The 81,850-nt window shown below is 47.6% G+C and carries 64 protein-coding genes and 1 tRNA gene (2 of these 65 only partly in view); 25 read left to right on the forward strand and 40 right to left on the reverse strand.

Features of this window, described 5'->3' with window-relative positions:
• From KVT36_RS02605 to KVT36_RS02650, 10 genes are all read right to left on the reverse strand, one after another.
• Positions 1-2,572, reverse strand: the 5' portion of a protein-coding gene (locus KVT36_RS02605) for a SusC/RagA family TonB-linked outer membrane protein (RefSeq protein WP_254639802.1). 851 nt of this gene lie to the left of the window's left edge; only the first 2,572 of its 3,423 coding nucleotides appear in the window; it begins with the start codon at positions 2,570-2,572; the stop codon falls past the left edge of the window.
• A gap of 43 nt (positions 2,573-2,615) precedes the next feature.
• Positions 2,616-3,569 (reverse strand): FecR family protein, encoded by a 954-nt coding sequence (locus KVT36_RS02610; protein ID WP_217601922.1) that lies wholly within the window; start codon positions 3,567-3,569, stop codon positions 2,616-2,618.
• A gap of 56 nt (positions 3,570-3,625) precedes the next feature.
• Positions 3,626-4,225, reverse strand: coding sequence for an RNA polymerase sigma-70 factor (locus KVT36_RS02615; protein WP_217601923.1), 600 nt, complete (start codon positions 4,223-4,225; stop codon positions 3,626-3,628).
• A gap of 193 nt (positions 4,226-4,418) precedes the next feature.
• Entirely contained in the window at positions 4,419-5,636 is a 1,218-nt protein-coding gene (locus tag KVT36_RS02620) for an anthranilate synthase component I family protein (protein WP_254639803.1), read from the reverse strand.
• 111 nt (positions 5,637-5,747) lie between these two features.
• Complete coding sequence (locus tag KVT36_RS02625; protein WP_217601925.1) at positions 5,748-6,200, reverse strand: hypothetical protein; 453 nt, start codon at positions 6,198-6,200, stop codon at positions 5,748-5,750.
• 94 nt (positions 6,201-6,294) lie between these two features.
• A complete protein-coding gene (locus tag KVT36_RS02630; protein WP_217601926.1) occupies positions 6,295-7,572 on the reverse strand; it encodes an adenylosuccinate synthase in 1,278 nt (425 codons plus the stop codon).
• A gap of 223 nt (positions 7,573-7,795) precedes the next feature.
• Entirely contained in the window at positions 7,796-10,051 is a 2,256-nt protein-coding gene (locus tag KVT36_RS02635) for a bifunctional (p)ppGpp synthetase/guanosine-3',5'-bis(diphosphate) 3'-pyrophosphohydrolase (RefSeq protein ID WP_217601927.1), read from the reverse strand.
• Positions 10,052-10,192: 141 nt separating this feature from the next.
• On the reverse strand, positions 10,193-10,945 hold the full coding sequence (locus KVT36_RS02640; RefSeq protein ID WP_217601928.1) for a 2'-5' RNA ligase family protein: 753 nt from the start codon (positions 10,943-10,945) through the stop codon (positions 10,193-10,195).
• A 47-nt stretch (positions 10,946-10,992) separates the two neighbouring features.
• Positions 10,993-11,733, reverse strand: a complete 741-nt coding sequence (locus KVT36_RS02645) for a response regulator transcription factor (protein ID WP_217601929.1) — start codon at positions 11,731-11,733, stop codon at positions 10,993-10,995.
• A gap of 249 nt (positions 11,734-11,982) precedes the next feature.
• A complete protein-coding gene (locus tag KVT36_RS02650; protein ID WP_217601930.1) occupies positions 11,983-13,416 on the reverse strand; it encodes an alpha-L-fucosidase in 1,434 nt (477 codons plus the stop codon).
• A 143-nt stretch (positions 13,417-13,559) separates the two neighbouring features.
• Here KVT36_RS02650 and KVT36_RS02655 point away from each other — a divergent pair, with 143 nt between their 5' ends.
• Positions 13,560-13,727 carry a DUF6728 family protein gene (locus KVT36_RS02655; RefSeq protein WP_217601931.1) on the forward strand — a complete coding sequence of 56 codons (168 nt, stop codon included), beginning with the start codon at positions 13,560-13,562 and terminating at the stop codon, positions 13,725-13,727.
• Between the two features lie 61 nt (positions 13,728-13,788).
• Here KVT36_RS02655 and lpxB read toward each other — a convergent pair whose 3' ends face one another.
• The 8 genes from lpxB to metG all read right to left on the reverse strand — a co-directional run bounded on the left by lpxB (position 13,789) and on the right by metG (position 23,098).
• Positions 13,789-14,898 (reverse strand): lipid-A-disaccharide synthase, encoded by a 1,110-nt coding sequence (gene lpxB, locus KVT36_RS02660; RefSeq protein ID WP_217601932.1) that lies wholly within the window; start codon positions 14,896-14,898, stop codon positions 13,789-13,791.
• A 152-nt stretch (positions 14,899-15,050) separates the two neighbouring features.
• Complete coding sequence (locus KVT36_RS02665) at positions 15,051-15,353, reverse strand: hypothetical protein (RefSeq protein WP_217601933.1); 303 nt, start codon at positions 15,351-15,353, stop codon at positions 15,051-15,053.
• Positions 15,354-15,386: 33 nt separating this feature from the next.
• Positions 15,387-16,163: a 5'/3'-nucleotidase SurE gene (gene surE / locus KVT36_RS02670; protein ID WP_217601934.1), complete on the reverse strand. Its 777-nt coding sequence runs from the start codon at positions 16,161-16,163 to the stop codon at positions 15,387-15,389.
• Between the two features lie 51 nt (positions 16,164-16,214).
• Positions 16,215-16,994: an ABC transporter permease gene (locus tag KVT36_RS02675; RefSeq protein ID WP_217601935.1), complete on the reverse strand. Its 780-nt coding sequence runs from the start codon at positions 16,992-16,994 to the stop codon at positions 16,215-16,217.
• 6 nt (positions 16,995-17,000) lie between these two features.
• Positions 17,001-17,888 (reverse strand): ABC transporter ATP-binding protein, encoded by an 888-nt coding sequence (locus KVT36_RS02680; protein ID WP_217601936.1) that lies wholly within the window; start codon positions 17,886-17,888, stop codon positions 17,001-17,003.
• A 42-nt stretch (positions 17,889-17,930) separates the two neighbouring features.
• On the reverse strand, positions 17,931-20,330 hold the full coding sequence (locus tag KVT36_RS02685) for a 3-hydroxyacyl-CoA dehydrogenase/enoyl-CoA hydratase family protein (RefSeq protein ID WP_217601937.1): 2,400 nt from the start codon (positions 20,328-20,330) through the stop codon (positions 17,931-17,933).
• A 336-nt stretch (positions 20,331-20,666) separates the two neighbouring features.
• On the reverse strand, positions 20,667-20,909 hold the full coding sequence (locus KVT36_RS02690) for a hypothetical protein (RefSeq protein WP_217601938.1): 243 nt from the start codon (positions 20,907-20,909) through the stop codon (positions 20,667-20,669).
• 107 nt (positions 20,910-21,016) lie between these two features.
• A complete protein-coding gene (metG, locus tag KVT36_RS02695) occupies positions 21,017-23,098 on the reverse strand; it encodes a methionine--tRNA ligase (protein ID WP_217601939.1) in 2,082 nt (693 codons plus the stop codon).
• Between the two features lie 171 nt (positions 23,099-23,269).
• On the opposite strand from metG, the gene KVT36_RS02700 reads away from it, so the two are divergent.
• A complete protein-coding gene (locus tag KVT36_RS02700) occupies positions 23,270-24,181 on the forward strand; it encodes an LD-carboxypeptidase (protein ID WP_254639804.1) in 912 nt (303 codons plus the stop codon).
• A gap of 109 nt (positions 24,182-24,290) precedes the next feature.
• On the opposite strand, the gene KVT36_RS02705 is transcribed toward KVT36_RS02700, so the two are convergent.
• Together KVT36_RS02705 and KVT36_RS02710 are read right to left on the reverse strand one after the other, a co-directional pair.
• Complete coding sequence (locus KVT36_RS02705) at positions 24,291-25,103, reverse strand: HesA/MoeB/ThiF family protein (RefSeq protein ID WP_217601940.1); 813 nt, start codon at positions 25,101-25,103, stop codon at positions 24,291-24,293.
• Between the two features lie 10 nt (positions 25,104-25,113).
• Positions 25,114-26,478 carry a sensor histidine kinase KdpD gene (locus KVT36_RS02710; protein ID WP_089906181.1) on the reverse strand — a complete coding sequence of 455 codons (1,365 nt, stop codon included), beginning with the start codon at positions 26,476-26,478 and terminating at the stop codon, positions 25,114-25,116.
• 440 nt (positions 26,479-26,918) lie between these two features.
• Between KVT36_RS02710 and KVT36_RS02715 the strand changes: the two genes are divergently transcribed.
• Positions 26,919-27,470: a YqgE/AlgH family protein gene (locus KVT36_RS02715; protein WP_089906182.1), complete on the forward strand. Its 552-nt coding sequence runs from the start codon at positions 26,919-26,921 to the stop codon at positions 27,468-27,470.
• 507 nt (positions 27,471-27,977) lie between these two features.
• Here KVT36_RS02715 and KVT36_RS02720 read toward each other — a convergent pair.
• From KVT36_RS02720 to atpD, 3 genes are all read right to left on the reverse strand, one after another.
• Positions 27,978-28,184, reverse strand: a complete 207-nt coding sequence (locus KVT36_RS02720) for a helix-turn-helix domain-containing protein (protein WP_217601941.1) — start codon at positions 28,182-28,184, stop codon at positions 27,978-27,980.
• 1,310 nt (positions 28,185-29,494) lie between these two features.
• A complete protein-coding gene (atpC, locus tag KVT36_RS02725) occupies positions 29,495-29,749 on the reverse strand; it encodes an ATP synthase F1 subunit epsilon (protein ID WP_217601942.1) in 255 nt (84 codons plus the stop codon).
• Between the two features lie 26 nt (positions 29,750-29,775).
• The gene (gene atpD / locus KVT36_RS02730) at positions 29,776-31,278 is read right to left on the reverse strand and encodes a F0F1 ATP synthase subunit beta (RefSeq protein WP_217601943.1); all 1,503 of its coding nucleotides are present in this window, start codon (positions 31,276-31,278) and stop codon (positions 29,776-29,778) included.
• 383 nt (positions 31,279-31,661) lie between these two features.
• Here atpD and KVT36_RS33065 point away from each other — a divergent pair, with 383 nt between their 5' ends.
• Positions 31,662-33,113, forward strand: coding sequence for a DUF6600 domain-containing protein (locus KVT36_RS33065; protein WP_305858470.1), 1,452 nt, complete (start codon positions 31,662-31,664; stop codon positions 33,111-33,113).
• Positions 33,114-33,197: 84 nt separating this feature from the next.
• On the opposite strand, the gene KVT36_RS02740 is transcribed toward KVT36_RS33065, so the two are convergent.
• Entirely contained in the window at positions 33,198-33,809 is a 612-nt protein-coding gene (locus KVT36_RS02740; protein ID WP_217601944.1) for a hypothetical protein, read from the reverse strand.
• 124 nt (positions 33,810-33,933) lie between these two features.
• Between KVT36_RS02740 and KVT36_RS02745 the strand changes: the two genes are divergently transcribed.
• Positions 33,934-35,094: a hypothetical protein gene (locus KVT36_RS02745; RefSeq protein WP_217601945.1), complete on the forward strand. Its 1,161-nt coding sequence runs from the start codon at positions 33,934-33,936 to the stop codon at positions 35,092-35,094.
• A gap of 84 nt (positions 35,095-35,178) precedes the next feature.
• Here KVT36_RS02745 and KVT36_RS02750 read toward each other — a convergent pair whose 3' ends face one another.
• Positions 35,179-36,591 (reverse strand): ATP-binding protein, encoded by a 1,413-nt coding sequence (locus KVT36_RS02750; RefSeq protein ID WP_217601946.1) that lies wholly within the window; start codon positions 36,589-36,591, stop codon positions 35,179-35,181.
• Positions 36,592-37,063: 472 nt separating this feature from the next.
• Here KVT36_RS02750 and KVT36_RS02755 point away from each other — a divergent pair, with 472 nt between their 5' ends.
• The 7 genes from KVT36_RS02755 (at position 37,064) to KVT36_RS02785 (ending at position 44,129) form a co-directional block, all read left to right on the forward strand.
• The gene (locus KVT36_RS02755; RefSeq protein WP_217601947.1) at positions 37,064-38,968 is read left to right on the forward strand and encodes a DNA polymerase III subunit gamma/tau; all 1,905 of its coding nucleotides are present in this window, start codon (positions 37,064-37,066) and stop codon (positions 38,966-38,968) included.
• Between the two features lie 132 nt (positions 38,969-39,100).
• A complete protein-coding gene (locus KVT36_RS02760; protein WP_217601948.1) occupies positions 39,101-40,789 on the forward strand; it encodes a pyruvate dehydrogenase complex dihydrolipoamide acetyltransferase in 1,689 nt (562 codons plus the stop codon).
• 311 nt (positions 40,790-41,100) lie between these two features.
• The gene (locus KVT36_RS02765) at positions 41,101-41,490 is read left to right on the forward strand and encodes a VOC family protein (RefSeq protein WP_217601949.1); all 390 of its coding nucleotides are present in this window, start codon (positions 41,101-41,103) and stop codon (positions 41,488-41,490) included.
• A gap of 134 nt (positions 41,491-41,624) precedes the next feature.
• The gene (locus KVT36_RS02770) at positions 41,625-42,131 is read left to right on the forward strand and encodes a GbsR/MarR family transcriptional regulator (RefSeq protein WP_089906193.1); all 507 of its coding nucleotides are present in this window, start codon (positions 41,625-41,627) and stop codon (positions 42,129-42,131) included.
• Between the two features lie 79 nt (positions 42,132-42,210).
• Positions 42,211-43,068 carry a TIGR01777 family oxidoreductase gene (locus KVT36_RS02775; RefSeq protein WP_217601950.1) on the forward strand — a complete coding sequence of 286 codons (858 nt, stop codon included), beginning with the start codon at positions 42,211-42,213 and terminating at the stop codon, positions 43,066-43,068.
• Positions 43,069-43,126: 58 nt separating this feature from the next.
• Entirely contained in the window at positions 43,127-43,507 is a 381-nt protein-coding gene (locus KVT36_RS02780) for a CoA-binding protein (RefSeq protein WP_217601951.1), read from the forward strand.
• A 145-nt stretch (positions 43,508-43,652) separates the two neighbouring features.
• Positions 43,653-44,129: a ribonuclease H-like YkuK family protein gene (locus KVT36_RS02785; protein WP_089906195.1), complete on the forward strand. Its 477-nt coding sequence runs from the start codon at positions 43,653-43,655 to the stop codon at positions 44,127-44,129.
• Between the two features lie 164 nt (positions 44,130-44,293).
• Here the strand turns inward: KVT36_RS02785 and yihA are convergent, their stop codons facing one another.
• Complete coding sequence (yihA, locus tag KVT36_RS02790; protein WP_254639805.1) at positions 44,294-44,935, reverse strand: ribosome biogenesis GTP-binding protein YihA/YsxC; 642 nt, start codon at positions 44,933-44,935, stop codon at positions 44,294-44,296.
• A 72-nt stretch (positions 44,936-45,007) separates the two neighbouring features.
• Between yihA and ubiE the strand changes: the two genes are divergently transcribed.
• From ubiE to KVT36_RS02825, 7 genes are all read left to right on the forward strand, one after another.
• Positions 45,008-45,754: a bifunctional demethylmenaquinone methyltransferase/2-methoxy-6-polyprenyl-1,4-benzoquinol methylase UbiE gene (gene ubiE / locus KVT36_RS02795; protein WP_217601952.1), complete on the forward strand. Its 747-nt coding sequence runs from the start codon at positions 45,008-45,010 to the stop codon at positions 45,752-45,754.
• Complete coding sequence (locus tag KVT36_RS02800) at positions 45,727-46,434, forward strand: porin family protein (RefSeq protein WP_217601953.1); 708 nt, start codon at positions 45,727-45,729, stop codon at positions 46,432-46,434. Before ubiE ends, KVT36_RS02800 begins: the two co-directional genes overlap by 28 nt.
• A gap of 193 nt (positions 46,435-46,627) precedes the next feature.
• A complete protein-coding gene (locus KVT36_RS02805) occupies positions 46,628-47,974 on the forward strand; it encodes a dihydroorotase (protein ID WP_217601954.1) in 1,347 nt (448 codons plus the stop codon).
• 131 nt (positions 47,975-48,105) lie between these two features.
• A complete protein-coding gene (locus tag KVT36_RS02810) occupies positions 48,106-49,434 on the forward strand; it encodes a DNA mismatch repair protein MutS (protein ID WP_217601955.1) in 1,329 nt (442 codons plus the stop codon).
• Between the two features lie 237 nt (positions 49,435-49,671).
• Positions 49,672-50,658, forward strand: coding sequence for a helix-turn-helix transcriptional regulator (locus tag KVT36_RS02815; protein ID WP_217601956.1), 987 nt, complete (start codon positions 49,672-49,674; stop codon positions 50,656-50,658).
• Positions 50,659-50,699: 41 nt separating this feature from the next.
• Positions 50,700-51,143 carry a MauE/DoxX family redox-associated membrane protein gene (locus tag KVT36_RS02820; RefSeq protein WP_217601957.1) on the forward strand — a complete coding sequence of 148 codons (444 nt, stop codon included), beginning with the start codon at positions 50,700-50,702 and terminating at the stop codon, positions 51,141-51,143.
• A 42-nt stretch (positions 51,144-51,185) separates the two neighbouring features.
• Entirely contained in the window at positions 51,186-51,542 is a 357-nt protein-coding gene (locus KVT36_RS02825; RefSeq protein ID WP_217601958.1) for a hypothetical protein, read from the forward strand.
• 164 nt (positions 51,543-51,706) lie between these two features.
• Here KVT36_RS02825 and KVT36_RS02830 read toward each other — a convergent pair whose 3' ends face one another.
• Both KVT36_RS02830 and KVT36_RS02835 read right to left on the reverse strand, forming a co-directional pair.
• Positions 51,707-53,047, reverse strand: a complete 1,341-nt coding sequence (locus KVT36_RS02830) for a RagB/SusD family nutrient uptake outer membrane protein (protein ID WP_217601959.1) — start codon at positions 53,045-53,047, stop codon at positions 51,707-51,709.
• Positions 53,048-56,512, reverse strand: coding sequence for a SusC/RagA family TonB-linked outer membrane protein (locus KVT36_RS02835; RefSeq protein WP_217601960.1), 3,465 nt, complete (start codon positions 56,510-56,512; stop codon positions 53,048-53,050).
• 291 nt (positions 56,513-56,803) lie between these two features.
• On the opposite strand from KVT36_RS02835, the gene KVT36_RS02840 reads away from it, so the two are divergent.
• On the forward strand, positions 56,804-58,345 hold the full coding sequence (locus tag KVT36_RS02840; RefSeq protein WP_217601961.1) for a YifB family Mg chelatase-like AAA ATPase: 1,542 nt from the start codon (positions 56,804-56,806) through the stop codon (positions 58,343-58,345).
• Between the two features lie 279 nt (positions 58,346-58,624).
• Positions 58,625-59,338, forward strand: coding sequence for an aquaporin Z (gene aqpZ / locus KVT36_RS02845; RefSeq protein ID WP_217601962.1), 714 nt, complete (start codon positions 58,625-58,627; stop codon positions 59,336-59,338).
• 12 nt (positions 59,339-59,350) lie between these two features.
• Here the strand turns inward: aqpZ and KVT36_RS02850 are convergent, their stop codons facing one another.
• Entirely contained in the window at positions 59,351-59,689 is a 339-nt protein-coding gene (locus tag KVT36_RS02850) for a hypothetical protein (RefSeq protein ID WP_217601963.1), read from the reverse strand.
• The gene (locus tag KVT36_RS02855) at positions 59,658-61,787 is read right to left on the reverse strand and encodes a translation factor GTPase family protein (RefSeq protein WP_217601964.1); all 2,130 of its coding nucleotides are present in this window, start codon (positions 61,785-61,787) and stop codon (positions 59,658-59,660) included. The genes KVT36_RS02850 and KVT36_RS02855 overlap by 32 nt, the downstream gene beginning before the upstream one ends.
• Positions 61,788-62,045: 258 nt before the next feature.
• Between KVT36_RS02855 and KVT36_RS02860 the strand changes: the two genes are divergently transcribed.
• Together KVT36_RS02860 and KVT36_RS02865 are read left to right on the forward strand one after the other, a co-directional pair.
• A complete protein-coding gene (locus tag KVT36_RS02860) occupies positions 62,046-63,830 on the forward strand; it encodes an ABC transporter ATP-binding protein (protein ID WP_217601965.1) in 1,785 nt (594 codons plus the stop codon).
• A 125-nt stretch (positions 63,831-63,955) separates the two neighbouring features.
• On the forward strand, positions 63,956-64,366 hold the full coding sequence (locus KVT36_RS02865) for a DUF983 domain-containing protein (protein ID WP_217601966.1): 411 nt from the start codon (positions 63,956-63,958) through the stop codon (positions 64,364-64,366).
• A gap of 76 nt (positions 64,367-64,442) precedes the next feature.
• On the opposite strand, the gene KVT36_RS02870 is transcribed toward KVT36_RS02865, so the two are convergent.
• The 6 genes from KVT36_RS02870 to KVT36_RS02895 all read right to left on the reverse strand — a co-directional run bounded on the left by KVT36_RS02870 (position 64,443) and on the right by KVT36_RS02895 (position 73,772).
• Complete coding sequence (locus tag KVT36_RS02870; protein WP_217601967.1) at positions 64,443-66,347, reverse strand: beta-N-acetylhexosaminidase; 1,905 nt, start codon at positions 66,345-66,347, stop codon at positions 64,443-64,445.
• Positions 66,348-66,550: 203 nt separating this feature from the next.
• A complete protein-coding gene (locus KVT36_RS02875) occupies positions 66,551-67,417 on the reverse strand; it encodes a hypothetical protein (RefSeq protein WP_217601968.1) in 867 nt (288 codons plus the stop codon).
• Between the two features lie 139 nt (positions 67,418-67,556).
• Positions 67,557-70,004, reverse strand: a complete 2,448-nt coding sequence (locus KVT36_RS02880) for a TonB-dependent receptor (protein WP_217601969.1) — start codon at positions 70,002-70,004, stop codon at positions 67,557-67,559.
• 84 nt (positions 70,005-70,088) lie between these two features.
• The gene (locus tag KVT36_RS02885) at positions 70,089-70,418 is read right to left on the reverse strand and encodes a hypothetical protein (protein ID WP_217601970.1); all 330 of its coding nucleotides are present in this window, start codon (positions 70,416-70,418) and stop codon (positions 70,089-70,091) included.
• Positions 70,419-70,503: 85 nt separating this feature from the next.
• Positions 70,504-72,093 (reverse strand): DUF1501 domain-containing protein, encoded by a 1,590-nt coding sequence (locus KVT36_RS02890; RefSeq protein ID WP_217601971.1) that lies wholly within the window; start codon positions 72,091-72,093, stop codon positions 70,504-70,506.
• A 20-nt stretch (positions 72,094-72,113) separates the two neighbouring features.
• On the reverse strand, positions 72,114-73,772 hold the full coding sequence (locus tag KVT36_RS02895) for a DUF1800 family protein (protein ID WP_217601972.1): 1,659 nt from the start codon (positions 73,770-73,772) through the stop codon (positions 72,114-72,116).
• Between the two features lie 778 nt (positions 73,773-74,550).
• Between KVT36_RS02895 and KVT36_RS02900 the strand changes: the two genes are divergently transcribed.
• Positions 74,551-74,886, forward strand: a complete 336-nt coding sequence (locus KVT36_RS02900) for a hypothetical protein (protein WP_217601973.1) — start codon at positions 74,551-74,553, stop codon at positions 74,884-74,886.
• A 19-nt stretch (positions 74,887-74,905) separates the two neighbouring features.
• Here the strand turns inward: KVT36_RS02900 and KVT36_RS02905 are convergent, their stop codons facing one another.
• From KVT36_RS02905 to KVT36_RS02920, 4 genes are all read right to left on the reverse strand, one after another.
• Positions 74,906-75,352 carry a DinB family protein gene (locus KVT36_RS02905; RefSeq protein WP_217601974.1) on the reverse strand — a complete coding sequence of 149 codons (447 nt, stop codon included), beginning with the start codon at positions 75,350-75,352 and terminating at the stop codon, positions 74,906-74,908.
• A 41-nt stretch (positions 75,353-75,393) separates the two neighbouring features.
• Entirely contained in the window at positions 75,394-77,769 is a 2,376-nt protein-coding gene (locus tag KVT36_RS02910; protein ID WP_217601975.1) for an ABC transporter permease, read from the reverse strand.
• 22 nt (positions 77,770-77,791) lie between these two features.
• The gene (locus KVT36_RS02915) at positions 77,792-80,248 is read right to left on the reverse strand and encodes an ABC transporter permease (RefSeq protein ID WP_217601976.1); all 2,457 of its coding nucleotides are present in this window, start codon (positions 80,246-80,248) and stop codon (positions 77,792-77,794) included.
• Between the two features lie 243 nt (positions 80,249-80,491).
• A complete protein-coding gene (locus KVT36_RS02920) occupies positions 80,492-81,670 on the reverse strand; it encodes an acetyl-CoA C-acyltransferase (RefSeq protein WP_217601977.1) in 1,179 nt (392 codons plus the stop codon).
• A gap of 135 nt (positions 81,671-81,805) precedes the next feature.
• On the opposite strand from KVT36_RS02920, the gene KVT36_RS02925 reads away from it, so the two are divergent.
• A tRNA-Lys gene (locus KVT36_RS02925) sits at positions 81,806-81,850 on the forward strand (it continues 36 nt past the right edge of the window).

The raw sequence follows: 81,850 nt of genomic DNA on the forward strand, positions 1-81,850 counted from the left end.
TCTCCCGGCGGGAGGTATAACCGCTGGTACCGGATACATTGATGTTCACAATATTGTTGTAATCCTGTATGCGGTAATAAGTGGCATCAAAACCCAAACGGTTGCCGAACCACTTCATTTCCAGGCCGGCTTCCCAGGAGGCAGAGGTGCGGGGTTTCAGATCGGGGTTCTGCAGCGTGCCGCCGTAAGTGAGGGAGGGCGTGCCATTCCACTTAATGCCCCGGTCATAAGCGGGCAGGTAATTGTAGGTATAGGTATTATCCGAATCCAGTAAACCACTGGACACTTTTGACCAGGAGCCGCGTGCTTTCAGATAAGAGAACCAGCGCGGCAGCTTTACCAGCTCAGACACCAGAATAGAACCGGATACGGAAGGATAAAAGAATGTATTGTTGCTTACCGGCAGGGTGGATATTTTATCTGTACGGCCGGTGAGCGTCAGGTAAAACGCGCCTAAATATTCCAGGTCCACAAAACCATAGGCGCTGCTGGTACGCCTTTCTTCCAGCCCATTGGTACCCTGTACCGGGTTGGTAGAGTTGCTGAGGTTATAAAAACTAGGTATTGACAATCCATCTGTATTAGACGACTGGTACCGGTAATTACGGTAGTAGTTGGAGCCGCCTAATTCCGCATGCACTGCAAAGTCTTTATTGAAAGTATGCTCATACCGCAAAATGAGGTCCGTAACAATGTCAATATAGTTGCCGCTGCTCACATAAAAGTTGCCGCGCGATTTATCGCTGTAACGCACATAACTCTTAGGCTCTTTTACATTGGAGGTTAAACCATAGCTGTTAACACCCGTGCGGAATTTAGCGCTGAAATCCTTATTGAACGTATAGTTCAGAGCCATGGAGCCAAACGTATTGTCCTTATAATAACCATTCAGCAGCTCATATGCCTGGAAGTAAGGATTGTTATACCACGACTGGTTGTAGTGTTTTTGCTGAATGCCTTCCTGGCCTGGCTGCCAGTAGCTGCGCAGGTCCCGGATATCTACATCAGCGCCGGTCCATAAAACCAGGTTATACAGGTAGTTGCCGGGACCGTAGCCTACTTCCGGATAATTATCAGTGTACTGGCGGTTATAAGTGATGCGCGCATCCACATTCAGCCGGTCAGATAAATTATAATCACCTGATAAGCTGAAGGAGCTGTTGTTCAGATCCGTATTTGGCACTACTCCCATTTGATAAATATGAGAGGCTGATGCCCGGAAATTACCTTTATCACTGCCTTTGGTAACACTGATGTTGTTAGTGGAGATAATGCCTGTTCTGAAAAAGTTCTTCACATTATCCTTACCGCGGGATATAAAGGGCAGCGGCGTGGGCTGATTCGTGTTGGGATCTATAGGACTGTTATACTGCGGTGTTTCCCAATAACCACTGGGAGTGCTGGGATCGGGCTGATCCAGCTTAGGACCCCAGATCCAGCCGGAACCTTCCGTGCCACCACCGGAACCATCCACATAAGCGTATTTGCCTTTGTAACCATCGCCGTAAGTGCTTTGCACTTTGGGTATGCGTATAAAAGAGGGCTGGAACATGGTAGAGGAATTAAATTCCACTGCCAGGTCTTTACCCTTACCACGTTTGGTGGTGATCATAATAGCGCCGTACTGGCCTATGGAGCCGTATAATGCAGATGCAGTGGGGCCTTTCAGCACGCTAATGCTTTCCACATCATCCGGGTTCACCTTCCACATATCTGCCTGCTGATCGGGAATACCATCAATTACCATCAGCGGTTTCTGTCCTCTGAGGGAGATGCCTGCATCCCGGAAAAGATCTGTAGAGCTGCGGATGGTAAGGCCGGCCACACGGCCGGTTAAGGAGCTTACCAGGTTGGGCTCCCTGGCCTGCGTCATACTTTCCCCTTTCACCTCCTGCACTGCATATCCCAGTGATTTCTTTTCTTTTTGTATGCCCAGGGCGGTTACTACCACTTCATTCAGACCCGATACATCGGGCTGTAATGCCAGGTTAATGGTGGTTTGCCCGCCTACCGTGATCTGCATAGGTTTGTAGCCCATGAAGTTCACCACCAGTATATCTGTAGCAGCTACCTGGGGTATGGAAAAATGCCCTTTGGCATCTGTAACGGCGCCTTTGGTTTTTCCTTTAACGGTAATGGTTACGCCGGGCAATGCCGTGCCGGTTGTAGCATCGGTAATGTTGCCGCTTACTGTTACCTGCTGTTCGGCTGTTTGCTCACCTGCTATGCTATGTATGGCGTAATAATTACCATATATCAGCTCACTGGTTAGCCCTAAGGGGTGCAGCAGCTGCGGCAGGGCGGTTTGCAGCTCCTCCTGCGTTACTTTACGGTAAATGGCGTCGCTTACAGTTTTGCCGTACAGGAGATTGCTGTTGTAGTTAAATTTTACTTTGTGCGTGTTTTCCAGCTGCAGTAACACTGCTTCCAGCGGATGCAAAAGCCGGGTGTTCGCTGTGCCGGCCTTTGCAATCATATTTTGCTGTGCATAGATTGGGTTCAAACAACAACCCGATGCATACAAAATAATAATGCCTGTTACTACTCTTTTTATAAGTAGCGTTTTATGCATAACCATATTTTTTTCCGATGAAGAATGTTGGCAGGCAAATAGATCAGTGAGCCGGCCGGATCACTACTTGCCCGTTTGTTTTATTGACCCTGATATCAAGCGATCTTTCAAGAATGGATAAAAGCAGCTCCAGGTTGCCTGCAGGCGCGGTGCCTGTAAATTGCAGCCTGCTAAGCTCCGGTGCAGTAAATACCACCTGCACGCCAAAGTGACGTTGTATTAACCCTGCAATTTCCTGCAGGCTGGTCTGGTGGAAGGTAAGTACATGATCCTTCCAGCCGGTGAGCACCAGGGTGTCTGCGGCCTGTTTCTGCAAGTTTTGTGCGCCCCCACGGTATACCGCCATTTCGCCGGGCAACAGCAGCATAGGGCTGTTGTTGGCGGCTTTTACGCTTACCCGTCCACTGTTCAGTACTACCTGTATGCTACTATCATTATGTGTTATATTAAAGCGGGTGCCCAATACGGCTACCTCTAAGCCCTGGCCTGCATGTACGGTGAACTGCGCAGCGGCGGGGGCTATTTCAAAAAAGGCTTCGCCCTGCAACCATACCTCCCGCACGCTGCTGCGCTGCATATTACTATCGTATTTCAGCTGGGAGTTAGCATTCAGGTGAATGGTGCTGCCATCCGGCAGGTGAATGGTGCGCATTTGAGCATAGGGTGTGCGCACATTTACCCACTGTGCATGCGGGCGGTACCACCATAATGTGCTGGCTGCCAGGCCCAATACTACTGCGGCAGCGGCCACCCAACGGATCATCAGCGGCCGGTAGTTACGGCGTACAGGCAATACAGGCGTTTCCAGGATATTTTCGAGGATACGCTCTGCAGCAGCTGTTTCCAATACCGGCAGGGAGGTTACTGCCATCAGCTCTTCCGGATCGGGCAGTGCTGCGGCATCCTCATTTTCCTGCAACCAGGCTACCAGCAGGGCTTTTTCCTCCGCTGTACAGGTGCCTTGCGCATGTTTTATGAACAGTTCTCTGATATCCATTTTGTACTAATACAATCCAGCGATAAAAAGGGACGATCCTGGTTGAAAACTTTTTTTCAGACGCCTGCATGCAGCATTACCTGGCAGCTGGTGATAATGAGCAGCGGCACAATCATGTCGTGGCTGTCGTAATGGGTATGGAATTGCGCGCGCAGGAAACGGCTGGCTTTTGTGATCTGGTCTTTTACGGTGTTCTTGGATAAACCCAGCTTACTGGCAATTTCTTCGTGGGAAAGGCCATCAATGCGGCTCATGGAGTAGATCAACCTTCTTTGGGGCGGCAGCTGTTCCAGCACCTGGTTGTTCCAGCGCTGCAGCTCTGCCAGGGAAATGGCTTCTTCTGTAGTATTGAGCGACGCGGGCTGGCGGTAAAAGATGGCCTGGCGCAGGTTTTCGTCCAGGGCGGCTTTTTTCAATAAGTTAAATACCGTGTGTTTGGTAGCTGTATAGAGATACGATTTTATGGAAAGCTCTTCTTTCAGCTGCAGGCGGTTGATCCACAGCTTCATAAATACTTCCTGCACTACTTCTTCTGCCAGCTCCGGGGACCGGCACAGCTTACAGGCATAACCGAACAGCGGATCCTTTACTGCGTAAAACAGATCTCTGAAAGCGGCGGCATTTCCTTCCCTTATTTTTGGTACATATTCCTGCATGTACAGAGGTATCAAATTACAAACGCCAAAGGTCGGAAATGACCTTTACCGGAGTATTAAGGTAGTATTAAATTTAGGTAAATATGCTGAAAGCAGAAAGCGGAAAGCAGAAAGGTTAAGGCAGGGCCATATATCATAAACAATTTGTACAAACGTGGGTTAGTGCTAGGCATATAGCTTTTTGCTTTATGCTTTATGCTTTCAGCACCTTCACAATTGCTTCTGCTTTCAGCAAACATTCTTCCCACTCTTTTTCAGGATCGCTGTAAAAGGTAATGGCTGATCCGGTGGGAAAAGAAAGGTGGCGGGTAGCTGCATTGTAGAGGATACTGCGGATCACAACATTCAGATCCAGGTCGCCGGAGGGGGTGATATATCCTACAGCGCCGGAGAATAACCCGCGGCGGACAGGTTCATACTGGTCAATGAGCTGCATGACCTTTAGTTTGGGGGCGCCGGTCATAGATCCCATTGGGAAAGCATGCTGCAGCACTGTTGTAAAGGGCACGTTATTTTCGCGTATAGCCTTTACTGTAGAGATCATGTGGTGTACATGCGCAAAAGAGTAAATGCCAAACAGCTCCTCCACCTGCACACTGCCCGGCATAGCGGTATGCGCCAGGTCATTGCGCACCAGGTCTACTACCATTACATTTTCCGCGCGTTCCTTAGGGCTTTGAAATAATGTGCTGCGGGCCTGCTCATCCAAAGCTGCATTCTCCAAACGGCGGGTAGTGCCTTTAATGGGCTGGGAAATAATGTTGTTACCCTGCTGCTGTAAGAACCGTTCGGGGCTGGAGCATAACAGGTACTGATCCTTTACCCGGTAATAAGCGGCAAAGGGGGCGGGCGATAAACGGTTCAGCTGGTCAAACAACGTTAAGGGATGTACGCTGATGTCCGGTATAAAATTATCCCGGCAAAAATTCACTTCATAACAATCTCCGCGGTGTATATGATCCTGCAGGGCTTTTACTGTTTCCAGGTAAGCTGCCCGGTGCAGGCGGCTTTGGGGCTGCGGGGTAACTATAGCACGCTGTTGCGCCTCTATGTGCGCGGGCATTTGCAGGCAGGTGTTGTAAATTTCGCGGGCCTGTTGTTCTGTAAGATCTTCTCCTCCTATCTGCACCTGCTGTGTTTGTAACAGCATTACTACCCGGGGCCTGAAAAAATACAGATCCGGGAAAGCAATGCCGTTATCACGGGCGGCGCTATACGGAATGGTAGTATGGGTGGTTTCCTGCTTCAGGTCATAGGCTAAGTGACCAAACAGCCAGTCCTGGCAGGTATCATGGAACTGCTGCAGTGCGGCAAGTGCGTTACCGGCGGGCAGCGCAATGTATTCTATAACTTCAGTTGCCAGCAGCGCTTCGTAGCGGTTATACGGTGAGGGGTAATCATTGTTGTCCAAAAAACAACAAATGTTGAACCGGTTAGACCAATTCAACATTTGCCGTTTAAAAACTTTATGATCAACTACTGGAAAATCGTGAAATATCCTGATAATGGTTTGTTTTAACGCTTAGAAATCGTCATCGTCATCATCAAAGCCACCCCTGTCGTTAAACAGGTCCATGTCTTTGAACTCATCATCAAAACCCAGATCATCGTCATCGTCGCCGGTTTTCTTACCCGGGCGGCCACGGCGTGCTTTAGGTTTAGGCATATCAAACTCCTCGAAGTCAGGATCATAATCTTCATCCTGTTCTCCTTTTTCCCATGCATCATCATCGTCATCGGATGCGTCATCATCGTCATCTATATCGTCGTCGTCATCATCTTTACTTTTTTTGGAGGCCGGCTTATCTGATTTCTTTGCAGCAGCAGATTTTTTCGGAGTTTCCTCTTCATCATCTTCTTCGTCCTCGTCATCTACTTCTTTCTTAGGTTTGGCGGCAGCCTTAGGAGTCCCTTTGGTTGGCTTGGGAGAAGTAGGTTTCTTGTTCTCTTTTTCGTTATCAGATTTCGATTTCATAATAGGTTCACTTATTTCTTTAGCGTAAAGTTTTAACAGTTTTTTTTATTCGCCAAATTTTTTTTCTTCTCTTTTTTTTGTACTTTTTTAGGTTTTATTGTTCCAGTATCTGATCCCGTCCAGGCCCGTTGGAAACGTATTTCACAGGTACCTTCAGGTAAGCCTCCACTTCCTTAACAAATGCTTTCATTTCCGCCGGTAACTCGTTGTAAAACTTACTGTTGGCAGCTGCTTCATCACTCCAGCCAGCGTACTTTTCCCATACCGGTTTAACATCCAGACTGGTTAACTGAAACGGCATTTCCCTTGTTTTAGTACCATTTACTTCATAAGCGGTACAAGCGTACACTTCATCAAATGCATCCAGCACATCACTTTTGGTCATTACCAGCTGGGTTACACCACTTAACATACAGGTATAATCCAGGGCTACCAGGTCTATCCATCCGCAACGGCGGGGGCGGCCGGTGGTAGCGCCAAATTCGCGGCCTATTTCGCGCAGCTTTTCGCCGGTGGCATCATGCAGCTCCGTTGGGAACGGACCACCACCTACGCGGGTGCAATAGGCCTTTGTAACGCCTATTACTTCCTGGATCCATTTGGGTGCTATACCCAAACCGGTACATACGCCGGCAGAAATGGTGTTAGAGGATGTTACGAACGGGTAGGTTCCAAAATCCACATCCAGCATACTGCCCTGCGCGCCTTCTGCCAGCACTTTTTTACCGGCTTTCAGCTTCTCATTCAGGAAATATTCCCCGTTTACAATATTCATTTTCTTCAGCAGCTCAACTGCGGCAAAAAAGTCTTTTTCCCAGTTAATGATGTCCTGGCTGATATCTTCCTGGGTATCGTAGCCGGCCAGCAGGTGCAGGTGCTTCTGCTTCAGCTTTTCGTACTTCTCTTTAAAGTCAGGCAGCATCACATCACCCACGCGCAGCCCGTTACGGCCGGTCTTATCCATGTAAGCCGGGCCTATGCCTTTAAGCGTAGAACCGATCTTTTCACTGCCTTTAGCTATTTCAGATGCTTTATCCAGCGCCCGGTGTGTGGGTACGATGAGGTGCGTTCTTTCTGCAATAAATAAGTTCTCCTGCAGGTTTACGCCTAATGCGGTTACCTTTTCACATTCCATGCGGAAGGTTACGGGGTCCAGCACTACGCCATTACCAATGAGGTTCACGGTGTTTTTGTGAAACACCCCGGAAGGGATGGTGTGCAGCACCACCTTCTGATCATTAATATATAAAGTATGACCAGCGTTTGGCCCACCCTGAAAGCGGGCTATCACGTCATATTTACCTGCAAAATAGTCCACAATCTTCCCCTTGCCTTCATCTCCCCATTGCAGGCCTAACAAAACATCTACCATAATTTGTGTAAGTTTAGAAAAGAAGTGGCAAAATTAAGGCGAAATATGAAGATTTAGAGAATTTTCTGTTGGAGTCCATGGTCCATAGCCGATAGTCCATAGCCTTCATCAATCAGATACCTGCTGCGTGGCATGCAACTAATTTGTATAACATCCTTAAATGCACATTTTCCCTGCGGTATATGCCATGGACCATCGGCTATGGACCATGGACTACAACTAACTACTGCTCCTCCTCCAGCCGGTTCACAGACTGAATGCCATCCAGGCGTTTCAGGCGGTCTACCAGCTCATCCAGCTCCTCTTTATCGTGTACATATACTTTGATCAGCCCTTCAAACAACCCTTCCCGTGATTCAATGGTAAGGGCGGAAATATTCACTTTCAGCTCACCGGATATAATGTTGGTGATCTTGTGGATCACGCCTACATCATCCATCCCAATGATCCGTACGCCGGTCAGGAAGGATATTTCACGGTTCTTCACCCACTTGGTCTTTACCACGCGGTGGCCGTAGTTGGCCAGCAATTGCGCGGCATTAGGGCAGTTGGTGCGGTGTATCTTCAGTCCTTCGCTGGCGGTTATAAAGCCAAATACATCATCGCCGGGTATAGGGCGGCAGCAATTGGCCAGCTTATAGGCTATCTTGTCAGAACTTTCCCCGAAGATGATCAGCTCTGCATCTTTCTTGGAAGGCGCCTGATGTTTCAGGTGTTCTTCCGGCTGGTGCTGGTGCTCCGGTTGTTTTACCGGCTTAGGCGGCTCCAGCTTATCCCCCAGTACGGTGAACTGTTTCAGCTCCTTCAGATCAATGTTCCTGATGGCGATCTGGTAGTACAGGTCCAGCGGGGAAGGCTGTTTATAAAACTGCACCAGCTCATTGATGTTATGCTGGCTGGCGGATATTTTCTGGTGGTCCAGCTTACGTTCCAGCTGTGCTTTACCATCCATGGCTATCTGCCGCTTTTCCTCCTTCAGCGCATCTTTGATCTTGGACTTGGCTTTGGCGGTGAGCACAAAGTTCAGCCAGTCTTCTGATGGTTTTTGTTTGTTGGAGGTAATGATCTCCACCTGGTCCCCGCTGCGCAGCTTATGGCTCAGGGGCACCAGCTTATAGTTCACCTTGGCGCCTATACACTTGTTGCCAATGGCGCTGTGTATGGCATAGGCAAAGTCCAGGGAGGTGGAGCCTACGGGCAAGATCTTCAGATCGCCCTTGGGCGTGTATACATAGATCTCTTCGGTGAACAGGTTGCTCTTAAAATCGGCCAGGAAGTCCAGTGTATTGGAATCCGGGTTGTTGAGTATTTCCCGGATCTGGGTAAACCACTGATCAAATTTAGATTCCTGGCTGGCGGGGCTCTGGTTGCCTTCCTTATAACGCCAGTGTGCTGCCAGGCCTTTTTCCGCATAATCGTTCATGCGTTTGGAGCGGATCTGCACCTCCACCCATTTACCCTGGGGGCCCATTACCGTTACATGCAGCGCCTCATATCCATTGGATTTGGGGTTGCTAAGCCAGTCGCGGGTACGTTCCGGGCTGGGGTGGTAAAAATCTGTGATAATGGAATATACCTTCCAGCAATCCGCCTTTTCCTTTTCCAGGGCGGAGTTCATGATAATGCGGATGGCAAACAGGTCATATACTTCTTCAAAGACTACGCCTTTGGTTTTGATCTTATTGTAAATGGAGTGAATGGATTTAGGGCGCCCATAGATCTCAAAGTCAAACCCCTCTTCCTGCAGCACTTCCTTAATAGGCTTAATAAACTCGTTGATATACCGGGTGCGTTCCCGCTTGGTTTCCTTCAGCTTTTTGGCAATGTCGCGGTAGGTTTGCTGTTCCGTATATTTCATGGCCAGGTCCTCCATCTCCGACTTGATGTTATACAAGCCAAGGCGGTGGGCCAATGGGGCGTAAATGAATACGGTTTCAGAAGCTATTTTCAGCTGTTTTTCCCGGCTCATGCTGTCCAGGGTACGCATGTTATGCATACGGTCTGCCAGCTTGATCAGGATCACGCGGGGATCATCTGCCAGGGTAAGCAGGATCTTCTTGAAATTTTCTGCCTGGGCGGTGCTGGTGCTGGAATCTATAACGGTAGATATTTTGGTTAGCCCGTCTACAATATGAGCGATCTCGGTGCCGAACTCGCGTTCCACATCTTCCAGGGTTACTTCAGTATCTTCTACAGTATCATGTAATAATGCGCATATAGCCGAACGTACGCCCAGACCTATTTCTTCCACGCATATCTGGGCTACTGCCAGCGGGTGCAGGATGTAGGGTTCCCCGGATTTACGCCGCATATCCTTGTGTGCATCTGCCGCCATTTCAAAGGCGGTACGCACCAGCTCCCGGTCGCCTTTCTTCAACCTGGGTTTCAAAGCCCTCAATAATGCGCGGTAATGGCGGACGATCTCCTTTTTCTCCTGTTCCTCGTCTAAATTATATTTTTGTACTGCCACTGTTTCCATCTGCACTAAAGTTACGATTTTATGCAATACGATTACCCGCCGCCTGCGGCGGCTTTAATTAATAATTAAGAATGAATAATTAATAATAGTGGTCACCGGCATTTCAATGTAAAGCCAGCCTCCATGATCATTAATCCTTCATTATTCATTATTAGTTACAGGCTGTCCCAGCTTGCACTTCTGCAGTACTTCCCAGGAGGAGCCGTTATGGCGCATAAAATAAAGGTTATTGACCTTAAAGGAGATGTTGAACGGGCGGTGCTCATATTCCGGCCAGGCTGCTTCCAGCTGGGGTTCTGTAAGATCGTTAAAGGCTACGGTAACATGTGGTTTAAAGGTGTCGCGGGCCAGCATCCTGCTAAAACCAAACTCCCGGCGCAGAAAAGTTACCAGCTCTTTATGGATGTTCATAATAGCCGGCTCCTGTGCTACTTTTATGTACAGGATGCGCTGCGCTTTGAACAAAGAGGTGCCAAAACCATTTAAGGTAACTTCAAAGGGTTGGGCATTGGCGGCAAATTCCGCTAAACCGGCGGTGAGTGTTTTTTCCAGGAAGGGATCGGCAGTAAAAGGCACCTGCAGGGTAATATGTGGCAATACCTTCAGGGCAAAACGCGCCCCGTAATGTTCCGCAAATTCCTGCTTCAGGCGAATGATCTCTTTGCCTGCTTCTGCGGTGGGCAAAAGGGCTATGAAATAGATCTTTTTCTCCTGCCTGGGCGGTTGATTGAATCGTCTTTTGGGTGCAGGCCGGTTGTTGCCCTGGTTAAACCGGTTGTTGCCCCGGTTATAACTATTTCCATGGTCCCTGTTGCCACCATAACCACCTGGTGAAGATGGGCGGTTTTGTCCCACCCGTGGACGGTGGGGTTGTTCTCGTCTTTCAAAGTTCATGACAAAAAATATTGGGTTTAACACCTGTATGTTAAGTGTATAGGTATTTAGTGCTCTTTATGATCTTCCTGTTGTCCCTGATGATTTTCCTGCTCGGGGAGATTTAAACGAAATCCCACATTGTGCAATGTTTCCAGCTGTATTTGCGGATCGGCCCGGAAATGTTTCCGCATGCGGGTAATAAAAACGTCCATGCTGCGGCCACTGAAAAAGCCCTCTTTGCCCCAAACGTTCAGCAGGATCTCTTCCCGCCTCAGGATCTGGTTAGCGTTTTCTTTAAAATAACGGATCAGGGCTACTTCCCGCGGGGTAATTACGCCTATGCGCACGCCATTTTCATCTCTTACCTGCAGGCTTTCCGAGTTAAAAGTTAGTTTGCCTAAAGTAAATTCATTTTGTTCATTATGGGGCCGGGGTAAGGTCCTTTTTAAAAACACTTTGATCCTTGCCACCAGCTCATCGATGCTGAATGGTTTGGTAATATAATCATCACCGCCCAGGCGGAAACCTTCCAGGCGGTCTTCGTCCAGCTTGCGGGAGGTAATAAAAAGAATAGGGATCAGCCCGTTTTTTTTCCTTATTTCCTGTGCCAGGGTAAACCCATCTTCCTTCGCCATGATCACATCCAGCAGGATCAGGTCAAAGTCCTCTTTCTGAAATTTCTTCCAGGCTATTTCGCCATCAAAACAAAGTACTACGTCAAACCCCTTTGATTCAAGATGCTTTTTGACGACGCCACCAAACTGGTAGTCATCATCAACCAGCAATATTTTTGCGATACGATTCATCTTTAAATTAACAATGGGGATATGGTTAAAGCTTTATGGTATGTATGGTAATAAGGTTCTTCGCTTTCACTATGCAGGGGATAGTAACACCTGCAATATTGTTAATTTATTGTTGCCATCGCGTTAATAATTCGTTATTCCAAGTAATTTTTTAACAACCATTAAAATCGAATTAACTAATTGAAATGCGCTTTTACAATAATTATATTATCATATCATGCGCATTCCAATCATTAGGTTTCCTAACTATTAAGATACATGGTCTATACGGATGGCTACTGCATGCTGCCAGGGTTTGCCCTGTACTGCGGCGGGTAAGCTGATCTCTACCACCTCTCCTGTTTTTTTCCAGCTTAGTTTTTCTTTAGCGCCCAGCATTACCATCTTAGCTCCTTTGGCGGGTGTAAGGCCTTTAAAGGAAATGGTGGCCGGCAGCTTCTCGTTCTCACCCAACAGGTATATTGCATATACACTGCCATCTTTTTTAGTGGTAAAACATACCTTCCCGTCTTTATAAGGCGCTATTGCCCGGGTGCCATAGATAGCATCTCCATTCACCTGCATCCACAAGCCTATATTATGCATAGTGGTATAGGCGGCATCATGTAATTCCCCATCCGGACCGGGGCCAACATTCAACAGATAGTTGCCGCCTTTGGCCACAATGTCTACAAGATTGTGGATAATAGTGTTTACGGATTTGTAATGATCATCCGGCACATAAGACCAGGAGCCGGCCATCGTCATACAGGTTTCCCAGGGATAACTCAGCGGCTTTTCCGGGATCTGCTGCTCCGGCGTACGGTAATTCTCATAAGGCCCGTGCACACTGCGGTCTACTACTATAAGGCCCGGCTGGTGCTGCCGCGCCATTTTGGCAATACCCTCCATATCTATATCCTGGTTCTGCGGAGGTGTTTTAAGCCAGGAAAGTGACTCCGCGGTTTGTGTTTTCCGGGGACGTACCCAGCCCCCGTCCAGCCAAAGGATATCCAGCTTGCCATACCCGGTCATCAGCTCCTCTATCTGGTCGTAAGTATATTTCTTGAACTTGTTCCAGCGCTCGGGATATTTGGTAATATCATAGTTCACGTTACGGTCCTTAGGCGGGAAGTAAGACCACCAATAATATTCCGTATGCCAGTCGGGTTTAGAGAAATAAGCCCCGGCATGAATGCCCTGCGCACGGAATGCCTCAAACACCTCTTTGGCTATATTGGAACGGGGATCTTTACTAAAGGCGCATTGGGGGCCGGTTACGCGGTAGTCTGTTTGTTTGGTATCAAACATACAGAAACCGTCGTGGTGTTTGGTGGTGAACACCAGGTACTTCATGCCTGCATCTTTAGCTGCTTTGGCCCATTTGGAGGGGTCAAACTTCACCGGGTTAAAGGTATTGCCCAGCTCCTGGTATTTTTTCAGGTACTCAAAGTAAGGAATGCCATATGGTTTGCGCTGGGTAAAACCTTCATCTTCCGGGCAAATGCTCCAGGATTCTACTACCCCCCATTGAGAGTAAGGCCCCCAGTGCATGAGCAGGCCAAATTTCCAGTCCTGCCATTCATCCAGCTTTTGCAGTACGGCCGGATCTGTTTCAGGTACATAGGGCGGCTCCACATGCTCCTGGGCCTGTGCGGTGAACAGCGCCAACAGGGCAGCTGCCGTGATCCATAACTTGCGCATGATAATATTTGTAGTGTGAGTGATAGGTATATGATTTGGGGAACAAAATAACAAATATTAGCACTATTCCCTTACAGTTCTTTACCTGTTTTGTGTAGCATATTACCTCCGGATATACGGCGGGCAGCCTGTATCTTTGTGGTATGAAAAGTATCTGGCAGCAAATATTACGATACCTGTATATTGGCAAAAAAGATCCCGGGGCGCCTAAAACGAGTTATGTGGCTATGATGCATGGCATGAACCGGATATCCATTTTACTGTTCCTGATCGCGCTGATCATTATGCTGATAAAGCTGATAAGACGATAAACGATGTGCAAATATGCAGATGTGCAGATGAATTAATGCGAAGTCCATAATCTGCACATTTTCATATCTGCACATCCGCAAATTTAACAATGATCTCCGCTGCCAGGCGGGAGGCGTTGCGCTCTCCCAGGCGGCTCCATAAAGCGGCATAATCCGCCTGCATCTGCTGCCGGGTTTGTTCATCCTTCAATAGCAGGGTCAGGGCTTTCAGCAGGTTCTCTTCCGTTAGCTCGTTCTGGATCAATTCCTTTACTACCGGCTTATCCATTACCAGGTTCACCAGCGAAATATATTTTACCTTAATGAGGCGTTTTGCAAAAAAGTAAGAGATAGCGCTGCCTTTGTAACACACTACTTCGGGTACTCCAAACAGGGCGGTTTCCAGGGTAGCAGTACCAGAGGTGACCAACGCAGCCTGCGCCTGCCGCAGCAAAGCATAGGTTTGATTTTTTACGGTGGTTACATTCGGGTGCTGGCCAATGAGCCCTTGTATAAATTCATCGTCCAGGCTGGGGGCCTGGGCTATTACAAACTGGTATTCCGGAAAATATTTGGCCATGGTAAGCATAATGGGCAGCTTAATGTTCACCTCCTGCTTACGGCTGCCGGGCAATATGGCTATGATAGGCTTGTCTGAAAAAGATACTTCTGCCGGTTTTGCCGTTTCTGTCTTTATCACCTCTACCAGCGGGTGCCCTACAAACTCTACTTCGTACTGCCATTTCCGGTAAAAATCCTGTTCAAAGGGCAGTATCACCACCATTTTATCTACACACTCCTTGATCTTTTTTACACGGCTTTCCTTCCAGGCCCATACCTGGGGCGATATATAATAAACGATCTTATAACCCTCTTTTTTAGCCCATTCTGCAATGCGCAGGTTAAAACCGGGGTAGTCAATAAGCACCAGCACATCCGGCTGAAAGGCTTTGATATCTTCCTTGCAGCGGTCCATATTACGGAAAATAGTACGCAGGTTCATGGCTACTTCCACAAAACCCATAAAAGCCACGTCGTGGTAATGCTCTATTACCTGGCCGCCGGCCTGCTGCATCAGGTCGCCGCCCCAGCAACGTATATCCGCTGCCGTATCCAGCTGTTTCATTTGCCGGATCAGGTTACTGCCATGCAGGTCGCCGGAGGCTTCGCCGGCTATGAGGTAATATTTCATGGAGCAAAAGTAGAGAAATAGGCTGAATGCATAATGCTTAATGCTGAACGCCGAATGCTCAATGCTGAACGCTGATTGTGTTTTGCGGCAGACCCCTGGCATAATGGGCTCGGGCGTTAAGCATTCAGTGCTCCGCGTTAGGCGTAATTACGTTATCCGTGAACTAACTTCAACAACAGGATAGTGATGGCGTACAGCATGGTTACCAGGAAAATACCTTTGGCGGTAATATCCCTTCTTTTACGGGTGTACAGGTAAAACACCAGGCCATTCAGCAACAGGCAAATACTAATTACTTTGGGGATCATTTGCCGGTTGGTGCTGAGGATGGTAATAAATTCACTCAGCCCTATATGCTGCTTAAAAAGTATGAGCAGGTAATACAAGAAGAAACCAACAATAGGTGTTAGTAAGCCCAGCATAATGCCCAGGGGTAAATTGTCTTTCTTGAACATAACATAATTCATATGACGATATGCTAATGTGCTTTACAACTTCCACGTTTTTTCCATCTCCTCTTTCATCCGGTAATGCGTCAGGTCAAACTGCACGGGTACCAGTGAAGCATAGTTATTTTCCAGCGCCCATACATCCGTATCTTCTCCGGGATCCATATTCTTGAACTCACCGGTAAGCCAGTAATATTTTTTACCGTGCGGGTCGCGGCGCTCATCAAATGCTTCCACATACTTGGCGTTGGCCTGCCTGCATATCTTAATGCCTTTGAACTCGCGGGTATCTGCAATCACCGGTATATTAACGTTAAACAGGGTGTTGGGTGATACGTCGCTTTCCAGCAATTTTTTTGTTACATCATATGCTACCTGCTTGCTGAGTGTAAAATCAGCTGCAAAGCTGTAGTCCAGGTATGAGAAGCCAATGGAGGGAATGCCTTCAATAGCAGCCTCCATAGCGGCAGACATGGTGCCGGAGTAAATAATATTGATAGAGTGATTGGCGCCATGATTAATGCCGCTCACGCAAATGTCCGGTTTACGGTGCAGTATTTTGTCGCGGGCCAGCTTCACACAATCTACCGGGGTACCGGAACATTGCCAGGCCTCTATCCCTTCAAACTGATCTACCTGGTTCAGGCGTAAAGGTACTCCAATGGTAATGGCGTGCCCCTTGCCTGATTGCGGGCTGTCCGGCGCTACCACCACTACTTTACCCAGCGGGCGCACTGCCTCTATTAATGCGTGTATGCCCGGCGCTGTTATGCCATCATCATTAGTGACCAGTATGATCTTTTCGTCTGTTTCCACGTTCCGCTTTTTTACTTGTTACAAATTTAGTATGTATTATCACATTTTATGTTAATAATCTGTTTTCAGCATTCTTCTGAAAACCAGGAAGATCATTAATCCAATGTACAAACATAATATCAGCAGGTATACCCCATCATCATAATGGTCCGCATTGTTCAGCAGCTTTCCAACTACCGGGAAAGGCATCAGCTCATCGCCTGTTTGGAGGGGCAGCAAGCCGCCTATTTCACCAAAATTACGTTTAAGCACCAATACCAGCACCTGTTCTACGATCATAATATAACACAGGTACAGCACAATGGCCAGGCCGGAGCGGCGTACCAGCACGGCTATCAATGTGGCAATGCCCAGTGATAACAGCACCTGCAGCAGGTAATAGAAAAGGTATTCAAAATTCTCAAAGCTTAACGGATGGGTGCCATAGGCCAACCCCAGGACCAGCGCAGTAATAGTGGTCGTTAAAAAAGCCAGCAGGCTCAGGGCAAGCCACCAGAAAAGCTTTGCCAGTACAAACTCGCGCCGCTCCCATCCGTCAATAATATTCTGCCGGTGGGTTTTATAGGTAAATTCATTAGTGACCAATATGATCATTGGAATGGCAAACAGCGCAGTCATGTAGCTGTTCACATTCGCAATGCTTTGCCAAATCAACGGAAAGTCATAAGGCGCGACCGCAATCAGCTCTTTGGTTTTACTTACGATCTGGCTGGTGATCTCTGCGGCAATATAATTGCCTGCCGGGATAATGGCCACCGCCAGGCCCACCATTACCCAAAAGGCGCGGTAGGGCTTTATTTTCAGCCATTCAGTACGTATCAAATGCAGCATGTACGTTTAGTTGTTGGTGATTTGCAGGAAAGCTTTTTCGAGGCTTTGTTTGCGTGTATACAAATGGTTCAGCCACAGGCCCTGATCAGCACACCAGGCATTCAGCGTGGCCGGGTCTACCGGTTGTTTGAACACCACCTGTAAATGTTCCTGGCTGGAGATGATATGATCAAAGGCAGGGTGCTGGCTAATGACAGACATCAGCTTTGTATTATCGTTACAGGACAGCTCCACAAAATCTTCCCGCACCAGCACCTGGTTCACCGGGCCGGATAACAGCAGCTTTCCTTTTTGCAGGATGGCCACATGGGTGCATACCTTTTCCACTTCATCCAGCAGGTGGCTGGCCAGTATAATGGTTTTACCTGTTTGCGCCAGCTGCTGGATCAGCTGCCGTACTTCTGCAATACCGGCGGGGTCCAGGCCATTGGTAGGCTCATCCAGTATCAGCACTTCCGGATCGCCCAGCATGGCGGCCGCAATAGCCAGCCGCTGTTTCATACCCAGGGAGTACGTTTTGAAACGGGAGTGCTGCCGGGCGGTTAAGCCTGCAATGTCCAGCACGCGGGGTATATCCTGCCCGGACTGTTGTTTAATGGAGGCGGCTACCTGCAGGTTCTGATAGGCCGACAGGTAGTGGTAAAAGTTGGGCGTTTCCAGCAGGGTGCCTATACGCTGCCGCTGGCGGGCCGCGGGCGGCGCATCCAGCAGGGTAAAGGTACCGGTATCTGCTTTTAATACATCGGTAACAATACCCAGCAACGTCGTTTTGCCGCTACCGTTAGGTCCCAGGATACCAAACACTGCGCCTTTGGGCACTTCAAAGCTAACGCCGGACAGTGCCTGTATAGCCCCATATCGTTTGGAAATGTTCTGAAGAGAGAGAATTGGCATGAAGGGGATTTCAATCTAAAATCGTAAATCTAAGATCTAATATTAATTTCTGATCGGTTTACCGGTTTTGATAACACTTTGCAGGCGTTCCAGTGTTTTACGTTCAGCAGCCAGGCTTAAAAAGGCCTCCCGCTCCAGGTCCAGCAGGTATTGCTCACTTACCAGGGAGGTTTCGCTCAGGTCGCCCCCGCACATTACATAAGCCAGCTTACCGCCTATCTTGGCATCGTGTGCTGAAATATATTTCCCTACCTGCATAGCGTTAATGCCTGCCAGCAAAGCGCCCAGCGCCGTGCGGCCCAGCACTTTTACATCTTTTCTTTCCTGCGGGCGGGTATATCCTTCATCGGCCAGCGTGATCACACTGCGCTTGGCATCGGCGATCAGGCGGCTCAGGTTCATAGTAATTTCATCCTTACCGGGGCGCAGAATGCCCAGGTCATAGGCTTCATGCGCGGCTGTGGCTACTTTAGCCATGGCTACGGTCATAAAGCGGTCTTTTAACGGCTCTTCCTCAATACGGCCTTCTTTAAACTCATCACTGGCACGTACGGCCATTTCTTTGGTACCGCCGCCACCGGGAATTAAACCTACCCCCAGCTCTACCAGGCCTATATAGGTTTCTGCAGCTGCCTGCACCTTATCTGCATGCAGGCACATTTCACAACCACCGCCCAGGGTAAGCGCATGCGGCGCCACTACTACCGGGATGGATGAATAACGGATACGCATAGTGGTTTTCTGGAACAGGCGTACGGCCATATCCAGCTCATCATACTCCTGCTCTGCTGCCAGCATGAAGATCATGCCTACATTAGCGCCGGCAGAAAAGTTAGTGCCGTCATTACCGATCACCAGCCCGCGAAAATCTTTTTCTGCACGGTCTATGGCTTTGTTCACGCCTTCCAGCACTTCACCGCCAATGGTGTTCATCTTGGTTTTCCAGTCCAGCCCTACTACTCCATCACCCAGGTCATACAGATTGCAGGCGCTGTTCTTCCACACCACGTTATTGCTCAGGTTTTCGAGTATGATGAAGGTATCGGCCCCGGGCACCAGCTTGTAGGCCTGGGTAGCTACCTCATAATAATATTTTTTGCCGTTCTCTACTTTATAAAAAGCTTTGATGCCTTTAGCCAGCATTTCTTTAACCCAGGCGGCCGGTGCAAAACCTTTTTCTTCCATGGCCTTTACCGTGGCTTCCACACCCAGCAGGTCCCAGGTTTCAAAGGCGCCTATTTCCCAGCCAAAACCGGCTTTCATGGCATCATCCACCTTGTAAATATCATCTGCTATCTCCGGGATACGGTGAGAGATATACGAAAACAGCTGCGCATGGAATAACTGGTAGAACTGCCCGGCCTTATCCGTAGCAGCGTTCAGCATACGAATGCGCTGCTTCAGGTCCTCTATGGGTTTGGCGGCTTCTATGCTGCCAAACTTAGGCCGCTGTTTAGGGCCGTATTCCATGGTTTGCAGGTTCAGCGTGAGAATTTCCTTACCGCCTTCACCTTTCGTCTTTTTATAAAAACCCTGACCGGTTTTATCGCCCAGCCAGTTGTTCTCCACTACCTTTTGCAGGAAAGGCGGGATCTCAAAGATCTTCCGTGCCTCATCCTGCGGACAATTATCAGCCACACCTTTTGCTACCTTCACCAGCGTATCAATACCTACTACATCAGCGGTACGGAAGGTGGCGGATTTAGGACGGCCTATTACCGGGCCGGTGAGCGCATCTATTTCATCAATGCTTAACCCCATCTCCTGCATAATGTGGAAGATGGCCATGATAGAGAACACGCCTATCCTGTTGGCTATAAATGCCGGTGTATCTTTACACAGTACGGTGGTTTTACCCAAATACAGATCCCCGTAATGCATCAGGAAATCTATTACTTCCGGATCGGTATGCGGGGTGGGAATGATCTCCAGCAAACGCAGGTACCGCGGGGGATTGAAGAAGTGCGTACCGCAGAAATATTTTTTGAAATCATCACTCCGGCCTTCTGTCATTAAATGAATGGGAATGCCGGATGTGTTGGAGGTGATAAAGGTGCCGGGCTTGCGGTATTTTTCAACCTGTTCAAATACGGAACGTTTAATGTCCAGGTTTTCTACTACTACTTCTATTACCCAATCGCAATCGGCTATGCGGGGCATATCATCTGTAAAGTTGCCGGTTTGAATGCGTTTTACCACATCTTTTGTAAATACCGGTGAAGGGTTTGATTTGAGTACGGATTGCAGGGCTTCATTTACAATACGGTTTTTCACAAGGGGGCTGTCCAGGGTTAACTTTTTAGCCTGCTCGGCTGCGTTGGGCTCTTTAGGGGCAATGTCCAGTAATAACACCTGCACCCCAATGCCGGCAAAGTGACAGGCAATACGGGAACCCATTACACCGGAACCAAGGACGGCAATTTTATTAATGTGTCTTTTCATAGTGCTGATAGCCTTTATCGATAAAAACGTTGTTTCTTTATTTTGATCCTTGAATTTAGGACTTTTTGGAGTACGGAGTACAAAGGGAAGGGTTTTTCTAGTCTATCTTTTAGTGGGAATGCTATCAGTATGTTAGCGGTTCACGGTAGGTATGCCGTATGCGTAATATTCTTATTTCATGCGGGCCTGTATAATAGGCTATCCGAAGTCGCTGACATTCAAAGGCACGATAGTTTCCGTCATTATTCAGCTTGTACTTATCTGGGGGATATATTTCCGGGGAACCGGATAACCTATCTAAACTGTTGAAAGGCAACCTTGCCCCAGACAATATTCCTATTTGCCACCTACCCAGTTTTTGGACATGGCTGTTACCTGTTCATGTGTATAAAACTCACCGGCGTCTATACCATCCATAGCTGCAGCTATTTCCTGGTTGTATTGTTCTATACCCACACGGCCTACCTCATCTTTCAGTGCTACGTAATGCTTAGCTACACTTAAAAGCGATTCTTTTTCAATACTTGTCAGCCGCAACCAGTATTTCATAAATTCACTATCCAATGAAGGCGCTCCCATAAATAACAATTTCTACGAATCTACATTAAAAAAAGCAATGCACAAAGCCCGCCAGAATCCCCTATCCTGCTGACTTTGTGCATGCATTATGCTTCTAAAAAAACATGTCAGCTTACACCACTACCCGGGCTCACCATCTCTGCCGGGTTTACAAACACCAGCTTCCCGTTATCCTCGGCCATCAGGATCATGCCCTGGCTTTCAATGCCTCTCATTTTGCGGGGAGCCAGGTTGGCTACCAGCGTTACCTGCTTACCTACAATATCCTCCGGCTTAAAGTGCATAGCAATACCGGAAACGACTGTACGTTTTTCCGTACCAAGGTCTACTAACAGCTTTAACAGCTTATCGGCCTTCTCTACTTTTTCTGCCTGTATAATAGTACCTACGCGCAGATCCAGCTTGGCAAAATCATCGAACTGGATCTCTGCTTTGGGTGGCGCTACAGGTACAGGCGGCGGTATGGCGGGCGTAGTGACAGCAGCCTGCTTTTTTAAACCTGCATGCAGCTTATCCACCTGTGCTTTCACCTGCTCATCTTCCACCTTTTTGAACAACAGCTCCGGCGGACGCAGGCTATAACCCACGCTCACCAGCTTCAGGCTGCCGGCATTTTCCCATTCCAGCATACGGTCCACCACTTTCAGCATGTGGCAGATCTTTTTAGCGGTGAACGGCAAAAAGGGATTACTGAAAATAGCCAGGTTGGCGGTGAGCTGCAGGCACAGGTGCAAACAGTTGTCTATCAGCTTTTGATTTTCCGCCTGCAGTTCCGGCGTTTTAGCCAGGATCCAGGGTTGTTTTTCCTGTAAGTAACGGTTGCCTTCACGGGCTGCATTCATCATTTCCTGCAGGGCATCCCGGAAGCGGAAATTCTCCAGCGCATCTTCTATTTTCTGTTTGGCTTCCTGTAATGCGTTCATTAACGCATCATCCTTTGCATCTTTTACATCGGCATGGAAGGCAGGCACTTTACCGTTGCACAATTTGTGCATCAGCACCATGGTGCGGTTAATAAAGTTGCCGAAAATAGCTACCAGCTCGTTGTTATTGCGGTCCTGGAAATCTTTCCAGGTAAAGTCATTATCCTTTGTTTCCGGTGCAGTGCTGCATAATACATAACGCAGCACATCCTGCTGATCCGGGAAATCCTGCACGTACTCATGTACCCATACGGCCCAGTTGCGGGAGGTTGATACTTTTTCGCCTTCAATATTCAGGAACTCGTTGGCAGGCACATTTTCCGGTACTACAAAACCGCCGTGGGCCTTTAACATGGCCGGGAAAATAATACAGTGGAACACGATGTTATCCTTCCCTATGAAGTGTACCAGCTTGGTATCGTCCTTACACCAGTAATCGGCCCAGTTAGGCGTCAGCTCTTTGGTGGCGGAAATGTAACCAATAGGCGCATCAAACCATACATACAGTACCTTGCCTTCTGCATCAGGCAGCGGCACTTTAATGCCCCAGTTGCTGTCGCGCGTCATGGCGCGGCTTTGCAGGCCGTTATCCAGCCAGCTTTTACATTGGCCGTACACGTTATTTTTCCACTCTTTATGGCCTTCCAGCAACCATTCCCTTAACCAGGGCTCATAGTCCTGCAGGGGCATGTACCAGTGTTTGGTCTTCTTTTTCACGGGCACAGCATCGCTCAGGGCAGAGCGGGGGTTGATGAGCTCTTCCGGGCTCAGGGAAGTACCGCAGCGCTCACACTGATCGCCATAGGCGCGGTCATTGCCGCAAACAGGGCAGGTGCCCACAATGTAGCGGTCGGCCAGGAACATCTGTTTAACCTCGTCAAAATACTGCTCACTTTCTTTTTCTTCAAAGCGGCCGTCGTTATACATTTTCAGGAAAAAAGCGGCGGCTGTTTCATGATGCACCTGGCGCGAGGTACGGGAGAAAATATCAAAGGATATTCCCATCTCCGCAAAACTTTCGCTGATGATCTTGTAATACTTATCTACAATATCCTGGGGGGTTACGTTCTCCTGCATGGCTTTGATGGTAATGGGCACGCCATGTTCATCTGTTCCGCCAATGAATTTTACATCGGCTTTTTTTGCACGCAGGTAACGGACGTAAATATCCGCTGGTAAATAACAGCCGGCCAGGTGACCAATGTGCACCGGTCCGTTAGCATAGGGTAACGCAGCTGTTATTAAATATCTATTAAATTTTGCCATATCCGTTTAAACAATACTTAAATGTTTGAAGGTTTGTTTCTTTTCTGGTTTATTGATTTATTTTGGACCTGAAGTTTTTGGTGGAACTGTTTTCCAAAACATACCTCCTGCTTTTATGAGGGAAGCGTAAACCGGCAAACCAGTCCGCAAAGGTAAATAAAGCGCATTAGAATGATGAAAATTCCCCCTTATCTGAAGAAAGGCGATCTTATAGGCATTACCTGCAGCAGTAGTAAAATGGAGCTGGCTGCGGCAGAATATGCGGCCGGTGTGATCAGCTCCTGGGGCTACCAGGTGCACCTGGGCATTACGGTAGGCACCAGCTTCCATAATTTTTCCGCCCCGGACGAGCTGCGGCTGGAAGAGCTGCAGATTATGCTGGACGACCCGGAAATAAAAGCAATTGTATTTGGCCGCGGTGGCTACGGAATGATCTGCCTGCTGGATAAGCTGGATTTTACCCGCTTCCGCAAACACCCCAAGTGGTTATGCGGTTACAGCGATATTACTACCCTGCACACCCACGTACAACACCGGTACGGCATTGCCACCCTGCACTCCCTGATGTGCAGCGGCATTACCGAAGCCACTGCAGAAAATGTGTATGTGGACAGCCTGCACCAGGCGCTGCGCGGCAAAGCCTATAAATATGCAGCTGCCCCGCATGAGCTAAACCGCCCCGGAGAAGCCAGCGGTGTACTGGTCGGAGGCAATTTGTCATTACTGGCCAACCTGTCAGGCACCAGATCACAAATTGACACCAAAGGCAAGATCCTGCTGCTGGAAGACATCAGCGAGTACCGCTACAATGTGGACCGCATGATGTATAACCTGAAACGCGCCGGCTGGCTGGATAAGCTGGCAGGCCTGGTAGTAGGCGCTTTTGTAGATGGTAAGGAAACCACTACCCCTTTTGGACAGAACGAATTTGAGATCATCCGGAATATCGTAAAAGATTACAAATACCCGGTGTGCTACGACTTCCCCTCCGGGCACCAGGTGGAGAATTACGCCCTGCGGCTGGGTACTAAACACCAGCTCAAGGTAAATGCTAAAGGCAGTACACTTTATACCGCCAAATAGCATTAATTATACCTCTGACTAGGACTTCACTAGGGATGCACTAGGGAAAAACATGGGATCTAGTAGGGAAAGACATGAGAAACTCATGAGAAAGACATGGGAAAAGCTGCTAATCCTCCACATCCGGCACAATCTCCAGCCCGTAGTCCTCAGCTGTTAAAACGCCTGCTGCTTTAGTTTGGGCGATCAGATCTCTATCCGGTGTAAGGTTATGGCTCCTGAACTGGTTGTGCAGGTAATCCATGCTATATAGCTTATTTACGAGGCCGTCCGGTACAGCTACCAGGTATTTCAGTATTTCATTCACCATCAGCAAACCGGTAGCGCCATGGGTAACGCCCATGGCCCCTGCGTCAAAATTGCGGTAAGTTTCCGTGAGTGCGGCACTGCAGCGGTAAGAGGCAGAGGGCGCGCCATCCGGCTGCGGAATGTTATACCCTGCCCACCATGATACCCAGTTATGTACCTCTCCTATCACAAACGGTTTTTCATGCAGCACACAGGCATCGTTCACTACCAGGTGAGTAGGCAGGTGCTGGGAACAGTCAATTACCAGGTCCATTTCAGTGATCAGCTGCAGCACATTTTCCGGTTTTATCTGCACCAGCAAAGGATAATGTTTGGTGAAGGGGTTAGTGGCCCATAAACGGCTGGATGCCATTTTAGCTTTATGCTTACGCAGGTCCTGCATCTGGTAAATGGGCTGGCGGTGCATATCCTCATCAGTGATCACGCCATAATCTGCAATGCCTATTACGCCAATGCCACTGGCGCTGAGATATTGTATCACCGGGCATCCCAGGCCACCGGCCCCTATTACCAATACCCTGGATGTTTTGAGCTTTTCCTGCATAGCCAGCCCCATACCGGGTACGGCTATGGGATGCCGGAAGTGTTGTATTTCTTTTTCTGTTAATGCCATGCTATAATGCTTATTCCTGCGGAAATTCTAAAGTGAATTTACTGCCCTTGCCCAAAGCGCTATCTACCTTTATTTTGCCTTTGTGGGCATCCACAATGGCTTTTACGTAGCTGAGGCCCAGGCCAAAACCTTTTACGTTATGCACGTTACCGGTATGGGCGCGGTAAAATTTTTCAAAGATACGGGAAATCGTATCCCGGCTCATGCCAATGCCGTTATCGGAAATGGTGATCACAATGCTTTTGCGGGTGTTATAGGTGCTGATCATTACTTCCAGGTGCTGCTTGGAGTATTTGATGGCATTATCCAGCAGGTTAAAGATCACGTTGGAAAAATGCACATCATCCGCTTTAATGATAGGGTTGATGGCATCCAGCCGCAGCTCCACCCGCCCGTTCTTGGAAGCCATTTGCAGCTGCAGGTTATCCACGGTATGCTGTATCACCTCATGCACATCCAGCACCTGCAGGTTCAGGCCTATTTCGTTCTTTTCCAGCAAGGCAGATTGCAGAATGCTTTCCACCTGTTTATTCATGCGCTTATTTTCCTCTTTAATGATGCCGGAGAAGTACTGGATCTTCTCTTTATTATCCATCACCTTATGGTTGCCAATGGCGTCTATTGCCAGAGAAATGGTAGCCAGCGGGGTTTTCAGCTCATGCGTCATGTTATTGATGAAGTCTGATTTTATTTCCGATAGCTTTTTCTGGTTCAGCAAGGTCCGGATAGTAAGGGCAAAGGCGGTGACAATGATCAGTGTAAACAGTACACAACCAACTATGACCCATCCCAGCCAGCGCAGGATAGAGAGGTTATTGTTGGGGAAAATTATATACAACAGTTCGGTGCGGTCCGTCAACAGATCGAGGCTGCTAACCAGGGGAACACTTTGTATGGAATAGTCCAGCGTGTCCTTGTTGGCCAGGTTCATATGATCAGAAAAATGCGCCGACTGCAGTTTTACAACAATCTTGTCGTTGCTTAAGCTGCTTCTGCCCACAATGCCGAAGTCAATATCTGTATCCAGCTTTTGCTTATGTAATATACTGTCTATCAACTGCTCTACTTCGTCGGTTGTAAAGCGGTCGCTTACGTCTACGGTTATATTACTCAGCTCATATTTTTCCAGGGTAAAGCTGTTATCTGCCCCTTTGCTCAGGGCAGTGCCGCCCATTTTAAACCGGATGGGCGGGGCCTGGCGGCGCACCATTTCATCGCGCACATTCATCAGCACATTGAGGAAACGCTGCTCCATCTGCTCTTTGCGCAGAATGGCCGCGTTACGTATCCAGCTGACCTGTATTACAATAATCCCCAGCAGCGACAGGGTGATAAGCACAACGATGATCGGAAATGTTTTCTTTAACGGTAGCATGTATTTTGTAAAAACTTAAATAAGCAAGTATCTGATTTGTAACTTTCTAAGATAGTATTAAGTGTCTTAAATTCTGTCAAAAACAATTATTGCTATAGCAACGATAATACAAAATTAGAGCACGTAACCCGTTCAGCAGCTTAATTTTAATAAAAGACTATCACTTTAACGTAATTTTAACTGCGTACCGCTGCATTTTTTATTGCTTCTTTGCTTACCTTTGCTGTATAAACTGGTATCAAATTTGTAAAGTAGATACCAGAGACAAAATTGAATAATTAAACTTTCTACATACATCGACGTGGATTTCGTTCCATAAGCGATTTAGATTTTGGTTGATAAAATGGTAAGGAGGCTTTCTAGCCTCCTTTTTTTATTGTACCTGTTTCATTTACAATCAAAATTGGTTAAATTTATTTTAGTGATCAAAATTGTTGCGTATGGTGTCCCTTGCTCCCGGAATATTACTCATAGCTGATCCCTTTCTGAAAGATCCGAACTTTGCGCGCACCGTGGTATTACTTTGTGAACACCAGGATAAGGGCAGTTTTGGTTTTGTGATCAATAAGCTGTTTGATCAAACGCTGGATGAGCTGGTGCCTGAAGTGCTGGTGCCTAACATTCCCGTGTTCTTTGGCGGCCCGGTGCAAATGGATACTATTCACTTTGTACACCAGCAGCCGGAGCTTATTGACGGTGGTTTTGAGATCATTCCCGGCATTTACTGGGGCGGCCGTTTTGAGAATGTAGTATCGCTGCTGAATGAAGGCCGGCTGGATCTGAGCAGGATCAAGTTCTTTATTGGTTATAGCGGCTGGAGCAGCGGGCAGCTGGTGAATGAGTTCAATGAAAAATCCTGGATCTTATCTGAGAGCGATACGGCCCTTATTTTTGATGAAAAGGAACAGAACATCTGGCAGCAATCGCTGAAGAATTTAGGGAACAATTTTGCCATTATGGCCAACTTCCCCATTGACCCGTCTTTGAATTAAAAATATTGCTTTATAAAGCAGCGGATCCCGTTGTGGCGTGGCCCGCAACGGGATTTTATTTTCCTGCAGAGATTAAACCTTACAGGCATACTTTAACCACTATACGTTTAGGAAAATGAAAAAATAATTGTCAACTTTATAAGCATAAACATTTGCTGATCCCGTTGTGAAAGTCATTGTATGATCACCCGTAGCTCCCCGATAAGACCATTGCCTATTCCCGTTGTAACTTACAGGCCGCACGAGGTACACCCGTCAACCAGGCTATTTATCACTATCAAAAATATTTGTGCTGGTAACAGCATGCCGATTATGGTACTACAGTTATTACTGACTGTTTGAGAATGCATTGGCACACGAAAATCTTCCGTTGTAGCCATCCTATGACATAACCGCAAAGGCCGGGTTTTCCCGGCCTTTTTCATGCATAAAAAGCCTTACAGCACGCATAGGTTTGCTGATTAAAGCCGGCCAGGTGAAAACAACATCGTTTGCGCCGTTAAGGGATCAGCCCCATACATCCGGCCCTAAGAACTCTGCCGGTTTTACTTTCAGCAGATCACAAATTTCAAACAGGCGATGAATGGTAAGCGGGGTTTTACCATTCTCCAAACGGCTGTATGCATTTTGAGAAATATTCAGCATAAAAGCCATATACTCCTGCGAGTATTCCTTTTTACGGCGCAGTGAACGAAGCTTTTGGATAACACGCATTATGTACGTGTGTGTAACGGTATTTTGATCCATATGAGAGGGTTGCTATGTAAAAGACGGATATGATCAGGATTATAAAATGCAGGAGTACTAACTATCACCACTATACGGCAAACAGCAACGTTTAGCCATGCACGTGATCATTCGTTTTCTCCAGGCATAAACCGGGTTACGCGGGCAAGTTAAGTTTAAGGACATGGTACATCAGTTTATCAAACAAACAATTGCATTTAATGCATACAATGGAGTGTGTGTCTTTATGGTCTAATGGTTTAACAGGAATAGCTATAAAATAGTTTAGAGAACCGCTTCTATTAAGTTAAATAATTCTGCACGCCTGAATTCTTAATGACTTGTTAATGAATTGTTAAGTGAAAATACACCTTTAAGCATAAACGTAACCGGTTAAGCTGCAATGGAAATGAAGCATTTACGCTTTTTTATTTGCGTAAGCACGCAACAGCGCTTTCCCGCCAAATCCAGCTAAAACAATACAGGCCTGATCTTCAAGCGAATAGGAATATGGTGAGCGTTGCTGAAAAAGATTTACGTAGGTAGCTTTTTTTGTGATTTAACAACAATTGGGATCAGGAAGGTTCATAGTGTGGTCGCTTTCAATCACTTTCGTAAACTTGCGGCTGGTGTATTATTACAGTTCCGGCTGCTTTCATCTGCTGGCAAGGCTCCTGGCGGGTGAGGCCGGTGTATTTTTACACATCAATCTGTTAATAAAAATTTTGATTTTTTTTTCTGTGCCTATGCTTTGAAGTCCAATGGTTAACGTGCCGCCCTTTGTTCCCCCTAACAAAAATGACTAAACGGAGTGAGAATATTCAAAACAATTTAAATATCTTGCTAATGTAAAATGGATACGGTAGGATCAACCACGGAGCGCGATGCATTTTAACCCATTTTTCAACTGTGAGAGCAGGAGCAACGAAAGCATTAACAGCCGAATAGCTAAACCTATGAAAACGATAACGGTAGGCCTCTTTTAGGCCAGCTTGCATCGGATAATAATATAAAAAAACACCCAAAAACTTATTGAAGATACACCTGTACTTCTGTAACGGCAGCTACCGTTCAGAGGCACTTAAATATATTCATTTTCATAGGAATAGGGTTATATGCCTGCTGCATGGTAGTTATGTAATGTAATTATCATAATCGGCAATAACCTGCTCGTTGAATAACCCGGCCAGTATTCCTACTGCGCTTTTAACGGGGTCTTCTTAGATTGGAATAGTTAGGACAAAAACAAAGGCCGGGTAATCATACCCGGCCTGTTATTTTATGTGCATCTCTGCTTATTAGCTAATCAACGAAGCGCCTTCTACCAGCACGGTTGCTTTATTACGCAGCACTTCCACAAAGCCGCCTTCTATCTGAAAATACTCTGCCTGCACTTTATCTTTCAGCACCTTCATTTTGCCTTTGCCTAAAGCAGCGATCAGCGGCGCATGGCGGTTCAGCACTTCAAAAGAGCCATCTATACCCGGCAGCTGCACGCCGTACACTTCTCCGGTGAACAGCTTTCTTTCAGGTGTTAAAACTTCAAGCAACATTATAATTAATAATTAAAAATGAAGAATTAATTTTTGGCTGCTTCCAGCAGTTTCTTACCTTTTTCAATGGCATCATCAATGGTACCTACCAGGTTAAAGGCAGCTTCCGGATACTCATCTACTTCACCATCCATGATCATGTTAAAACCGCGGATCGTTTCTTCAATGGGCACCAGTACACCTTTCAGACCGGTAAACTGTTCTGCCACGTGGAAAGGCTGTGACAGGAAACGTTGTACACGGCGTGCGCGCACTACGGTCAGCTTATCTTCATCACTCAGCTCATCCATACCCAGGATGGCGATGATATCCTGTAACTCTTTATAACGCTGCAGGATCATTTTCACCCTTTGTGCGCAGTTATAGTGTGCTTCACCTACAATGGCAGGCGATAAGATACGGGAAGTAGAATCCAGCGGGCTCACAGCAGGATAGATACCTAAGTCGGAGATCTTACGATCCAGTACGGTGGTAGCATCCAGGTGGGCAAAGGTTGTTGCGGGAGCTGGATCCGTTAAGTCATCCGCAGGTACATATACCGCCTGTACGGAGGTAATAGAACCGTTTTTGGTAGAGGTGATACGTTCCTGCATCAGACCCATTTCCGTAGCCAAAGTAGGCTGGTAACCCACCGCAGAAGGCATACGGCCTAACAGCGCGGATACTTCAGAACCTGCCTGGGTAAAACGGAAGATGTTGTCTACGAAGAAAAGGATATCGCGGCCGCCGCTGGCAGAACCATCTCCGTCACGGAAATATTCTGCAATGGTTAAACCGGACAGGGCCACACGTGCGCGGGCTCCGGGGGGTTCGTTCATCTGGCCAAAGATAAAAGTAGCCTGTGAGTTCTTGAGGGCCTGCATATCTACTGCGCCCAGCTCCCAGCCACCATGCTCCATGGATTCCTGGAATTTTTCACCATATTTTACAATACCGGCTTCGATCATTTCACGCATCAGATCGTTCCCTTCACGGGTACGCTCACCTACACCGGCAAATACTGATAAACCTTCGTAACCTTTTGCAATGTTGTTGATCAGCTCCTGGATCAATACGGTTTTACCTACACCCGCACCGCCAAACAAACCGATCTTACCACCTTTTGCATAGGGCTCGATCAGGTCAATTACCTTGATACCGGTGTACAGTACTTCTGTATCGGTAGCCAGGTCTTCAAAACGGGGGGGCTGGCGGTGAATGGGGTAACCATTGGAAGCGTCAATATCTCCCAAACCGTCAATTGCTTCACCTACCACATTGAACAAGCGTCCTTTGATCTGGTCGCCAACAGGCATTTTAATAGGGGTGCCCTTGTCGGATACGGCCATTCCTCTTACGAAACCATCTGTAGAGTCCATGGCTACACAGCGAACGCTGTCTTCACCCAGGTGCTGCTGCACTTCCAATACTACTTTCTGACCATTTTCACGGGTTACTTCCAGGGCGTTGTAGATTTCGGGTAATTTTCCTTCAAAATGCACGTCCACTACGGGACCGATAATTTGCTTGATCTTACCTGTGTTAGGCATATATTTATAAATCTTTAAATGAGCGGTTTATAAAATTTGGCGCAAAGGTAATGGTTAAAGGGGTAAAATTCAAATAAACGCCCGGATTCATCGGGGTCAAATTCAAATATATAAATACCTAATACCAAACCAACTCCTGATCATCTTATTTATCGTTAATTACCCTGTTTTCTTCGCTCATTGCACAATATTCACCTGCCAAATTGCGTGTTACACCATGTAAATGTTAAGGCCGTCCTAAAATCCCCTGCCTGACCGTTAAATAGCGTTAAGAAAGTGCCGGTATGGCGCCTCTGGTACGATAATCGCATTATTTGTAATGTACACAACAACCTAAGGAAATGCGTGACAGATTTTCCTGATACCTTTTAAAAGTATGCGATATGAAAAGCAAGATAAACTTCTATGCGAGCGTAATTATTGCCAGCTTTACCATCACTACATTAGCCGATAGTTGCGCAACGGCCAGACCACAACAGTACTATGACCAGGGTTATGATCAAAATTATGACCAGGATCCTTATCAGCAGGGAAATGCATCTTTTTCTGCCTTTTATGATGCCTTAAGCCCATATGGACAATGGATGAACTACGGACAATACGGACGGGTATGGGTGCCCAATGCCGGGCGGGACTTTCAGCCCTACTCTACTAACGGGCACTGGGTATATACAGATTATGGCTGGACCTGGATGAGCGACTACCCCTGGGGTTGGGCGCCTTTCCACTACGGCCGATGGGCTTTTGACAATAATTACGGGTGGTTATGGGTGCCTGGCGAAGAATGGGGCCCTGCGTGGGTAAGCTGGCGTAACAGCCCGGATTATTATGGCTGGGCGCCGTTAACACCGGGTATGAGCATTGGGGTAAGTATGAACATTCCGACGGCTTACTGGTCATTTGTGCCCTGCGCATATATAGGCAGCGCCAGCCTTCACCAGTATTATGTGCCCCGTAGCCGCAACGTAACCATTATTAACAATACTACCGTGATCAATAATGTGCGGGTAGTAAATAATAACCGTTACTACCGTGGCCCTGAAGTGCGGGATGTGGAAAGGGTAACGCGCCGGCCTATTACCCCGGTACGGGTAGTGAACAGTGACCGTCCGGGTAGCGGCAGCCTGAGTAACAACCAGATGCGCATTTTCCGCCCGCAGGGTGCAGAGCTGCGCCGCCCGCTGGCTGATAATAACCGCGGAAACAATCCTACCAGGATTAACGGTAATAACAACCGGGTCACTCCCACGCCTGCGCCTAATAACAACAATAACGTTACCCAGCCGGGTGTGCCGGGCAGAACCCGCCGCGTATTTGATAATGATAATGGCAACCGGGTGAACCCGCCTGCCAATGTCCCGAATAATAACAATAATCAGCCGGTTAATACCCCGGAACCGAACCGGAATGCGCCCAGGCGTATATTTGATAATAACAACAATAATAACCGTCCGGTAACACCGGCTCCTAATAATCCAGCGCCGAACCGGCCCAGTAATCCAGTTAACAGCCCAGCTCCGAACAATAATCCGCCCCGGCGTATATTCAACGAGCCAAACAACCGCCCGGCAGCTGCTCCTGTAACTGCACCAATGCCAAGGACACAGCCTTCGTCACCTGCACCAAGGCCGGAGCCCAGGACAAGTCCGGCGCCGCAACCCAGGAATAATCCTGCCCCGCAGCCACAACGGACCATGCCCGCTCCTGCTCCACGCCCGGCCCCTGCGCCGCGTATGCAGCAGCCATCAGCACCACGTCCTGCACCAGCACCAGCCCCACGCCGTACTAACGACAACAATGGTGGCGGTGGCGGAGGAAGGATACAGCGAGGATAAGATGAAACAGGAATAAAAAGCAGGAGATTGAAAGAGGGAAATAAGACAGTCTTATTTCCCTCTTTTTAATTAATTAATTATAAATTATTGATCACTTACACACTGAAAAGGATCAGGATTGCCTTCCGGGGCGGGTTTATTAAATGCCCAGCAAAAGTTCATAGCCTGGCTGGTAATGCTGATCAGCTTTAGCTGCACCTTCATGCCTTTGCGGCTGCCGGCAGCATCCACGGCGCGGGTTTCCTTAGCCGGTACATCATTCACCGTATATTGTTCTGTTTTGAATACATCCCCGTTACTGCGCAGGTATTGCACGCTTACCACTACATTGTCAAGCGGGTACTCTGTCTGGTTTTTCACGATCACCTGCAGGTTTTTGATACCGCCAAAGAAGCCGGTTTTGTAGTCGCTGGTATTAACGGAAATAAACTGCTTCCAGTTACGGCGGTAATACGTGCGGCGTTCCACAAACTTGCCCTGCACGCGCTGCTGCTGGTCTTTACGGTCGGCTATTTGCTGGGCGGCCCCACTGGCCAGGTTCAGGCTTTGCTTCAGGTCGCGATTCTCATTCAGCAGGCGCTCATTTTGCTGTAATACCTTGCGCACCCGCTGCTGCTGCCGGTAATAGCCCAGTCCCAGGATAATAGCTACAAAGAAAAAGATGATCGTATAAAGAAAAGGTGATGTTTTTTTCATCTGGAATAGTTGTTAATGGTATTGTACCTGTTTTACCGGGCTTATCCTGGCAATTAGAAAAAATGATGCCATTATAAAATTGCTTTATACATCCTTTCTCCGACTTCCTTATTTTTGCTCCCCTATGGAGCTCATCAAAGTAGATAACGAACAAACCGCCCGGCTGTTTATACAGATCCACGTAAACCTTAACAGACATAACTCCCAATGGATCCGTCCGTTGGATAAGGATATTAATTTTGTATTTGACCCGCAGAAGAACAAAACCTTCCGGCACGGGGAATGTGTACGCTGGCTGCTGAAGAACAAGCAGGGGCAATGGATTGGCCGGATCGCCGCTTTTGTGAACAACAAATACCGCACTAAAGGTGATGAGCAGCTTACCGGCGGGATCGGTTTTTTTGATTGCGTACATGACCAGGCGGCGGCCAACCTTTTATTTGATACCGCCAAACACTGGCTGCAGGAAAGGGGCATGGGCGCTATGGACGGCCCTATTAATTTTGGTGAGCGCAATAACTGGTGGGGCCTGCTTACAGAAGGTTTTCATGAACCCCTGTACTGTATGAACTATAACCCGCCTTATTACAAAGACCTGTTTGAAACCTATGGTTTCCAGCCTTTCTTTTACCAGATTTGCTTTGCCATAAACGTTGGGGTGCAGCTGCAGGAGAAGTTCTATGCCCGCCACGATGCCCTGGACAAGGACCCTGCCTACAAGGCACAGCACCTGCAAAAAAACAAGCTGGAAAAGTATGCAGAAGATTTTTGTACCATCTATAATAAAGCCTGGGCCGGCCATGACGGAGGCAAAGAGATAACCAAGACGCAGGCCCTGCAGATCTTTAAGCAAATGAAACCGGTGATGGATGAAAAAGTGGTGTGGTTTGTTTATCACAACAATGAGCCTATTGCCTGCTGGTTAAACCTGCCGGAGCTGAACCAGTTCTTTAAGCATATGAACGGCCAGTTCGGGTTATGGCAAAAGCTGCAGCTCCTGTGGATGAAGTATACCCGCCAATGCCGCAAATTCACCGGTATTGTGTTTGGCATTGTTCCGGAGTTCCAGGGCAAGGGAGTGGATGCTTATATGATCGTGGAAGGCGCCAAGCTGATACAGGGGCAGCACCTGTATGAGGATTATGAAATGCAGTGGATCGGTGATTTTAATCCCAAAATGCTCAATATTGGCGAGAACCTGGGCGCTTACCGCAGCCGCCAGCTTACCACCTACCGTTATTTATTTGACCGTACCAAGGAGTTTAAACGGCATCCGCTGGTGTAATGTGCAGATGACAGATATGCAAATGTGCAGATGTAATGCAGCGAAGATCACCATTTGCACATCTGCATATCTGTAATTTGCATATTAATTCGCCTGCATTCTTGCCCGGGGCAGCTGTTTCAGAATGCTTTTATAAATATCTCTTTCCTTAAAGGGTTTCAGCAGCCAGTCATTGAACCCGGCTTTGCGGAAGGTTTCTTCATCCTGCCGGTCAATATCAGCGGTAAGCACCACGATGGGCACTTTTGCTTTTTTGGTGTCTTTATCGGCACGGATGTGCTGTACCACTTCCAGCCCGCTCATTTCCGGCATTTGCAGGTCCAGCAGTATCAGGTCGTAGTTATTGGTCTGGTACAGCTCATAGGCTATGGCGCCATCCCTGGCCATATCAAAACGGCATTTCCAGCGGGTAAGCATTATTTTCAGCAGCAGCAGGTTCATTTCCTGGTCGTCAGCTATCAGCACATACAGTCCTTCCAGCTGGTTGCCGGTCATTTGCTCAATATCATGCTGGGTAATAATTACTGTTTGCGCAGGGGTTGCCAGCTCATAAGGGATCTGGCAGCTGAAGCGCGTGCCTTTGCCTACTTCACTCTCCACGCTGATGCTGCCACCGTGCAGCTGTACCAGGCGCTGGGTAATAGCCAGCCCCAGGCCGGTACCACCAGGCTTATGGTGGGCGGAACGTACCTGGTAAAACCGTTCAAAAATGCGGGGTAATACTTCCGGTGGCACACCCGGGCCGGTATCTTCCACTGACAGGGACAACACTCCCTGGCCACCGCTGCTATCCAGCTTAGCGGTTACAGTAACACTCCCTGTTTCAGTGTATTTGATGGCATTGGCCAACAGGTTCACCAGGATTTGTTTCAGACGGAACACATCACCCAACACATGCTGCTGCTGGTTGCCCGCAAAGGAAAAATGCAGCTGCAGCTGTTTGCTGGTGGCCTGTATGCGCATAGTGTTCGTTACATCTGCCAGGGCCTGGTACAATGTAAATGGCTGTTTCTGAATGGAGATATAATCGCTGTCCAGCTTTGAAAAATCCAATACATCATTCACCACATCCATCAGCAGGCCGGCAGATACATCTATGTGATGTAACAGCTCCTGCTGGTTTTCCTGTAAAGGAGTATGCGACAATTGTTCAGTAAAACCTACAATAGAGTTTAGCGGGGAGCGTATCTCATGGCTCATATTGGCCAGGAATACAGAGCGGGCTTTGGCAGCATTCAGCGCATGTTGTTTTTCTTTCTGAAGCTGTTTATCCTTGCGGTGGTAGTCCCACCAGATAACACCAGTTACTATCGCGGTAAGTTCCAATAATGCGATCACCAGCAGCACAACATTCTCCATACCCCTGGTGCGTCCGTTGAAATCGGCGGTAATGGCGGCTTGCCGGGCTTGCATGGCCTGCTTTTGCGCGGCATCATTTGCAGGCATGGCGCTATTTTCCAGTTCTAACTGGTGCATAGCCTGTCGTAGTTGGTTCATATTATGACGGTGATAATATAAAGCTGTCACCCCAACAATTAATTTACAGGCCAACAGGACAAACAGTGCAATACGTAAAAAGCGCATTTAATTAAATTAAAATTTGATACATGGTGTATTGTCTTTTTCAACAGATAACCTGGAAGGATCCTAATAGATCAGTTGCAACTTATTGTACATACGACGGGTAAAACATTCACGCCCCTACTTTTGGTTTATAGTTATTTCAAAGGGATACCAGCCGGGAATTAACGATTGGGTATCAGCAAGAAAATTAAAGAAATTTACAGACATGGTAAATTTTAATTCTTACAAACGGTTCAGGATCCATAAAAACAGGTAGCGCTGAACCGCTGATCTATCCTGCTTTTCGTTATATATCCGGTTAGCATCCGGCCACCGGCAAGGTGTGCCGCCGGGCGGATAACAGTCCGAAAAAATGTGTACTTTCGGGCTTTGCGAATGCTTGCATATGGAGAATTTTATCGTTTCGGCCCGTAAATACCGTCCTCAGAATTTTTCTACCGTAGTAGGACAATCACACATTACCACTACTCTTAAAAATGCGATCCGTAATAACCAGCTGGCACATGCCTTCCTGTTCTGCGGTCCGCGGGGAGTGGGTAAAACCACCTGTGCCCGTATACTGGCCAAAACCATTAATTGTGAGAACCTTCAACCGGACGGAGAGGCCTGTAATGAGTGCCACTCCTGCAAATCGTTCAATGAAGGCAGCTCTTTTAATATTCACGAGCTGGATGCGGCTTCCAACAACTCCGTGGATGATATCCGCACCCTGGTAGAGCAGGTACGTTTTGCACCGCAGGCCGGCAAGTATAAGATCTATATCATAGATGAGGTGCACATGCTCAGCTCCTCCGCCTTCAACGCATTTTTGAAAACACTGGAAGAACCGCCCTCCTACGCTATTTTCATCCTGGCCACCACGGAAAAGCACAAGATCCTTCCTACGATCCTGAGCCGTTGCCAGATCTTTGACTTTAAGCGCATTACCATACAGGATACGGTAGATCATCTGCACGAGATCTGCGAGAAAGAGCATATACAGGCTGAAGCCGACGCCCTGCACCTGGTAGCCCAGAAAACAGATGGCTGTATGCGTGATTCCCTGAGCACCCTGGATAAAATTGTAAGCTTTACCGGCGGGCACCTCACCTACCAGAATACACTGGAGCACCTGAACATACTGGACTACGACTATTTCTTTAAAGTAATGGATGCCGTGCTGCAGCAGGATGTAGCCGGCGCCCTGCTGATATTTGACGAGATCCTGCAGAAAGGTTTTGAAGGAGATAATTTCCTGAACGGCTGGGCAGAGTTCCTGCGTAATTTATTAATGTGTAAAGAGGAAAAGGTGCTGCACCTGCTGGAAGTATCCGGCAACCTGAAGGACCGGTACAAACAGCTGTCCGGCAAAATAAGCCCGGCCTACCTGATCACCGCCCTGCACCTGCTGAATGAAACGGAGATCAACTACCGGATGGCGCGTAATAAACGCCTGCACGTGGAAATGGCGCTGATCAAGCTGTGTTACCTGCAGCAGGCCGTTACCCTGGCCGGCGATGACCAGTCCGGCGAAGTGGTAAAAAAAAAGTTAGTACCTGATGGCGCAGTGCCGCAACAATTACGCGCACCTTTTGCCCAGGCAGCCGGGCCTAAAAGCGCCGGCAAACCCGCAACAGCGGCCTCCATTGCACAAAATGAAGGCGCAAAGCTAACAATAGAGACGCCGCCGGCGGCTAAAACAGCGGCTACTGCTGCACCGGCAACCACCCCCACGACACCTGCAGCTACGGCGCCTGTTGCTGCCGCAGCCAATACCACTACTACACCCGCTAATAATAATACTGCGCCGGCAACCCGTACTACACCTGCCAAACAAGGCGCACCCGCTACCGGCAGCAAGCTTACGGGCCTGGCAGCCATGAAGGAAGCCCTGGCGGCCAGACAGCAGCAAACTACCGTGCGTGAAGCAGTGCCTATTACAGCAGGCGCGCTGGCCGTGTACTGGGAAGAGTTTATTGACATTTTCCGGCAGGCCAATAAAATGACGGTAGTGAGCAACCTCCAGCTGGCCATTATTAACCTGCTGGGAAAGGAAGAGATCGGGATTGTAAGCCGGAACATTGTACAGTTCCGCTTTATGGAAGAAGAAAAGCTGGCTATTTCCGACTTTTTTAAACGTAAGTTCAATAACCCGGCTATTATTCTCACCCTGCAGCTGGATGAAAGCCAGCAAACCCAGGATATAGGTCCGGCGCCGCTCAGCAGCCGGGAACAATTCCAGCTAATGGCGGAGCATTATCCCATGATCAAAGAGCTGAAGGACCGGCTGAACATGGAATTGGATTTTTAAACCGGTTATTGCTGACTACGTTGGCACTAACCCCTCATTTTCTTACTTAATAACTCCCGGCTTTACTTTGAGATTCGACTTTCGACTTTCGACTTTCTTTTGTAGGTTTGGGCAAAATTTTGACTAAAGACTATGGCAGAAGTTATCAGAATGCCCCTTTTAAGTGATACGATGACAGAAGGGGTGATTGCGGAATGGCATAAAAAGGTGGGTGATACCGTAAAATCAGACGACGTAATAGCTGAAGTGGAAACCGATAAGGCTACCATGGAGGTAATAGGATATGTGGAGGGAACGCTGTTATATGTAGGCGTGGAAAAGGGAAAGGCTGCCAAAGTAAATGATATCATAGCTATTGTAGGTAAAGCCGGTGAAGATTATAAACCTTTACTGGAAGGTGGTGGCGCCGCTAAAGCGCCGGCATCCAACGGTAAGGCCGATGCAGCTGCACCAGCGCCCAAAGCAGAAGCGCCGAAGGCTGAAGCACCTGCTGCCAAAGCCGCTCAACCGGCCGGCGATGCCGCTGCAGCAGCCGAAGCGCTGAAGAATGCAACGGTGATCCGTATGCCGCTGCTGAGCGATACCATGACAGAAGGCAAGATAGTAGCATGGAATAAAAAAGTAGGCGATACCGTTAAGAGCGATGATGTGCTGGCAGAAGTGGAAACCGATAAGGCTACCATGGAAGTAATAGGTTATGCCGATGGTGAGCTTTTATACGTAGGCGTAAAAGAAGGCGAAGCCGCTAAAGTGAACGGCATTATAGCCATTGTAGGTAAAAAAGGAACGAATGTAGATGCTATACTGGCAGCTGAAGGCGGATCTCCCGCTCCCACAGCTGGTGGTGCCGCACCTGCTGAAAATAAAAGCGGCGATGCCCAAGCGCAGACTGCTGCTGCTACTGCCCCGGCAGAAAGTAACGGCGCTGTTAAGGATGGCCGCGTTAAAGCCTCCCCCCTTGCCAAAAAGCTGGCAGAAGAAAAAGGGATTGACATTAACCAGGTAACCGGAAGCGGTGATGGTGGCCGTATCGTGAAAAAGGATGTGGACAGCTTTGTGCCCGGCGCTAAACCGGCAGCTGCTACTGCTCCTGCTGCGGCAAAAGGTGGTGCAGCTCCTGCATTTGTACCGGCTGGCCAGGAAGGTTATACCGATACCCCGCTGAGCCAGATGCGCAAGGTAATTGCCCGCCGCCTGAGCGAAAGCAAGTTCACCGCGCCCCACTTCTACCTGAAAATAGATGTGGTGATGGACAAAGCAATGGAAGCCCGCAAAACCATCAACGAGATCTCTCCTGTAAAAGTTTCCTTTAATGATATGGTGATCAAGGCCGCTGCCATGGCCCTTCGCCAGCATCCTTTTGTAAACAGCAGCTGGATGGGTGATTTTATCCGCACCAACCAGCATATCCATATCGGTTCTGCCGTAGCTATTGACGAAGGCCTGATCGTACCGGTGATCCGTTTTGCAGATCAGAAATCCCTGAGCCAGATAGCCGGTGAAGCTAAAGAGCTGTATGAAAAAGCCAAGAACAAAAAACTGCAACCGCAGGAGTTCAGCGGCAATACCTTCAGCATTTCCAACCTGGGCATGCTGGGTATAGACGAGTTCACGGCTATTATTAACCCGCCGGATTCCGCAATCCTGGCTGTGGGTAATATCAAAGAAACCGTAGTATCAGAAAAAGGACAGTTCAAGGTGCAGAACATCATGAAGCTGACCATGAGCTGCGACCACCGTATTGTAGACGGTGCGGTAGGCGCCCGCTTCCTGGCTACCCTGAAAGGGTTCCTGGAAAACCCGGTGACCATGCTGGTATAACACTTACGCAAATAACTATACGAAGGGGCGAAGCAGGTGCTTCGCCCTTTTTTATTTGGGTGCCTGATAAAGACGGGTTGTTGTTTAAACGATCCGTTTATTTTTGAAACATCTTCTTTTTATTTCAAGGCTACAACCGGATCTGCAGGCGCTTTGATGCCTCTGGCAAATGAACAGGCAGCACCGACTACCGTATAACGGCACCGCCCCCCGGAAACCATCATGAACAGTATGCTGCTATTCTGCTTGGACGGTTCGGCTGAATTCAGTAAATTTAATTATACCCCAACATCCTAATCCTTGTTTCTGTCATGAAATTGCCTGTAAATACCCTTAACTGGTTTGAAATACCTGTCAATGATTTTGACCGTGCCCGCCAGTTCTATAGCCAGCTGTTTGATTATGAGATGCAGGTTTCCGTAATGGGCCCTAATCAAAGAGGCTTTTTACCGTTTGCCCCCCAGGGCGGCGGTATTGGCGGCGCTATTGTGCAAGGCCCGGACTATATACCCAGTCAGCGTGGCAGCCTGGTGTACCTGAATGCCGGTGATGACCTGAACCAGGTGCTGGCACGCGTTGCGGCGGCGGGTGGGCATGTGGAACAGGAGAAAGCGCCCGTATCGGAAGAAATGGAGCTGGGTTATTATGCTATTATCAGGGATACGGAGGGAAATAGAGTGGCGTTGCATTCGATGGGGTAGCCCGTTCGTTGATTATGGCGATCCTTTTTTTCTAATATCCTATTCAGTTGTCTGATTATAAATGATAGACTTCTTTCACAAACTTTTGAAAATTCAAAAACTTCTCTTATCTTCGGTTTTGAAAAGGGAAGCTTATGAAACTGGCAGAAGCAAAAGCACAATTTATCCAAACCTGGGGCTCACTGGGCGCGCAATGGGGCATTAACCGCACCATGGCGCAGATCCATGCGCTGCTGCTTATTATGCCTGATCCCCTGAGCGCAGATGAAATTATGCAGGAGCTAAACATTTCCCGGGGCAATACCAATATGAACGTGCGGGAGCTCATTAACTGGGGGCTGGTAGAACGCATCCTGGTGCCCGGAGAACGCCGCGAATTTTTCTCCGCAGAAAAAGATATCTGGAAAGTAGCTACCTACATTGCCAAAGAGCGGAAGAAACGGGAGCTGGACCCCATTATGAAAGTGCTGAACCAGCTGCAGGATGTGGAAGGCGAAGCAAAAGATAAATATGTAAAGTCTTTCAAAGATTCCATTCAGAACATCAACAAGTTTGCGCATCATACGGATAAAACCATCAACTCTTTTGTAAAGTCTGAAGAAAGCTGGTTTTATAGTACGCTGCTGAAGATCTTCAAGTAAAAAAATTTTATCACAATATTTCAATAATTATTGAAAGTTATGAAACCGATATTACAACATAAAAAGATCGTGGTAGCCGGTGGCGCCTACCCGCCATCCCAAACCCGGTCAGGGCCGCACCACCTATGTACACTGGGATGGCCAAACCTTGGGTAACTGGGTAAACCAGCTGGAAAACGCAGACCTGCTGATCAATCTTACCGGTAAGAGTGTGAACTGCCGGTATACGGAACGCAATAAAAAAGAGATCTTCGACAGCCGCACCAACGCTACTACTGTATTAGGGGATGCCATCCGCAGCCTGGCACACCCACCGCGTTTGTGGGTAAATGCCGCATCTGCCACTATTTACCGGCATGCAGAAGACCGGCCCATGGATGAATTTACCGGCGAAACAGGGACCGGTTTTTCCGTACAGGTTTGCAAAAAATGGGAACAGACCTTTAATGATATAACGCTGCCCCATACACGGAAAATTATTTTACGTATAGCCATTACATTGGGCCACCAGGGTGGTGTGATGGCGCCTTACCTGAACCTCATGAAATTCGGGCTGGGCGGATACCAGGGTAACGGACGGCAAATGTTTAGCTGGGTGCACATTACCGATGTATGCCGTATGATTGCCTGGTTATACGAACAGCCGCAGCTATCCGGTACTTTTAACTGCAGCGCGCCCAATCCTGTACCTAACAAAACATTTATGCAAATGCTGCGCAAAGCCGGCGGGTATTATATTGGCCTGCCCGCCCCTGCCTGGATGCTGGCCATAGGCGCAGGTATGATAGGTACGGAAACAGAGCTGCTGTTAAAAAGCCGCTGGGTGCTGCCGGCAAGGATCACGCAGGCCGGCTTTACGTTTCAATACCCATACCTGCAGCCGGCATTTGAAAGTATTTTGCAGCAGCTGCCACGCAAGGCGTATCATTTATTTTAAGACATTATTATAACATCAGGCCGCCCCGTTTTCCAGGTAATTGCCTTAACTTAGTTTTATGGCTATCAACAGTAATAATAAAAAGTTAACCGTCGTTATTGGCGCCTCTGCTAATCCGCAACGATACAGCTACCTGGCCGTATCGCGGTTAGCTGCGCACGGGCATCCGGTGGTAGCCATTGGTTTAAAGGATGAAAAGATCGGTGATACGCCGGTGATCAAAGAACATCCGGCAGTAGAAGCGGTAGACACCATTACCCTGTACCTGAATCCCCAACGGCAGCCGGCCTATTATGATTATATTCTGCAACTGCATCCCAAGCGCATCATTTTTAACCCCGGTACTGAAAACCCCGAGCTGGAGCAGCTGGCCATTAAAAATGGTATTGAGCCCATAGAAGCCTGCACCCTGGTTATGCTAAGCACCGGGCAATATTAACCTGTTACTTTTTTTCGTATATTCGGTTGACATTTTTGGATCCATCCATTCCCCATTTCTGCAAGGCTATAATTACAGACTGGCTTTCCGTAACCGACTAAGCGCGTATAACACCAACGCCTATTCACTTTTTAATTATACTCACATGTTTAAATGGAGAAGATTCAATGGCGACCCCATTCACTTACCTATTAAGGATGAGGTGCGCGAGGCCATTATCCGTGAAACAGGCCGTGGTTTCAGACTGAAGGTTTGCATTGGCACCGATTCACAGGTGAAGGGCGTAGAAACTGAATTTGCTACTGTGATCGTTTTCCTGCGGGAAGGGCACGGCGGTTTTATGTTCATCCACAACGAAAAAACAAGGGATGTGTATTCCATTAAGGAACGCATGCTGATCGAAGTGGCCAAGAGCATTGAAATTGCCTATGAGCTGTGCGATCTTTTCACGGAGTATGATGTGGACATGGAAGTGCATGCCGACATTAACACCAATCCCCAGTTTAAAAGTAACCTGGCCTTACGTGAAGCCATGGGTTACATACTGGGTATGGGCTTTGCCTTTAAAGCCAAGCCGGAAGCCTTTGCCAGCAGCAGCTGCGCCAATAAGGTAGTGAACTGACCGTGAAAAAGTAAGTAGATCTTAACCCCTGTTTTTTGGACGTGGTTACGCGTCCGGTAGGTTTGTCTCCCCTATTCCAGCCAGCTCCGGCACACATTCTTATAACTCCGGTATCCCAATTTATTACAGGCTAAAACAACTGCATAACAAGGTTTTGTATAACCTTATACCGTTGTCCTGAACTGTGCGTTCATTTCATCAATAAAGCCCAGGATGGCGTCGCGGCCTGATTTTTTAACGGTAGAGGTAATAAAGTGCTGCGGCAGGAATTCCCATTCTTCGCGCAGCTTATTGAGGAAGGCTTTTACATTTTTGCTGGTTTCGGCCTGGGTATTTTTATCGGCTTTGGTAAACACCAGGTTAAAAGGTACTTCCCATTTACCCAGCTGATTAATAAAGTCAATATCCAGCTTCTGGGGTGTATGGCGGCTGTCTATCAGCACAAATACATTTACCAGGTTCTCCCTTTTACGCAGGTAATTCTCAATCATTTGCTCCCATTGCCGGCGCTGCGACTGGCTTACTTTGGCAAACCCGTAACCCGGCAGATCCACCAGGTACCAGGCATCGTTTATAACGAAGTGGTTGATCAGCTGCGTTTTACCCGGCGTACCGGATGTTTTTGCCAGCTTATCGTAGTTGGCCAGCATATTGATCAGGGAAGATTTACCCACATTGGAACGGCCTATAAATGCGTATTCCGGCAAATTGGGTGCGGGGCACTTTTGCCAGTCCACGTTACTGATAATGTATGCTGCTGATTTGATGATCATTATAAAGTACATGCTCCATGGGCCATAGTCCATGGAAGTTTAAAATAGCATGCATCTGCACATTGGCACAGCTGCATATTTACACATTTACTACCTTTGCCCCCTATGTCAGATAAAGCGAATGTTCAGAAGGTAGTTCCGTATGCGGAGTCAAAATTAAGCAAGAAGGAGCAAATAGCGGCCATGTTCAATGATATTGCGTTCCGTTACGACTTCCTGAACCATTTTATGTCCATGGGAATTGATGTGCTGTGGCGCAAAAAAGCTTTACGGCAGCTGAAAACCCTGCAACCCAAACAAATGCTGGATGTGGCCACCGGTACCGGTGATTTTGCCATTATGGCCAACCGGCTGCTGCAACCGGATCATATAACGGGGATAGATATCTCCGAAGGCATGCTCCAATTCGGGCAGCAAAAAATAGTTAAGCTGGGACTGGAAAATAAAATAACCCTGCAGGCGGGCGACAGTGAAACAATAACTTTTCCTGATAGGACGTTTGATGCCATAACGGTGGCATTTGGCGTGCGCAACTTTGAAAACCTGGAAAAAGGGCTCTCAGAAATGTGCCGCGTACTGAAACCAGGCGGAAAACTGGTAATCCTTGAATTTTCAAATCCAACAGTTTTTCCCATTAAACAATTATATAATCTGTATTTTCGTTATATAACACCACTCCTGGGAAAATGGATTGCGAAAAGCCAGGCAGCTTACAGCTACCTGCCGGATTCAGTGAAGGCTTTTCCACAGGGGCAGGTAATGTGCAATATTTTAACTAACACTGGTTTCCAGTCGGTTACATGCAAAACGCTCACTTTCGGCATATGTTCAATTTACTGCGCAACGCGCTGATCCTATCCCTTTTCATAGTCCTATGGAAGCCAACAACCGTGTGCGCCCAGCAAATGATGAACATGTTGGAGCATGATGCCAAACCTTATTATTTTGGTATTACCCTGGCGGCCAATAATTCCAATTTTAAGCTGATGCAGTCGCAGGCTTTCCTGAAGGACGATTCCATTATGGTGGTAGAACCTTTACGCACCATGGGTTTTAACCTGGGCCTGCTGGCCAATGCCCGCCTGAGCCAGTATTTTGACCTGCGTTTTAACCCGCAGCTGGTATTTGCTTCCAAGAACCTCTATTATAAAGAGCTGTACCCGGTACAGGAAACCACTAAAAAGGTAGAATCCATTCTCTTAAGCTTTCCCGTTCAGATCAAATTTAAATCGGACCGCATAGGTAACATGCGCGTATATACGATTGCCGGTTTAAAGTTTGATTATGACCTGGCTGCCAATGCCCGCGCCCGCCGCGATGATAACCTGCCCAAGATCCGCACTACGGATTATGGTTATGAACTAGGCGCCGGTTTTGAGTTTTACTTTGAAAGCTTCATCTTCTCCCCTGAAATTAAGATCAGTAACGGATTGGGCAATGTGCATGTACAAAACAAGGACCTCCGCTACTCCAATGTGGTTGAGAAAATGCAATCCAGGATGTTTGTGTTTTCTATACACCTGGAAGGATAGTTGCACAACTAGCAGTTAGCAATTAGCTGTTAGCTGTTGGCAAGTCCGCGAAGATTGTTTCTTGTTGTTGGCTATATTTTTCATTGCCAGCGATGCCTGCTACTTTACTATTGAACTTATTCCCCGGCTGCTAACTGCTAACCGCCAACAGCTAACTGCTATTTGCTAACTGCCAACTTATTATCTTTGCCGCATGCAAAATTATCTCATCCGGAATATTGCAGTCATAAATGAAGGACGTACTACGGTACAGGACGTATGGATCAAAGGCGACCGCATTGAAAAAATAGCTCCACAGATCACCCTGGATGCTAATTACAAAGAGATAAACGGGGAAGGAAAACACCTGCTGCCCGGGGTTATTGACGACCAGGTACATTTCCGCGAACCCGGCCTTACCCATAAAGCCAACATTTATACTGAAGCGCGTGCAGCTGTAGCCGGCGGCACTACCAGCTTTATGGAAATGCCCAACACCAAACCGGCCGCCCTTACCCAGGAAATACTGGAAGAAAAATATGACATCGCCGCACAACGCTCGCTGGCCAATTACTCCTTTTTTATGGGAGTGGCCAATGACAATGCGGACGAAGTGCTGAAAGCCAATGCTAAAAAAGACCGCGTGTGCGGTGTAAAAATATTCATGGGCTCCTCTACCGGTAATATGCTGGTAGATAATTACCTGACCCTGGAAAGAATATTCTCCCAAAGCGAGCTACTTATTGCCACGCATTGCGAAGATGAAAAGATCATCCGTACCAACATGGCGGCTTTTCAGGCAGAAAAAGGAGAAGAAAACCTTACAGCCGCCGATCATCCGCTGATCCGCAATGAGGAAGCCTGTTTTGAATCCTCGTTAGTGGCAGTGCAGTTTGCACAAAAGCATAATTCCCGCCTGCATATCCTGCATATTTCAACGGAAAAAGAGCTGCAGCTGTTCAGCAACATGCTGCCCCTGTCAGAAAAACGTATAACCGCTGAGGTATGTGTACACCATTTATATTTTACGGCCGATGATTATGCGCGTTACGGCAACCTGATTAAGTGTAACCCCGCCATTAAAGCGGAGCATAATAAACATGCCCTGTGGAAAGGCCTGCTGGATGACCGGCTGGATATTATTGCCACGGATCCTGCCCCGCATACCTGGGAAGAAAAACAGCAGCCCTATATGCAGGCGCCCTCCGGCGTACCGCTGGTACAACACAGCCTGCTGATGATGCTGGAACATGTAAGCAAAGGCAACCTGACCCTGGAAAAAATGGTAGAAAAAATGAGCCATGCACCTGCCACCTGTTTCCGCATACAGGAAAGGGGCTTTTTGCGGGAAGGGTATTTTGCTGATTGCGTGATCGTGGATCTGCAGCAGGCTACGATGGTAGATAAACCCAATATTTATTATAAATGCGGCTGGAGCCCGTTTGAAGAACATACTTTCCCGGCAGCCGTTACCCACACCTTTGTAAGCGGCCACCTGGCCTGGGAAAACGGCCAGTTCAATGAAAATGTACAGGGCCGCCGGCTTACGTTCCGGGTATAAAAAACTTACCTGTAATTATTGATAGTTAGTTAAATGCATAATGCTGTGCTAACTACTAATAACTTTTATGGAAATATGATTGTCCTGCATCCTTACAAAACGTATATTCACTAAAATTAAAATACGGTTGCATGGAGCTGGACAAGACGACCTACTATGATCTATCTATTTTTAACCGTGAGGAAGAATTTTCACTGTTCCACCGGTTAGACTTTACCACTACTGCGGGTGGCCGCGAATACCTGCGGCAGCTGTTCAGCGCTCCCCTGGCCGATATTGCAACCATAGAACAAAGGCAGCAGGTGCTGCAATACATACTGACCCAGCAAGCCCAGTGGCCGGAGATCATTACCAACGGCACTATTGTAGTGGTTGAAAATTACCTGGAAGCGCAGATAGCGCCCATTTCCAGCACCGGCGGCCCCGGCCTGCTGTTAAGCGCTGTAATGACCAAAACCATTTATGCACCGGATTACGGGTTCATTAAATTCTCGTTCTCCCAGCTCATGAACCTCATAAAAGGTTTTCGCAAGCTGGTAGAATTATTCAATACAGATATTACCCCAAAAATACTTAAACAGCTGCTGGACAGGGCCCAACAGCTGCTACAGCAGCGGGAGTTCACGGAGCTGCTGCACATAGAATCCCTGGAACAGCTTTCCTTTATACAGATCTTACGTTATGATAACCTGATCCGCAGCCGCCAGAAAAAACACCTCTGGGAGCTGGTGGACCTGTATAAAAAGCTGGATGCCTATTATGCCATGGCCAAAGCGGTGAAACATTATAACCTGCAGTTCCCTGTATTTGAAGATACCCCTCACCCCTTTATAGCAGCTAAACAGCTGTATCACATGATCTTACAGGCGCCGGTATCCTATGACATTGAGCTGGATCCGCGATCCCGTTTTTTATTCCTTACCGGGGCCAATATGGCAGGCAAAACCACGTTTATTAAAGCAGTAGGTGTGGCTGTATTTCTTGCGCATATTGGAATGGGCGTACCTGCAGAACATATGAAGCTTAGCTTTTTTCACGGTATTTTCAGCAATATACAGGTGCAGGATAATATCTTTAAAGGAGAAAGCTATTTTTACAGCGAGGTGCAGCGCATTAAGAACACCATTATCAAGATCAGTAACGGCCGTCACTGGCTGGTGCTGATAGATGAAATGTTCAAGGGCACCAACGTGGAAGATGCCAAGAACTGTTCCCTGGCTGTGATACAGGGCCTGTTGCGCAGCTCTAACTGTTTGTTCATTCTGTCAACCCATTTATATGAGCTGGCAGAAGAGCTGCAGGGAGAAAAGAACATTCTTTTCAAGTACTTTGAATCGGAAGTTATTGCGGATAACCTGCACTTTACCTACCAGTTAAAAGACGGTATTGCACGTGAAAAGATCGGTTATTTGATCCTGAAACGGGAGAAAGTGCTGGACCTGCTGAAAGAAATAAAATAGTGCTTATTTTTGACAAGATTTTTAGGAGCTGCTGCAGAATAATAGCAGTGGCAACTACTAATTTTATCGCTATCCTCTGCTTTTTTTGACCATTAAATGAAAACCTATGTATCCGTGTGAGAACCTGCTTTTTCTGGAATGAACCTCGTAGCAATGCTTTGCAGCATACTATGAAAAACCTGTAACGATCATAAACCATATCTATTCATCATGTTAACCATTAAATACTAACAGCCCATGAAGTATTCATTTCCGGATGTGCCGGCACATTTGGTGAGTGTTACCTATGAAATACCGGTACAGTACAAGAACTACCAATATCCCTTTGCACAAAGCCAGCTTATTTCCACTCCGTTAACGGTGATCCTGGAACAGAAAATTACCGTAAGAGGCTGCGTGGTATCCCATCACTGGATGTTTGTAAAAGGACCGGTAAAATTGTTGCTGCAGCCCGACGAAACCGGCGCTACACTGTACTGTATGATGCAAGGCAGCATAGACTGCCGTATTAATGGCAGGGAGCGCGTACGCCTGTACCAGGGGCAGTATAACCTGCTGCAGCTGCACCAGGGCACCCATGAAATATTCCTGAATCCCGGCCTGTATGCATCCTGGGGGGTAGACAGCCCTTACACGCTGCTGGAAGAAATGGCCACGGATTCTTTTCATGCTAAAAAACTGCTGCATCAAACCCTGAGTAAAGACGGCGCACCCAAACCGCTTTCCGGCATTACCTGGAATAAGCTGTACCAGCTGATAGAAGATATTAATCACAGCACTCCTGTGAAGAAAATAACGGAAATGCAGCTTTTTGGCAAACTGCTGGAAATACAGGCCATGGTACTGGAAGACCTGGATACCTCCGGCGACCGTCCTTACCGCGATGCCAACAGCCAGCTGTTTGAAACCATTAAGGTATACCTCTCCAACCACCTGGATACCCGGCCCGACCTGGCGCAGCTGGCACGCAGCTTCTGCATCAGCCAGTCAAAGCTAAAGCAGGGTTTCAAAAAATATTTCATGACCACTGTATGGAGCTACCATCACAAACAACGTATGGAGCGCAGCATGCAGCTGCTGCTGCATACAAATAAAAGTGTAGCCAATATTGCGGCGGATCTGGGCTACATGCCTACCAACTTTGCAAGGGACTTTAAAAAGTTCTTTGGTTATTCCCCACGGTCGCACCGGGCCAATGGGGTAAGCTATGCCACTGAGGAATAATACATTAGCGTCAAATCTTTTTTGACCAAGCGTTTAAACCTATGTCCAAAAAAACGATGGCGGAAGTCATTGCAGGATTGTTTATTCTCCTGTTTTTGTACACCGCATTAAGCAAATTGGGTGAATTTGCCGTGTTCAGACATTTCCTGCGCAGCTCTCCTTTAATAGCCCGTAATGCCAGTATTATGGCGGTTTTGATACCTTCCGGTGAAATACTGGTTGCTTTATTATTGTTCCTGCCGGCTACCCGCAAACAAGGTATGCTTGCATCCCTGGGGCTTATGCTGGCGTTCACCGCTTACCTTTCCTACATGCTCCTTTTTGTGCCCAGGCTGCCCTGCTCCTGTGGCGGCGTTATTAGCCGGCTAAGCTGGCAGCAGCACCTGGTATTTAACGTTGTGTTTATTGTACTGGCGCTGCTGGGCATACGGTTACATGACCATGTTCCGCCATCTATAAAAACAGGCGAAGCTGAAAACCAGTAAAAAGAGTAGGCTTATTAATTCATTAAAACTTCAATTCTTTGTATGAGGAAAAATTCTATTTGCTTATTAGCCGTGCTGCTGGCCGTAGCAGCAGTGTCTTACACCCAGGCCAACAAACTGATAAAAAAACCTGCAACTACGCAGTGGTTCCTGTATTCAGATGGCGGGGACGATATTGCTTTTAATGTTGGAGAAGCCCGTAATGCAGGAAATTATATTGAAGCCGGTACTGATGTATCTGACGTTTGTAACGGTACGGTGAATCTGTGCGCAGTGCTGGCGTTAACCAACAATCACCTGCCGGTAATTACACAGGGCAGCACGCTGGATAACCAGCTGGTAACGTATTTCAACACAGGTGGTACTTCTGTGGGAGGGTTTCTTAAGGAGAAACCGTAAAGAATTTTAAATGTAAAATGATAAATAATAAATGTAAAAGTGAATGCAGCGATGACCTTATCCGCCGCATTCACTTTTACATTTTACATTTATCTCGTTCATAAAGTCTTTTAACAGTCTCTATGAACCTCCTTCGTCGGTTTGAAATTTATCATTTTACATTCTTACGGATTTTGTTCAATGCCCGTCATACTAATTACATTGCCCGGTATCTGTAATACATAACGTGCGCTGTTGGGCGGCAGCGTGTAGGCTTGTCCGTTCAATATACGTTGTGGTGTTACTGCAAAATCTGGCTCCTGCTGCAGGCGGCGCAGATCGGCCCAGCGGGCGCTGCGGAACAGCAGCTCTTTTTTTCTTTCACGGAGTATTTGCTTTAGCGCATCTGTTGCATCTGCAGCTGTGAGCGGCACAAAGGTGCCTTGCCGCCAGCGCTTTACCAGCAAGGCATTCAGGTCATTCATTGCCTGGGTGGCATTCCCGGCACGGGCCCTGCTCTCTGCACGTACCAGGTACATTTCATCTGTAACAATACCGGCAAAAATATAACCATTGTCAGCGCCCATACCTGCATAATCACCTTTAAAGCTGCTACCGGTAAAGCATATACGTTTTCTTAGATCGTTCCCGGCATAGGTATTATAAAGCAGGGTATCTATTTTACACACTGCCGGAAATAGCGCGCCTGTATTAGGCGATATCATTTCAAAGATCACTTCATCATTAAAACGCGGAACAGTGGCATCTGCCAGGGTATCCAGCTCATTGTAATCTATCAGCCGGTTATACAATTGCAGGCAGGAATCTGCATAGGCGCCAGCATGGGCATAGTCCCGCATATCCAGGTATATAAGGGCCAGTGCACCATAAGCAGCCGGCTTACTCGGGCGGCTTTTTATTGCAGGTGTTCCCGGTAATAAAGTAAGCGCAGTTTTCAGGTCGGATAAAATACGGTCATAGGTTTGCGCTACCGATGCCCTTACTGTAGGATCATTGTAATTGGAGGTGTAGCGTAACGGAATAGCCGGGTCCTGCGCGGCGGTGGCTGCATCATAAGGTTTGGCAAACAGCTGCGCCAGTGCATGAAAATACATGGCCCGGAAAAAGAGGGCCGTACCTTTCAGGTTATTCCAATCCTCTACAGAACCGGTACTGCGTGCCTTGTCAATATTTTCCAGCACTACATTGGTGTTTAAAATAGCCTGGTAGGGACCGTTCCAGTAATCGTTGGTCTGATCTGTTCTTTGCCATATATACAGCTCCTGGTCGCTTTCCGGCAAAACATTCCAGTCGGCTTCGGCCAGGTAAAAATTATCAGCCAGTAAACCACCGGCAGCAGGCCAGGTATTGTTCATAATGCTATAATCGTCCATCAGTAGCTGCAGATCCTGGATGGTTACAGGCACTTCCAGCTTTACATCCGGCCTGGCATCCAGGTAATGCTTACAAGAGGCTAACAGCAGCCCAATGATAATGTACCGGTATCGTATATACGTTCTTTTCATTTAAAAATCTGCTTTTATACCAAATGCAAAGGCGCGCGGTGCACGCAGCCCGGATGGAAAGTCCGGATCCAGGCCGGCTTTATTAGCTTTCCAGATCAATATATTCAGGTTAGTGATGTAGGTGTAAAACTGCAGCTGTCTGAAGAAGCTGCGGTTGTTCACTCCTCTTTTAAGGGTGTAGCTTAAACGCACATCTTCCCAGCGCACATGATCTCCTTTCTCAACCGTGATGGATGAATTGGTATAGAACTGATCACGGTAAGCGGGGTTAGGATATACGAGGGATGGTACATTGGTGTACCTTTCATCGCCCGGCTGCTGCCAGCGCTGCCGGTAATCGCTATGGCCTGCACCGCTTGCAAACAGCGTATTATAAGCAATGGTATTACGCCGGAAATAATAACCCAGCCGGTAAGTGATGTTGGCAGATAAGGAAATGTTCTTCCAGCTAAAGGTGTTTAATACATTCCCAAAATAAGTGGGTAATGCAGGGCCATGGATCACCTGTTCTGTAAGCGGATTTTTTATCAATGCTGCATAATCCGTACTAATGCTTTTGTTAAGATACCCGCGTGGGTCGCCGGTGGCGGGATCCAGACCAGCCCATTTGTAACTCACTAGTAAATAAGGATTGTAGCCAGGTAGCGGGATAATTGTTTCCCCGTCATTCACAAAACCATTGGTAAGCGGGGGCAGCAGATACCGCGATACTGTATAATGCACATAGTTAAACAGCAGGCTGCTTTGCCATTGAAAGGAGCCGGTATTTATGGCTTTACCATACAGCTGCACTTCTACTCCCCGGCCTTTAATATCCGCTGAGTTAGTAAGCGCCGCACCCAGGCCGGTGGTAGGGTCCAGCGCTTCCAGGCCTATTACATCTACAGATTGTTTGCGGTAATATTCAATACTGCCGCTTATGCGGTTGTTTTTAAAAGTAAAGTCCAGCCCAGCATTGAGGGTGTTTACTTTTTCCCAGCGCAGCTCCGGGTTGGCTACATTTATAATAGTGGCAAAAGGCAGGTTGGTGAACTGGAAAGAGGCATCATTCTTATAAATGGTAGCCAGTGCGGCAATGGCATTATTCACATTACCGCCGGAGCCATAGGTAAGGCGCAGGTTCAGGTAAGGCAGCCAGCCTGCACGATAAAATTTTTCATTAGATATTTTCCATGCTGCACCGGCAGACCAAAGCGGCACGCCTTTCCGGTTAGCCCTTACCCCAAATAGATTAGACGCATCTTTACGCGCGCTGGCTGAAAACGTATAGCGGTTACCGTAAGTATAAGCCGCATTGGCATATACGGAAGTAAAACGATCCAGGCGGTCGTCGATTTCTGTATTAGATGGAATGGTGGCCGTACGGCCGGTGGACAGCGGGTAGTAACGGAGCAGGTCTACAACAGTATTACCATAATCGCGGTAGCTGTTGCCTGCCGTGTGCAGCTGCCGCAGCTCCGCACCGGCAATAGCTGCTACCTGGTGTTTGCCCGCCCAGGTATGATTAAAATTTAACTGCCCGCGTAACATATGCCCCTGCTGCAAACTGGTGGAACGGTCTGTGATAGGGGCATTGGGTACTATGTAGGTTACACTGTCACCATGGATCTGCGAATAGCGGTTAATAAGGTCCCGGGTAAAAAAGGTTTGTGTGCTGTAATAAGCACGGCTATTCCTGTCTGCACGCTGGTATTGGTATTTTACCTCTGCACTTATGGTATTGGAAAAATTATACTGCAATCCCAGGTTAGCGATCAGCACCTGTGAGCGGGAGGTATTATCGTTCAGGGCCAGCTCCTGCAAGGGGCGGTACTTCCAGTCCAGCAGCAGGCCATGCCCGGCAGTATCTGTATAGGTACCTGCGTAGCGGGTATCCAGGGTTAAAGGATAACCGTTATCATCCGCCAGCCGGCTATAAGGCGGCAATGCGCGCGTGCCCAGCTTATAGGCATTGCTGTTATAAGGGCCGGTGCTGTTGTTGGTATCATCATGCTGTGTATATTGAATACCTGCCTGTACCTGCAGTTTGCGGGTGGCCTGCCAGGTATTATCTGTACGCAGGGTTACACGCTGGTAGGTGTTGCCCACTAAATTGGTGCTATTCTTATCATACCCGGTGGAGAAAAAGTATTTTACCTTTTTGCTGCCGCCGCTTACATTGGCAGCGTATTGCTGGTTCACGCCCTGCCGGTAAATGTATTTCAGGAAATCGTTTCGTACATCTATACCACGTAATTTGTCAATGGCGGCCTGGGTTTCAGCTGCCGACAATTGCCCGTTCCGCTCCTTTACCAGCAGGCCTACCACGGGTGTTACGGGTGGGTAGCGCCTGTCATTAATAACACCATTGTAAAATCCTTTGCTGAATAAAAATTCTTCCAGGTCAATAAGATCGGAAGCGGGCATTTGCGGTAAGCGGAATAATTCCGGTTTATTGATCACCGTTACATTGGAGTTAAAAGATATGCGGGGCGCCTGATCATAGCGCCCTTTTTTCGTGGTGACCACAATTACCCCGTTACCTGCTTTAGCGCCCCAGATGGAGGCTGCAGCCGCATCTTTCAGGATGGTAATGTTCTCTACATCATTGGGATTAATATCATTTATATCCCCTTCATAAGGAAAATTGTCCACCACCACTAAAGGTTGTGCAATGGCTGAGGTAAGGGTATACAAGCCGCGGATCTGGATCCTGGTGCTGGCGGCATCGCGTTTATCAAACAATACGCCGCTGGCCACCCCATCTAAGCGGTCCAGGATGCCGGTGCTCACTTTACGGTTCAGCAGCTCATTATCCAGCTTTACAAAAGAGCCGGTAGCCCGCTCCCTTGGAATGGTTTGGTAACCGGTGGCTACTACGGATACGCTGGTAATGTCCAGGATCTCTTTTTGCAAACGGACCTGCACATTACCTGCTTCATTTAACCGCAGCTGTTGTTTCAGGTAACCTGCATAACTTACCTGCAGGGTTATGGGGCGGGTGATGCCGTTAATTACAAACCGGCCCTGTTCATTGGTGGTAGCGCCTTTGGGCGTACCGTCCACCAATACGGTGGCCCCGGCTAATGGTGTACCATTTATATCTGTAACCTGCCCGTTGAGGAATGTCAATAATGAATCGCGTAGTGTGCCGGTAGTGGAGGGCACGGCCGGTGGAGCCTTTTTTATTATAACCGTGTTACCATTAAACACCCAGATCAATCCCTTTCCCTTCAGTAATTGTTGCAACACATTTTCAACAGAAGCTTCCTTTACATGCAGCGTTACTTTTTCATTGTTGTTAACCAGGTCGGCGGAATAAAAGAAATAATAACCGGTTTGCCTGTTCATGGCTTTTAATACTTCCCGCAGCGGCCATTGGTCTGCAGAGAGGGTTACCTTATCTGTATGCTGAAAAAGAATTGTGTTACCCGCAAACGCAGCTGGGGCAGTGCTTGCAAGGCACACCCATAGCAACAGTAGCATTAAATTAAAACGCAGGGCTGCAAACCACATATGGTTATTCTTTATTGCCAGAGTTATTTGAACAGGATGATTATTTTCACCAATATAACTTACATGTATAAACGAATATTGCTATGAATATTTCAGGTGTAATCCGGGTTGATGGGTCAAAAGGGTTACAACGGTTTTCATAGTCATTGACAAAATTTAAACCTTTTTTTGGTTAATCCAATGTTAACACCAAACTATTGTGTGAAATTGGCAGATCCGGTGTTTTCTCTTATTTTCGTTTTCCATCAACCATATCCATCCATGATTGTTAAAACCTTTGGCAGCGCGGTGCAGGGCGTAACTGCTATTACCATTACCCTGGAAGTGAATGTTTTTCCCAAAGGCACCAAATTTTTTATTGTAGGCTTACCCGATAATGCAGTAAAGGAAAGTGAAAAACGTATTGAATCTACCATCATCAGCCTGGGATACCGTTTTCCACGGTTCCGCACTGTAGTGAACATGGCGCCGGCAGATATCCGTAAAGCAGGATCGGCCTATGACCTGCCTATTACACTGGGTATTATTGCGGCTTCCGGACAGGTGCCGGGTGAAGCATTATCTCAATACATTATTATGGGTGAGCTATCCCTGGACGGCACCATACAACCTATTAAAGGCGCCCTGCCCATGGCCATACAGGCCAGGAAAGAAGGGTTTAAAGGTATGCTGCTGCCTTCACAAAATGCCCGGGAAGCAGCTATGGTGAGTGAGCTGGAAGTGTATGGCGTATCACACATACGCGAAGTGATACAGTTCCTGCATGCGCCGCAATCACTGTTGCCCATACACGTAGATGCGCGGCAGGAGTTTATTACTGCGCAGCAACATTTTGATGTAGACTTTAGTGATGTAAAAGGGCAATACGGCGTAAAACGTGCGCTGGAAATAGCGGCTGCCGGCGGTCATAATGTACTGATGATAGGCCCGCCAGGTGCGGGAAAAACCATGCTGGCCAAAAGGTTGTCGTCCATTTTACCACCTTTAAGCCTGCACGAAGCGCTGGAAACTACCAAGATCCATTCGGTAGCGGGCAAGCTGCCGGCGCATGCATCACTGATAGCACGCCGGCCTTTCCGTTCTCCGCATCATACCATTAGCGATGCTGCTCTGGTAGGCGGCGGCAGCATACCACAGCCGGGCGAAATATCCCTGGCACATAACGGCGGACTTTTTTTAGATGGGCTGCCGGAATTTAAACGTACCGTGCTGGAGGTAATGCGGCAACCGGTAGAAGAAAGACAGGTAACTATTTCCCGTACTAAAACCACGGTTGATTTCCCGGCCAGCTTTATGCTGGTTGCGGCTATGAATCCCTGCCCCTGCGGGTATTACAATCACCCGGAAAAGAACTGTACCTGTGCTCCCGGCATTGTGCAAAAATATCTGAACCGTGTATCCGGGCCTTTGCTGGACAGGATTGATATGCATGTAGAGGTTACACCGGTTTCCTTTACAGCGCTTAACTCCACGGAAATTGCAGAACCCAGCGAGTGTATAAGACAGCGGGTAGTGCAGGCGCGTGAGGTACAAACCGAACGTTTTAAACAACACAATGGCATATACTGTAATGCGCAGATCAGCAGCAGCCTGCAAAAACAGTTATGTTACCTGGAATACGAAAGCGCTAACCTGCTGAAGAATGCTATGAATAAACTGAAGCTATCGGCCCGGGCGTATGACCGCATATTAAAAGTAAGCAGGACCATTGCGGACCTGGAAGGGTTTGAGATGATACAGACCGCGCATATAGCGGAGGCTATACGGTTCAGGAGCTTGGACAGGGAGAGCTGGGGAGCGTGAGTTAATTACGGAATTACGAATGGAATGCAGCGGATGCTGGGTGTTGTTTGAGGGAATGCAGTGGATGTTAGAAGGCTTGGGGATGGTGCGGTTGCGAGGTAGTAGCGGATGGTGGATGTTGTTGAGGGAATACAGCGGATGTCAGAAGGCTTGGGGATGGTGCAAATGGTGCCTGGCTTTTGAATGGTACAGTTGTGAAGGTTTATAATAAAATTGTAATTGTTGTGATTGCTATCGGATAAATGTCTTACTTTGTTTATACTCAAAATCTCCCCCTTTATGAAAAAATACCTTGCTGAATTCATCGGAACATTTTCTTTAGTATTATTTGGTTGCGGAGCTGCAGTTGTGGCGGGTAAAACCATACCCATAACTATTGCCGACGCACCAATAGGTATTGGCCTGCTGGGCATATCGCTTGCCTTTGGCCTTACCGTGGTTGTTATGGCTTATGCCATTGGCCCCATATCAGGTTGTCATATAAATCCAGCTATTTCCATTGCTATGCTGGTGGCTAAAAAATTAAGCCTGGCAGATACCATTGGTTATATCATTGCGCAAATGGCCGGGGCAACTGTGGCAGCATGTGCGTTACTGGCCATTCAAAAAGATGCACCAGGATTCAGCATGGGTGAATGGGCATTAGGCTCCAATGGCTGGGGACCGGGTTATTTAGGCAACTATTCAACAACAGCTGCATTTATTGTGGAGGTGCTGCTTACATTCATATTCCTGTTTGTAATTTTTGCTACTACTTCCAGGCTGGGTAATCCTAATATGGCCGGTTTGGCAATAGGACTTACGTTAGTATTAATACACCTGGTAGCTATACCTATAACCGGAACTTCTGTAAACCCGGCCCGCAGCTTTGGCCCTGCTGTACTTGCAGGCGGTAAAGCGCTTCAACAGCTGTGGTTATTTATAGTAGCTCCCATAGCCGGTGGTATCCTTGCTGCTATTACCTGGCGGGCAATCTTTGAGCCGAAGGAGTAACGGCGTCCGGAATTAATTTGTTATATGCGCTCCTGATACTATCTCCAGCGCTTCATTCAACCGGTTTGACCGCAGGTTACGCGATAGCTGTTCCATATGCACCCAGGCATATTGCAGCCGCGCTTCATTGCCGGCCAGGCTGATCTCACCTGACCATATACGGTCGTGAAAATGGCTGAAATCCGGTATGGCTGCATCCGGGTTAACCGGCGTGCCTGCTGCGGAGACCAGCAACATCAGGAGCGTAAAGTATGCCATATGAACCACCTGGCGCATCAGGAAAAACCGCGCCCGCTGGTATTCGCATGCATCTTCATCCTCATCCCACCACTTCCGTTTTCCGGTACTCATCACTCAGCTTCTTCTGCATTTCTCCCGGTACAGGTGCGTATTCTGCAAACTGGGCTTTCACCTTCGCCTTACCCTGGGTTATGTTGCGCAAAGCAGCATACAGCTTATCCAGCTCCGCCTGCGGGGTACGGGCTTTGATCACCTGGCTGCCGTTTAGTGTATCCATGCCCGTTATAATGCTGCGGCGGCTTTGCAGCTCGCTCATAATATCGCCGCTCATCGTATCCGGGGCGCTGGTCTCTACATCATACACGGGTTCCAGCAGCTGGGGTGAGGCCTGGTGAAAGGCATCCCGGAAAGCCATCATACCCGCTATCTTAAAAGAAATATCATTACTATCTACGGGGTGCATTTTACCATCATACACACTTACTCTTATGTCGCGCACATAAGAGCCGGTTAGCGGGCCTTCGTTCATTTTTTCCATCACTCCTTTAAGAATGGATGGCAGGAAACGGTTATCTATAGCACCGCCTACAATGCAATTATTGAAAACAAGCTTACCGCCCCAGTTAAGCGCTATTTCCTCTGTATCCCTTACCGGGTGCTCTTTGAAGGGCGGCATCCCTTCATACCAGGGCTCTATTTTCATATACACTTCGCCAAACTGCCCGGCCCCGCCGGATTGTTTCTTATGGCGGTAAGAGGCCTGTGCCGGCTTCTGGATGGTTTCGCGGTAAGGTATTTTAGCGGGCAGGTAATCTACCTGCATCTTGTAAATATTCTCCAAGCGCCATTTGGTTACGGCCAGGTGCAGCTCGCCCTGCCCGTGCAGGATCACCTGTTTTAGCTCCCGGTTATATTCTATTTCCAGCGTAGGATCTTCCATGTGTATCTCTGCCAGCACTTCACCCAGCTTTTCATCATCACTTTTGCTGCGGGCCTCAATGGCGGCGCGTACTTTGGGCGGGGGAAAATGAATAGGATCCACCTGCCCGGTAAAGGAGCGGTCGTTAAGGGTATGATTGGTTAATGTGTTCTTCAGCTTCAGGGTGCAGCCAATATCACCGGAGCGCAGGCGCTCCACGGGGTTACGGTTCTTACCGTCTGCAATAAACAATTGGTTCAGCCGCTCGCTGGTATTGCCCTTTTCATTTACCAGCTCCTGCCCTGCTTTTATTTCGCCGGAAAGCACCTTAAAAAAGGTAAGGCGCCCAATATGCGGTTCCAGCAAGGTTTTGAACACGAACAAACAGGCCGGGGCGGCAGGATCGCAGGGAATGGGCTCGCCTGCTTCTGTTATTTCCGGGGGCATTTCAGTGGCGGAAGGCGCTACATTATCAATGAACCCCATTAAACGGCCGCTGCCCATATTCCTTTCGGCTGATAAACAAAACACCGGGAATACCTGGTGTTTAAGCATGCCTATTTTCAGGCCTTCGCGCATCTCATCCTCATCCAGGCTGCCTTTTTCAAAGTAGTGTTCCATCAAGGTATCATCGTTTTCCGCAGCTTTTTCCACCAGCACATTATGCAGCTGTTCTGCCCGTTCTTTTTCACTGTCGGGGATAGGCAGCTTTTCTGGTTTGCCACCGTTGGCCGGAAAGCGGTACAGCGTCATTTTCAGCAGATCGATCACGCTATTAAAACCAATACCCTGATTAACAGGGTATTGCATAATAGTTACAGCCGGGCCCAGGGTACGGCGGGCATCGTCTACCACTTTGTTGAAATTGGCTTCCTCGTTATCCAGGTGGTTTACAGCCAGTATGGTGGGTTTACGGTATTTATCTACATAATCCCAGATCAGCTCTGTACCTACTTCCACGCCATACTGTGCATGCAGCAGCAACAGCGCGGTATCACATACACGAATGGAGGCAATTACCTCACCTATGAAATCTTCCAGCCCGGGTGTGTCTATAATATTGATCTTATAATCACGCCATTCGGTGTGCAGGCAGGTGGCGTATACGGAGCTGCCCCTTTCATATTCTATTTCGTGGTAATCGGATACTGTATTGGCTTCTTCTACTGTTCCACGCTTGTGGGTAATGCCGGCTTCAAATAACATGGTCTCGCTGAGGGTCGTTTTTCCGCTTTTGGCGGCGCCTAACAGTACGATGTTCTTAATGTGTTTCTCATCATACGTTTTCATCCGTTAAGATTTAAAGGTTAAGGTCGGGCGGAACCTTGTGGTTGCATCTGTAGTAAGATGGCAGGGGCAGATGGAACCTCACGGTTTCATAAGTGGAATGTTACTATTAAGTTACCATTTTTTACGTAAAATTGACACCTCCTGAAAAGATGTTGCAACATGTAATAATGCTGTTTTATCGTATCTTTGCACGCTGTACGACCAGAAAAATATATCCGAATCCACTTTGCGCCTTCTAACAATCAATATTGAAACTACATGAAGCTATTTTTGCATTACTTAAAAAGCTATAAATGGCTGATAATGCTGGCTTTGCTATTGGCCACCATCAATCAGCTGTTCTCTTTAATGGACCCATATATTTTTGGGAAGATCATTGACCGTTTTGCCTCTCACCCGCAAAATGAAAAGGTTAACGGGGCCACGGTACCCCGTGGCATGCCGGCCTACCTGAGCGGCGTGATGTGGCTGTTACTGGCGGGCATTGGCGTAGCCATGGTATCCCGCATTGCCAAAGCGTTCCAGGATTATTTTGTGAACGTGATCATTCAGAAGTTTGGCGCCTCTGTGTATACAGATGGATTACGCCATTCCCTGCGCCTGCCCTATCAACAGTTTGAAGATCAGCGCAGTGGCGAAACATTAGCCGTACTGCAAAAAGTGCGTACGGATTCTGAGAAGTTCATTACCTCTTTCATCAACGTACTGTTCACCTCACTGGTAGGTGTGGTATTTGTAATGATCTACGCTTTTACGGTTCACTGGTCACTGGTGTTTGTATATTTTGGCGGCTGTATCTTATTGGGTACCCTGATGAATGTACTGAGCCGGAAAATAAAGATCGTTCAGAAAACCATTGTAAAGGAAACCACTATGCTGGCTGGTTCTACCACAGAATCACTGCGCAACATTGAGCTGGTAAAAAGCCTGGGGCTTACGCAGCAGGAAATACGGCGGCTGAACTCCACCACCATTAAAATATTAATGCTGGAGCTAAAGAAAGTACGCACCATCCGCAGCATCAGCTTTGTGCAAGGCACCTTTGTAAACCTGCTGCGGCAAAGCATCCTGTTCCTGCTGTTGTACCTGCTGTACCCCGGCACTGTAACAGTAGGCCAGTTATTTACACTACAGCTGTATTCCTTTTTCATTTTTGGTCCTTTGCAGGAGCTGGGTAATATTATACTGGCGTACCGGGAAGCACAGGTATCGCTGCTGAACTTCCAGAGCATACTGGAAACGCCGGTAGAGGTTATGCCCGCACAACCTGTTCCTATGACCAAGGTAGATGAGCTGGTATTTGATCGTGTTGGATTTAAACACTTAACAGCTGCCAACAAAGCGCTGGACGATATTAACTTCCGGGTGAACGTGGGTGAAACCATTGCTTTTGTAGGCCCTTCCGGCTCCGGCAAAACCACGCTGGTAAAACTGCTGGTAGGGTTATATAAACCCATGGAAGGGAAATTACTGTATAACGGTGTAGATAGTACGAAAATAGATATAGAAGCGTTTCGGCACCAGATAGGTTTTGTAACACAGGATACGCAGCTGTTTTCCGGCAGTATTAAAGAGAACCTGCTGTTTGTGAACCCGCGTGCTACAGACGAGCAGATCATGGAAGTGCTGCAAAAGGCATCCTGCCAAACCCTGCTGGCCCGTGCAGATAATGGGATTGATACGGTGATCGGCGAAGGCGGTATTAAAATATCCGGCGGTGAAAAACAACGTTTATCCATTGCGCGCGCCCTGCTGCGCCACCCGCGCCTGCTGGTATTTGACGAGGCTACCTCTGCCCTGGATTCGCTTACAGAAGAGGAGATCAGCCAAACCGTGCGGCAGGTAACTGCCAGCCGGGAACATATTACAGTAATGATCGCACACCGGCTTTCTACCATTATGCATGCAGACCGTATTTATGTGCTGGAAAAAGGGCATATTATTGAAACTGGCACGCATGCCAGCCTGCTGTCTGAGAAAGGCTTGTATTACGCTATGTGGCGGCAGCAGATCGGGGAAAGGAAAATGCTGGAAACAGTGTAGATGTGCGGATGTGCAAATATGCAGATGTGCAAATGGATTGACAATGTATTAATGTGCTGGTAATTGCTATTGTCTGCACATTTGCATATCTGCATATCTGCACATTAAAATATTAACTTTGCGGAATGAAGAAAAAGCGCCCTAATTATTTTCTGAGCCTGTTATCTATGAAGTGCCCGCACTGCCGGAAAGGCCCTATGTACAGGGACCGGAATCCTTTTCACTGGCGCTTTTCCAGGATCTTTAACATGTACGATCATTGTCCGGTATGCCATCAGAAATTTGAGCTGGAAACCGGTTTTTGGTTTGGTACCGGTTATGTGAGCTATGCGCTGGCAGTGGCATTTTCCGTATTTAACCTGATATGGTACTGGCTGATCTTCAATATATCCTGGAAGGATAACAGTGTGTTTATATGGCTGGGGGTGAATGGGTTTATCCTGCTGATCTTTCAACCCTGGCTCATGCGCATCAGCCGGGTAATATACCTCTACTTCTTTGTGTACTATGATGAAGACGCTGAAAAATTAAATTAAAAGTAAAAAAGCAAAAATTAAAAAGAATGCCTGTACCTGTGGTACCCTTTTTAATTTTTGCTTTTTTTCTTTTTACTTAATACACGTGGTGGCCTTCCAGTATACGCTTTTCCAGGTTTTCCTTTTTAATGGCAAACTGGTCGCCAATAGGCTTTCCATCCCGGTAGGTGATCACTGTTATTTGTGCAGCGCCTTTGGGAAACTTCAGTAATTCGCCTTCTTTGTAATGCGGGTAAAAAGTATCCGGATCCGTATTATCAAAAGTGTAATAAATATCCAGCCCTTTTACTTCAGTGGTCAGGCGTACGGTAAGCTCACCGTTGCCATCGCGTGCAGGAATAGCAATGGTATTATAAGCGCTGCGTGCATATTTAACATGCGCGGCATCCAGGCGCGGATACTGCGCTTCCAGGCGCTCCACAAAATTATCCCAGTTACGTTTTGACTTCGGGCTCCAATATACTTCTGACAAAGCCAGGGAACGGGGCCAGGTCATATATTCTGCATGGCGCAGGTTGGCTACAGATTCTGTCCACAGGTTGCCTTGTCCGCCCAGGATGAATTTTTCATCTACGCTGTCCGGCACAGGGTCGTAGTTATAAGAGTCCGTAAGGCGGCAAATACCGTAGGTAGGCGGTTCTGCGGCCTGCTCTCCCTGGTACAGGTCCAGGTAGCAGAAATCCCAGGGTGTCATTACTACGTGGTGGTTCATGCGTGCAGCCTCTATACCTCCTTTCATACCGCGCCAGCTCATTACTGTGGCTTCCGGAGCCAGGCCGCCTTCCAGGATCTCATCCCAGCCGATCAGCTTTTTGCCTTTGCTCAACAACATTTTTTCCATGCGTTTTACAAAATAGCTTTGCAGCTCATTCACATCTTTCAGGTGCTCTTTTTCCATGCGTTGGTGGCATTTGGGGCATTTGTCCCAGAAACCTTTAAAGGCTTCATCTCCGCCTACATGAATGTACTTGCCGGGAAACAGGGCTGCAATCTCTGTAAATACTTTATCCAGCACCTGGTACACGGAATCGTTGCCAATACACAGCACATTATCGTTCCTTTTACGCAGGCTGTCGCCAGGGCCTACCATGTATTGCAGCTGGGTGCAGGAAAGGTTGGGCATGGCGGTGATCATAGACAGGCTATGGGCCGGCACATCTATTTCCGGCAGTATGGTTACATAACGTTCCTGCGCATATTTGATCACTTCTTTAATATCATCCTGCGTATAAAAACCACCATAGGGGGTAGCTTCACCCGGCTGGGCGGGGGCAAACTGTCCCCAGCGGCCTACGCGCTCCACACGCCAGGCGCCTTTTTCTGTAAGCTGCGGCAGGCTTTTTATTTCAATCCGCCAGCCATTATCATCACTCAGGTGCCAGTGAAAAACGTTGTATTTGTATCTCACCATTTCATCTATATAACGCTTTACTTCTTCCTTGGTAAAGAAATGGCGGCTTACATCCAGCATCAGGCCACGCCAGCCAAAGCGCGGGTAATCCGTGATCTCTGTATTGGGAATGGTCCAGCTGCGGTTCACTACCTTATCACCTTCAATATCAGGCGGCAGCAGCTGTAATAAGGTTTGCAGGCCGTAAAAAATGCCGGCGGCTGTATTGGCGCGTAAGGTTACCTGGTTATTATTTACAGACAGGGTATAACCTTCCTGGCCGGTGGTGGTATTGGTTTTGGCATTCAGCTCCAGGCGGATGCTTTTACCCTGCCCCGCTGTTTTTTGCTGCTGCAGGCGAAAACCGGTAGCTGCAGCTACCTGGTCTGCAAACCATTTTGCAGTGCCGGGCAATTGTTTATCAGCACTGCTTACAACCAGTGTGGTGGTATTATCCAGCACAAATTCCCCGGGCAGTTCTTTTACATCTACCGGTTCGGGAATAATGTGTATCCGTCCTTTATCTGCGGCATAGGAAAATGAAAACAACTGTACCAGGAAGGTACAGATCAACATGAGCTGCTTTTGCATTGGATAACTTTTGGTGTTCAAACAAAAATAGGATAGCAGGGGCTAGCATGCAATACCGGGGCGTACCGTTTATAAAAAAAAGGGAGGCTCCACTACAGAACCTCCGCTATAACAATAGATGTAATATATATCGTTTATATATGTATTAAGATTAAATGATATACAAAGATAAGATGTTAATCTGATATATCAAAACAGACATTTTATTGCTGCGGTATCATGGAACCAAAATAATAGTAGCTATCATCTAAGCGGTTCCATTCAAACCTGTTGGCGGTTAACACTTTTACTTTGGATATAAACGTACCAACAGAATTGGACACTCTCAGCTCTGTATTATTGTTCTGCATACGCCAGGTACCATAGATCACCGTGCCCCTTTCATCTGTTTCCCTGGTAGTACCATCAGCATTAAATGTAGCAGCCGTTTTAATTAACGGCATTGTGTTATTAGGCTTGCCTATTTTCCATACCAGGTTGGTGGCTGCAGTGTTGTATTTGAGAAAATACTCTTCGTACATCCAGGTGTGGGCTGTCAGGTAATGTTTAAAGGTAGCGCTGTCCAGCACCGGGTCTATAACCGGGAACTCATGCATTAAGATACCATAGTGGCCCGTTTCTCCGCCAAGGCCCAGCCATTCATATTTATCGGCGGATAATACTTTGATCTCAGAAAGAAAAGTGCCTACGGAGTTGACCACCTTTACCTGGGTGCTATCGTTCTGGAATGACCAGGTACCATCATACCTGGTACCACTCTCGTCTATTTCCCAGTAAGATCCGTCTGAGTTGAATTTAACCTGGTTCTTAGATAAATTCCATGAGCTGTTTGTTTTTCCTACCTTCCACACCAGCTGTGCGCCGGCTTCACTGTAATCATCAAAGTACTCATAGTAACGCCAAACCTGTGATGTGAGTAAATGCAATTTTACCGTGTCTATATGCGTAGTGTCTCCTTTTGTGGTGTCTGTGTTAACAGGCGGAGGCGGCAGTACATCATCTAATTTAGAACATGCGCCAACAGCGTAAGCCATCAGGGCTAACAAAGCTAAACGTAAAACAGTTTTCATAATAGTTACAGGGATACATTAAAAAATAATAATATGCAAATATAATATGCAAATATGATCCCTCAAAAAACAACGCATAAAAAAGCGGCCCAGGCAAAAACCCGGGCCGTGTAGTAAAGAGTGAACACATTAGAAATCATTACTTAAAGTCAATTGGCACTGCTACTTTTACGCTAAAGGTGCGGCCCATATTAAATACTCCCATGCGGCCGGTAGCTTCATTTTCCGGCGCATATTTAAGGCGGCTTAAATGGCTCTGGTAAGCCACATCGCCAATGTTATTCACGGCAAAGTGCAGGGAGAACAGCGTTTTGCTGTTCTTATTTACAATATCTGCCCCCAGATGTGCATTCAATAAGGTATATCCCTTAGTAGATGTTTCCGTTTCATAGGCGCTGAATACGTTATTCTGATCCAGGTTCAGATCCATTTGCACGCCTGCATAGGCATTGCGCAGGCAACCGCCTACTTTTTTGAAATTGCCCCGCAGCTCACTTAACCATCGGCCTGCCGGTATATTGGGCAGGTATTTGGTAGAATCTGTACCATTGCTGGCCACTGCGCGCACATAAGAGAAAGTGTTCTCAAAATGCAGCCAGTCAATAGGATGCGGGTGAATGTCCAGCGACAGCTCTCCACCATACAGGTTGGCTGTATTTTGCTGGTACTTAAAGGCGCTGAAACCTTCGTCATTATCAACTGCCGGGATAGAGTCTGACCCGGCTGTATTCACCAGCTTGCGGGAGTAAATGAAGTTGGTGATATGATTGTAAAATACGCTGGCTCCTATGGATACGTGCTGCGTGTTGAAATCCACACCGGCATCGCCCTGGGTGCTTACTTCCGGCTTCAGGTCCGCGTTGCCATATTCATATTTAATAGTGCCTTCGTGTACGCCATTGGCCGCCAGCTCTGCAATATTGGGTGCGCGGAAACCGCGGGCTGCATTCAGTTTCAGCGTTACCTTATCACTGGCTTCATAGCTGATACCTACGCTGCCGGATACGTTAGAAAAATTACGGTCGAACTTAGCGAATTTGGTAGAACCGCCGTCTTTGGGTGCGCCGGTTGGCGCGCCTTCTTCATCCAGGTACAAAGCTTTTCCGTTCAGGGAACGGGTATCAAAGCGCAGGCCTCCGCTTAAGGTTAGCTTGTTAAAGGTTTTGCGGGTAATGGCAAAGGCGCCGAAGTCGAACAGGTCATATGCCGGTATCAGGAACTCATCACCGGAAATACGGTTATTCTGCTGCATGCCGTTTACGCCCACGGATGTTTGCCAGCCGGCCATTTCCGGGAAAAAGTATTTAAGGCTATAGTTAAATGTTTTCAGCTGCAGGTGCAGTTCCGGTTCATCAGGCGCCAGCACATTACCAAACTCACGGCGCTGGTTATACTGGTATCCCAGTGTAAGGCCCAAACGCCCGCCATTGCCCAGGTACAGGTTATTATCCCATACCAGCTTCTGGTGGTTGATCTTTTGTTTGGGCACATTCATGCTGTAAGATTTAAAATTAGTGGCCACTGCTTCCTCTTCTGTACCATTTACATTCACGGGCTGAATAAAATGCCCCTGCTCATCACGATCGCCCTCTACCAGCCCTAAGTTCTGGTTAAAAGAGGTGAAGCCTAAGCGGGAGTAACCCCATTGTTTGTTTATTCCAATACCGGCGCCGTAGTTGGTGTTATTAAAGCGGGAGTTGAATACATAATCATCATACTTGTTCTTGTAGTCATGCGCCCATTTCTGGGTGCCATATACGCTCCAGCTAAAACCGTTCTGGTTACCTGCCAGGTCTGCGTGGTAAGATACCTGCCCGTTGTTGGTAAGATAATTGGCTGCTACATTGCCTTTAATGCGGCCTTCCGGCAACAATGTGGGCGGCACAATGTTTACCACACCAGCTAACGCATCCGACCCATATGCTAAAGAGGCGGGGCCTTTTAATACTTCTATTTTGCTAACGTTATAATCGTCTATTTCAATACCATGCTCATCGCCCCACTGCTGGCCTTCCTGGCGGATGCCGTCTCCTATCACCACTACCCGGTTATAACCCAGGCCGCGGATAAAAGGTTTGGAAATAGCCGGCCCGGTAGTTACCTGGTTCACACCCGGTATTTTGGAAATAGCGTCAATGATGTTGGTAGAGATCTGCTGGTCTAAATATTCTTTGCGGATCACGCTGATGGGCGTTGGGTTCTGCTTTACAGAAGTAGCCATGTTAACGCCTGTGATCACTACTTCATTCTTTTCTATCAGCGTTTCGGCCAGCTCAAAATCATGTGTGGTGGCGCCATTAATGATCACACTGGTAGTAAAGGCGGCATAACCTATGTAATGCACTTCTACCAGGAACCTTCCTTTGGGCAGGTTCTTAATGTTGTAGTTACCCTGTGCATCGGCAGAAGCGCCTACGTGCAGGTCAGGGAAATAAATGGTGGCGCCGGGTAAGGCGGTGTGGCTGGATTTATCCACCACCTTACCGCTTAGCGTATTATCGTTGGCGTCTGTGGCAGTATGGGCAAATAAAAATCCAGGTATGATCAGGCATAATAATCCGGCAATAAGTACACGCAAAGTTTGCATAATATCTTCTGATAAAATAAAATGATAAAGGATAATGTGGACAGCTAATGGCCGTATAGCCATTGCTGTTAGTAAAGGAAAGTATTAGCAAACTTTTGCCGGGGGTGCGCGGAGGGAGGCATCTGCAAAGCGCAGCCGTACTGCTGCGGGTATATGCGGTAAGGTATACACCCAGGTTACGGCCTGTGAGGGCGCTTCGTAATGGAAAGTGATCTGCTCATAGGGCTCTACACCTATCTGCAGAAATTCACAGTGTTTATGCTGAATGGAGAATGCGTCGCCTTTATAACCATAATCATCTATGGTATCCTCATGAGGAGCAAACAGGTGAATAAACTCCCGGGGGGTAGTATGCAAAGCAAACACACCCAGGAGTATGATAGCGAAGATCTTATGTAGCCACTGTTTTCTCACCTATCTGTATAGTGAGCGACAAAGATAGGCAAAAAGGCCCTATTTGCAACTTTGTTGCACAAAGAAATGATAAGTGGTAGCGGGCCTATCTCACCTTCAGCATGGTGCGTACCTGCTGTATGGTACCATTCTGGAAGCGGGCATAATACACGCCATTAGGCAGATCCTCCCCGTCGAAAGTAACGGTGTAGTCGCCCGGCGTATGGATCTTATTTACCGGCACCTGTATCAGGCGGCCTGTGGTATCAAAGATCTGGATCATGGTATGACCGCCTTTGGTTTTGTACTTGAGATAAGTTTTATCTGCGAAAGGATTGGGATAGTTGGTGATGTAATTGATGCCGGCATTCTGGTTCACATCGTCAGTGGATGTTATAAGACCGCAGGCAATACCGCTTACAATGGGCAGGCGCTGGTAATCATCCAGGAGAATGGTTTTCAGGTCCGATTCTTTTACGCAGAACCATTGTTCCAGGATGGAGGCATATACCGAACGGAAATCGTACTGCATTGGAATATTATCCCCCACGGAAGCTGCGTCCGGAATGTTGGGCGAGTTACCCAGCACCCCCTGCAGCACATAATCGCCAAACACGATCATAGGCGCAGCAGCACCATGGTCCGTACCCATACTACCATTGGATTTGGTACGGCGGCCAAATTCGGAGAACGTCATACCTACTACGCGCTTGGATACTTTCAGCCTGGTCAGGTCATCCATAAAGGCCTTAATAGCGGCGCTCACTTTACCTAACAGCTCTGCGTGGTAGCCTTTGGAGGTATCACCTGCTTCTGTCTGGCTGGCGTGCGTATCAAAACCACCGGTGCTTACCATGTACATGCGGGTTTTTAAACCGCCGGCCACCAGGCGTGCAACGATCTTGAGCTGTGCAGCCAGGTCGTTATTAGCCGGGTAAGGGCTTTGCTGTGTAACCTTGCCTGCAGCCAGCTTAATGCTATCGGTATATTTATCGGATTGTTTTGCAATTAAGCGGATGTAGGTCAGCTCATCGCCCCAGTGTGTGTTAGGCACCGGATCAATAGGTGGATTTTCCAGCAGGTCATAAAAATCAGTGGCGCTGGTAATGGCAATGCCCATGCTGGCGGCAGTACCCTGGAATACCGGCGATACGAGGGAGCCTATCTGTATAGCCAGCGGATCCGGCGCATCTGCATTCGGGAAGCCTTCGGGGAAATTAGGATATTCAAAACCCAGGTAACGCCCGCCCCAACCGGTGTTCAGGATATCTTTGGCGCCGGAGCCGGACAGCCAGATATCTGTAGCGCGGAAGTGGGAATAATCCGGTGAGGGGTAACCTACGCTTTGCAGGATACACACCTTTCCATCATCATATAACTCCTGGATGCCGGTCATTGCCGGGTGGATACCGGTTTTTATATTGTTGGCCAGGGGCAGCACCTTGCCCTGCTGAATAGCAATGTTGCTGCGGGCTGCCTGGTATTTATCATAAATGTCCAGGGGGATCACCATGTTCAAACCGTCGTTACCGCCGGTTAGCTGGATCATTACCAGCACATGGTCATTATCCGTGGCGGCGCCTTGTAAGGCGGCTAACATAGGCGAAGTACTGAATGCTTTTACAGAAAATCCATCAATAATAGACGGCAGTACGGCGGCTGATGCTGTATGTTTGAGAAAATCTCTTCTACGCATGTTAGAGGTCTTTCAGAAGGTCAGGATAATTGGTATTCAGACAGGTCCATGATGAATTTATACATAGCCTTCAGGCGTGATTCCACCACTGTTCTTGTCGCCGCATCTCCCGGATTGCCTTTATAGGCCTGCCATGCATCGGTCCAGTAATAATCGCTGTTGGGACTTTGGCCGCTCAATAGGATAGAATTCTTCATAAAGCTGCGCAGGCTATCGGAAACGTCTACACGATACAGCAGATCCAGCGAATCCTTTACCAAGGTTACCGGATTACCGGGGTCGGACAGCTGATCAGCAAAAGCCAGTACATCTATTTTCAGGTCATGCGGCGCGCCCTGCCCCTGTACGAGGTAGTCAGACAGCATATTTCGTTTAGGCAGGGTATCTGTATTGATCCACATTTCATGGAACATAGGCTCCTGGTAGTAAGGGGCCCAACCGGCCACCAGCGGAGGATCGCCAATGTTCTGCAGCATTTTGCCGGCAAAGTCGCGGATGTAATCCCAGGCTTCGTAGGCATTCATGTAATCGGATGCAGCAGGAAATACTACGCTGAACTCACGGCACAGCCCTATGCAAAAATCGATGGGGCTTTTAATCAGGCAGGACATGTTCAACGGATCGTAGAAATGCTCGCTCTTAAATAAGGCGCTGAGCACGGGCAGTATTTCGTAGTTGTTGGTGCGGAAAATATCTGCCAGCGGGGCAATTACGTTCTGCTCTACGGCATCATCTATTTTATAGTAGATAAAGAAGCGGTATAATTTACGTACGATGAACTTGGCGCATTCCGGCTGAGAAAAAATGATGTTCAGCAGGTCATCCAGCTCTGTTTCTCCCGCAGGGCCGGTTTTACCGGTTACGGTTTTGGCGCCGTAAAAATCAGAGAACTGTTTATTGGTAAAATCGTGCTGGGTGCTATCAAAGTGGCTGGTGATGGTATTCTCATCTACCCGGTAGCCGGTGAGCACGCGCGCGGAGGCACGTACATCGTCTTCCGTATAATGGGAATCGGGCCCTTTACCGATGGTGAACAGCTCATGCAGCTCACGTGCATAGTTCTCGTCTGCCGCGGTTTTACCATTCAGGTTACCGTTCAGGTAAATGAGCATGGCGGGATCCTTGGTAATGGCTTTGGTAAGCGCTTTAAAATTACCCAGGGCGTATTGCCGCAGCGTGGTATTGTATTTATATACGTAACGTAGGTCCGTTACCGTTTGTGTTTCTGTTACGAAGTGATTATGCCAGAAGAGCACCATTTTTTCGTGTATGCTCCGTGTTTGGTTGAGCATTACGCCGGTCCACCAGGCTTTGTAGGAACGTTGCCTGTTCTGTCCCAGGGGATCATTTTCCATGCGTACATAGGCAGGAGCATTTACCCAGGTGGCGCCAGGTGCTATACCGGTAGCATCATCTCCGTAGTTGTTTACCGGCGGAGAGGGCATGGTAGCAAGCGGTGTAAGCAGCGCATCTACTGCCTGGTCCATGGAGCCAAGGCCCTTAGCCCAGCTAAGATCTGCCGGAGAAGCTCCGAACAATGCACGTTTTAACAGGTGTACTGCCTGGGCCGTATCAAAGGCGCCGGTAAATGGCGCAATACCGGAATCTGTGCGGCCAAAAGGAGCTTTCGCTGTTTTATGGCGTGTAGGGGATAAGGTTAGGAATTGTCTGCGATCCATATGTTATAGGATATGGTTAGGCGTATTGGTTTTTTACAGGAGCGACAATAATCGCAGGGCCAAATTAATGATTTTTTTAATATAGGGGATTATTTTATTTGAAAAGGGGGGAATTATTTCTACGGGATGGGGAGGAAGAGGACCAAAAAGATAACATGATTTTCAATATGAGCATATAATTATCGTTTTAATAACATACATATTCAAATACAAATCAATCAATTATGGGAATTTTGATTTGTCAGTATAAAGAAAGTTATGTAGTTTTGAGCGGAGCTTTTAAAGGCTCCCTAACTAACTCGCTTATTCGATAAATAAAAGGGAAACTGCCCCGTTTGACGACACGGCAGCTCCCTGATTATTGGATGGGCCAAAACGCAAAGCAATGAACCTACACCCAATCTTTTGTAGCTTAATACCGCTACATATTATTTTCAAACCCTCAATAGGGAATTATCAGAATTTTTTCCTGTGGACAATGAGTACTTAGTTTGTTTCCCATCCTGGTGTATTGTACATCGGGATATTCCTTTTTGTAAGCACCACTCAGCCCTGGACAGTATTGATAATGAGCATTTGCTCTTAAAAAACTGTCTTTCCTTTCATTTATTAGTCCCAACATTTTTGTTATCATTTTGACATGTTAGCTATTATGTAACATATTGATTTGTTGATCCTTACACACAAAAGTAAATAAAAAATGCTACAAACAATCAAAATGTAGCATAAAAATGTAGCATTATGTTGGGGCTAAGTATTACATTATCAATTTAATAATATGAACTCCAAACAAAACTCTCTCATTAGACAGATTATGACCATTTTAAACTGGAAAATAAAGGATATAGTAAGGGAAACCGGGATTAAAAGACAAACCTTTGAGTCTTACCTGAATGGTCTACGCGGATATAAAAAAAAAGGCAAACACATTGGCAAAGCCGTGCAGAATGCATTCTTAAAAAGAACAGGCATTGATCTCAATCAAACAATTATTAAAGGCCATATTATCATTGTAAATCCGAATAAATGGCCGGCCTATATCATCGATCAATTTAAAGCCGCAGGAGCAGAAATCCTTCAAAAAAGAAAAGTTAGACCATCTTCATCTGAGTAAGAGATATTGTCATAGGAGGTCACACATCCAACAACCTCCTATGATAATTCAGCTGTCCCAAATGATAACCCAAATGCATCGCTAAATGCGTTAAAAAATACCCCGTACTCATCTTTTCATTAAATACCACCTCCGGGTATTCCTTTTCCAGATCTTCCTCCGTCAGCTTATCCAATGAAGTACTCACCACAACAATCGTTTCTTCAACCTGTTTTATCAATACTGCTTTAGGAATATTCTTCAGCGCAAATTCCGAAGGCCGGTCGCGCACAAAGTCAGCACCGCCAAGTACTTTACCAATAAAGTGTTTGAGATTGCCTGCCAGGTGCAGGCAAAGATTGCCGGCGGAATTAGGAATATTCTTTTCTACAACCCATAGCTGCTGTTCGCTTTGGTAGGCGCTGATCTCCTGTTTCAGTTTGTCGAGATCACGCTGGAAGAGCTGTTTTAATACCTGTATCTGCATGGTGGTGGAATAAAGCACCAAATATACAATAATATTATCCGCTACTCCGAGCGCAGGCTTTTTACCGGGTTAATCCATCCGGCCTTTAGCGCCTGGAAACCGATGGTCAATAAGGTAATGCCCAGGGTAGCTGTTCCTGCAGCCAGGAATACGCCTACGCCTATATGAACATGATAAGCAAAACTTTGCAGCCACTCCCCTGCAGCCCACCAGGCCAGCGGGAAAGCAATGCAAACGGCGATCAATATTAATTGCAAAAAATCTTTGGATAACATCACGGCCACATTACCTACCGTGGCGCCCAATACTTTGCGGATGCCGATCTCTTTACGGCGGCGTTCTGCCGTAAAGGCGGCCAGCCCAAACAGGCCCAGGCAGGAAACAATAATGGTAAGCCCTGCAAAATAACCGGACAGCTGCGCTACCAGTTTTTCAGATGCATACTGTGCCTGGTAATCATTGTCCAGGAATTTATAATTGAAGGAATAACCGGGATTAAAAGTTTTATACAATTGTTGTATACCCGCCAGTGTGGCTTGTTCACGGCCTTGCTGAATGCGGGCCATTGCCAGCAGGGTTTGCTCAGGCGCTAAATTAAAAATGAATGGGTGGATCTCTTCGTGCAGTGAATTAAAATGAAAGTTCTTTGTTACGCCAATAATATGCAGCGCAGTCTTGCCCCGGTTAATGATCTTACCCACCGGGTCTGTGAGGCCCATAACTTTAACAGCTGCTTCATTTAATACCGCGGCAGCGCTATCTGTACTATAATCTTTGGAGAATGCCCGGCCGGCAGCCATCTGGATGCCCAGTGTTTCTATCAGGCCGTAGTTCACGGGCATTTCGTAAAAACGGATCTGGTTATCCAGGTTCTTTCCTTCCCAGCTGATATTGGAGGTTGGCAGGAACGATGATAGCACGATCTTTTGCTCTATGCTGGATGCATTTATCACACCCGGCAAATCTTTCAAATCAGCCAGAAAAGCTTCCTTCTTTTCCCCTACCCGTCCTTCCATCTCAAAATAAACAATGTTGTCTTTATTATATCCCAGGTTCCTGCTTTGCACAAATTGCACCTGCTTATACACCACCATTACCGCAATAATGAAAATTACAGATACCACGAATTGAAAAACTACCAGCCCTTTCCGTATCCACATGGTGTTTCCGGTATTGCTGAACTTTCCTTTAAGCGTAACAGAAGGTGCAAAACGGGAAAGGTATAAAGCCGGGTAACTGCCCGCCAGCAGGCCGGTGAACAAGGTAATGCCCAATACGGCAGCTATAAATCGTATGTCCCATTGCGGTAGCAGCTGCTTGCCCGTCATTTCACTAAAACGCGGCAACAACAGGGCAACCATTAATAATGCTATTAATAATGCAGCAATGCTCATGAACAGGGATTCTCCTAAAAACTGCAGCACCAGTGTACGCCGTGCAGCCCCGAGGGATTTCTTCACTCCAATCTCTTTCATTCTGCCGGAAGCCTTTGCCGTGGAAAGGTTCATGAAGTTAATGCAGGCAATGACCAGTATAAACAAGGCAATGATGGAAAATAACCGCAGGTATGAGATCCTCCCTCCTGCCTGTACACCATTTTCGTATTTGTCATACAGGTAGCCATCTGCATACTTTCTCATGAACATAACAGAAGAGGAATCCTTAAACTGGCTTTTGAGAAGGGCCGGCAGCTTTTCATTAAAGTGCTGCACATCCGTTCCCTTCCTTAACATTACATATGTATTAAAAGGCCCGGTAGAAGTAGGCGCCAGCGTAACGGGCATAATATCTTTCCATATATCCAGCGACAATACAAAATCAAAACGGCTGGTAGAATGTACCGGCATATCCTCAAAAACCCCGGTAACCGTACATTGGCGGCTAAGGGATGCCCATTTCCATTCCAGCGTTTTACCGATAACGTTAGTAGTGGTGTTGAATAATTTACGCGCCAGCTGCGCGGATATTACTACAGAATTTTTGTCGGTCAGCACGTTCTCTTTATTTCCCTGCAGCAGCGGATAAGAGAACATTTTGAAATAGTCTTTACCCACCAGGTTACCCGTTGCGCCTACGGTACGATCTTTCCACGAAATACTAAACTGCTGAAACCAGGCTGCGGGTGTAGTGGCAACCGCATACTCCACTTCCGGCAGCTGTTTTTGCATGATCTCCCCTACTACCCCACCGGTACCCTGGGTAGTGGTAAAAACGTCTGCATTCTTTTCATTGATCATTACCTGGAAAAGGCGCTGATCATTTTTATGAAACCGGTCTGTTTGCCATTCATCAATTACCCATAAACAGATGAGCAGCGTACAGGCCATGCCGGTAGAGAGCCCTATCAGGTTAAGCACGGTAAACTGGCGGTCTTTGAGCAGGTAACGCCAGGTAGTTTTGAGATAGTTACTGAACATCGGACTTATTTTAAGGAAAATACTACTCTGACCGCAAACTTTTCACAGGGTTCATTAACCCCGCCCGTATAGCCTGCGTACTTACGGTTATGACAGCAACTACTATTGCAAAAATGCCGGCTGCAATGAACACCCAGCCACTGATAGATACACGGTAGGCAAATTCATCCAGCCATTTGTGCATGCAATACCAGGCCAGCGGACTGGCAATACACATAGCCACCAGCACTAGCATAACAAAATCTTTTGACAGCAATGCAGTAATATTCAGCACAGAAGCGCCCAACACCTTACGGATGCCGATCTCCCGTGTACGCTGACGTGCGGCAAAAGCAGCCAGGCCAAACAATCCCAGGCAGGATATAAAAATAGAGATCCCGGTAAACCAGCTTACAATTTGTGCTGTTTGCGTTTCTGCGTGATAGTTATGCTGAAAATCCTGGTCGAGGAAAGTATATTCAAAGGGTTCATCCGGGCAAAGCGCTTTCCATTTATCTGCTAAAAAGTTCAGTGTTTTTCCCATCTGTGCAGTATTCACATGCACGATCAGGTAATTATATTCCCTGCTATTCCTGAGAAAGAAGCCGTAAGGCTGAATAGCATGGTGCAGATCCTGGAAGTGAAAATCTTTTACCACGCCTACGATTTCGTAGGTTTCAGATGCCTGCCCGTTAAGCTCCCATTTCAACTTCTGACCAATCGCTTTATCCAGCGGAATATTGAACTTGCGCAGGGTGGTTTCATTCACCACTATCTGCCCGCTGGTATCGCTCATAAACTGTTCGGAGATCATGTGCCCTTTCATCAGCTGAAAGCCCATCATCTTCATAAACTGCGGCGCTACAAAATTGGCCTGAATGGGCTGCCCTTCGTTTACGGTTTCTTCCAGCTTATGTACGCTAAAGCCCATTGGGTTAAAGATGCCCGGGTAAGACGAGGTACCTGCCGCGCCCAACACCTGGTTATTTTGCAGCAGCCCTTCACGCAGGGCCGTATATGCGTTATGCGCTTCATTAGTACGCAGCGGTATCACCACCTGCTGATCCTGCGTAAACCCTAAGGGACGGTTGCGCAGGTAAGACATTTGCTGCTGAATAATAATGGTGGCCAGCACCAGCCCAATGGAGATCACAAACTGGAATACTACCAATCCGCGGCGCAGCGCCACGGCAGACATCATATTATTAAAACGGCCTTTCAATACCTGCACCGGGTTAAACACTGCCAGGTAAAATGCCGGGTAGCTGCCTGCCAGTAAACCGGTAAGTAATGCCAGTGCTACAAAAGTACCTATGATGGCGGGTTCCATTAATTCAGACAATGCCAGTGTTTTTCCCGTAAGCTGGTTAAACAACGGCAGCGCACCTGCAACACCTATTACTGCCAGCACTAAGGCCATCATGGATAACACCATGGATTCCCCTAAGAATTGCCTTACCAGCGCAGCTTTACCCGCGCCCATCACCTTGCGCACGCCTACTTCTGCTGCACGCTTAGCAGAGCTGGCAGTGGCCAGGTTCATAAAATTGATACAGGCAATTACCAGCGTAAAAATGGCAATGCTGCCCAGGATATACAGGTAGGTTTTGCTGGTGGTATCTGTTACCACTGCCCGTACTTTATCATAAAGGTGAATGTCTGTAACCGGCAACAGGGAGATCGCTTTGGTATAACCGGCTGCCTGCAGATCTTTATTGGCATGCCGCTCCATAAAAGCGGGGAACTTACGTTCCAGCTTTTTTACATCTGTGCCCGGGCGTAAACGCAGGTAGGTAATGAACATGTTGTTGAAAGAAAAGTTCAACCGTCCGTTACGCAAAAACCCGCCTATCCAGCCGGCAGACAGCGGCACAAAAAATCGCGCATCTATGTGCGAGCGATGGCTTTCATCTTTATATACACCGGTAACCTTAAACAGCTCGCCATTACCAGTGTCACCGCCTACTGTAATGGTTTTCCCCAAAGCGGATGCATGCCCGAAAAGCTTGCGTGCTACCGGTTCTGACAGCACAATGGCATTGGGCTCCTGCAAAGCGGTAGCTGCATTACCCTCCAGGAATTTATAGGTGAACAGATCAAAAAAGGTGGAATCAACATTGTAGCCCCGGGTTTCATAAAACGACTTTACGGATTTGCCTGCTTCCCGCACCTGCAGCAGGGTTTTGGAATCTATGACATTGGCCCATAAGCGGGCCATTTGCGCTATTTCCGGAAATTCATTTTTTAAAGTGGGGCCGTATAATGCAGAAATAGTGGTAAAGGAACGTACCTCGCCGGTAGAAACGGCGCTTTCACTTTTCAGGAAATACAGATCGGCAGCGTGCTGCTGGTGCTCGTCGAACATCAGCTCACTGCGGATGTAGAGCATGAGCAGCATACAGCAGGTCATGCCAATGGCAAGGCCGAATATATTGATCGCTGAAAAAAGCTTATTCCGCTGCAGATTGCGGATAGCAATGCGGAGGTAGTTTTGTAGCATAAGTGTTTGCAGCACTAAGGTAGTGCCAAAAGCAGGAGCAATTGGAAATCAAGTTATTGAGATGGTTTAGATTACGGTGATTGTCCGTATTCGTACAAGGGTGTCCGGTTTTAGAGGAGAAAGTAGGGGCGTAGACGTAGGATAATGGAAAGAAACATAAAAAGAGGTTGTATCCTGGTAAATGCCCCATTTTACAGGCACTTCATCCGATACAACCTCTTTGCTTTATCTGGATAAAAGAAATTAATCGATCCTTTCTATAATGCCGGCTATGCCTTGTCCACCGCCAACACAGGCGGTAACCAGGCCATACTTTTTGTTCAGGCGTTTCAGATCGCTCAGGATCTGAACGGTGAGCTTAGCGCCGGTGCAACCCAACGGATGGCCTAAAGCAATGGCGCCGCCGTTGATGTTTACAATATCCGGGTTAATGCCCAGCTCGCGGATAACGGCCAGGGACTGAGAGGCAAAGGCTTCATTCAGCTCTACCAGGTCCACATCCTGCAAGGATTTCCCGGCTTGTTTCAATGCCCTGGGCACTGCAGCTACCGGCCCTATGCCCATAATGCGGGGATGTACGCCGGCGGAGGCGCAGGCTACCAGGCGGCCAATTGGTTTTAATCCCAGCTCCTTGACCATGGTTTCGCTCATCACGATCACAAAAGCAGCACCGTCAGAGGTTTGGGAGGAGTTACCGGCTGTTACCGAACCACCGGCAGCAAATACCGGCTTCAGTTTGGCCAGCGCTTCTGCGGAAGTATCTGCGCGCGGACCTTCGTCTGTATCCACAGTATAATTACGCTTCTGCTTTTTGCCTTTGGCATCCACATATACTTCTTCTACCTGTATGGGTAGTATACCTTCCTTAAAATAACCGTTCTGAATGGCGGCCAGCGCTTTCTGGTGAGAGCGCAGGGCAAAGGCATCCTGGTCTTCCCGGGATACTTTGTATTCACTGGCCACCGCTTCTGCGGTAAGGCCCATACCCAGATAATAATCCGGCGTAGTACTGGCCACATTGTAATTGGGTACTGTTTTCCAGCCAACAGTGGGCACCAGGCTCATACTTTCTGTACCACCCGCAATAATGCAATGCGCCATGCCGGACTGTATTTTGGCAGTGGCAATGGCAATGGTTTCCAGTCCGGATGCGCAGTAGCGGTTCACCGTCATACCCGGTACACTTTCGCCCAGGGCTCTAACGGAGATCATGCGCCCTATCTGCAGGCCCTGCTCTGCTTCCGGTACGGCGTTGCCTACAATCAGGTCATCTACCCGGTGCGGCTCTAACTGGGGTACGCTTTTTAATAAGGCAGTGATCACGTCCACTGCCAGGTCGTCGGGCCGGTAAAAGCGGAACCCGCCTCGTTTTGACTTACCTACGGCGGTGCGGTAACCGGCTACTATATATGCTGTTTCCATGCTTAAACTCCTTTTCCGGGAGAGGGACCCGGTTTTTTATTTTATATTAAGTTAAATAACTTTTGTGAATTTTGAGCGAAGGTCTTATTTTTGCAACCCTGTTGAAGGGAACTGCGCTGAAATAGCGTGGTTTATGACTCCGAAGCTCAGTGGGTGGGGCAGCTGACCCTTAATCAGGGG

Source organism: Chitinophaga sp. GbtcB8 (genome assembly GCF_019091455.1).
Taxonomy (GTDB): Bacteria; Bacteroidota; Bacteroidia; order Chitinophagales; family Chitinophagaceae; genus Chitinophaga.

What these genes read in the sequence shown, in the direction of transcription:
- KVT36_RS02610 (WP_217601922.1), bottom strand. Translation starts at nt 3,569, where the DNA reads ATGGATATCAGAGAACTGTTCATAAAACATGCGCAAGGCACCTGTACA.
- KVT36_RS02615 (WP_217601923.1), bottom strand. Translation starts at nt 4,225, where the DNA reads ATGCAGGAATATGTACCAAAAATAAGGGAAGGAAATGCCGCCGCTTTC.
- KVT36_RS02625 (WP_217601925.1), bottom strand. Translation starts at nt 6,200, where the DNA reads ATGAAATCGAAATCTGATAACGAAAAAGAGAACAAGAAACCTACTTCT.
- KVT36_RS02630 (WP_217601926.1), bottom strand. Translation starts at nt 7,572, where the DNA reads ATGGTAGATGTTTTGTTAGGCCTGCAATGGGGAGATGAAGGCAAGGGG.
- KVT36_RS02635 (WP_217601927.1), bottom strand. Translation starts at nt 10,051, where the DNA reads ATGGAAACAGTGGCAGTACAAAAATATAATTTAGACGAGGAACAGGAG.
- KVT36_RS02640 (WP_217601928.1), bottom strand. Translation starts at nt 10,945, where the DNA reads ATGAACTTTGAAAGACGAGAACAACCCCACCGTCCACGGGTGGGACAA.
- KVT36_RS02645 (WP_217601929.1), bottom strand. Translation starts at nt 11,733, where the DNA reads ATGAATCGTATCGCAAAAATATTGCTGGTTGATGATGACTACCAGTTT.
- KVT36_RS02650 (WP_217601930.1), bottom strand. Translation starts at nt 13,416, where the DNA reads ATGCGCAAGTTATGGATCACGGCAGCTGCCCTGTTGGCGCTGTTCACC.
- KVT36_RS02655 (WP_217601931.1), top strand. Translation starts at nt 13,560, where the DNA reads ATGAAAAGTATCTGGCAGCAAATATTACGATACCTGTATATTGGCAAA.
- lpxB (WP_217601932.1), bottom strand. Translation starts at nt 14,898, where the DNA reads ATGAAATATTACCTCATAGCCGGCGAAGCCTCCGGCGACCTGCATGGC.
- KVT36_RS02665 (WP_217601933.1), bottom strand. Translation starts at nt 15,353, where the DNA reads ATGTTCAAGAAAGACAATTTACCCCTGGGCATTATGCTGGGCTTACTA.
- KVT36_RS02675 (WP_217601935.1), bottom strand. Translation starts at nt 16,994, where the DNA reads ATGCTGCATTTGATACGTACTGAATGGCTGAAAATAAAGCCCTACCGC.
- KVT36_RS02680 (WP_217601936.1), bottom strand. Translation starts at nt 17,888, where the DNA reads ATGCCAATTCTCTCTCTTCAGAACATTTCCAAACGATATGGGGCTATA.
- KVT36_RS02685 (WP_217601937.1), bottom strand. Translation starts at nt 20,330, where the DNA reads ATGAAAAGACACATTAATAAAATTGCCGTCCTTGGTTCCGGTGTAATG.
- KVT36_RS02690 (WP_217601938.1), bottom strand. Translation starts at nt 20,909, where the DNA reads ATGGGAGCGCCTTCATTGGATAGTGAATTTATGAAATACTGGTTGCGG.
- metG (WP_217601939.1), bottom strand. Translation starts at nt 23,098, where the DNA reads ATGGCAAAATTTAATAGATATTTAATAACAGCTGCGTTACCCTATGCT.
- KVT36_RS02700 (WP_254639804.1), top strand. Translation starts at nt 23,270, where the DNA reads ATGATGAAAATTCCCCCTTATCTGAAGAAAGGCGATCTTATAGGCATT.
- KVT36_RS02705 (WP_217601940.1), bottom strand. Translation starts at nt 25,103, where the DNA reads ATGGCATTAACAGAAAAAGAAATACAACACTTCCGGCATCCCATAGCC.
- KVT36_RS02710 (WP_089906181.1), bottom strand. Translation starts at nt 26,478, where the DNA reads ATGCTACCGTTAAAGAAAACATTTCCGATCATCGTTGTGCTTATCACC.
- KVT36_RS02715 (WP_089906182.1), top strand. Translation starts at nt 26,919, where the DNA reads ATGGTGTCCCTTGCTCCCGGAATATTACTCATAGCTGATCCCTTTCTG.
- KVT36_RS02720 (WP_217601941.1), bottom strand. Translation starts at nt 28,184, where the DNA reads ATGCGTGTTATCCAAAAGCTTCGTTCACTGCGCCGTAAAAAGGAATAC.
- atpC (WP_217601942.1), bottom strand. Translation starts at nt 29,749, where the DNA reads ATGTTGCTTGAAGTTTTAACACCTGAAAGAAAGCTGTTCACCGGAGAA.
- atpD (WP_217601943.1), bottom strand. Translation starts at nt 31,278, where the DNA reads ATGCCTAACACAGGTAAGATCAAGCAAATTATCGGTCCCGTAGTGGAC.
- KVT36_RS33065 (WP_305858470.1), top strand. Translation starts at nt 31,662, where the DNA reads ATGAAAAGCAAGATAAACTTCTATGCGAGCGTAATTATTGCCAGCTTT.
- KVT36_RS02740 (WP_217601944.1), bottom strand. Translation starts at nt 33,809, where the DNA reads ATGAAAAAAACATCACCTTTTCTTTATACGATCATCTTTTTCTTTGTA.
- KVT36_RS02745 (WP_217601945.1), top strand. Translation starts at nt 33,934, where the DNA reads ATGGAGCTCATCAAAGTAGATAACGAACAAACCGCCCGGCTGTTTATA.
- KVT36_RS02750 (WP_217601946.1), bottom strand. Translation starts at nt 36,591, where the DNA reads ATGAACCAACTACGACAGGCTATGCACCAGTTAGAACTGGAAAATAGC.
- KVT36_RS02755 (WP_217601947.1), top strand. Translation starts at nt 37,064, where the DNA reads ATGGAGAATTTTATCGTTTCGGCCCGTAAATACCGTCCTCAGAATTTT.
- KVT36_RS02760 (WP_217601948.1), top strand. Translation starts at nt 39,101, where the DNA reads ATGGCAGAAGTTATCAGAATGCCCCTTTTAAGTGATACGATGACAGAA.
- KVT36_RS02765 (WP_217601949.1), top strand. Translation starts at nt 41,101, where the DNA reads ATGAAATTGCCTGTAAATACCCTTAACTGGTTTGAAATACCTGTCAAT.
- KVT36_RS02770 (WP_089906193.1), top strand. Translation starts at nt 41,625, where the DNA reads ATGAAACTGGCAGAAGCAAAAGCACAATTTATCCAAACCTGGGGCTCA.
- KVT36_RS02780 (WP_217601951.1), top strand. Translation starts at nt 43,127, where the DNA reads ATGGCTATCAACAGTAATAATAAAAAGTTAACCGTCGTTATTGGCGCC.
- KVT36_RS02785 (WP_089906195.1), top strand. Translation starts at nt 43,653, where the DNA reads ATGTTTAAATGGAGAAGATTCAATGGCGACCCCATTCACTTACCTATT.
- yihA (WP_254639805.1), bottom strand. Translation starts at nt 44,935, where the DNA reads ATGGACTATGGCCCATGGAGCATGTACTTTATAATGATCATCAAATCA.
- ubiE (WP_217601952.1), top strand. Translation starts at nt 45,008, where the DNA reads ATGTCAGATAAAGCGAATGTTCAGAAGGTAGTTCCGTATGCGGAGTCA.
- KVT36_RS02800 (WP_217601953.1), top strand. Translation starts at nt 45,727, where the DNA reads ATGTTCAATTTACTGCGCAACGCGCTGATCCTATCCCTTTTCATAGTC.
- KVT36_RS02805 (WP_217601954.1), top strand. Translation starts at nt 46,628, where the DNA reads ATGCAAAATTATCTCATCCGGAATATTGCAGTCATAAATGAAGGACGT.
- KVT36_RS02810 (WP_217601955.1), top strand. Translation starts at nt 48,106, where the DNA reads ATGGAGCTGGACAAGACGACCTACTATGATCTATCTATTTTTAACCGT.
- KVT36_RS02815 (WP_217601956.1), top strand. Translation starts at nt 49,672, where the DNA reads ATGAAGTATTCATTTCCGGATGTGCCGGCACATTTGGTGAGTGTTACC.
- KVT36_RS02820 (WP_217601957.1), top strand. Translation starts at nt 50,700, where the DNA reads ATGTCCAAAAAAACGATGGCGGAAGTCATTGCAGGATTGTTTATTCTC.
- KVT36_RS02825 (WP_217601958.1), top strand. Translation starts at nt 51,186, where the DNA reads ATGAGGAAAAATTCTATTTGCTTATTAGCCGTGCTGCTGGCCGTAGCA.
- KVT36_RS02830 (WP_217601959.1), bottom strand. Translation starts at nt 53,047, where the DNA reads ATGAAAAGAACGTATATACGATACCGGTACATTATCATTGGGCTGCTG.
- KVT36_RS02835 (WP_217601960.1), bottom strand. Translation starts at nt 56,512, where the DNA reads ATGCTACTGTTGCTATGGGTGTGCCTTGCAAGCACTGCCCCAGCTGCG.
- KVT36_RS02840 (WP_217601961.1), top strand. Translation starts at nt 56,804, where the DNA reads ATGATTGTTAAAACCTTTGGCAGCGCGGTGCAGGGCGTAACTGCTATT.
- aqpZ (WP_217601962.1), top strand. Translation starts at nt 58,625, where the DNA reads ATGAAAAAATACCTTGCTGAATTCATCGGAACATTTTCTTTAGTATTA.
- KVT36_RS02850 (WP_217601963.1), bottom strand. Translation starts at nt 59,689, where the DNA reads ATGAGTACCGGAAAACGGAAGTGGTGGGATGAGGATGAAGATGCATGC.
- KVT36_RS02855 (WP_217601964.1), bottom strand. Translation starts at nt 61,787, where the DNA reads ATGAAAACGTATGATGAGAAACACATTAAGAACATCGTACTGTTAGGC.
- KVT36_RS02860 (WP_217601965.1), top strand. Translation starts at nt 62,046, where the DNA reads ATGAAGCTATTTTTGCATTACTTAAAAAGCTATAAATGGCTGATAATG.
- KVT36_RS02865 (WP_217601966.1), top strand. Translation starts at nt 63,956, where the DNA reads ATGAAGAAAAAGCGCCCTAATTATTTTCTGAGCCTGTTATCTATGAAG.
- KVT36_RS02870 (WP_217601967.1), bottom strand. Translation starts at nt 66,347, where the DNA reads ATGCAAAAGCAGCTCATGTTGATCTGTACCTTCCTGGTACAGTTGTTT.
- KVT36_RS02875 (WP_217601968.1), bottom strand. Translation starts at nt 67,417, where the DNA reads ATGAAAACTGTTTTACGTTTAGCTTTGTTAGCCCTGATGGCTTACGCT.
- KVT36_RS02880 (WP_217601969.1), bottom strand. Translation starts at nt 70,004, where the DNA reads ATGCAAACTTTGCGTGTACTTATTGCCGGATTATTATGCCTGATCATA.
- KVT36_RS02890 (WP_217601971.1), bottom strand. Translation starts at nt 72,093, where the DNA reads ATGCGTAGAAGAGATTTTCTCAAACATACAGCATCAGCCGCCGTACTG.
- KVT36_RS02895 (WP_217601972.1), bottom strand. Translation starts at nt 73,772, where the DNA reads ATGGATCGCAGACAATTCCTAACCTTATCCCCTACACGCCATAAAACA.
- KVT36_RS02900 (WP_217601973.1), top strand. Translation starts at nt 74,551, where the DNA reads ATGAACTCCAAACAAAACTCTCTCATTAGACAGATTATGACCATTTTA.
- KVT36_RS02905 (WP_217601974.1), bottom strand. Translation starts at nt 75,352, where the DNA reads ATGCAGATACAGGTATTAAAACAGCTCTTCCAGCGTGATCTCGACAAA.
- KVT36_RS02910 (WP_217601975.1), bottom strand. Translation starts at nt 77,769, where the DNA reads ATGTTCAGTAACTATCTCAAAACTACCTGGCGTTACCTGCTCAAAGAC.
- KVT36_RS02915 (WP_217601976.1), bottom strand. Translation starts at nt 80,248, where the DNA reads ATGCTACAAAACTACCTCCGCATTGCTATCCGCAATCTGCAGCGGAAT.
- KVT36_RS02920 (WP_217601977.1), bottom strand. Translation starts at nt 81,670, where the DNA reads ATGGAAACAGCATATATAGTAGCCGGTTACCGCACCGCCGTAGGTAAG.